General features: G+C 70.0%; 91 protein-coding genes and 3 pseudogenes (2 of these 94 only partly in view). 43 read left to right on the top strand and 51 right to left on the bottom strand.

All coding sequences use genetic code 11. From position 1 onward, the window contains the following. From OV090_RS06545 to OV090_RS06530, 4 genes are all read left to right on the top strand, one after another. Positions 1 to 1,336, top strand: partial view of a right-handed parallel beta-helix repeat-containing protein gene (locus OV090_RS06545; RefSeq protein ID WP_267702631.1) — the end only. The gene continues 2,237 nt to the left of window position 1, outside the view; the window shows 1,336 of its 3,573 coding nt (coding positions 2,238-3,573); its start codon lies off the left edge, out of view; it ends in the stop codon at positions 1,334 to 1,336. Between the two features lie 48 nt (positions 1,337 to 1,384). Then, entirely contained in the window at positions 1,385 to 1,675 is a 291-nt protein-coding gene (locus tag OV090_RS06540) for a hypothetical protein (RefSeq protein WP_267702630.1), read from the top strand. Positions 1,676 to 1,716: 41 nt separating this feature from the next. Then, positions 1,717 to 5,253: a right-handed parallel beta-helix repeat-containing protein gene (locus OV090_RS06535; RefSeq protein ID WP_267702629.1), complete on the top strand. Its 3,537-nt coding sequence runs from the start codon at positions 1,717 to 1,719 to the stop codon at positions 5,251 to 5,253. A 161-nt stretch (positions 5,254 to 5,414) separates the two neighbouring features. Next, positions 5,415 to 7,508 (top strand): S9 family peptidase, encoded by a 2,094-nt coding sequence (locus tag OV090_RS06530; protein WP_267702628.1) that lies wholly within the window; start codon positions 5,415 to 5,417, stop codon positions 7,506 to 7,508. A gap of 766 nt (positions 7,509 to 8,274) precedes the next feature. Here the strand turns inward: OV090_RS06530 and OV090_RS06525 are convergent. After that, entirely contained in the window at positions 8,275 to 9,432 is a 1,158-nt protein-coding gene (locus OV090_RS06525) for a hypothetical protein (RefSeq protein ID WP_267702627.1), read from the bottom strand. 171 nt (positions 9,433 to 9,603) lie between these two features. Continuing rightward, positions 9,604 to 10,995 carry a hypothetical protein gene (locus OV090_RS06520; RefSeq protein ID WP_267702626.1) on the bottom strand — a complete coding sequence of 464 codons (1,392 nt, stop codon included), beginning with the start codon at positions 10,993 to 10,995 and terminating at the stop codon, positions 9,604 to 9,606. Positions 10,996 to 11,000: 5 nt separating this feature from the next. On the opposite strand from OV090_RS06520, the gene OV090_RS06515 reads away from it, so the two are divergent. After that, the gene (locus OV090_RS06515) at positions 11,001 to 12,086 is read left to right on the top strand and encodes a hypothetical protein (protein WP_267702625.1); all 1,086 of its coding nucleotides are present in this window, start codon (positions 11,001 to 11,003) and stop codon (positions 12,084 to 12,086) included. 301 nt (positions 12,087 to 12,387) lie between these two features. On the opposite strand, the gene OV090_RS06510 is transcribed toward OV090_RS06515, so the two are convergent. The 5 genes from OV090_RS06510 to OV090_RS06490 form a co-directional block, all read right to left on the bottom strand. Continuing rightward, the gene (locus OV090_RS06510) at positions 12,388 to 14,739 is read right to left on the bottom strand and encodes a DUF4215 domain-containing protein (RefSeq protein WP_267702624.1); all 2,352 of its coding nucleotides are present in this window, start codon (positions 14,737 to 14,739) and stop codon (positions 12,388 to 12,390) included. A 39-nt stretch (positions 14,740 to 14,778) separates the two neighbouring features. Next, positions 14,779 to 17,022: a hypothetical protein gene (locus OV090_RS06505; protein WP_267702623.1), complete on the bottom strand. Its 2,244-nt coding sequence runs from the start codon at positions 17,020 to 17,022 to the stop codon at positions 14,779 to 14,781. 43 nt (positions 17,023 to 17,065) lie between these two features. After that, a complete protein-coding gene (locus OV090_RS06500; RefSeq protein ID WP_267702622.1) occupies positions 17,066 to 19,414 on the bottom strand; it encodes a DUF4215 domain-containing protein in 2,349 nt (782 codons plus the stop codon). Positions 19,415 to 20,264: 850 nt separating this feature from the next. Then, entirely contained in the window at positions 20,265 to 20,573 is a 309-nt protein-coding gene (locus OV090_RS06495) for a hypothetical protein (protein ID WP_267702621.1), read from the bottom strand. Positions 20,574 to 20,648: 75 nt separating this feature from the next. Continuing rightward, a complete protein-coding gene (locus OV090_RS06490) occupies positions 20,649 to 21,590 on the bottom strand; it encodes a hypothetical protein (protein ID WP_267702620.1) in 942 nt (313 codons plus the stop codon). Positions 21,591 to 22,855: 1,265 nt separating this feature from the next. Here OV090_RS06490 and OV090_RS06485 point away from each other — a divergent pair. After that, entirely contained in the window at positions 22,856 to 24,376 is a 1,521-nt protein-coding gene (locus tag OV090_RS06485) for a cytochrome c peroxidase (protein WP_267702619.1), read from the top strand. Positions 24,377 to 24,386: 10 nt separating this feature from the next. Here OV090_RS06485 and OV090_RS06480 read toward each other — a convergent pair whose 3' ends face one another. From OV090_RS06480 to ligD, 3 genes are all read right to left on the bottom strand, one after another. Next, positions 24,387 to 26,486 (bottom strand): S9 family peptidase, encoded by a 2,100-nt coding sequence (locus OV090_RS06480; RefSeq protein ID WP_267702618.1) that lies wholly within the window; start codon positions 26,484 to 26,486, stop codon positions 24,387 to 24,389. Between the two features lie 99 nt (positions 26,487 to 26,585). Next, positions 26,586 to 26,768, bottom strand: coding sequence for a DUF3606 domain-containing protein (locus OV090_RS06475; protein WP_267702617.1), 183 nt, complete (start codon positions 26,766 to 26,768; stop codon positions 26,586 to 26,588). Between the two features lie 213 nt (positions 26,769 to 26,981). After that, entirely contained in the window at positions 26,982 to 28,928 is a 1,947-nt protein-coding gene (gene ligD, locus OV090_RS06470) for a DNA ligase D (RefSeq protein WP_267702616.1), read from the bottom strand. 649 nt (positions 28,929 to 29,577) lie between these two features. Between ligD and OV090_RS06465 the strand changes: the two genes are divergently transcribed. Together OV090_RS06465 and OV090_RS50520 are read left to right on the top strand one after the other, a co-directional pair. Further along, positions 29,578 to 31,200, top strand: coding sequence for a serine hydrolase domain-containing protein (locus OV090_RS06465; RefSeq protein WP_267702615.1), 1,623 nt, complete (start codon positions 29,578 to 29,580; stop codon positions 31,198 to 31,200). Between the two features lie 192 nt (positions 31,201 to 31,392). Continuing rightward, positions 31,393 to 32,595 (top strand): hypothetical protein, encoded by a 1,203-nt coding sequence (locus tag OV090_RS50520; RefSeq protein ID WP_267702614.1) that lies wholly within the window; start codon positions 31,393 to 31,395, stop codon positions 32,593 to 32,595. Between the two features lie 21 nt (positions 32,596 to 32,616). Here the strand turns inward: OV090_RS50520 and OV090_RS06455 are convergent, their stop codons facing one another. Together OV090_RS06455 and OV090_RS06450 are read right to left on the bottom strand one after the other, a co-directional pair. Then, positions 32,617 to 33,150: a putative immunity protein gene (locus tag OV090_RS06455; protein ID WP_267702613.1), complete on the bottom strand. Its 534-nt coding sequence runs from the start codon at positions 33,148 to 33,150 to the stop codon at positions 32,617 to 32,619. 189 nt (positions 33,151 to 33,339) lie between these two features. After that, positions 33,340 to 35,280, bottom strand: a complete 1,941-nt coding sequence (locus tag OV090_RS06450) for an IgGFc-binding protein (RefSeq protein ID WP_267702612.1) — start codon at positions 35,278 to 35,280, stop codon at positions 33,340 to 33,342. A gap of 238 nt (positions 35,281 to 35,518) precedes the next feature. On the opposite strand from OV090_RS06450, the gene OV090_RS06445 reads away from it, so the two are divergent. Further along, positions 35,519 to 36,205 (top strand): glutathione S-transferase family protein, encoded by a 687-nt coding sequence (locus OV090_RS06445; RefSeq protein WP_267702611.1) that lies wholly within the window; start codon positions 35,519 to 35,521, stop codon positions 36,203 to 36,205. A gap of 184 nt (positions 36,206 to 36,389) precedes the next feature. Next, positions 36,390 to 36,854, top strand: coding sequence for a hypothetical protein (locus tag OV090_RS06440; protein WP_267702610.1), 465 nt, complete (start codon positions 36,390 to 36,392; stop codon positions 36,852 to 36,854). Between the two features lie 68 nt (positions 36,855 to 36,922). On the opposite strand, the gene OV090_RS06435 is transcribed toward OV090_RS06440, so the two are convergent. From OV090_RS06435 to OV090_RS06425, 3 genes are all read right to left on the bottom strand, one after another. Continuing rightward, positions 36,923 to 37,327, bottom strand: a complete 405-nt coding sequence (locus OV090_RS06435) for a hypothetical protein (protein ID WP_267702609.1) — start codon at positions 37,325 to 37,327, stop codon at positions 36,923 to 36,925. Between the two features lie 126 nt (positions 37,328 to 37,453). Further along, the gene (locus tag OV090_RS06430; protein ID WP_267702608.1) at positions 37,454 to 38,221 is read right to left on the bottom strand and encodes a MerR family transcriptional regulator; all 768 of its coding nucleotides are present in this window, start codon (positions 38,219 to 38,221) and stop codon (positions 37,454 to 37,456) included. Positions 38,222 to 38,257: 36 nt separating this feature from the next. Next, on the bottom strand, positions 38,258 to 38,737 hold the full coding sequence (locus tag OV090_RS06425; RefSeq protein ID WP_267702607.1) for an NUDIX domain-containing protein: 480 nt from the start codon (positions 38,735 to 38,737) through the stop codon (positions 38,258 to 38,260). A 68-nt stretch (positions 38,738 to 38,805) separates the two neighbouring features. On the opposite strand from OV090_RS06425, the gene OV090_RS06420 reads away from it, so the two are divergent. From OV090_RS06420 to OV090_RS06395, 6 genes are all read left to right on the top strand, one after another. Then, on the top strand, positions 38,806 to 39,426 hold the full coding sequence (locus tag OV090_RS06420; protein WP_267702606.1) for a hypothetical protein: 621 nt from the start codon (positions 38,806 to 38,808) through the stop codon (positions 39,424 to 39,426). 15 nt (positions 39,427 to 39,441) lie between these two features. Continuing rightward, positions 39,442 to 39,855, top strand: coding sequence for a hypothetical protein (locus OV090_RS06415; protein ID WP_267702605.1), 414 nt, complete (start codon positions 39,442 to 39,444; stop codon positions 39,853 to 39,855). A 127-nt stretch (positions 39,856 to 39,982) separates the two neighbouring features. Then, the gene (locus OV090_RS06410) at positions 39,983 to 40,330 is read left to right on the top strand and encodes a hypothetical protein (protein WP_267702604.1); all 348 of its coding nucleotides are present in this window, start codon (positions 39,983 to 39,985) and stop codon (positions 40,328 to 40,330) included. A 261-nt stretch (positions 40,331 to 40,591) separates the two neighbouring features. Continuing rightward, positions 40,592 to 42,655: a hypothetical protein gene (locus OV090_RS06405; protein WP_267702603.1), complete on the top strand. Its 2,064-nt coding sequence runs from the start codon at positions 40,592 to 40,594 to the stop codon at positions 42,653 to 42,655. A 14-nt stretch (positions 42,656 to 42,669) separates the two neighbouring features. Beyond that, positions 42,670 to 43,980 (top strand): HlyD family secretion protein, encoded by a 1,311-nt coding sequence (locus OV090_RS06400; RefSeq protein ID WP_267702602.1) that lies wholly within the window; start codon positions 42,670 to 42,672, stop codon positions 43,978 to 43,980. Positions 43,981 to 44,422: 442 nt separating this feature from the next. Then, positions 44,423 to 45,463, top strand: coding sequence for a hypothetical protein (locus tag OV090_RS06395; protein WP_267702601.1), 1,041 nt, complete (start codon positions 44,423 to 44,425; stop codon positions 45,461 to 45,463). A gap of 67 nt (positions 45,464 to 45,530) precedes the next feature. Here the strand turns inward: OV090_RS06395 and OV090_RS06390 are convergent, their stop codons facing one another. Next, on the bottom strand, positions 45,531 to 47,183 hold the full coding sequence (locus tag OV090_RS06390) for an alkaline phosphatase PhoX (protein WP_267702600.1): 1,653 nt from the start codon (positions 47,181 to 47,183) through the stop codon (positions 45,531 to 45,533). A gap of 256 nt (positions 47,184 to 47,439) precedes the next feature. Between OV090_RS06390 and OV090_RS06385 the strand changes: the two genes are divergently transcribed. After that, on the top strand, positions 47,440 to 48,471 hold the full coding sequence (locus tag OV090_RS06385; RefSeq protein WP_267702599.1) for a serine/threonine-protein kinase: 1,032 nt from the start codon (positions 47,440 to 47,442) through the stop codon (positions 48,469 to 48,471). A 30-nt stretch (positions 48,472 to 48,501) separates the two neighbouring features. On the opposite strand, the gene OV090_RS06380 is transcribed toward OV090_RS06385, so the two are convergent. Next, a complete protein-coding gene (locus tag OV090_RS06380) occupies positions 48,502 to 49,344 on the bottom strand; it encodes a metallophosphoesterase (RefSeq protein ID WP_267702598.1) in 843 nt (280 codons plus the stop codon). 119 nt (positions 49,345 to 49,463) lie between these two features. Here OV090_RS06380 and OV090_RS06375 point away from each other — a divergent pair, with 119 nt between their 5' ends. The 6 genes from OV090_RS06375 (at position 49,464) to OV090_RS06350 (ending at position 54,229) form a co-directional block, all read left to right on the top strand. After that, positions 49,464 to 49,709: a carboxymuconolactone decarboxylase family protein gene (locus OV090_RS06375; RefSeq protein WP_267702597.1), complete on the top strand. Its 246-nt coding sequence runs from the start codon at positions 49,464 to 49,466 to the stop codon at positions 49,707 to 49,709. A gap of 120 nt (positions 49,710 to 49,829) precedes the next feature. Beyond that, complete coding sequence (locus OV090_RS06370; protein ID WP_267702596.1) at positions 49,830 to 50,048, top strand: hypothetical protein; 219 nt, start codon at positions 49,830 to 49,832, stop codon at positions 50,046 to 50,048. After that, entirely contained in the window at positions 50,009 to 51,331 is a 1,323-nt protein-coding gene (locus OV090_RS06365; RefSeq protein ID WP_346660354.1) for a DUF3179 domain-containing (seleno)protein, read from the top strand. Before OV090_RS06370 ends, OV090_RS06365 begins: the two co-directional genes overlap by 40 nt. A gap of 471 nt (positions 51,332 to 51,802) precedes the next feature. After that, positions 51,803 to 52,045 carry a hypothetical protein gene (locus tag OV090_RS06360; protein WP_267702595.1) on the top strand — a complete coding sequence of 81 codons (243 nt, stop codon included), beginning with the start codon at positions 51,803 to 51,805 and terminating at the stop codon, positions 52,043 to 52,045. Positions 52,046 to 52,210: 165 nt separating this feature from the next. Continuing rightward, entirely contained in the window at positions 52,211 to 52,696 is a 486-nt protein-coding gene (locus OV090_RS06355) for a hypothetical protein (protein WP_267702594.1), read from the top strand. 702 nt (positions 52,697 to 53,398) lie between these two features. Next, complete coding sequence (locus OV090_RS06350; RefSeq protein ID WP_267702593.1) at positions 53,399 to 54,229, top strand: DNA alkylation repair protein; 831 nt, start codon at positions 53,399 to 53,401, stop codon at positions 54,227 to 54,229. Between the two features lie 80 nt (positions 54,230 to 54,309). On the opposite strand, the gene OV090_RS06345 is transcribed toward OV090_RS06350, so the two are convergent. The 3 genes from OV090_RS06345 to OV090_RS06335 form a co-directional block, all read right to left on the bottom strand. Continuing rightward, a complete protein-coding gene (locus OV090_RS06345) occupies positions 54,310 to 55,512 on the bottom strand; it encodes a hypothetical protein (protein ID WP_267702592.1) in 1,203 nt (400 codons plus the stop codon). Positions 55,513 to 55,725: 213 nt separating this feature from the next. After that, the gene (locus OV090_RS06340; protein WP_267702591.1) at positions 55,726 to 57,750 is read right to left on the bottom strand and encodes a VWA domain-containing protein; all 2,025 of its coding nucleotides are present in this window, start codon (positions 57,748 to 57,750) and stop codon (positions 55,726 to 55,728) included. A 268-nt stretch (positions 57,751 to 58,018) separates the two neighbouring features. After that, positions 58,019 to 59,266 (bottom strand): response regulator, encoded by a 1,248-nt coding sequence (locus OV090_RS06335; RefSeq protein ID WP_267702589.1) that lies wholly within the window; start codon positions 59,264 to 59,266, stop codon positions 58,019 to 58,021. Positions 59,267 to 59,329: 63 nt separating this feature from the next. On the opposite strand from OV090_RS06335, the gene OV090_RS06330 reads away from it, so the two are divergent. Next, positions 59,330 to 59,959 (top strand): response regulator, encoded by a 630-nt coding sequence (locus OV090_RS06330; protein WP_267702587.1) that lies wholly within the window; start codon positions 59,330 to 59,332, stop codon positions 59,957 to 59,959. A 114-nt stretch (positions 59,960 to 60,073) separates the two neighbouring features. Here the strand turns inward: OV090_RS06330 and OV090_RS06325 are convergent, their stop codons facing one another. Together OV090_RS06325 and OV090_RS06320 are read right to left on the bottom strand one after the other, a co-directional pair. Next, on the bottom strand, positions 60,074 to 63,595 hold the full coding sequence (locus OV090_RS06325; protein ID WP_267702585.1) for a hybrid sensor histidine kinase/response regulator: 3,522 nt from the start codon (positions 63,593 to 63,595) through the stop codon (positions 60,074 to 60,076). Positions 63,596 to 63,803: 208 nt separating this feature from the next. After that, positions 63,804 to 64,577 (bottom strand): AraC family transcriptional regulator, encoded by a 774-nt coding sequence (locus OV090_RS06320; protein ID WP_267702583.1) that lies wholly within the window; start codon positions 64,575 to 64,577, stop codon positions 63,804 to 63,806. A gap of 105 nt (positions 64,578 to 64,682) precedes the next feature. Between OV090_RS06320 and OV090_RS06315 the strand changes: the two genes are divergently transcribed. Further along, on the top strand, positions 64,683 to 65,648 hold the full coding sequence (locus OV090_RS06315) for an aldo/keto reductase (protein ID WP_267702581.1): 966 nt from the start codon (positions 64,683 to 64,685) through the stop codon (positions 65,646 to 65,648). Positions 65,649 to 65,714: 66 nt separating this feature from the next. Here OV090_RS06315 and OV090_RS06310 read toward each other — a convergent pair whose 3' ends face one another. From OV090_RS06310 to OV090_RS06295, 4 genes are all read right to left on the bottom strand, one after another. Then, positions 65,715 to 66,728, bottom strand: a complete 1,014-nt coding sequence (locus OV090_RS06310; RefSeq protein WP_267702579.1) for a hypothetical protein — start codon at positions 66,726 to 66,728, stop codon at positions 65,715 to 65,717. A 15-nt stretch (positions 66,729 to 66,743) separates the two neighbouring features. After that, the gene (locus tag OV090_RS06305) at positions 66,744 to 67,226 is read right to left on the bottom strand and encodes a carboxypeptidase-like regulatory domain-containing protein (RefSeq protein WP_267702576.1); all 483 of its coding nucleotides are present in this window, start codon (positions 67,224 to 67,226) and stop codon (positions 66,744 to 66,746) included. An 84-nt stretch (positions 67,227 to 67,310) separates the two neighbouring features. Beyond that, on the bottom strand, positions 67,311 to 68,855 hold the full coding sequence (locus OV090_RS06300; protein WP_267702574.1) for a hypothetical protein: 1,545 nt from the start codon (positions 68,853 to 68,855) through the stop codon (positions 67,311 to 67,313). A 198-nt stretch (positions 68,856 to 69,053) separates the two neighbouring features. Further along, positions 69,054 to 70,667, bottom strand: a complete 1,614-nt coding sequence (locus OV090_RS06295; RefSeq protein WP_267702572.1) for an amidohydrolase family protein — start codon at positions 70,665 to 70,667, stop codon at positions 69,054 to 69,056. 404 nt (positions 70,668 to 71,071) lie between these two features. Here OV090_RS06295 and OV090_RS06290 point away from each other — a divergent pair, with 404 nt between their 5' ends. The 3 genes and pseudogenes from OV090_RS06290 (at position 71,072) to OV090_RS06280 (ending at position 74,476) form a co-directional block, all read left to right on the top strand. Then, entirely contained in the window at positions 71,072 to 73,066 is a 1,995-nt protein-coding gene (locus tag OV090_RS06290) for a hypothetical protein (protein WP_267702571.1), read from the top strand. Positions 73,067 to 73,424: 358 nt separating this feature from the next. After that, a pseudogene (locus tag OV090_RS06285) lies at positions 73,425 to 73,802 on the top strand (hypothetical protein); the annotation flags it as partial. A 353-nt stretch (positions 73,803 to 74,155) separates the two neighbouring features. Beyond that, positions 74,156 to 74,476 (top strand): hypothetical protein, encoded by a 321-nt coding sequence (locus OV090_RS06280; RefSeq protein ID WP_267702570.1) that lies wholly within the window; start codon positions 74,156 to 74,158, stop codon positions 74,474 to 74,476. 148 nt (positions 74,477 to 74,624) lie between these two features. Here OV090_RS06280 and OV090_RS06275 read toward each other — a convergent pair whose 3' ends face one another. Further along, positions 74,625 to 75,956, bottom strand: a complete 1,332-nt coding sequence (locus tag OV090_RS06275) for a hypothetical protein (RefSeq protein ID WP_267702569.1) — start codon at positions 75,954 to 75,956, stop codon at positions 74,625 to 74,627. Positions 75,957 to 76,325: 369 nt separating this feature from the next. On the opposite strand from OV090_RS06275, the gene OV090_RS06270 reads away from it, so the two are divergent. Then, the gene (locus OV090_RS06270; protein ID WP_267702568.1) at positions 76,326 to 76,778 is read left to right on the top strand and encodes a hypothetical protein; all 453 of its coding nucleotides are present in this window, start codon (positions 76,326 to 76,328) and stop codon (positions 76,776 to 76,778) included. Positions 76,779 to 76,911: 133 nt separating this feature from the next. On the opposite strand, the gene OV090_RS06265 is transcribed toward OV090_RS06270, so the two are convergent. From OV090_RS06265 to OV090_RS50510, 11 genes are all read right to left on the bottom strand, one after another. Next, complete coding sequence (locus OV090_RS06265; RefSeq protein WP_267702567.1) at positions 76,912 to 77,640, bottom strand: class I SAM-dependent methyltransferase; 729 nt, start codon at positions 77,638 to 77,640, stop codon at positions 76,912 to 76,914. Between the two features lie 220 nt (positions 77,641 to 77,860). Continuing rightward, positions 77,861 to 78,655 carry a hypothetical protein gene (locus OV090_RS06260; RefSeq protein ID WP_267702566.1) on the bottom strand — a complete coding sequence of 265 codons (795 nt, stop codon included), beginning with the start codon at positions 78,653 to 78,655 and terminating at the stop codon, positions 77,861 to 77,863. A gap of 194 nt (positions 78,656 to 78,849) precedes the next feature. Continuing rightward, positions 78,850 to 79,203, bottom strand: coding sequence for a hypothetical protein (locus OV090_RS06255; protein WP_267702565.1), 354 nt, complete (start codon positions 79,201 to 79,203; stop codon positions 78,850 to 78,852). A 659-nt stretch (positions 79,204 to 79,862) separates the two neighbouring features. Continuing rightward, complete coding sequence (locus tag OV090_RS06250) at positions 79,863 to 81,038, bottom strand: SUMF1/EgtB/PvdO family nonheme iron enzyme (RefSeq protein ID WP_267702564.1); 1,176 nt, start codon at positions 81,036 to 81,038, stop codon at positions 79,863 to 79,865. Between the two features lie 39 nt (positions 81,039 to 81,077). Beyond that, positions 81,078 to 81,806, bottom strand: a complete 729-nt coding sequence (locus OV090_RS06245) for a hypothetical protein (RefSeq protein WP_267702563.1) — start codon at positions 81,804 to 81,806, stop codon at positions 81,078 to 81,080. Further along, positions 81,803 to 82,327: a sigma-70 family RNA polymerase sigma factor gene (locus tag OV090_RS06240; protein ID WP_267702562.1), complete on the bottom strand. Its 525-nt coding sequence runs from the start codon at positions 82,325 to 82,327 to the stop codon at positions 81,803 to 81,805. Before OV090_RS06240 ends, OV090_RS06245 begins: the two co-directional genes overlap by 4 nt. 31 nt (positions 82,328 to 82,358) lie before the next feature. Next, positions 82,359 to 83,453: a hypothetical protein gene (locus OV090_RS06235; protein ID WP_267702561.1), complete on the bottom strand. Its 1,095-nt coding sequence runs from the start codon at positions 83,451 to 83,453 to the stop codon at positions 82,359 to 82,361. Between the two features lie 223 nt (positions 83,454 to 83,676). Continuing rightward, positions 83,677 to 83,976 (bottom strand): hypothetical protein, encoded by a 300-nt coding sequence (locus OV090_RS06230; RefSeq protein WP_267702560.1) that lies wholly within the window; start codon positions 83,974 to 83,976, stop codon positions 83,677 to 83,679. 59 nt (positions 83,977 to 84,035) lie between these two features. Next, entirely contained in the window at positions 84,036 to 84,536 is a 501-nt protein-coding gene (locus tag OV090_RS06225) for a hypothetical protein (RefSeq protein WP_267702559.1), read from the bottom strand. Positions 84,537 to 85,074: 538 nt separating this feature from the next. Beyond that, a complete protein-coding gene (locus OV090_RS50515) occupies positions 85,075 to 85,410 on the bottom strand; it encodes a histidine phosphatase family protein (protein ID WP_267702558.1) in 336 nt (111 codons plus the stop codon). Beyond that, a complete protein-coding gene (locus OV090_RS50510; RefSeq protein ID WP_346660353.1) occupies positions 85,299 to 85,646 on the bottom strand; it encodes a histidine phosphatase family protein in 348 nt (115 codons plus the stop codon). The genes OV090_RS50515 and OV090_RS50510 overlap by 112 nt, the downstream gene beginning before the upstream one ends. A gap of 851 nt (positions 85,647 to 86,497) precedes the next feature. Here OV090_RS50510 and OV090_RS06215 point away from each other — a divergent pair. Next, positions 86,498 to 86,866, top strand: coding sequence for a hypothetical protein (locus OV090_RS06215; RefSeq protein WP_267702557.1), 369 nt, complete (start codon positions 86,498 to 86,500; stop codon positions 86,864 to 86,866). Here OV090_RS06215 and OV090_RS06210 read toward each other — a convergent pair. After that, positions 86,836 to 87,399: a hypothetical protein gene (locus OV090_RS06210; RefSeq protein ID WP_267702556.1), complete on the bottom strand. Its 564-nt coding sequence runs from the start codon at positions 87,397 to 87,399 to the stop codon at positions 86,836 to 86,838. The genes OV090_RS06215 and OV090_RS06210 overlap by 31 nt on opposite strands. A 12-nt stretch (positions 87,400 to 87,411) precedes the next feature. On the opposite strand from OV090_RS06210, the gene OV090_RS06205 reads away from it, so the two are divergent. Continuing rightward, positions 87,412 to 88,413: a hypothetical protein gene (locus OV090_RS06205; protein WP_267702555.1), complete on the top strand. Its 1,002-nt coding sequence runs from the start codon at positions 87,412 to 87,414 to the stop codon at positions 88,411 to 88,413. A gap of 244 nt (positions 88,414 to 88,657) precedes the next feature. Here OV090_RS06205 and OV090_RS06200 read toward each other — a convergent pair whose 3' ends face one another. The 3 genes from OV090_RS06200 to OV090_RS06190 form a co-directional block, all read right to left on the bottom strand. Continuing rightward, positions 88,658 to 89,404 carry an SDR family oxidoreductase gene (locus tag OV090_RS06200; RefSeq protein ID WP_267702554.1) on the bottom strand — a complete coding sequence of 249 codons (747 nt, stop codon included), beginning with the start codon at positions 89,402 to 89,404 and terminating at the stop codon, positions 88,658 to 88,660. A 54-nt stretch (positions 89,405 to 89,458) separates the two neighbouring features. Further along, positions 89,459 to 90,040, bottom strand: a complete 582-nt coding sequence (locus OV090_RS06195; RefSeq protein WP_267702553.1) for a TetR/AcrR family transcriptional regulator — start codon at positions 90,038 to 90,040, stop codon at positions 89,459 to 89,461. A gap of 153 nt (positions 90,041 to 90,193) precedes the next feature. Then, positions 90,194 to 91,747 carry a hypothetical protein gene (locus OV090_RS06190; RefSeq protein ID WP_267702552.1) on the bottom strand — a complete coding sequence of 518 codons (1,554 nt, stop codon included), beginning with the start codon at positions 91,745 to 91,747 and terminating at the stop codon, positions 90,194 to 90,196. A gap of 532 nt (positions 91,748 to 92,279) precedes the next feature. Between OV090_RS06190 and OV090_RS06185 the strand changes: the two genes are divergently transcribed. Next, positions 92,280 to 93,635: a serine/threonine-protein kinase gene (locus tag OV090_RS06185; protein ID WP_267702551.1), complete on the top strand. Its 1,356-nt coding sequence runs from the start codon at positions 92,280 to 92,282 to the stop codon at positions 93,633 to 93,635. Positions 93,636 to 93,675: 40 nt separating this feature from the next. On the opposite strand, the gene OV090_RS06180 is transcribed toward OV090_RS06185, so the two are convergent. Then, entirely contained in the window at positions 93,676 to 94,185 is a 510-nt protein-coding gene (locus OV090_RS06180) for a zinc-ribbon domain containing protein (protein WP_267702550.1), read from the bottom strand. 662 nt (positions 94,186 to 94,847) lie between these two features. On the opposite strand from OV090_RS06180, the gene OV090_RS06175 reads away from it, so the two are divergent. Further along, the gene (locus OV090_RS06175) at positions 94,848 to 96,509 is read left to right on the top strand and encodes a hypothetical protein (protein WP_267702549.1); all 1,662 of its coding nucleotides are present in this window, start codon (positions 94,848 to 94,850) and stop codon (positions 96,507 to 96,509) included. A 102-nt stretch (positions 96,510 to 96,611) separates the two neighbouring features. Here the strand turns inward: OV090_RS06175 and OV090_RS06170 are convergent, their stop codons facing one another. After that, positions 96,612 to 97,043, bottom strand: a complete 432-nt coding sequence (locus OV090_RS06170) for a hypothetical protein (protein ID WP_267702548.1) — start codon at positions 97,041 to 97,043, stop codon at positions 96,612 to 96,614. 442 nt (positions 97,044 to 97,485) lie between these two features. After that, the gene (locus OV090_RS06165; RefSeq protein ID WP_267702547.1) at positions 97,486 to 98,583 is read right to left on the bottom strand and encodes an SMI1/KNR4 family protein; all 1,098 of its coding nucleotides are present in this window, start codon (positions 98,581 to 98,583) and stop codon (positions 97,486 to 97,488) included. 241 nt (positions 98,584 to 98,824) lie between these two features. On the opposite strand from OV090_RS06165, the pseudogene OV090_RS06160 reads away from it, so the two are divergent. The 3 genes and pseudogenes from OV090_RS06160 to OV090_RS06150 form a co-directional block, all read left to right on the top strand. Next, a pseudogene (locus tag OV090_RS06160) lies at positions 98,825 to 98,932 on the top strand (GreA/GreB family elongation factor); the annotation flags it as partial. A 57-nt stretch (positions 98,933 to 98,989) separates the two neighbouring features. Continuing rightward, a complete protein-coding gene (locus OV090_RS06155; protein ID WP_267702545.1) occupies positions 98,990 to 99,565 on the top strand; it encodes a hypothetical protein in 576 nt (191 codons plus the stop codon). 56 nt (positions 99,566 to 99,621) lie between these two features. Continuing rightward, on the top strand, positions 99,622 to 100,026 hold the full coding sequence (locus OV090_RS06150) for a hypothetical protein (RefSeq protein WP_267702544.1): 405 nt from the start codon (positions 99,622 to 99,624) through the stop codon (positions 100,024 to 100,026). Positions 100,027 to 100,311: 285 nt separating this feature from the next. Here OV090_RS06150 and OV090_RS06145 read toward each other — a convergent pair whose 3' ends face one another. The 3 genes and pseudogenes from OV090_RS06145 to OV090_RS06135 form a co-directional block, all read right to left on the bottom strand. Beyond that, entirely contained in the window at positions 100,312 to 101,211 is a 900-nt protein-coding gene (locus OV090_RS06145) for a hypothetical protein (protein WP_267702543.1), read from the bottom strand. A gap of 704 nt (positions 101,212 to 101,915) precedes the next feature. Then, positions 101,916 to 102,047: pseudogene (locus OV090_RS06140) on the bottom strand (OsmC family peroxiredoxin); the annotation flags it as partial. A gap of 55 nt (positions 102,048 to 102,102) precedes the next feature. Then, positions 102,103 to 102,456 (bottom strand): hypothetical protein, encoded by a 354-nt coding sequence (locus OV090_RS06135; RefSeq protein ID WP_267702541.1) that lies wholly within the window; start codon positions 102,454 to 102,456, stop codon positions 102,103 to 102,105. 179 nt (positions 102,457 to 102,635) lie between these two features. Between OV090_RS06135 and OV090_RS06130 the strand changes: the two genes are divergently transcribed. Continuing rightward, positions 102,636 to 103,871 carry a hypothetical protein gene (locus OV090_RS06130; RefSeq protein ID WP_267702540.1) on the top strand — a complete coding sequence of 412 codons (1,236 nt, stop codon included), beginning with the start codon at positions 102,636 to 102,638 and terminating at the stop codon, positions 103,869 to 103,871. 33 nt (positions 103,872 to 103,904) lie between these two features. Next, on the top strand, positions 103,905 to 105,269 hold the full coding sequence (locus OV090_RS06125; RefSeq protein WP_267702539.1) for a hypothetical protein: 1,365 nt from the start codon (positions 103,905 to 103,907) through the stop codon (positions 105,267 to 105,269). Positions 105,270 to 105,557: 288 nt separating this feature from the next. Here the strand turns inward: OV090_RS06125 and OV090_RS06120 are convergent, their stop codons facing one another. After that, positions 105,558 to 105,998 carry a hypothetical protein gene (locus OV090_RS06120; protein ID WP_267702538.1) on the bottom strand — a complete coding sequence of 147 codons (441 nt, stop codon included), beginning with the start codon at positions 105,996 to 105,998 and terminating at the stop codon, positions 105,558 to 105,560. A 410-nt stretch (positions 105,999 to 106,408) separates the two neighbouring features. Between OV090_RS06120 and OV090_RS06115 the strand changes: the two genes are divergently transcribed. The 4 genes from OV090_RS06115 (at position 106,409) to OV090_RS06100 (ending at position 112,810) form a co-directional block, all read left to right on the top strand. Beyond that, complete coding sequence (locus OV090_RS06115) at positions 106,409 to 108,076, top strand: hypothetical protein (RefSeq protein WP_267702537.1); 1,668 nt, start codon at positions 106,409 to 106,411, stop codon at positions 108,074 to 108,076. Positions 108,077 to 108,264: 188 nt separating this feature from the next. Next, the gene (locus tag OV090_RS06110) at positions 108,265 to 110,124 is read left to right on the top strand and encodes a CARDB domain-containing protein (RefSeq protein WP_267702536.1); all 1,860 of its coding nucleotides are present in this window, start codon (positions 108,265 to 108,267) and stop codon (positions 110,122 to 110,124) included. A gap of 112 nt (positions 110,125 to 110,236) precedes the next feature. Next, positions 110,237 to 111,754 (top strand): hypothetical protein, encoded by a 1,518-nt coding sequence (locus tag OV090_RS06105; protein WP_267702535.1) that lies wholly within the window; start codon positions 110,237 to 110,239, stop codon positions 111,752 to 111,754. 147 nt (positions 111,755 to 111,901) lie between these two features. Next, complete coding sequence (locus tag OV090_RS06100) at positions 111,902 to 112,810, top strand: DUF4241 domain-containing protein (protein WP_267702534.1); 909 nt, start codon at positions 111,902 to 111,904, stop codon at positions 112,808 to 112,810. A gap of 169 nt (positions 112,811 to 112,979) precedes the next feature. On the opposite strand, the gene OV090_RS06095 is transcribed toward OV090_RS06100, so the two are convergent. Together OV090_RS06095 and OV090_RS06090 are read right to left on the bottom strand one after the other, a co-directional pair. Beyond that, positions 112,980 to 113,831: a LytTR family DNA-binding domain-containing protein gene (locus tag OV090_RS06095; protein ID WP_267702533.1), complete on the bottom strand. Its 852-nt coding sequence runs from the start codon at positions 113,829 to 113,831 to the stop codon at positions 112,980 to 112,982. Continuing rightward, complete coding sequence (locus OV090_RS06090) at positions 113,774 to 114,874, bottom strand: histidine kinase (protein WP_267702532.1); 1,101 nt, start codon at positions 114,872 to 114,874, stop codon at positions 113,774 to 113,776. The genes OV090_RS06095 and OV090_RS06090 overlap by 58 nt, the downstream gene beginning before the upstream one ends. A 347-nt stretch (positions 114,875 to 115,221) precedes the next feature. Between OV090_RS06090 and OV090_RS06085 the strand changes: the two genes are divergently transcribed. After that, on the top strand, positions 115,222 to 115,343 hold the start of the coding sequence (locus OV090_RS06085) for a hypothetical protein (protein WP_267702531.1). Its footprint extends 1,267 nt past the window's final position; the window shows 122 of its 1,389 coding nt (coding positions 1-122); it begins with the start codon at positions 115,222 to 115,224; its stop codon lies off the right edge, out of view.

Here is a 115,343-nt window from a genome sequence, read left to right as displayed (position 1 = left end):
CGTCGGGCGCTTCGCCCTGGTCGCTGCGGGCACTCTTTACAACTCGAAGGCGAGCCTGCTCGTGTCCGCCCCTCCGGCGGGAGGAGGCACTCCCGTGGAAGTCGGCTACCACGCCAACTGCCGCGACATCCGCATCCTCCGCAACACGATCACCGGGATGGGCAGCTCCGGGATCTCGGTGCTCGGCTTCGAGAAGGCCGGGGAAGTGGACGACCAGTACGAGGCGATGACGACGCACGACGTCGAGATCGCCGACAACGTCATCCGCGGCAATTGTGCGTACCGCTTCGCTGGGGCTCCGTTGCCCGATTACGTGGAATACGCGGCCGTGGGAGGGATCGTCCTCGGCGACGCCGACAACCTCCGGATCCACGGCAACACGGTCCTCGGCAACGGCCCCGAGGAGACGGTCTATCCGATCTGCGGGATCTATCTGATGCACGGGGAGAACGTCGCCGTCGAGAACAACCGGGTCACCGGCAACGGCAAGCACGGAGTGGACACCGCGACCCCAGGTCATCGCCCCGGGATCGGGCTGATGCTGACGGGCCGCCGGGCGACGGGAGGCGAGGGAGACGACGCGGTCGAGGGCGACGCGCTCATGCCCGCGGCGCGGGTCCGCGGCAACGTCGTGCATCATCCGATGGGCAAGGCGCTGCAGCTCTACGGCATCGGCCCGATGTTCGTCGAGGGCAACGTGTTCGTCGCCAAGGCCCGCGGGATCATCCTCGCGGGCGACAACACCGGGCGTTGCGTCGACATCCACAACCTCGGCCAATCCCCGGAGCTCATCGATTCCGGGGTGATCCCCGGCGACCTCGGCTTTCTGGCCGCGCCGCCGCTCTTGTGGAGCTCCACGGACCCGGTGCCCGTCGAGCCGATGCTCGTCGACGGCCGGATCCTCTTCACCGGCAACCAGGTGCGCTACAGCCCGGAGGGGATCGAGATGAGCGCGATCCACTGCGTCAATCGGTTCCAGTCGTACGGCGACGTGGCCGTGCTCGACAACCAGTTCTTCGTGGATTTCCCCTCCACGACCTCGGGCAGCCTCGAGAACGACACCATCGTCGCCGCCTGGTCGACGCGGACTGCCAACAATCGCTGGGTCGATCCCGCGACCGCGGAGCCGTACCAGACGGTCGCCTCGGCCACCACCGCCGCGCGCATGAACATCACCGCGCTCAACCAGGCGACCCGCTGCATCCACGTCCTGACCAGCGCCACCCTGCCGGTCATCGCCGGCAACCCCGTCGACTACAACCAGACCCTGACCCCATGCCACGAGGACGAGGAGGAGGAGGAAGAGGATCCTACCATCCCCGTGGCCCCGCCGTGAGCCACGCCGAGCTCTTCACCCTCGCTCGCCCTCAAGGAGATCACCGCCATGGACCCGAAGCAGCAAGCTCTTCACTTCTATCAATCGCTCGGCGCGGCCGACGAGTTGTCCCGCAAGCTCCTCACGCGCGCCGCCCGGGTGCAGCGCGGCCGGGCCGCCGCGCTCAAGCGCAAGATCGACGACCTGGACAAGGGGGGGGCGCCCAAGGAGGAGCTCGCCAAGCTCGAGGCGGAGATGGAGCGCCGCGAGACGCTGGCGGGCAGCTACGACAAGCTCGATTCGGTCATCGGCAAGGCCATCGCCAAGCGGGCCGAGCTGGACGAGCAGAAGTTCAAGTGATCGCCGAGAACGGCGCAGTGTGACCGATTACCGAGGTTTCCATGGCCACGCAAGACATCTCTCGTCATCTCTATCAGCCGGAGAAGCACTACGGCGGCGCCCGCCTGCAGAAGGGGCGGGTGATCCTCGACTCCGATTTCAACGAGGGCGAGATCCTCGACGACGAGTCCCAGCGGCTCGTCGTGGTCGACGTCGTCGGGCGCCACGGCTCGCCCAACCTCGGCTATTCGATCGGGAACGTCTCGAAGGATCCCTACGACTTCACGATCGGCTCGGGGACCTACTACCTCGGCGGGATGCGCCACGAGATCACGAGCCCGTCCGGGAGCACGACGACGCAGAAGTTCCTCAAACAGAGCAACTGGCTGCAGTCGAACCGCATCGGGGTGTCTCTGCCGAGCAAGCCGCTCGGGGCGCGGCATGACCTGGTCTATCTCGTCGGCTGGGAGCAGCCGGTCAGCGCGACCGAGGACGGCGAACTGCTCGAGGCGGCGCTGGGCGGCCTGGACACCAGCCAGCGCATGCGGCGGATGGACCGCGTGGTGGTGGCGACGGGCACCGCCGGCACTTGCGCCGCGGCCTTCGAGGGCTTCGTCGGTAAGTTCACCGGGGCCGGCCACTCGTACGATTGGGCCAGCGGCGAGCTCAAGTCCGGCGCGCGCCTCACGGTGAGCTTCGCGCCCGTCCCGACGCCGGACGACCTCTGCAGCCCGTCCGGAGACGGCTACAGGGGCCACGAGAACCAGGCGATCCGGATCCAGCTGTTCGCGCCGAACATGTACCTGTGGAGCTACGACAACGCCGCGCCGCTCTTCCGGGTCCGCGCGAGCGTCACCGGCAGCGAGGTCACGGTGGAGTTCTTGACGGCGCCCTGGCAGCAGGAGCAGTTCCCGCTGAAGGATCAGGTGCTCGAGATCTTGCCGTGGGGCGCCCAGATCGCCAACGGCGAGCGCGTCGCCGATCACCGCATCGACGCCGAGATCGGCGGCGGCGTGCTCGCGCGGGTCACGACCTCGTACAACCCGCGCACCAAGACGCTCAAGGCGAGCATCGAGGACCCGACCCTGCTGTCGCGCATGCTCACCTGGTTCGGTCCGATCCCCCTCGCCGACCAGTACCTTTACTTGCGCGTGTGGAACCCGGGCGGCCCGAAGCCGGGGGTGGGCGTCGATACGTACGGCACCGTGTTCGTGCCGAACGCTCCGGCGGAGCCGCTGCCCGGCACCGGGATCAAGGTGGCGTTCAATCAGGTCGGCGTCGTCGGCGACTACTGGATCATCGCCGCCCGCCCGAACACCCCCGAAGAGGTCGTCCCGTGGGCGCTGAAGTTGCCGGGCGCCGCCCCGAGCGGCCCGCGGCGCTTCTATTGTCCGCTGGCGATCGTCCACTGGACGCTCGTCGATGAAGCGCTGCAGGTCGCGGCGGAGTCGTGCCGTCGCACCTTCCGGCCGTTGACGCGCCTGTCGGGCTGCTGCAGCGTCACCGTCGGCGACGGCGCGACCAGCCACGGCGATTACACGAGCATCCAGCAGGCGATCCTGGCCTTGCCGCCGAACGAGCCCGGCAAGGTCTGCGTCCTGCCGGGCGTCTACGAGGAGCGCGTCCACGTCGTCGGCCGCAGCAACATCGTGGTGGAGGGCTGCGGCCCGCGCACGGTCTTGCGATCGCCGCCCGGCGACACCCAGTCGAAGGCGATCTTCACGCTCGAGCGGGGCGACAGCATCAAGCTGCGGAACTTCGCGGTCGAGGCCGTCGGCCAGTTCGGGATCGGGGTCGTCGGCGGGGTGGTGGCCGGCAGCTCGACGCCGGTGCCGTCGACCCGGATCACGCTCGAGAACCTCGTCGTCACGACCTCGCGCGACGCCACGCAGGATCGGCCGACGGTCGACGACCTGGCGATCACCGACGACATCGCCGCGTTCCCGCTCTGCACGGTCGGCGCGATCGGTGCGGTCGACCTCAAGATCCTCGGCTGCGAGCTGACGATGATCGGTGACCTCAGCGCCGCCGCCAACGTGCTGCTCGTCGCGTCGGCCCAGGTCGTGGTGCGCGACTGCCTGATCGCCACGCCGCCCGGGGTCGCGGCCATCAGCCGGGCCTGGGGCGGCCTGCACATCGCGGGGTATTGCCACGACGTGCTGGTCGAGCGCTGCGAGATCCGCGAAGGCCTCGGTTATGGCATCACTCTCGGCAGCGTCCGGCGAGTACCCGCCGCGGGCGGTCCGCCGAGCACGCCGCCCACGACTCCGCCCGATAATTCCAGCGCCGTGGATCCGGGCGGAGATTGCCCGGGCGTCGGCGGGGGGCTGTCCGATTTCGACGCCGGCGATCAAGCGTCGGAGCGGCTCCTCGCCGACCCCGGACCTTTCGACGTGCGGATCTGCAACAACCGGATCCACAAGATGGGCAGCTCGGGGATCTCGGTGCTCGGCTTCTTCCCGGAGGAGAACGGGCTGGCGGCGCCGCAGATCGAGGTGAGCTCGCTGGTCATCGCCGACAACGTCATCGAGCACAATTATACGCACCCGAGCGAGCAGCCGCCGAACGAGGGGCTGCGGGCGGTGGTGGCATTCGGCGGGATCGTCCTCGCGGACGTTGACCGGCTGCGGATCCACGACAACCGGATCTTGCACAACGGCGCCGACCACCGCTACCCGGTCTGCGGGATCTACGTGCTGCACGGCGAGAACCTGGTGATCGAGAACAACGACATTCGCGGCAACGGGCCGCGGGTCGCCGACGACGGCGGTCAATCCGGGCACCGCGCCGGCATCGCGCTGCAGCAGGTCGGTCGGCGCATCACCCCGGGCGACCGCCCGAGTTCGTTCGAGGTCGAGGCCGAGAGCGGGCTGCCGGCGGCGCGCGTCCGCGGCAACGTGGTCGCGCAGCCGGCAGGCCGGGCGCTGCAGATCTATGGCGTCGGCCCGATGTTCGTCGAGGGCAACGTGCTCGTCAGCGAGGGGCTCGTCGGCCTGGCGCCCGAGGAGCGCAGGTTCGCGGGCCATTGCGTGGAGATCCACAACATCGGTCAATCGCACGAGCTCACCCGACTGACCTCGTTCCCCGCGTTCATGGGCACGTTCCCGCGGACTGCGCTGCCCAGGCCGATCTTGCCTGACTCGGCCCTGCACGACGGGCGGGTGCTGTTCACCAACAACCAGATCCGCTTCAGCCCGGTCGCTCGCGCCGGCCTCGACGTGTTCAGCGCCACGCGGATCCTGTCGTACGGCGACGTCGCGGTGCTCGACAACCAGTTCTTCACCAGCCTCGCGCCCGACGACGGGCTGCTGCTGCACGACACCGTGGTGGCGGGGTGGTCGACCCGCGTCAGCCTCAACCGCTGGGAGGACCCGCCGGGGCGGACCAGTCGCAGCGGCCCGCACATCACGACGGTGTCGGCGACGACGGTCGGCTTCATGAACATCACCAGCCTCAATCAGGCGACCCGCTGCATTCACGTCCACGGGCTGCCCGAGAACACCGACACCGACAGCCCGATCGACGACGACAATCAGATCTTCGACATCGAAGAGTGCTCGGCGATGCCGCCGCTCGCGCAGCTGTTCAGCGGGACGTGAGCGGCTGCCGGTCTTCTGGTGCAGGACGCGGCGAACGGACTCGCCGCGCGCCGCGGTGGGCGGGACCGAAGACCCGGGTGGCGCGCGAGGGCCGGCTTGAAACCGAACCCCGCTCGCCCTGGGTCCAAAGAGGCCTCGCCGGCGCGCCGGCTCCTTCACCGATGGCCGCACGCACCCGACTCCTGCTCACCTCGTTCGCCCTGACCGCCTTCGCCTGTGCGGCGCGCTCCGGCTCCACCGCGGACGGGCCCGCAGAAGCGCCGCCCGCCGCGCCCACCGCCGCGACCCCGTCCGGCCGGGCCGACCCGACGCTCATCCCCCGCGCGGTGCTGTTCGGCAACCCCGACCGCGAGGCCCCGCAGCTGAGCCCCGACGGCGCGCGGCTCCTGCACCTCGCGCCGGTCGACGGCGTGCTCAACGTGTGGGTCGGCCCCGCCGACCAGCCCGACGCGGCCAAGCCGATCACCCAGGACCGCCTCCGCGGCATCTACCAGGCCGAGTGGAGCGCCGACGGCCAGCGCGTCCTCTACCTGCAGGACCGGGGCGGCGACGAGAACTGGCACCTGTACGCGGTCGACCCGGCGACCGGCGAGTCGCAGGACCTCAGCCCGCACGCCGGCGTGCGCGCGCAGATCGTCCAGGTCAGCCCCCGTCGGCCGCGCGAGATCCTGGTCGGCATGAACGACCGCGATCCGGCCTGGCACGACCTCTACCGCGTCGACGTGCGGACCGGCGCGCGTACCCTGGTCCACCGCAACGAGCAGCGGATCGCCCGCTACATCGCCGACGATCAATACAAGCTCCGCTTCGCCATGCGCGAGCTCGCCGACGGCACCAGCGAGCTGCTCGCGCCGAAGGGCAAGGACTGGCAGCGGGTGTTCGCGATCGGCCTCGAGGACGGGATGACGACCGACCCGATCGGCGTCGACGCGACCGGCCAGACGCTGTACCTGCTCGACAGCCGCGACCGCGAGACCGAGGCGCTGGTCGCCCGCGACGTCCGCACCGGCAAGCAACAGGTGCTCGCGGAGGACGCGAAGACCGGGGTCGACTTCGTCCTCACCGACCCCCGGAGCCATCGCCCGCTCGCAGTCACCTTCACGCACACGCGTCAGCGCTGGCAGGCGCTCGACCCGGCGGTCGAGGCCGACTTCGTGGCGCTGCGCGAGGTCAGCGACGGCGACTTCACGATCACCAGCCAGACCCTCGACGGCCGCCAGTGGATCGTCGCCTACCGCCTCGACACCGGCCCCAATCGCTACTACCGCTACGACCGCACGACGCGCCGGGCCGACCTGCTGTTCGTCGCCGACGCCGAGCTCGCCGCGCTCACCCTCCGCAAGATGCACCCGGTCGTCATCCCCGCGCGCGACGGGCTCGAGCTGGTCAGCTTCTACACCTTGCCGGCGGCCGCCGATCCCGACGGCGACGGCACGCCGAGCGCGCCCGTCCCGCTGGTCCTGCTGGTCCACGGCGGCCCGTGGTCCCGCGACGAATGGGGCTTCGACCCGAACCATCAATGGCTCGCCAGCCGCGGCTACGCGGTGCTGAGCGTCAACTTCCGCGCCTCGAACGGCTTCACCAAGCGCCACCTGAACGCCGGCGACCACGAGTGGGCCGGCAAGATGCACGACGACCTGCTCGACGCAGTCGCCTGGGCCAACGACAAGAAGATCAGCGATCCCGCCCGCGTCGCGATCATGGGCGCGAGCTACGGCGGCTACGCGACGCTGGTCGGCCTGACCTTCACGCCGGACGTGTTCGCCTGCGGGGTCGACGTCGTCGGCCCCTCGAACCTCGAGACGCTGCTGCGCAGCGTGCCGCCGTACTGGGCCGCCAAGGCGGCGCGGTTCGCCGCACGCGTCGGCGACGTCGGCACGGAGGAGGGGCGCGCGCTGCTGCACGAGCGTTCACCGCTGCACCGGGTCGACAAGATCGCGCGCCCGCTGCTGATCGGCCAGGGCGCGAACGACCCGCGGGTCAAGCAGGCCGAGTCGGACCAGATCGTCCAGGCGATGCAGTCCAAGGGCCTGCCGGTGACCTACGTGCTGTACCCCGACGAGGGTCACGGCTTCCAGCGGCCCGCCAACGAGATCTCGTTCAACGCGGTCACCGAGGCGTTCCTCGCCCGCTGCCTCGGCGGCTCCTATCAGCCGATCGGCGACGATTTCAAAGATGGTGCGAGCATCGAGGTCAGAGTCGGCGCGGAGCACGTGCCGGGCCTCGCCGAGGCGCTGCGGGCCCGCGGCACGTGATTCACCGCCTCGCGCAGCCCCGCGCGGGCGAGGCGAGAATACGAGGTCATCGAACTGCGCATGCAAGAGAGCGAAGACCACGGCACGAGTTGGCTGCCAAAGAGCCGCTGGTCCGCGGATCGAATTCGAATCCATGTTCGACACGGAAAATTTCTCATGAAGCGACCTGGGCCCTGCGTGGTCTCAATGTTCGACAGACCTGCTACGTGTGCGCTCAGCAGTGAGCAAGGAGGAGAACATGAAACCCCTGACGACTGTATTGTGTGGAGCGCTCCTGGTCCTGTGCGGTTGCGGCACGAGCGTCGACGTGCGACCAACGGACGGCTCGAGTACCTCGACCCTCGCGGAGCCGAGCACAGGGATGGAGACGAGCACCGGGGTGGACCTGTGCGAGCTGGAGTTCGAGCCGGACAGCGAGGCGCTCGATCCCGATCCTGAGGGATGTCATGACATCCAGGACGAGCCGACATGTGTCGCCAAGACGGACAAGTGCATGGGACTCTATGGCGTCCCCGCCTCGTACGACTGCGAGCCCTCGGCATGGTGCATCGCCGACCCGAACTCCACGACGTTCAGCGGATGTCGGCCCACGACGATCTGCAAGCGGAGGTCGAAGAGGGTGTGCACGACGACAGGCCGCCGAGTGGAGGCCTGAGCCCGAGCGGCCGCGCCAGCCCGACCAGCGTGCCGCTTTCGGCGCCCGGAAGACACGCCAGGCGCGGTTACTCGTCGCGGTTCTCCGGGTCGCGGCGCGCAGCCCGAAGGTTCACTCTTTCGGCGGGTCGAACTGTCCGTACTCCCCCTCGCCCCAGCAGACGACGCGCGAGTCCGACTGCCGGATCGCGCAGCCGCCGTTGTGATCGCCGCGGAAGGTCGTGTAAGCGCCGGGGAGGATGGGGACGCCGTCGCCCATGCCGTTCTCGAAGTACAGGAGCTCGCCGCTCTGCCGCAGACCCACGAGGGCGTCGGCCTCCGCGAAGCCCCCCGACGCGAACAGCGGCGCGACATAGAGGCTTCCCTCGGAGCCGGGCTCGAACCAGACGAGTTGGCCCTTGTCGTTCATCAGCCTGACCGACTGGAAGGTGCTGCCGATGAACTTCGTGTACGTCCCCTCGGCGGCTCCGTTCCAGACGCCGCCGCCGCAGCTCGCCCCCCAGTCGCCCTTGACCGGCCTCCTCCAGCACACGAGCGAGCCGTCGCCCCGGAGCCCGCACATCTGGCAGTTCCCCTCGCGGGCGTCTTCGAGGGCCACGTACGGACCCGGCGGCGGCGTCTCGATCGCCGTGTACCCCTCGGCCACCCAGCACGTCACCTCGTCGTTCGCCGCCATCGCGCAGCCGTAGGGATATTCGCCCCCGGCGAGCACGAAGGGCCCCCCGGGCAGGTCCAGGGGCTCCGACGGGAAGTCCCGGATGCGGTGCAGCTCGCCGCTTTCGAGCACCGCGTAGAAGCACTGCGGGCTGACGGACTTCACCTTGCCAGGCGGGACCTTGAAGAACGGAGAATCGACAAGTCCCCAGCAGACCAGCTCGTCGTCCGGCGTCACGCCGCACATGGAGGTCGCATCGTTCCTGCACAGCTGCTTCAGGGCGATGCCGACCTTGAAGGGATCCTCGCCGCCGGTCTCGGTCGGGTCCTCGGTCGTCACCTCTCCCGTCGAGGTCGTCGAGGTGGTCTCGCTGGTCTCAGCCTGCGAGGTGCTCCCGCTGGTCTCGGCCTGCGAGGTGCTCCCGGAGGTGATGTCGCCGGTCGTGGAGCCGGGCCCCGTGCCGACGTCGGTGGGTGTCGAGCTGCCCTCGGACGAGGTGCCGGTCGCGCTGGAGCCCGAGGACGACTCGCTGGTGGTTTTGGTGTCGCTCGCGGCGGGGTCGGTGCAGGCGACGAGGGCGAGCGCGATCGTGAGTGAATGTGAGGGGCGAAGCATCGGGAATCCTCAAGGTTGGTCGTACGTGTCTACTACGACCAAAAGCCCCCGGCCGCCTCAGCTCCCTCGGCCCTCCCGTACCCAGCCGCGCGGTCGAATGCCCGCTTCGAACTTCTCGAGCGCTCGGCTGATCTGTACATTCGGCGCTGGGCCGCGCCGAGGGCTCGTGGCTCAGCCGGCGGCCTGGAGCAGGGCGCCGATCGAGGGCGGGAGCGCCTCCGGTGAAGGGAGACGCTGCCGGACGGTCGCCACGAGCTCCGCGTTCCCCGACGCGAGCGCGCCGAGGGTCGCCTCGACGAGGTTGGCGGGGAACAGCTCGCGCTGCTTTCGCGCCTCGTCACGCGCGAACGCGAGCTCCACGAACGCACCGGCGCGCGCGGGTCCCAGCGCGCGGAACGCCTCCAGGCAGAATGCGGCGAGACGGTCGAGCCCTGCCACGTTCATGGGATAGCCGTGTACGAGGCGTTCGACGAGGCGCTCGAACGACGCGGGGACCTCTGCGCCTTCGCGCCGCGACGCCAGTGCGGCGTGGCACGCGAGCACGGACTGCGTGAAGTGGATGGCCGTGCTGACGGAAGCCGCGCGCACCTCGTCCGTGACGGCGTCGAGCGCGGCCCACAGCGGCTCGGCGCGCGGCGTGAGGTCGAGGAATGCGGGCAGGAGCGTCGAGTCGTTGAGCCGCTGGACGGCCAGCAGGACCCGCACGAGCGTGGGCTCGTCGAATCGCCGCAGCACGTCCGGCCGCAGCCCGAGCGACCTCGGCTTGGCGAAGTGCTCCGCGTGCGCGGCGTCCCACACCTCGGCCGGCGCGATGCCGCCGACGGCCTTGAGCAGGTCCTCGGCGCCGACGCTGCGGATCCGACCTTCGGGCGTCGGCAGGTGGGCCCCGATCTTCTCGATGAAGTGATCGATCAGTCCCCGCGCGAGCTCGGGCTCGATAGCCTCTCCGACGCGCGCACGGGCGGCGTCGAGGATGAGCCGGCCGACCTCGGAGAGCGAGGCGCGGGAGTCGCGGAGGCGCGCCGGATCCTGCTGATAAGCCAGCAGGCAGAGCGCATCGAGCCCACGGCTGTAATGCTGCGCGCGCTGGAGCAGCCCGACCACCATCTCCGGCGCGAGGAGGTCGGGCGGCGCCGTCCCGCCCTCGAACGGCATCGACAGCGCGAGCATGGCGTCAGGGTGCTCGGGCCCCAGCTTCCCGTTGGCGAACAGGCCGTGGAGGAAGCGTGCGGCCTCGGCCGGCGCCTTCGTGCCCTCGTTCTTCGTCAGGATGGTGAAGATCGCGTCCGCGCTGGTCTCGGCGGCCTTTGCCTTCTTGAGGACCTTCTTCTCGAGCGCTGTGTCGGTGGCTGCCTTCGCTGTGGACATCGTGTTCCTCGCGGAGCGCCGGGCCGCCCCTGTCGCGGTCGCCGGCGGGCGGGAGGAGTACGCCGAATGCGTGCAGGAAATCAAGCCGGGGCGCGCGTCGGCCGCTCGTACCTCGGTCTGGTCTTTACCTACCTCGACACTTCGTCGCTCTACAAACATCGCCGTCGATGCGGTATTACTGGCATCGTCGGACACCGTCGATGTGCCTGCGCCTCTCATCGGGTCTCGTCTGCGTCGTCGGGGTGGTCGCGCTGGGTCTGACCATCGCGCCTGAAGTTTCGGCCGCTCCCGCCCCGCCGGCTGCGCCTGGGACGCCGCCCAAGAACATCCGCGCCGCGCTCTCCGACGTCGCCCTCGAGCCGGACGGCGGCGGTCGTCTGCGCCACCGCGGCGACGGCTTCACCGCGATCATCCATCCCGACGGCGCGTTCGAGTTTCGCGATCACGGCGGGTACGCCGGGCTCAATCTCTTCGGCCTCGACATGTTTCGCCGCCGCTTCCGCGAGCCCGAACCAGAGCGCCACCCGCCGATCTGGATGGGCATCCGCGAGGCACTGTTCTTCCCCCAGGGGCGGTTGCCGGTCGCGGCGGGCTTCATCGCCCACTTCGGCGGCCTCGCCGACGGCCCGCGCGAGGACCGGCACAAGAGCGCGAAGCGGCACTTCCTGGCCGCGACCGAGCGCCTGCGCGCTCACCTGGCCAATCGGGCGTACCGGGAGAGCTTGCAGCGAGAGCTCGCCGAGTTGGGACCACACCTCGTCGAGCTCTGGCACGACGAGACGCTGGCGCTGGCCGAGCGCAAGCGGCAGATCTTCGAACGCTGGGCCGATTGCGAGGACCCTTCGACGCCCGCCCGCAGCGAGCGCGACGTCCTGCGCCACGCGTTCGCCGACGCGGCCCGCGCCAAGATCGAGGCGTTCGTCCGCCAGAGCGCCCCGCGAGGCTCGCAACAGGCCTACACCCGGGCCGAGCTCGCTCGCCTCAATCGCGGCCGCACCGGCGAGTCCCGCTTCCGTCCTTATGACGCTTCCAGACCGGCGCAGGAGATCGCAGACTTCGAGGCGGTCCCCGACATCGACACGCCGCTGCTCCCACCCCCGTCGAGCCCTACCGCGCCTGCCGTTCCCGTGCTACCGGAGCCGCCGCCACGCACGAACGTGCCGCCCGCTTCGCCGCGCATGAGCCCACCTCCCGACATCGGCCGGCCCTTCACTGCACCCGAACGAAACGCGCCCCGGCGGAAGGGCATGACGTTGCCCCTCTGCTTGTTCACCCGCAGCTGTTAGGCGCGGTCAGGGGGTCGACCGGAAATCGCCTCGGCTACTCACGGAATAGCCCCGAATCATCGCCTCCGCGTTCCTCGCCCAATGGGGTGTTCTGGGAGGGATTGGCCAGGGTCCCGACGCGACTCGGCGTAATAACCGGCCTCACCTCGCCGAGGGCGGTGTGGTGGTCGTCGCCAGCCACCTCCGCCACAAGGATCTTCGGACCGCGAGCGACTACCTCGAGCGTCGCTGCGGCGTCGGGGAGACGCAATTCCGAGCACTCGTCAGTGCTCGGAATCTCGAGTGGAATCTCGACTTCCTCTCACTGTTCGAAGCAATACAGGCGGCGCAGCCCGTTGCAGGTCGCAGGGTTGCCGTTGTCGCTCCAGACGGCATTGGACCCGTTGCTGCGTCCGTACTCGCCGGTGACCGCCGAGCTATTGGTCGTCCAGTTGGTGCAGGTGGCGGTGGTGGCCTGGCCGTTCGGGCCGGAGCCGGTCCACACGTCCGACGCGCTGGGCGTGGTGCCGAGTTCGGTCACGCTGAGGGCGACATCGATCGTCCCGTCGGTCAGGTCGGCGAGCGTGTTGGCCAGCAGGATGTTGTCGATCCGTCGATAGCCGGGCAGGGGCGGCACGAAGCGCGTCGAGGGCGAACTGGCGTCGGTGCTGAGCCACACGTCCCAGGTGCCGCCGAGGCCGGCCGCGTCGGCCCGCGTCTGGCACTTGGCCGCGGCGCCTGCGAGGCCGCCGAGGTTGCCGTCGTACGTGGTGCTGGTGACGAACGCCCGCTTGGCAGCCTGGCATTCGAAGCAGCCGTCGCCCTGGACGGCGTTGCCGTCGTCGCACGGCTCGTGGCCGGCCCACGCGTAGCCGTCGCCGCAGACGGGCAGCTGGCAATGGTTCGGGCAGCTGTCGGTCTGCACGAGGTTGCCGTCGTCGCAGCCTTCGCCGAGCTGCACGTGGCCGTCGCCGCAGGCCGGGAACTTGCACGAGAGGGTGCAACTGCCGGTGTTGTTGTTGCCGGCGCCCGCGTCGCACTGCTCGCTGCCCTGGAGGAAGCCGTCGCCGCACTTCGGCAGCTTGCACACGTTGGTGCAGCCGTCGGTGTTGACGAGGTTGGCGTCGTCGCAAGCCTCGCCCGGACCGACGGCCCCGTCACCGCAGAAGGCGCCGGTGCAGTCGAGCTTGCAAGACTTGTCCTCGCCGTTCTCCGCGCCGCCGTCGCACTGCTCGACGCCGAGCCACAGGAGGCCGTCGCCGCACACGTTCTGCTGGCAGCTCAGAGTGCAGGCGCCGCTGTTGCTGTTGAGGTCGTTGTGGTCGCACTGCTCGCCGAGGCTCGGCTGGATGAAGCCGTCGCCGCACACGGGGGCGCGGCACAGATCGGTGCAGCCGTCGTCCTGGTCGTGATCGACGCCGTCGTCGCACTGCTCGCCGGGATCGACGACCCCGCTGCCGCACGTCTCGAGCGTGCACACCGGGCTGCAGCCGTCGCCCGCCATCAGGTTGTCGTCGTCGCAGCCCTCGGCGGGGCCGAGGTGGCCGTCGCCGCACACGTTGAGCTGGCAGCTGGCGAGGCAGCCCTTGTTCGGTCCGTTGTTCGGGCCGTTGTCGCACGCCTCGTCGCCGCTGCCCTGGTCGTGGACGAGGCCGTCGCCGCACACCGCGATCGCGCAGCCCAGAGTGCAGTCGCCGCCGTCGCTGTTGCTCGCGCCGGCGTCGCAGGCCTCGCCGGCTTGCAGGAAGCCGTCGCCGCAGGCCGCGTCGGTGCACGCGGTGGTGCAGGCGTCGGTGTCGATCGGATTGCCGTCGTCGCACGCCTCGGTGGCCTGGACGATGCCGTCGCCGCAGGTCGGGACGGTGCACGCGTCGGTGCAGTCGTCGTCGTTCACCGGGTTGCCGTCGTCGCAGCCCTCCATCGGCCCGGCGTGGCCGTCGCCGCACACGTTGATCGTGCAGTCGAGCTTGCATGCGGCGTGGTCGCCGTTGTTCGCGCCGCTGTCGCACTGCTCGCCGGGGCCGAGGTCGCCGTCGCCGCAGACGTTGAGCAGGCAGTTGGCGCGGCAGGCGGCGGCGGGGCCGTTGGCGGGGCCGTGGTCGCACTGCTCGCCGACCACGGTCTGCAGCACGCCGTCGCCGCAGCTGGCCGCCGCGCAGGTGTTGCGGCAGGCGTCGTCGTCGACGGTGTTGGCGTCGTCGCAGGTCTCGGGCGGCTGGGCGATGCCGTCGCCGCACGAGGCGAGGACGCAGGCGTTGGTGCAGGCGTCGCCGTCGACGTCGTTGCCGTCGTCGCAGGCCTCGCCCGGACCGACCAGGCCGTCGCCGCAGACTGCGTGCAGGCACTGCGAGGTGCAGGGCTTGTGGTCGCCGTTGGCAGAGCCCTGGTCGCACTCCTCGCCCGGGCCGAGCTCGAGGTCGCCGCACACGTTGAGCTGACAGTTGCTGCGGCAGAGCTGGCCGGGGCCGTTGTTCGGACCGTGGTCGCACTGCTCGCCGAGGCCGAGCTGGCCGTCGCCGCAGACGCCCAGGCTGCCGCCGCTGCCGAGGTTCGGCGGGTCGACGTCGAGGTCGACGGCGACGTCGGCGTCGCAGCCGGCGGCCGCGAGCAGCAGGGCGCCGGTGATCCGGGCCGCGCGAATGCCGAGAGTACGGAGGATGGTGTGGTTCTTCATGTCAAAGTCTCCAGTGATTCGTGAGGTCGCGCGGACGGGTCATTGTTCGAAGCAGTACAGACGGCGCAGATCGCCGCACGAGAGCACGGAGCGGATGCTCCATTCGTCGTCGACGGCCTGGGTCCGACCGACCCACCCCTTGGCGGACTCGTTGCCGACGAGCCAGTTGTTGCAGGCCGACTCGAACCCGTTGTTCAGCACCGGTCCGGCGCCGGTCCACACCCAGTCGGTGCCGACCTGGCCGCCGAACTCGTTGACGCTGATCGGCGCGTCGATGAACCCGTCGACGAGGTCGTCCCAGTCGTCGGCCACGATCGCGCCGTCGATGCGCTGGTAGCCGGTCGTCGAGTGGGTGAAGCGCGCCTCGGGCGTGCTCCCCAGGATCACGAGATAGGCGTCCCAGACGCCGCCGAGGCCGGCCAGGTCGGCGCGAGCCTGGCACTTGGCCTTGCCGCCGGCGATCCCGCCCAGGTTGCCGGTGTAGCCGATGGCGGTGACGAACACGCGCTTGGGCAGGGTGCAGTCGTCGCTGCAACCGTCGCCGGTGACGTTGTTGCCGTCGTCGCACTGCTCGTGGCCGGTCCACAGCGCGCCGTCGCCGCAGGTGGCTGTCTGGCAGTCGTTGGTGCAGGCGTCGTGGTCGTCGTGGTCGCCGTCGTCGCAGGTCTCGCCGGCCTGGACGAGGCCGTCGCCGCAGCTGGCGATCAGGCAGGTGAGGGTGCAGGCGCCGGCGTTGTCGTTGGCCGGGCCTTCGTCGCACTGCTCGCCGACCTGCACGACGCCGTCGCCGCAGGTCATGACCTTGCACGCGCTGGTGCACGCGTCGTCGTCGTCCTCGTCGCCGTCGTCGCAGGCCTCGCCGGGGCCGACGACGCCGTCGCCGCAGAGGGCCCCGGTGCAGTCGAGCTTGCACGGCGTGTCCTCGCCGTTGTTGGCGCCGTGATCGCACTGCTCCTCGGCGAGCCACACGTGGCCGTCGCCGCACACCGCGAGCGCGCAGCTCAGGGTGCAGGCGCCGCCATCGCTGTTGCCCGCGCCGGCGTCGCACTGCTCGCCCAGGCTGGCCTGCACGTGGCCGTCGCCGCAGGCGGGCACGGTGCATTCGTCGGTGCAACCGTCGTCCTGGTCGCCGTCGGCCCCGTCGTCGCACGGCTCGCCGGGATCGACGATGCCGTTGCCGCACGCCTCGAGGGTACACGTCGCGGTGCAGCCGTCGCCGCCGACGAGGTCGCCGTCGTCGCAGGCCTCGCCGGGGCCGAGGTCGCCGTCGCCGCAGACGTTGTGCTTGCAATCGGCGAGGCAGGCGTGACCGGGGCCGTTGGCCGGGCCCTCGTCGCATTGCTCGGCGCCGCCGCCTTGATCGTGCAATAGGCTGTCGCCGCAGGTAGCGAGCGCGCACGCGAGGGTGCAGCCGCCGCCGTCGCTGTTGCCCGGCCCGTCGTCGCAGGCCTCGCCGGGCTGCACGTGGCCGTCGCCGCAGGCCGCGGCGGTGCAGGCGGTGGTGCAGGCGTCGGTGTCGATCGGATTGCCGTCGTCGCAGGCCTCGGTGGCCTGGACCACGCCGTCGCCGCAGGTGGCCGCGACGCAGGCGTCGCTGCAGGCGTCGAGGTCGACCGCGTTGCCGTCGTCGCAGCCCTCCATCGGGCCGACGTGGCCGTCGCCGCACACGTTCAAGGCGCAGTTCGACTTGCAGGCGGCGTTGTTGCCGTTGCTCGGGCCGTTGTCGCACGCCTCACCGGGGCCGATGTCGCCGTCGCCGCAGACGTTGGTGGTGCAGTTGGTGCGGCAGGCGGCGTTCGGGCCGTTGGCGGGGCCGTGGTCGCACTGCTCGCCGGCGGCGGGCTGGTGGTGGCCGTCGCCGCAGGCCGCGGGGACGCAGGCGGAGGTGCATAGATCGGTGTCGAGCGGATTGCCGTCGTCGCACGCTTCGCCGGGACCGGCGAAGCCGTCGCCGCAGGCGCTCGGCTTGCATTGGGGGGTGCAGGGGGCGTCGGGGCCGTTGTCGTCGCCGTCGTCGCACTGCTCGCCGGGACCGAGGTCGCCGTCGCCGCAGATGTCGAGCTGACAGTCGGCGTGGCACGCCTGACCGGGGCCGTTGGCCGGGCCGTGGTCGCATTGCTCGCCGGGTTGGAGCTCGCCGTCGCCGCAGGCGCCGCCGGCGGTGCCGACGTTGATGTCGACCGCGACGTCGAGGGCGCCGTCGCAGGCCGGGATCACGAGCTGCAGGCCGGCCGCGAGCAGGCCCGCCTGCAAGGAATGAATGGGTCGAATGTGGATGGACATGACGAAAAAATCTCCAGAAGGATGTCGAGGGGGCGGCCCGGGCTCATTGCTCGAAGCAGTACAGGCGCTGGAAGGTCTGGCAGGAGGCGGCGAGGAAGAGCGAGCGCGCGGTCCAGTGAGAGTCGGCGGCGTCGCTGCGGCCGTCGTAGGCCTTGTTCGTGGACAGCGAGCTGGTCCAGTTCACGCACGTCTCGCCGAGGGCGCCGCCGTGCGCGGCGGTGCCGGTCCACACGCCGCCGGCGGGCACGGGCGTGCCGAACTCGTCGACGTCGATCGGCGCATCGAGGGTGCCGTCGATCAGGTCCGCCCAGCTCTGGGCGATCTCCGGGCCGTCGATGCGGGCGTAATGCGTCGTCGACCGGATGAACCGGATCGCCGGGTTGCTGACGTTGGTGCTGATCCAGGCGTCCCAGGTGCCGCCCAGGCCGGCCGCGGCGGCCCGCGTCTGGCAGTAGGACCGGGCGCCGGCGAGCCCGCCCATGAAGCCCGAATACGTGGTGCTGGTGACGAACACGCGCTTGGGCCGGGAGCAGACAGCGTTGCAGCCGTCGCCGCCGAGGGTGTTGCCGTCGTCGCAGGTCTCGACGCCGGTCCGCACCGCGCCGTCGCCACACACCGCGATCTGGCACGTGTTCAGGCAGGCGTCGTTGTGGTTGCTGTTGCCGTCGTCGCAGGCCTCGACGCCGGCGCGCAAGAAGCCGTCGCCGCACTTGGCCGCAGTGCAGCCGAGGGTGCATTCGCCGTTGTTGTCGTTGAGCGGCCCGAGGTCGCAGCCCTCGACGCCCTGCTTGAGGCCGTCGCCGCAGGTCGGCAGCTTGCAGGTGTTGCTGCAGGTGTCGTCGTCGAGCGCGTCGGCGTCGTCGCAGGCCTCGCCGGGGCCGACGTAGCCGTCGCCGCAGTAGCCCAGGGTGCAATCGAGCTTGCAGGCGTGGGTGTTGGCGTTGCCGGCCCCGTCGTCGCACTGCTCGACCGCGAGCTGGACCAGGCCGTCGCCGCAGGTCGCCAGCTTGCACTGGCTGGTGCAGTCGCCGCCGTCGCTGTTGCCGGCCCCGTCGTCGCACTGCTCGTCCTTGCTGGGCTGGACGAAGCCGTCGCCGCAGCTCGGGAGCATGCACGCGTCGGTGCAGCCGTCGTCGGGGTCGCCGTCCTGGCCGTCGTCGCACTGCTCGCCGACGTCGACGATCTCGTTGCCGCACGCCTCGTGGGCGCAGGTCGGGCCGCAGCCGTCGCCGCCGGCGAGGTTGCCGTCGTCGCAGGCCTCGCCGGGGCCGAGGTCGCCGTCGCCGCAGACGTTGAGGGTGCAATCGGCGAGGCAGGCGTGACCGGGGCCGTTGGCGAGGCCCTCGTCGCACTGCTCGTCGCCGCCGCCCTGATCGTGGACGTGGCCGTCGCCGCAGGTGGCGAGGGTGCAGGCGAGGGTGCAGGCGCCGCCGTCGCTGTTGTCCGGGCCGTCGTCGCAGGCCTCGCCGGCCTGGACGAAGCCGTCGCCGCAGGCCGCGAGGGTGCAGGCGTCGGTGCAGTCGTCGGTGTTGTCGGCGTCGCCGTCGTCGCAGGCCTCGCTGGCCTGGACGACGCCGTCGCCGCACAGCGGGACGACGCAGGCGTTGCTGCACGCGTCGAGGTCGACGGCGTTGCCGTCGTCGCAGCCCTCCATCGGGCCGAGGTGGCCGTCACCGCACACTGCGAGGGCGCAGTCGAGCTTGCAAGCGGCGTTGTCCGCGTTGCTCGGGCCGTTGTCGCAGGCCTCGCCGGGACCGATGTCGCCGTCGCCGCAGACGTTGAGCTTGCAATTGGCGCGACAGGCCGCGTTCGCGCCGTTGCCGGCCCCGTCGTCGCACTGCTCGCCGGCGGCGGGCTGCAGGTGGTCGTCGCCGCAGCTGGCGGGGACGCAGAGGGCGGTGCATAGATCGGTGTCGTCGCCGTTGCCGTCGTCGCAGGCCTCGCCGATCTGGACGATGCCGTCGCCGCAGGCCGGGAGGCCGCAGGCGTTGCTGCACGCGTCGTGGTCGACGTCGTTGCCGTCGTCGCAGGCCTCGCCGGGGTCGACGACGCCGTCGCCGCAGACCGGACCCGGCGCGCAAGTATTGCTGCATTCGTCGTCGTCGACGTCGTTGCCGTCGTCGCAGGCCTCGCCCGGGCCGACGTGGCCGTCGCCGCAGACGGCGAGGGTGCAGTCGAGCTTGCAGGCGGCGTCGTTGCCGTTCTCGGGCCCGTCGTCGCATTCCTCGCCGGGATCGAGCTGACCGTCGCCGCAGGGGACGTCGGGCGCGGGGTTGGTGATATGGATCGAGACTTCGACGCCACCGTCACAGCCGGTGGCCAAAAGGTGCAGGGCCGTCGCCAGCGTGCACGCATAGGCGCGACGAACCTCGAGATACTTCGTGTTCTCCATCTGTTTGCTACTCCGATCGATCGGTTGGATAACGGCGACCCACGCCGTGGCCGCCAGGCGCGGCGCGAGCGTGGGTACCGGCACGATCGCTACGGCCGCGGGACACTAGGCCCCGGCCGGTCGCGATGCATTCGCCCGCGGATATTCGCCGACGGTCGACGCCAATAGATCATCACCTGAACTTCGAGCCATGTGAGTTCGGGCCAGCAGATCCTGGCGGCGAGCGGCGAAAGTCGCGCGATTGTGCGCGGCAGGACGCGAATCGACGCTGCACCAGGACGACTCGGCGCGGACAGGCCGGCGAGGCAGGCCACTTAATAAAAAGGAATTGCGATCGGTGCCGCGGGAGTCGTCACTTCGGCGTCGTACCCGTCGGAGCGTTGTCATTACCGACGGGGGACGACGCGGCGTCGGATCGCGGTCGGACGAGATCGCCGGTCGGGATCGCGGCCCGTCCCGGCGGGACGACGCGGCTCCGGGTGGCCGACCGGGCAGCGATCGCCTCATTACGATCGGCGCGTCAGCGCGTCGGGGCGGAGATCGGCGCGAGACGGTGAGTCGGCCTCGATCCGCCGGACCGTCGCCGGCGAGGCGACGAAGCCGTCGCCGAACGCGACGCCGTAAACCTCGTCGCCCCGTCGCCGCGGTAGCGGCCCGTCGAAGGCGCCGGTCAGCACCTGTATCAAAATATGGGCGCAGCCGACGACCAGGGACTCGTCCTCCCCGGCGGCGACTGTGTCGGCGTAATCATGCTTCGGGTGGCCGTCGCGGAAGAGCGTCCACGCCGCACCGCGAGGCGCCGTTCGAGCGAGCCGGCGAGCACGAGGTCGCCGAGCGCTGCGACGGCGTTTCAGGTGCCGGCGGGATCGTCGATGGCGGCCGAGACGACTGTGCGGGCGTGGTCGAGGTCATCGAGGTTCTCGGCGTCGACTGCGACGGACAGCCGGGTCGTCGAGCCCGAAGGCGCCGTCGGGGGCGAGGGCAATCCGCGACACGTCGAGGCAGTCGAGGTTCGGGACGCCGCCGACGATGGTCCGCCCGGTGGGTCGATGACGACGGCGCGCGCGCTGTCGCTGCTGTCGCCGTCGTCGGTGTCGGTCCAGCGGCGGCCGATCAGCTCCGCCGACCATGGCGCGAAGGATCGCGGCCGAGCTCGCATGTCACCGTGGCCCGCCCCCGGGCCGGCGCCGCCGAGTCGGGGCGCCGAACCGTGAGGGAAGCCGCCGGCCGATCGTCAGTAGCAGTGCGGGTCGTAGAAGCGAGCGTCGCCTCCGCACACCTTCTCCTGGCAGACGTAATCGACGCAGATGTAGTAATCCGGGCAGTCGGAGTCGTACGTGCACGAGGGCGGGGGGTCGACGCAGACGTAGTCGACGCAGATCTGGTCGCCGTAGCATTGGGAGTCGTACTTGCACGAGGTCGGCGGGTCGACGCAGACATAGTCGACGCAGACCTGGTCGCCGTAGCAGTCGGAGTCGTACTTGCACGAGGTCGGGGGATCGACGCAGACGTAGTCGACGCAGATCTGGCCGTCGTAGCAGTCGGAGTCGTACTTGCACTCGGGCGGCGGATCGACGCATTCGTAGTCGACGCAGATCTGGCCGTCGTAGCAGTCGGAGTCGTACGTGCACTCGGGCGGCGGATCGACGCATTCGTAGTCGACGCAGATCTGGCCGTCGTAGCAGTCGGAGTCGTACGTGCACTCGGGCGGCGGATCGACGCATTCGTAGTCGACGCAGATCTGGCCGTCGTAGCAGTCGGAGTCGTACGTGCACTCGGGCGGCGGGTCGACGCATTCGTAGTCGACGCAGATCTGGCCGTCGTAGCAGTCGGAGTCGTACGTGCACTCGGGCGGCGGGTCGACGCATTCGTAGTCGACGCAGATCTGGCCGTCGTAGCAGTCGGAGTCGTACGTGCACTCGGGTGGGGGATCGACGCATTCGTAGTCGACGCACACCTGGTCGCCGTAGCAGTCGGAGTCGTACTTGCACTCGGGTGGCGGCGGGGGGTCGACGCATTCGTAGTCGATGCAGACCTGGTCGCCGTAGCAGTCGGAGTCGTACTGGCACGGGTCGTCGTCGGGGTGCGGATTGCAATCGCACGTGGGCTCGGTCCAGGGGATAGCCAAGCCCAGGGTGAGCGCGGTCAGGAGGATACTGGTTTGATTGAATAGCATGGTGCCTTCAGCTCTCTTCAGCGCGTTGACGTGTGCTCCATGGCAGGTGCGTCGTCGAGGGCAAGTCTGAGGGGGACCGTGGTACGAGCAAAGGCGCCGCCATGCGCCCGACCACAGCAGGCTCGTGGAGCCGCGAGCGAGCCATTCGCCCGCATATCCGCCTGAATCGAGCCGTGAGCGAAGAATTGACCGGGGCTGCGCCTCGGCCGGGGGCTGTCCAGCCCGCCGGCGGCGTGCTCGCCAATGCGGCGCGTAAACCATGTTTCGGCGGCCGCCCCGCGAATCGAGGAATGAGTCACAAGGCCTCGTGTGCGAGAGGTTGGAACCCCGTGAAAACCCCCGGTCACTCCGCGTTCGCCGGATGCGGACTCGGCGCCTCCTGAGCCAGGAGATTTCTCAGATTTGCGTGGGTCGCCGGACATGAAGCAAACGCAGCCGGAGGCTGGGTCGCTCGCGCTCCGGTGCCCTGGCGCGATGCGGCGCCGCAAGAGACGGCGGTCGTGAGCAGCTCAGCAGGCCACTTCTCGCGGTCGTCGCCGGGGAGCGGGCGGGCTCGGCTGCGTCCGGCTGGCGCGGCCCGGGCCGTCGCTGCTCGAGCTCCGCGACCTCCTCTGAGCGCCGGGTCTCGGCGCTGACGCGTCGCGCCGCGCCCGTCCCGAACCAGCGCCGTCATTCTCCTCCCGGGCACGCTCGTGCATGCGACTGCGCTGACGGAGGCCCACGCCCGGACCCGCGCGCCTCGTCGGTCCTGATCGTCGCTGGGGCTCGCCTCGGCAGTTGGCGCTACGCCGGAGCGGACGTCTGCAGCCAGGCACACCACCGTGGACTGCAGCATCACGACCCGTCCGGCTTTGTGTCCTCTGCACGCCCGCGTCCCCGCACTGACGAATATGGATAGTCGAGACCTGGGATACTTCGATCATTCGGCCACATGTAGGCGTCACGCTCATGTCAACACATCCGATCGGGTGCGGCGCGTCGGGGACGGTGCCATGAAAGCGCCGAGCTTGTGACGCAGTCATCGGCCAGCGAGCCCGGGATCGTCGGCGTGGTGCGAGTGGTGACCCTTACGAATGCGATTGGCACGATTCACGACGGTGCCGGCGCACAGGGCCAGCGATCGCAGTGGTCTGCGGGCGTGGCGTCCGGAGACGGATGTCCGGGTGACAGTGAGCACGCCTGCTGCTTGCCTGGGTCAGGGAATACCCGCATCGTCGGGAGGCCAGCGGTCGATCGATCGGTGTTGCACGGAGGTAGATCTCAGGATGACAACTCCTATTAACATCCTCATGAGCGGGGCGCTATTGGCGGGCCCGCTCGCAGGGTTCATGCAGTGCGAGAGCGTCGAGGCGGACGGCGAGCCGGAGGTCGTCCTGGACGACGTCGCCGACGCTGTCGAGGACTTCGCCGCCGACGACGAGCCGGAGGAGGTGCCCCTCGAATGGCTGTTCGACGACGAGGTGCCGCCCGGCCGCTCGTTCAAGCTGCAGGAGAAGAGCCTGCAGCAGCTGGGCAAGTTCGTCTTCTTCGACAAGATATCCAGCCCCAAGAACAAGCAAGGTTGCGTCAGCTGTCATGACCCGGCCGCCGGCTGGACGTTCGGCGTCGACGCGATCAACAAGTCGCAGGTGGCGGCCCCGGGCGCGGCCGCGGGCGCGGTGGGCTCGATCAAGCCGCCCAGCAACGCCTACGCGCGCAACATACCGCTGCAGCTGCAGTGTCCGCCCTTCCTCTTGCCCTGCGGCGGCGTGTTCTGGGACGGCCGCGCCGAGGGCAACGTCGTGCCGCTGGTCGCGGGGGCGACGGCGCACGCCGGCCTCGAGGTCTTCAAGAGCAGCCCCGCCCTGGAGGGCCTCTTCGCGCAGTTCCTGGGGCCGGTGGCCGACCAGGCGCTGCAGCCGTTCCCGAACCCGGTCGAGCAGAACATCAGCGAGAAGCAGGTCTGCAACCACGTGGCGAAGGCCCCGTACTCGCTGCTGTACAAGCTGGCCTGGGGCGAGAAGATCGACTGCAGCAACGCCGGCTTCATGCTCAGCTTCAAGCGGATCGGGGTGGCGCTCGCGGCCTGGCAATCCTCGAGCGAGGTCAATTCGTTCAGCTCGAAGCGGGACATCGCGCTGGCCGCGGAGATCGAGCTGGAAGGCGAGGACGTGGCGTTCCCGCTCCAGGGCTTGACGGCCCAGGAGAACCTCGGCCACGAGCTGTTCTACGGCAAGGCCAACTGCGCGCTCTGTCACAGCAATACCCCGGTGTTCGTGATCGAGGATCCCGACAAGGCCGGGCTGGATCCCGGCGAGCTCTACACCGACGCCGCGTTTCACAACATCGGCGTGCCGCGGAACGCCAAGATCCCCGGCCCGCTCGGCAGCCCGGGCCTGGGCGCTCGCTCGACGCTCCCGAACCAGCTCGGGCTTCACAAGACCCCGTCCTTGCGCAACGTGGACAAGCGCCCGTCCAAGAGCTTCGTCAAGGCCTACACCCACAACGGGTGGTTCAAGAGCCTCGAGGGCCTCGTCCACTTCTACAACACCGCGGACGTGAGCAGCGGCGGAGCGACCGCGACCAAGTTCGGGGTCACGCGCTGCGACCCGAGCAAGCAGGACTGGACCGAGGCGGAGGCGCGGGCGGCCAACTGCTGGCCCGCGCCGGAGGAGCAGGGCACGCTCGCCATCGGCTTCCTGATCGGCGACCTCGATCTGAGCCTCGCGGAGGAGGCGGCGATCGTCGCGTACCTCAAGACGCTGTCGGACACCAAGACGGTCAAGCCGCCGAAGCTGCTCAAGTGAGGCTCGAAGCTCACGGCTTGCCGGCGGCCCGCAGCGCCTCGGGCAGCCCGGGCACGTGCTCGGCGCCGGTCTTGACGATCAGGCTGGCGCCCGTGAAATCGTCGCCGATCGGTTGATACGGCCCGCCGAGGCAGCGGGCCAGGAAGGCCTCGGTGATCCCGAGGAACGAGATCCGGTTCTCGGGTCGCTCGAAGCCGTGGCCCTCGTCCGGGTACAGCACGTAGGTCACGGGCAGGCGCTTGTCCTGCATCGCTGCGACGATCTGGTCCGACTCCTGCTGCTTGACCCGGACGTCGTTGGCGCCCTGGCCGATCAGCAGCGGCCGCTGGATCGCCGCGACCCGGTGCAGCGGCGAGCGCTCGCGCAGCAGCTTGCGCCCCTCCTCGGTGTTCGGGTCGCCCCAGCGCGCCAGGAAGCGCAGCCGGGTCGCGCCCCAGTACGGCGGGAACGATTGCAGCAGCGTCTCGAGGTTGGACGGTCCGACGATGTCGACCCCGCAGGCGAAGGTCTCCGGCGTGACCGTCAATCCGACCAGCGCCGCGTAGCCGCCGTAGCTCGCGCCCATGATCGCCACCCGCGCGGGATCGGCGATTCGCTGGTCGACCGCCCAGCCGACCGCGTCGAGCAGGTCGTCGTGCATCTTCCGGCCCATCTCGTGATCGCCGGCGTTGAGGAGGCTCTTGGTGAACCCGGACGAGCCGCGGAAGTTGACGCTCAGCACCGCATATCCGCGGTTCGCCAGCCATTGATGCTCGAGCGAGAAGCCCCAGGTGTCGCGGTGCCACGGCCCGCCGTGCACGAGCAGCACCGTCGGCAGCGGCGCGTCCGGCAGGCCGTCGCCGTCCGCGTCGGACCCGACCGGCAGCGTGTAGTACGACGCCAGCTCGAGCCCGTCGCGCGCGGCGATCACCACCGAGCGCATCCTCGCCAGCTTCTGCGCCGCCAGCTCCGCGTCGGCCGTGAACAGCAGCTTCGCCCGCCGGTCCTCGCGGTCGTACAAATAATAGCGGCTCGGTCCGTCGTCGACCTGGTACTGCACGACCCACCGCTGGCTGTCCCGCGATTGGCTGATCACCATGAAGTCGCCGTCGGCGGCCCCGCGCAGGGCCGCCAGGTCGGGCTCGACCGCCGGGTCGAGCGCCTGCCACTCCTGGCGCAGGTGCGTGAACGCGGCCGCCAGCGGACGGTGGGTCTTGCGGTCCTCGATCAGGGTGGCGAAGCCTGCCTTCGGGTGCTCGGCGAGCACCCGCTCCTTGCCGGTCTTGAGGTCGCGGGCGACCAGCGCCGCAGTCTCGCGCCCGCGGCTGTCCGTCAAATACAGCGTGGTGCCGGCGACGTCGATGCCGAGCGCGTGCGTGGTCGGCTCGTCGGCGAGCTCGACCGCGAACACCGGCTGCCATCGTTTGCCCTTCAGCGCGAGCAGATCCAGGCCGCCGGCGGCGGTGCTGCGATCGGCGAACCTCGGCCTGAGGTCGTTGTCGACCACGAACCGGTTCAGCTGCTGGTCGTTCTTGACGAGCAGCCGGCGCTTCGCGGTGCGAATGTCGACGTTGTAGAGGTCGTACCAGGCGGGGTCGCGGTCGTTCATGGCGACCACGAGCTCGTGAGGCCGGTCGTCGCTGATGTTGACGGGCAACGCGCGGACGTTCGGGAGCACCGTCAGATCGGTCGTCTCCGCGGTGACCGGATCGACGGCGTAGAGCCGCCAGTTCTCGTCGCCGTCGCGGTCCTGCATGTACAGCACGCGATCGTCGCTGGCGCTCCAGAACGCGAGCCGGATGCCTCGCCGCGTGTCCTGGGTGATCGGCCTGGCCTCGTCGAGCCGGTCGACGGGGCCGACCCACACGTTGAGCACGCCCTGCACCGGCGCCAGGAACAATAGCTTTTGTCCGTCGGGGCTCAGCGCCGGCCACTCGCGCTCGGGGTTGCCGAGCAGCACCGAGCGCGGAATGAGCGTGGTGTCCGGGCGGGCCCGAACCTGGGTCGCCGCGCTCGTCTCCGGCGGGTCTGCGGTCGCTGCCGGCTCCGGCGCGGCCGGTCCGGCGGACGGCGTACACCCGAGGGCGCAGGCGAGGGTGGCGGCGGCGATGAAGTAGGTGTCTCGGATCATCCACGGCGATCAGTGTCGCCGGTGAAGCGAACCCTACACGGCCGCGACGAACTGCTTCGGAAGCCCGCCCGCGCCCACCCGCGCGGGGCGCTCGATGTTCTAGCGGTGGCTGGCGAGGTGTTCCTTCACCCGCTCCACCGAGGTGCCGACGGCCTCGACGGCCTCGCGCAGCTTCTCCGGGGTGGTGTTCAGGCTCTTCGTCCAGGTGCGGACTTCGTGCTCCTGGTTGAGGTTGATGAACTTCGCGTCCTGCGGGCCAGTGATTTTCGGGTTGTCGGACAAGACGTCCGAATTTGTTGCGCACGTTCGCGCCGGTGCAAGGGCGACCGGGCACAATTGCGAGAGAGGCGAGCGACAATGCCTTCTGCGTATTCGGCGGAGCACGCGCGCGCGAGCCGTGAACGCCGGCGCGAAAGTCTCACCCTGGGATTGTAGGGAGGAACACGCCGATTCATGTCGAGCTCGCCGTCGGGCCTCGCGCCTTTATGATCATTGTTACGAAGCCCTACGCTTGCGACCGGGCCGGGCGAGCTGCTCGGCCGCCGCCGCGAGCGTCTGGTCGTTGCGGTAGTCGGCCCAGGGGTCGCCGCGGCGGGCTCGCAGGCGGGCCGGGACGTTGAAGATGTTCCACTGGTCGGCGGCGGCGAGCCGGTCCAGCTCCGACCACGCGAGCGGCATGCTGACCCCGAGGCCCGGCCGGACGCGGGCCGAGAATGCGGCGACCGTCGTCGCGGTCCGGCCGTTGCGCAGGTAGTCGACGAAGATCCGCCCGCGCCGGTTGCGGGCGCCGCTCTTGGCCACGAACAGCGCGGGCAGGGTGGCGGCCAGGTGCTCCGCGACGTCGCGCGAGAAGTCCTTCACCTGGTCGTACGACCAGGTCGGCCGCAGCGGCACCACCACGTGCACGCCCTTGCCGCCGCTGGTCTTGAGGAAGCTGAGCAGGCCGAGGAGCTCGAGGATCCCCTTCGTCAGCCGCGTGGCGTCGCGCAGCGACTCCCACGAGACGCCCTCGCCGGGGTCGAGGTCGAAGATGACGCGATCCGGGCGATCGATGTCGGCGACCGTCGAGTTCCACGTGTGAAACTCGACGACGTTCATCTGGGCGGCGGCCACGAGGCTCTCGGCGCTGGCGATCTCCAGCATCGGCGCGTGACCGGGCCGCAATGACGGGTCGAGCTGACGGACGCCGGGGATCCGGTAGTTCTCGGTGTGCTTTTGAAAGAACTGCTCGCCGGCGACGCCAGTCGGCGCGCGGACCATGGAGACCGGGCGGCCCTGGAGGTGGGGCAGCATGTGCTCGGCGACGGCCTCGTAATAGCGGACCAGGTCGAGCTTGGTCGCGCCGCTCGACGGATCGATGACCCGTTCGGGGTGCGTCACCTTGATCGTCGGCGCGGCCCGGCGCGCGGCCAGGGCGCTCGTCGATTCCACCGATCGCGGCCGCTCGCGCACGAGCGTCGCCGGGTCCTTGTCCGCCCGCAGCCCGCGAAACACCGGGTGGCGCACTCGGCCTTCACCGGTCCACTCGCTGAACGACACCTCGGCGACGAGCACGGGCCGCACCCAGTGACCCCGGACCTCGCGCGGGCGGTCGTGGAAGGGCGAGCGATCGACCTCGAGCGCCTTCAGCCGGGCCTCGATCGAGCGCAGCAGCGCCTCGTCGAACCCCGTGCCGACCTTGCCGGCGTAGACGAGGCGGCCCTCGTCGTCGTGCACGCCCAGCAGCAGGCCGCCGAAGCCGGTGCGCCGGCCCTTCGGCTCGGTGTAACCGCCGACCACGAACTCCTGGCGCTGCGTGCATTTCAGCTTGATCCACGCGGACGAGCGGGCGGACGTGTAGAGGCTGTCGGCGCGCTTGCCGATGATGCCCTCGAAGCCCCCCTTGCAAGCGTCCGCGAGCAGGCGGTCGACCGGGCCCACGAGCGTCTCGCTGTAGCGCACGTGCTCGCCGGGGCGCGCGGCGTCGAAGACCTGTTTCAACCGTCGGCGGCGCTCGACCAGCGGCTCGCGCCGGAGGTCGTGGCCGTCGAAGTAGAGCAGGTCGAAGGCGAAGTAGACGATGTCGCGGCTGCCGGCGCCGTCGAAGGCCTGCTGCAGGCGTTGAAAGTCGGGCCTGCCGTTCGGGTCGAGTACTACGATTTCGCCGTCGAGCCAGGCGGACTTCAGGCCGAGCGCGGCGAGCTCGTCGCGCAGCGGCCCCATGCGCGCGGTCCAGTCGTTCCCGTTGCGGGTGAACAGCGCGACGTCGTCGCCGGCGACGCGCGCGAGGACGCGGTAGCCGTCGAACTTGGCCTCGTAGACCCAGCCGGAGCCGTGGGGCGGGGCGGACACGGCCGTGGCGAGCTGGGGCAGCAACTTGGCCGGAAACGGGGCCTTCTTGCCGAGCGAAACCGCGCTCGTGGTTCGGCGGGGGCTGGCCTTGCGCCTGGTCGCTTGCGCCATCGCGCGAAAGTGTGGAGACCCCCGGCGCCCGCGGAATGCACCCCGCCGATGCGCCCGTACAGCGGCGATTCTGCCGATCGCGCGAGTGAAATCGCGCGTGCCCTCCATTCGGCGCAATCGGCGGCGCGGCGCCGCTCGTGCGCCGTGCGAATGTGCGCAGAGCGATATCGCGTATCGTGCGAGTGAAGTCGCGCTCTCGGCGGTTCCGGAGCCGCTCGTGCGCTGAGCGAATGTGCGCAGGGAGATATCGCGTATCGTGCGAGTGAAGTCGCGCTCTCGGCGGTTCGGAGCCGCTCGTGCGCCGGGCGAACGTGCGCGGGGCGATACCGCTCAGGACGTCTCGGGGCGCAGGCCGCGGGCCCGCCCGGCTGACCCCATGCCGATGGCTCGAAAGGCCGGGAGCATCTACTGCCAGCAATCACCCACAGGCAACCTTCGCCTGCGCGAAGAATCCGCGACCGATCGATGGCGACGATTCGGCGAGCGGGGCATGGCGCACCAGTCTCGGGGACGGCCGCGAGGCCTTCCTGACGGCGGTGGAGGGGGCCGACGCGATGCAGGCGACGGCGCTCGCGGCCCCTGTCGGCGCGGCCGGCTGCCGGCTATCGTGCCCCCGGTTCGCGCCGCGCGACCGCTCGCGGAGAGACGCATGCGAAGATTCTCGAGCTTCCTCCTCACGACCGCCGTGCTGGCCTGCCAATCACCGCAACCCGCGGCCGAGACCGGCGCCGACCGCTCCGCACCGGACGCCGCGCCCGCACCGGACGCCACGCCGGCGCCGAACGCCGCGCCCGCGCCGAACGCCGCGCCCGCGCCGGACGCCACGCCCGCGCCCGCGCCCGCGCCCGTCGACCTCCCCGACTCGCGCATCGGCGTGTTCACGCGGGCCTGGCTCGACGCCATGAATCAGGGCGATGCCGCGACGCTGCGGGCGTTCCTGGCGCCGCGGATCTCCCCGAACATCCTGAAGTTCGGGCCCCTCGAGCAATGGACGGATTATTTCGTCGCGCTGTCCGAGCAGAGCGGCGGGCTCGACATCATCGCCATCGGCCCGCAGCCGCCGCGGCCGACCGACATCGTCTTCACCGTCCGCTCCCGCCGCGGGCACCATCACGCGGTCGTGCAGCTCATCGTCGACGAGCACGACGGACTCCACGACTTCATCGTCCTCCCGAAGCCGTTCCCCGGCGAGACCGACCCCGACGCGCTCCCCGTCGTCGCCATGAGCGAGGCTGAGGTGGTCCAGGCGATCGGCCGCCGGGTCGACGGCCTCGCCGCGGCCGACCGCTTCTCGGGCGCCGTGCTGGTCGTCAAGGGCGACCGCGAGCTCGTGCGCCTGGCCCGGGGCCGCGCCGAGCAGGCGTTCGCTGCGGACAATCGCATCGACACGCGATTCAACCTCGGGTCGATGAACAAGATGTTCACCGCAGTCGCGGTCGCTCAGCTCGTCGAGCGCGGCGAGCTGTCGTTCACCGACAGCCTCGCCCGCGCGCTGCCCGACTACCCGAACCGGGAGTTCGCCGGGCGCGTCACCGTTCACCAGCTGCTCACCCACACCTCCGGCATCGGCGGGGACATCTTCGCCCCGCCGGTGTACGAGCACCGCGACCGCTACAAGCGCGCCGCGGACTACATCCCGCTGTTCGCCGACAAGCCGCCCGACTTCCCGCCCGGCGCCCGCTTCGGCTACGCCAACCCGGGATTCATGACTCTGGGGCGGATCGTCGAGCACGTCTCGGGCGAGGCCTATGATGATTACGTGAAGACGCATGTCTTCGCGCCCGCCGGGATGCACGCGACAGCCGCCGTCGCCTGGGACGAGGTCGCGCCGAACCTCGCCGTCGGCTACGGGCGCGAGGACTCCGATCCGCTCGGCCTCCGGCCCCGCCGCACCAACGTGTCGTACTTGCCCTTCAGCGGCACCCCGGCGGGCGGCGGTTACTCGACCGTCCTCGACCTCGTGGCGTTCGTCCGCGCCCTCCGCGGTCACGTCCTCCTCGGCGAGGCGATGACCGAGACGGTCACCGGCCCCAAGGTCGAGGCCCCCATGTTCGGCCCCGAGGGGCGCTACGGCTACGGCTTCTGGACCCGCGTCGTCGGCGGCAAGGAGGTCCGCGGCCACGGGGGCGGGCACCACGGGATCAACGGTCAGCTCGAATTCTTCGCCGACGGCAGCTACGTCGTGGCCGTGCTCGGCAATTACGACCCACCGGCGGCCATGAGCCTCGCGGGCGAGATCGTCGAATTGCTGGCGGTGCAGCCCCGCGAGTGAGCGCGGCCGCGAGCGACTGGCGAGCCATTCGCGTGTTAGATTCCGCCGATGCAACGGCACCGCGCACCCCTGCTTCAACTCGGACTTGTCGCCGCACTCGGCGGATGTAACTCGGGCACGGCGAACAGCGGGACCCTGACGGACAGCGGCGCGTCGACGGACGGCGCGAGCGACGGGACGACGCAGGGGTCCGTGTCGACCAGCGACGCCGGCTCTTCGACGACCGAGAGCGCGAGCGAGACCGCCACGACCACCGCGGAGACCACGAGCACCGGCGAGAACCCGACCACCGCGGGGACCACGAGCACCGGCGACAACCCGACCACCGAGGGGACCACGAGCACCGGCGAGAGCACCACCACCGAGGGGACCACGACCTCCGCGGTCAGCGACAGCGAGGGGACCACGACCGAGGCCAGCACCACGACCGGCGAGGACACCACCGCGGGCACGACCGACGGCGGGACGACCGGCGACGTGCCCGATTTCGTCGCCGAGTGCGACGACGACCCGGCCAACCCCGTGATCGTGACCGTCTCGCCGAACGTCTCCGCGCGCTTCCCGACCATCACCTCGGGCCTCGCCGCCGCCAGCGACGGCTCGGTGATCGAGGTCTGCCCGGGCACCTACAGCGACAAGATCGAGGTGACCGTCTCCATCACGCTCCGCGGCGCCGGGGCGGACAAGACGATCATCGACGGCGGCGGGTTCCACTTCGACCTCGACATCGGCAACGCGGTGGTCGAGGGCTTCGGCTTCACCCACTGCAACGCCAAGGTCCCGAACGGCTGGAACATCCCCTCGAGCGGCGCGATCAGCATGAACGACACCTACGGGGTGCAGGAGAGCCTGACGGTCCGCGACTGCCGCTTCTTCGAGAACAGCGCCGCGTACGGGGCCGCGATCCACGTCTCGGGGTCGAACAACGGCGGCAAGAACCCGGACATCTACATCGAGAACTCGGTGTTCGAGCAGAACACCGCGACCGGCGAGGGCGGGGCGATCGCCAGCTACGGGCGCGTTCACATCACCGACTCGACGTTCGTCGAGAACGTGGCCGCGACCGGCGGGGCGCTCGCGCTGTCCTATGGCTGCACCAGCGAGAGCGTCTGCGACATCACCAACACGGTGATCAAGAAGAACCACGCCACGGGCGCCAGCAAGTACGAGGGGGGCGGGGGGATCTTCATCGACGATTGCGGCCTCGACTGTCTCAGCGGCCTGACCGTCATCGACTCCGACCTCGGCTTCGGCGCGTCCGAGGAGAACACCAATTATCAGGACCTGCCGGAGGACGTGCTGATCAACGACGGCTCCGATCCGTGGAACCGCTACGGCTGGTACTACAATGATGTGTCGTTCGTCTGCTCCGACGGCAACTGCGAGATGCCGTGAGCGCCGGATCGCGGCTCGCCCTCAGGCACGCAGCGCGGCGTCGAGGTCGCGGATGAACTCGCCCACGCGCCCGCCGCCGGGAGGCGCGGCGGGCAGACGGCCGAGCACCGCGGTGACCGCCGCGGGCGCGTGGCGGCGCGCCCACTCGAGGGCCGCGGCGCCGACCCTCCGGTCTTCTCCGGATGCCAGCTCTTCTGCGCGTGCCGCATGCGCTGCGGCCCCGAGGATGTGCTTCACCTGGTGCGCGCTGGCTTTGGGATGGAGGTACGCAGCGGCGGCCGCATGGCTCGCCGCTCGCGCCGCGTCGGCCGCGGCGGGCGACCCTGCCTCTCGGGCCGCCTTGAACGCCGCCCAGCCGTGCTGCCGCAGCGCGCCGGTGCGTCGGCCGCCGCCGGCGAAGGCGTACGCCGCGTCGATGGCGTCGCGCGGGCGCGCGTCCGCAGGCAGATCTTTTTCGAAGATCGACAGGACCCTGCGCGCACAGTCGGCCGCGTAGCCGGCGATCTCGCGCAGCTCGTGCTCGCTCAGCGCGATGGCGTCGGCATCCGTCGGCACTGCGCGAGCTTGCCACGGGTGTGTCGGCTCGCGCCATCCCTTGAGCTCGTGCCGCGGGCCTCCGCGACATCCACGTCGAGCAGAAGAGAAAGCGGTCGACGCACCGCGAGCGGTGCGTCGACCTTCGATTATCAGGCGCCGCGCTGCCTGGAGGCTCGAGCGCGAGCCTCCGTGCTCGGCGAGCGGGGCTCACTGCGGGATGACGTCGAGGTCGAGGCCGCCCGGGTACCAGTAGCTGCCGTAGTCGATCACGCCGTACACGCTGATGCCGACCTTGTTGTTCGAGGTGACGGTGTGGCTGCCGTTGCCGGCGTTGCTGAGCTTGACGTGGGCCAGCGAGTAGCCGCTGGCGCCGATGGCGGCGAAGTTGTTGACCGCCGCGCCGTCGACCTGGACCATCGAGTTGTTGGGCGCGATGATGTCGACGAAGTTGGCAGACCAGCCGGTCTGGGCGTAGAAGAGGTAGCTCGAGCGGAACTGCTCGCTCGGCACTGCCACCAGCATCGCCGGATCCGAGGTGCCGTAGTTGGCGCCCTGGCCGACCATGTACTCGGTGACGAGGATCTTCTTGTCGGCCTCGACCACGTACTTGTTGGTGCTCTGGGCCAGCTCGAGGAAGTCGCCGGCCTTGGCCAGGACCTTGTTGCCCGGCTGATCGGGCGTGAAGGTCAGGGTGGTGTTGTCCTCGCTGGCAACCACGCGGACGATGACGGCCTTCTCGAGCGCGTTGTTGGGCACCTGCACCGGCGGGGCGACGATGTACTTCTTGGCCAGGGCCTCGATCGGGAACATCGACTCCTCGAGGTGATCGCAGGCGACCGTTCCGATCGGGACTTGCGTGCAGTCGTGCCCGCCGAGGACCTGGATCGGCTTGTTGGCGGTGACGATGGTGCCGGTCGGGTCGCCGCCGTTGGCCGAGGTGATCTGCAGGACGTCGCCGTCGTCGAGCGTGATGTTGTTGCCGTTGCCCTGGCCGTCGATGCCGCCGCCGGCCTGGGTCGGCACGCCGTTCTTGGGCGCCTTGACGTTGACGACGGTGCCGTCCTGGTGCGCGGTGATCGAGATGAAGCCCGGGTAGGGGCTCCAGTGGGTCCAGGCGGCGGCCAGGTAGTTGCCGGTCCAGGTGTTGACCGGGAGCATCAGCGAGGCGTCGTTGGTGACGTCGGCGTTGAGCGGGTTGAACTGGTAGACGGTGACGGGCTGGGTCGAGCGCAGGCGGTAGGCGCCGTCGGTGACCTTCACCGTCGGACCTGTCCCTCCGGTCAGCTGCGTGACCCAGGGCAGCGTGATCACGGCGACGCTGTTGGCCGCGACCATCTGCTGCGCGACCTGGTTGGGGCCGCGATGGACGGTGACGGTCGCCGTGTTGGCGGTGGTGTTGGCGACCGCGACCGCGTAGGGGTTGGCGGGGCCGACGAAGACGTCGAGCTGCTGGGTGACGACGGGGTAGTACTCGCAGCCGATGTACGAGGTGCCGAGGTTGGCACAGGCGCCGACGCATTGGCCGAAGTTGGCGTCACACGTCAGGCCGAGCAGCGGGTCGCAGGTGTCGCCGGCGACCCACTCGCCCTGATCGTTGCAGACCTGGGCCTGATTGCCCTCGCACTTGCTGGTGCCGGGTTCGCAGGCGACGCAGCCGAGCGGCTCGGCGCACACCTCGGGGCACGGCGTCTCCGACTTGAAGCCGCCCATGCCGTCGCAGATCTTCTCGACGTTGCCTTCGCACTGCAGGGTGTCCTCGGCGCACGGCTGGGGACCCGTGGTGCTGGTGGTGGTGGCGTCGGTGGTGGCGTCGGTGGTGCCGGGGCCGTCGGTGGTGCTGGTCGAGGTGGTGCTGGGATCGGTGGTGCTGGTCGAGGTGCCGGGGCCTTCGGTGGTGCTGCTGGTCACCGGGCTGGTCGTCGAGGTCGTCGTGTCGCTCGAGTCGCTGGCGCCCGAAGCCTCGGTGGTGCTGGTGGTCGGCGCGGTGGTCGAGCCGGTCGGATCTTGCGTGTCGCTCGTGCCCTGGCTGGTGCTCGTGGTGGTGCTGATGCTGACGGTGGCAGTGACGTTGCCGGTGCCGTCGTCGCCGCAGCCGGCGAGGGTGAGCAGGGCGGAGGCACAGAGGAGGCGCATTCCAGGGCGAAGCATGGGGATGTCGGTATCACGACCCGACCTGCGACTCCATCCCAGCGTATGCGTACTGCGCTCGAAAGTATCCGGTCGCCCTGCGCGCGCTCGCCACCGCAGGGGGGCCTTTCGCGCACGCCAGGGAGGTGACCTTCGCTCACCTCGCGGCCGAGGCGAGGATCCCCTTCATACGAAGCACGGGTCGCGGGTGGTCGCGGTCGCGTCGCCGGCGGCGAGGAGGTACCGTCGCATCGCCACCATGAAGCTCCTGAACTCCAACCTGTCGCCGTTCGCCTCGCGCGTGCGGCTCGCCATCCACGCCAAGTCGCTGCCGGTCGAGATCGCCCCGGCGGGCATGTGGCTGCCGAACGGCCAGAAGTCGCCCGATTACCTGGCGCTCAACCCGATCGGCAAGGTCCCGACCTTGATCCTCGACGACGGCACCGGGCTGCCCGAGTCCGACACGATCGTCGAATACCTCGCCGATGCGTTCCCGCAGTCCGGCCTGCGCCCCGCTCGTCCGCAGGACGCGGCCCGCGGCCGCCTGCTCGCGCGGGTGTTCGAACAGTACGTGATGGCCCCCAGCTGGTCCGGCCTGTTCGGCCAGCTGTTCGGGCCGTCGCGCGATCCTGCGGCCGTCGACGCGGCGGTCGCTAAGATCCACGAGGGCCTGCGCCACCTGTCGCACTACATGAGCGACGAACCGTTCGCGGTCGGCGATACGATCACCACCGCCGACTGCGCGCTGATCCCCTTCCTGACCTTCCAGAACCGCCTCACCCGCTTCTTCGAGAAGGGCGACTCGACGGCGGAGCACCCGCGCCTCGCCGCCTACCTCGATCGCGTGGGGCGCGACCCCGCCGTGCAGACCCTGCTCGCCGAGATGCGCGACGGCCTCGTCGACACCCGCCTCGCCATGCTCCTGCGGCCCGACGAGCTCGCCTGAGTCACGTGCGCGCCCGGGCGCGACTGCGTGAGCCGCCAATCCCCGCGGCGCGGCGTGACGCCCATCCGCCACGCCGTGCCCACGCAGCGCGGATAACTCCGTTCGACGCGGCCCACGCCGACGTGCCGCGAGGTTGTGCGCGAGTCCTCAATCCACAGGCTGCGGATCGGCTATGCATGCTCGCATGGCCCCCCTGACCAATGTCTTCCTGGCGATCGCCCTCGCTGGCGCCGGGCTGTTCGCGCCCAACTCCGCGCGAGCAGCGGACCCGCACTTCACGCAACCCCCGGATTTCAATGTCAGCGGTCAGACGATCACCGTCTTCGGCAGCGCCGCGGATCTCGGCGACGCACCGGTCGAGGTTCACCTGACGGCGCATGCCCTGGTCTTTGTCACGTGCGTCAATGCCCAGGGCAAGATGGTGCCGGCGCACACGCAGCAGCTCGCGGTCACCGGGTCCACGGTGGACGAGGGTCAGCCCGAGGGTGGCGAGCTCGACTTCGTCGTCGACCTGACGCTGAGCATCCCGTTCACCTGCCCCAGCACCAAGTGGAGCCAGCTCGTCATCAGCGACTTCGTATTCGACGAGGCACTGCTCACGATCGAGCGCGACGGCGTCACGCTGCTGTCCGCGCTCGACGAATTCTGAGCGTCGCGCAGTAAACGGAGACCTCGGGCACCACCGTATGGCCCTCAATCAGAGCTGCGCGTCCGCGGTCATCGCCGCACGACGCCGATCAGGGTGTAGCCGCCGGAGGTGTCGGTGCATTCGACGGGGGACGTCGGCGAGTCGTGGGCGGCGATCCAGACATCGTAGGCGCCGAGCTGGGCGTGGGTGCGGGCGGGAATATCCGCGCTGAGCCCGTCGAGGGTGATACGCGCGCTCCGGTGCTCGATCATCGAACACAACGCGCACTCGGGCTCGCAGGTGAGCGCTCCGTCCTCGAGCCCGAACGGCGCCAATGGCTCGATCTCCCCGTTGCCCGAGACGGCTCCGGCGAGCAGCGTCGGGCCCGTCGACAGGCGGAACACCTTCTGCGAGCCCGCCCACCCGAACTGCTCGTATTCGAGGGTGACGACGGTGCCGACGGTGAGCGCCGCGAGGTCGGGGGTCGGGTGCACCGTGAGCGTGAGAAGGGGCGCCGGCTCGACGACGATGTCGCCGTCGAGACAGTCCAGGGTCAGCGCGGCGGCGCCGTCGGTCGGGGTGACGCCAGTGATCGTACACTCCCCTGAGCCAGGTCGACGTCAGGTCGGCGACTTCGCGCGCTCGGCGTTGGCGGCGAAGGCCGCGGCGGCGTAGGCGGCGAGGCCCGGCGTCGTCTTGTCGATGTTGGCGGTGAAGCGCGGGTCGTCGACGTAGAGCCGGCCGAGCCCGCGGTGGAACGCGGGCGAGCAGGGGTAGAACCAGCGGTCGATGTGCTGGCGGTGAGCCTCGGCGGCGTCCATCGCCGCGGGCGAGTCGGGCGGCGCGGCGGCGGTCATGAGGGCGGCGAGGCGCTCGAAGATCGCGGCGGCCTCGTCCTTGATCTGCTGCCAGTCGCCCTTGCCGTAGCGAGCCGTGCGCTGCTTCGACTCGCGGAACGCCTCGGTGTGGCCCCAGCGCGCCTCGGCCTCGGCCTCGTGCTCGGTGGGGTCGAAGCCGTCGAACATCTGCTTCATCTCTTCGGGTGTCATGGGTCGTTCGCTTTCCAGGCGCGCGATGGCGGCGTCGACCGCCGCGAGCAGACTCTGCAGCTGGACTGCCTTCTCGCTCAGCAGCTGTCGTTGCATGCGCAGCGACGCGCCGATGTCGAACTCCGGGTCGCGCATGATGTTGCAGATCTCCTGCAACGGAAACTCGAGCGCCCGGAAGAACAACACCTGCTGCAGGCGAGACAGGTCGGCTTCACTGTAGAGCCGATAGCCGGCGCTGCTGCGACCGGAGGGACGCAGCAGGCCGATCTCGTCGTAGTGGTGCAGCGCGCGGACGCTGACCCCGGCGATGCTCGCGACCTGCTTGACGGTGAGTGCCATGAAGATGTCTCGCGCCTCGCCGGCAGGGATAGGGCCTCACGTCGCGTGAGGGTCAAGCGCGACCTGCAGGCGCGCGAGCTCGTCGAGGAGGTCGACCTGGGCGGGGTTGATTTTGCTGCGCGCGGCGGCGAGCGAGAAGAACTCGGCGCGGTCGACCTCGGGGAAGCTCTGGCGCTTGCCGGAGCGCGGCGGCCACTCGATCTCGAAGGTGTTGCTGCGCAGCGCGGCGGGGTCGCAGTCGCCGCGGCAGGCCCAGGCGTGCACGACCTTGCCGGCGCGCTGGCGGATCGGCGAGAGCGCGTGGAAGGGGCCGGCGAGCGCGACGCCGGTCTCCTCGGCGAACTCGCGGCGGGCGGCAGTCAGCGGATCTTCGTCGGGGCCGAACTCGCCCTTGGGGATCGTCCACGCGCCGACGTCCTTGCGCGCCCACAGCGGGCCGCCGGGGTGGACGAGCAGGACCTCGAGGTCGGGGCCGTGGCCGCGGAACAGCAGGATGCCGGCGCTCTGCTTGGGCATGCCGGCAGTGTAGCCCGGGCGCGTCGGGGCTCGCGTGGACGCGCGCGCCTTCGGCGTAGACTGGGCGGGTGATGGAGGCGCCGGGCCCGTTCTTCTTCCTCGTGCGCGACGGAGTGGTGGCGCCCGAGCTGCTGACGCCGCTGCTCGCTCGCTTGCCGCCCGAGCAGTACGTGCAGACGCGCGTGCGCGACGGCGAGGGGTTCGACTCGCTGCGCTGGCCGGTGGCTCGCGACGCGGCGCTGGCGAGCGCGCTGGCGCGGCGCTTCGCGGCGCCGGAGGTCGCGACTGCGCGGCTCGAGGTCGAGGCGGCGGCCGGGGACGCGCCGCGGCTGCGCTCGCTGATGCGGCGCGCGGGGGCGCGGTACGTCGCGGCCTCGGGCGGCGAGCCGGCGCTGTTCCGGCAGTGGTGGAGCGACGCGACCGCCGACGACCTGGCGCTGTTCGCCGAGCCGCCGTGGCCGGCGCCGACTGCGTGGGTGGTGCTGAACCTGTGCTCGGCCTACCACGCGGCGGCCGACGGTCTTTACGCGTTTCACGTGCATCGCCGACTGCCGGGGCCGAGCGCCGAGGCGGTCGTGCAGCTGTTCAAGCACGCGCTCGCCGACGGGCTCATCGACGCCGCCGGGCTCGTCGACGCGGCGGTGGAGCTGGTGAGCGCCGGCGAAGCACGCTTCGTGCGGCCGCCGTAGCCGGCAGCGCGGCCGATGATCGAGGCGATCGCGGCCGCGTGCGCCGAGGTCTGCCGGGTCACCGGGGCGAGCCGCTGCACCGTGATGAGCGAGACGTTTGCGATCCCGTCGCCGCCGACGGCCGTGTCGTTCATGATCCTGGCGGGTCCGCGCGCGCTGGTAGTGCTCGACCTGCCGGGCTCGCCGGCGTGGACGTCGCGGATCTCCGGCCTCCGCTCGCGGCCGCTGATCACGCGTGTGGGTGGATCGGGGCGCTTCGAGCGGGTCCTCGGCGAGGGGGAGCGCGAGGAGGATCGGGCCGCGGCTGCGGTCGCTGCGCTGTGCTCCTTCGTCGAGGCCTCGCTCACAGCCCACGTCGCGGCGCATCCGGAGGACGAGCCGGTCTTTGCGCCCGTCGACGATGCGATGATCGGACGAATGTTCGGTTGAGCGGCCGCAAGCTGTCGTCGTGGTAATCTGCGGCGCTCCGGAAGCGCCCGGGTCCATCTTTCTCACGCGCATGCTGCATGTCGTGCAAGCTTGTTCCGACGTCCTGTGTTAGGGTAGCTCGGCTTCCATGCGTGTGGTGACCGGCTGGAGACTCGCGTTGGCGCTGCTTATCGCAGTGTCGACCGCGTTGCTTTTCGCCACCGGGGCGCGCATGCGCATTTTGGAAGGCGCGAGCGAGGAAGTCTGCTCGGTCGGGCAACACGACGTCCCGGTGGTCTCGCGCCAGCAAGATTCGTTCGATCGTTCGGCCCGGCGCGACGAGACCAATCCGGTCCTGCCGCCGCGGTCCGATGATTACGCGATTGTCATGATCGACGCGTTCTCGGCCTGGCCGTTGCCGGCGCCGAGCACGTCGCCCCGGACGCACGCGAGGGCGACGCAGCAGGCGCGTGGGCCCCCGGCCGGTCGGTGTTGAGCGCGAAGCGCTAGACGTCTGCACGTCCGCCGTCGATTTGCCGGTGTTCGTCGCAGCATGTGAACCTCGCACTATCACCAATCATTGTCGGCTCGCGTCCGACCGTCCGGTCGATGCGGTGTCAGGCCGCGCCTTGGGTCCTCATCGACCCGGCGAACCACAACCTGCTTTTGTCTGCCCGAGCCGTGCCCGGCCCGTGGCTGGGCCGCGCTTTGCCTCGCGCGCGGCGCGACCCGTCGATCCCCTCCGCATATGCACTCGATGTCCGACCCGTCTCGCATCCCCGCGCGCGTGCTCGAGCTGTTGGCCAGCGTCACCGGCCACGGCTTGTCGCTGCATGCCGCGAGCGCTGCGGCCGGCAGCGTCGCGCTCGACCCGGAGGACTGGTTGCAATCGACCGCCCGCGCGGCCCGCCAGGCCGGGCTCAAGGCGGCGCGTTTCACGGTCGACACCGCGGAGGAGCTGCGGCGGCTGTGCGCGCTCGAGTCGCCGGCGTGCTCCCGAGTCGGCGATCGCTGGCTGGTGCTGCTGGGCGCGCGCCGCGGAGTGCTCGATCTGGTGATCGTCGACGAGCTCGGCGAGGAGCGCCGGCCGATGCGGGCGGCGGGGCTGATCCGCTGGCTGGCCGGTCACGGGGCGGTGCGGCCGATGCCGTGGCTGGCGATCGAGCCGCGCTTCATGTTCTCGGCGCTCTCTTTCGCGCCGACCGAGATGGTCCGGCTGATCCGCACGTTCGTGCTCGAGCGGCGCGAAATCGCGGTGGTGGTGGTCTACGGGGTGGCGATGGCGGTCGCGTCGCTGGCGGTGCCGATCGCGGCGCAGGCGCTGGTCAACACGATCGCGGCCGACGCGATGGTTCAGCCGATCGCGGTGCTGTCGGTGCTGCTGCTGATCGCGCTGGGGGCGGTGGCGCTGCTGCGGGTGCTGCAGCTGACCGTGGTCGAGCGAGTCCACCGGCGGCTGTGGGTGCGCGGGGTGACCGACTGGATCCGCCGCACCCCGCGGACGTCGCGGGCGTCGCGGCAGGCGACGTCGAACCGCGAGCTGGCCAACCGCTTCCTCGACGTGGCGACCCTGCAGAAGGACGTGGCGGCGCTGCTGCTCGACGGGACGTCGCTGGTGCTGGTGACGACCGCGAGCCTGGTGCTGCTCGGGTGCTATCACCCGCTGCTGCTGGCGTTCGACGCGGCGCTGGTGGTGGGCATCGCGGTGGTGCTGCTGGCGGGGCTCGGCGCCCAGTCGCGAGCGGTGCGCGAGTCGGGCTGCAAGTGGGCGCTGTTCGCGTGGATGGACGACGTCGCCAGCACGCGGCTGCTGTTCGCGGACCCGCGCGGGCGGGCGCTGGCGGACCAGCGCGGCGAGCTGCTGCTGCGCGACTGGCTGCACGCGCGCGGCAATTATTTTCAGACGCTCCTGCGCCACGTCGTCGCCGGGGTCGGCCTTGAGGCGCTGGCGACGGTGGCGGTGCTGGGGCTCGGCGGCTGGCTGGTCGTCTCGGGCGAGCTGGCGCTCGGGCAGCTGGTGGCGGCGTCCGTGCTGGTCGGGCAGATCGGGTCCGGCGTCGGTCGGCTCGGGCGCCAGCTCGACCCGGTCTACGAGGGCGTGGCCGCGGTGGCGACCATGGGCAAGACCCTCGACGCGCCGCTCGAGGCGGGCGGTGGAGCAGTGCTGCCTCGCGCGTCGCGGCCGCTGGGCGTGGAGCTGCTCGACGGCGAGGGTGCGCCCATCGTGGCGCTGCGGCCGGGTGAGCGCCTGGCCCTGGTCGGCGGCAGCGACAGCCACAGCCGCGCGCTCGACCTGCTGTTCGGGCTGTACGGTCACGAGCCGCTGCCGCGCCTGCGAGCCCGCCTCGACGGGTTCGAGACGCACGCGCTCGAGCTCGACAGCGTGCGCGAGCAGGTCGCGCTGGTCCGCGGCGGCGAGCTGGTGCGCGCGAGCCTGCTCGAGAACCTGGTCGGCACTGCGACCGCGAGCGATCGCGGGGAGCTGTTCGCGCTGCTCGACCTGGTCGACCTGCGCCACACGGTGCTCGACCGGCCGGGCGGGCTCCAGCGCGAGCTGCTGCCCGACAACGACGACGGGCCGCTGCGCGACAGCGAGATCCGCCGGCTCGCGCTGGTGCGGGCGCTGCTGGCCAGGCCGCGGCTGCTGTTGATCGACCTCGGGCTCGATCGCCTGGGCCTGAGCCCGACGAGGCGTGGAGAGCTGCTCGACTGGATCGTGGATCCCCGACGACCGTGGACCCTGGTCGTCGTCACCGACAGCGTGGACAGCGGGGACGTGCTGTCGCGCTGCCATCACCAGCGCGTGCTCGCCGACTGCTGAGAGCCGAGGAGTCGATGGACGCACCGATCCACATCGTCCCGCTGCTCGACGTGTCGCGCGCCAGCCTGCTGTCGGTGCGCCAGCCGCGGGGCACCCATCTGGCGGTCCGGCTGATGCTGCTGGCGCTGCTGCTGTTCGCGGCCGCGCTGGCGCTGGTGCCGTGGCAGCAGAGCGTGCCCGGGCAGGGCCGCGTGATCGCCTACGCGCCGCTCGACCGCCAGCACTCGATCGAGGCGCCGATCGACGGGCGCCTGCAGACCTGGCACGTCGAGGAGGGGACGCACGTGAACGAAGGCGACCCGATCGCCGACGTCAGCGACAACGACCCGGAGATCCTGGCGCGGCTCGAGCGTGAGCGGCTGGCGATCGAGGCGCGCAGATTCGCGGCCCAGAGCTCGGTCGACGTCTCGAAGGCGAGGATCACCGCGCTCGAGCTGAGCCGCACGGCGCAGTCGTCGTCGGCGGGGCTGCGGGCGCGGATGGGTCGCGACCGCCAGATCGCGGCCCAGCGGGCGGTGGACGCGGCGGTGTCGGCCGCCGAGACGGCGCGGCTCAACCTGGCGCGCATGCAGGCGCTGTTCGACGAGGGGTTGGCGTCCAAGCGGGACCTCGAGCTCGCGCGGCTCGATCAGGCGACCTGCGCTGCCGACCTCGACTCGGCGAAGGCCTCGCTCAAGGCGAGCGTGCGCGAGATCGGGGCGCTCGACGCCGACGCCGACGCGGTCGACACCACCGCGAAGGCAAGCATCGAGGAGGCGCGCAGCAACCTCGCGTCGGCCGAGAGCAACCTCGCCGCCGCCTCCGCCGATCTGGTCCAGCTCGAGGTCCGGATGGCGCGCCAGCAGCGGATGAAGATCGTCGCGCCGCGCGACGGGACGATCTTGAAGCTCATCGGGCGCCACGGCACCGACATGGTCGCGGCCGGCGACGTGATCGCGACCTTCGTGCCCGACATGGGCGCGAGCGCGGTCGAGCTGTACATGTCGGGCAAGGACGGCCCGCTCATCTCGGCGGGGCGACGCGTCCGCTTGCAGTTCGAAGGCTGGCCGGCGGTGCAGTTCGTCGGCTGGCCGTCGGTCGCGGTCGGCACGTTCGGCGGGGTCGTCGAGTTCGTCGACGCGCTGGCCGACGAGAGCGGCAACTTCCGCGTGGTGGTGTCGCCCGATCCCGACGACCTGCCGTGGCCCGACAACCGCTGGCTGCGCCAGGGCGTGCGCGCCAACGGCTGGGTGCTGCTCGAGCGGGTCCAGCTCGGCTTCGAACTGTGGCGCCAGATCAACGGCTTCCCGCCCGCGCCAGGCCCGTCGACCGGCGGGAGCTCGTGACGCGAGCGAGATGTCCCGAAGGACAGGCAGCTACGGAGCGCGGGCCGCCGCGGCGGGGGCGACGACGCGCACGGTTCCGCGCCGCGCGATCGAGTGATGCCATTCGTCGCGCGGGGGCGAGCGCCGCGGGGCGGGCGCGGCTGCGAGAAGAATATGCATAGATGTCCGATCGGACATTAAACATAAGCGCCTGACTCGCCGGTTCGCGGTGGTTCGCGGCGCCGCCTGAGCCGCGCGCGTCGCCGGCCGCGTGGCCGGGGCGCGGGCGCGCGGGGAATGGCGAATATCAGCCCGAGACGCACATTGGCAATCGCCGCCTCGCTCGAATGTGAGCCGCGGGCGGCGCGGCCGACATGACGTATTTTTTATCGTTGCGCCGCGATCCGGGCGATCCAAGAACCTCGGTCGAGTCCGGAGCCAATACCCGGATCGGAGGCGAAAGATGCGGCTCGAACATGCATTCACGAAGTGCCCGGGGACCAAGAAAGGCGATCCGGCAGAATACCTCATCGACGGCGTCAACGAGGGCCAGTACGACCACGGGGTGGTGGAGCTGCTCTCGGTCGCGTCGGCCTGGTCCTACGCGGACCTGGGGACGTACACCGATCGGCTGTGTCAGATGGGCCTCGAGGGCGAGGTCGTGAGCGTCTGCGTGCGCAACGAGGCGATCCTCGTCGACGCGAAGGCCTACCTGTACCAGAGCGCCGACAAGCGGCTCGGGATCCTCACCCTCCGCGGCGTCGAGCAGGACGACATCATCCCGTGGCTCACCGATCCGCGGGCGACGATGACGCCGTTCCCGACGGTCGGCTCGGCCCACGGCGGCCTCTATCGCAGCGGTATGGCCCTCTGGCCGACCCTGCGCGAATTCCTGGCAGCGTTGTACACGGGCAAGCCGCTCGGCAAGCGGCTGGTCGAGCTGTCCCCGAAGAAGTCGGGGAAGCGGCCCGAGAGCGAGGTCGAGCAGATCGGCAAGAAGAAGCCGCAGCTCGAGGCGCTCTACATCACCGGGCACAGCACGGGTGGCTCGCTCGCCGGTATGGCGACGGCCGGTATCCATATCGACCCGAAGTTCGCGCCGATGCGCCCGCTGGTGCGCGGACTGTATGCCTACGGCCCGGCGATGTTCGCCGACCCGACGCTCGCCAGGACCCTCGACAAGCTGTTCGGCGAAAAGACCTATCGCTTCATGTACGAGAACGACTTCGTCACGAAGATGCCGCCGCTCTCGGTCGGGCGTTACGAGCACTTCGGGCGCCAGATGGTCTCGTCCAACCGCGACGGGGTATGGGTCGAAGAGCTGCGGCTGGATCGCCAGATCCGGGCGCATGTGACGGCGAACCTGGTCGGTGCGATCGCTCGGGCGAAGGACGCGATCTATCTGTCGATGTCCCCGACCATGCGGTACGCGTGGGGCGACCATTCGCCGACCAACTACATGCGGATCTCGCGGAACGCCTACGTCGGCCTCGGCCATCCGTGAGCGGCGAGGGCGGGCTCGGGCGCAGGTCCCGAGCCCGCCCGGTCGATCGTCGAGAGAAATGCTGCGCTCAGGCGTCGCCCGGCTCGCGGTCGTCCACGGCCGCGGGGCGGGTGATGCCGCGCAGGACCGCGACGCCGACGGCCGTGAGCGCGAGGTCGGACAGCGGGTCGCCGCGCGTCGTGTCGCAGCTGCACCCGGCCGGATCGCCCTGGGCGCCGCCGCCGTCGCTGTCGCCGGTCGTCGACGATTCACCGGTGCTGTCATTCGTGCCGGCGGTGCTCGGCGCGTCGCCGGTGGTCGGATCGCCGGTGTCGCCCTCGGTGCCGCCGGCGCTGCCGTGCGAAGTGGTCGGCGCGGGGCCATCGCTGGTGCCGTCGCCGGTGGTGGCATTGTCGGTGGTGCCGTCGCTGTCGGTGCCGTCGCTGTCGTCGCCGGTGGTGCCGGGCTGCTCGACCGCGGGGAACGGGCCGCGAATGGCGAGGGTGATGCCGTCGCCCTGGATGTTGACGAACAGGGTCTTGCCGTCGGGTGAGAAGCAGACGCCGGCGAACTCGCTGTCGCTCTGGGCGTTGCTCGCGAAGTCGTAGACCTCGCCGGTGGGCGCGAGGACGCGGACGAAGTTGTCGCCGTCGCCGTCCTCGGCCATGAACACCTCGCCCCACGGCGCGACGCAGATGTTGTCGGGCATGTCGAGCAGGTCCTTGTCGTCGGAGCGAGCCAGCAGCTCGAGCGTGGCGCCGCGTTCACGATCGACGAGCTTGAAGATCTGGCCGCCTGCCGCCGGGCCGCCGCTGGTCGAACAGACGTAGACCGCGCCCTCGAAGAACCAGATGCCCTCGCCGCGGATGAACAGCGCGGCGCCGCGGTCCTGGGCCTGCTCGCGCAGGCTGTCGTCGGCGGGGTTGGGCTCGTCGATGTCGACCCATTCGCACTCGACGGTCTCGGAAACGTCCATGAGCGTGGTGAGGAAAGTGTCCTGATCGAGGGCCTTGAGCGCCTGCAGCTTGCCGGTGAACGGATCGGCCTTGTCGGCGGGCACGAAGCGGTAAAGACAGCTGTCGGCGCGGTCCTCGGTGAGGTAGGCGACGAAGGTTTCCGGGTCGACGCAGGCGGCCTCGTGATTGCAGCGACCGTAGCCGACGATCCGCTGCGGCATCTGGACGGTCTCGGCGTCGGTCCGGCACAGGAACACGTAGCCGTGGCCGTCGTCCATGTTCTCCTCGCAGCTCAGCCAGCCCCACGGCGACAGGCCGCCGGCGCAGTTGCGGATCGTGCCGACCAGCACGAGGTTGCTGGCGAGGACCTCGAGGGTGTCGCCGTCGAGCACGGTGCGCGTGACCCCGCCGACTGCGTCCGGATCGTAGGCCTCCGGCGGCGGGTCCTGGCCGGGGCCGTACGGGCTGTCCGAGGCCTCGGGGCTGAGCTCGTGGTTGCGCATCAGGACGATGGTGTCGTTCGGCCCGGCGAACGCTCCCATCGCGTCCGGCGCTCCGGGCACGCGATAGCCGTCGGTCATCGCGTCGCTGGTCTGGCTGACGATGGTGTACGAGAAGCCCGCGGGCAGGTCGAGCAGGCCCTCGGGATCGGGGACGAGCGCGCCGTAATCGGCGCGCGCGGTACGGTGATAGGAGAACACCAGCGGCAGGGACGCGGCGGCGGCCATCGCCGCGCCGCCGCGCAGGAAGGTGCGACGCTTGAGCATGGGGTCGTACGGACGCATGGCGCGCATCCTGGTGAAAGCGCGGAGTGCTGACAAACGACGTCTCGGCCGATGATTCGGCGCGAATGTCACGACCCCACGGTGAATGTCACGAGTCCACGGCGCGCGGGGGCGCGCGTGACCCGGCCGTGACGCGCGCGCGGGAGCAGTCTATTTTCCGGGACAGACACGGGGGCGCTCGCGCCCCCGATCGAAGCCGCGCTGCGGGCTGATGGCCCCGAGCCGCCCGGGGTTCTGTGTTACCCTGGATCCGCAGGTGCAGGACTCCCTCCCCGTCGGCACGCTCATCGACGACCGCTACCGCCTCGTTCGGCTGCTGCGGAAGGGGGGAATGGGCGAGATCTACGCCGCGGAGCACCTCCACACCCACAAGCGGGTGGCGATCAAGCTGCTGCGCGAGCCGTGGAGCCGCGAGCCGGTGACGCGCGAGCGGTTCAAGCGCGAGGCGCAGGCGACGTCGCAGATCGTCCACGACCATATCGTCGAGACGCTGGACTTCGGGGTGACGCCCGACGGGGTCTGCTACCTGGTGATGGAGCTGCTCTACGGCGAGGACCTGCAGGCCACGCTGTTGCGCGAGGGCCGACTGCCGCTGCGGCGCGCGGCCGACATCGTCATGCAGATCTGCAGCGCGCTGGCCGAGGCGCACCGCCACGGCATCATCCACCGCGACCTCAAGCCGGCCAACTGCTTCCGCGTGGGCTTCCGCGGGGTCCAGGACTTCATCAAGCTGATCGACTTCGGCATCGCCAAGCGGCTGCCCCGCGGCGTCGACAACATCAGCCAGGAGTCGGTCGCGCTGACGGCCGAGGGCACGATCCTCGGCACGAGCTTCTACATGGCGCCGGAGCAGTCGACCGGCGGACCTATCGATCATCGCATCGACGTGTACGCCGCCGGGGTGGTGCTGTTCCAGCTCGTCACCGGCAAGCTGCCGTTCCGCGGGCCGACGGCCGCCGATACGTATCGCCTGATCCTCACCGCCGAGGTGCCCTCGGCCCGCAAGACGGCGCCCGAGGCCGAGCTGCCGGCCGCGCTCGACGAGCTGTTCCGCAAGGCGCTGCGCAAGCAGCCCGACAAGCGCTACGGGTCGATGGACGAGCTCGGGGCGGCGATCGCGGCGGTGGTGTCCCATGCCTCGAAGGACAGGCCGAAAGGCGAGGGCGCGACGGCGGCGGTCCGCGACGCGGCGGCCGCGAACCGGCGCGGGCTGCGGATGGTCGGCACCGTGGCGCTGGCCGCGGCGCTGGTGACTGCGCTGGTGATCGCGCTGATCTGGCGGATGTGATTCGGGACATGTCCCGAGGGACATGCCAGGTCAGGCGACGTCGAGCACCCGCTGGAGGGCCGGGCGGCGGTACTCGGCGCCGCCGGTGAGCACGGTCAGGTTGGCGAGGATCTGGGCCTCGCCGGCGCCGTGGGTGTGACCGCAGAGGACGGTGAGGCGGCGGTCGGGCCGGGCCGCGGCGGCCTCGCGCAGGGCGTCGCCGACGGCCGCGCAGGTGAAGTAGGGCTGCCAGTCGTCGTCCGAGTGACGGCCCTCGTGCCAGCAGGCCTCGGCGAACGGCGGCACGTGGGTGACGACGACGACCTCGGCGAACTCGCGCAGGGCGTCGCGCAGGAGCGGGCGCAGGGCGGCCGCCTCGGCGTCGCCGCGGGCCCGCAGCTCGGCGTGCAGGCGGCTGCGGCTGGTGCCGCGGAACCGCCGCGGGTCGGCGCGCGCGACCGGGTCGAGGGTGCCCGCAAGCTCCTCGATGTGGAAGAAGTCGTTGAGCACGACGGGCGTGCTGTCGGGCTTGCCGACCCGCGCGTCGGCCCAGCCGTCGCAGCCGATCAGACCTGTCCGATCGGTCAGGCGCACGACGCCGGCCGCAGGCAGCCACGAGAGCCGCGGCCGCCGGGCCCCGAGGTCGAGCACTGCCGCGCGCACGGCCGCGACGGAGCTGCCGTAGTAGTCGTGGTTGCCGAGGACGAAGTAGATGGGCCCCGGCACGCCCTGGGCGAGCAGGCGCAGGTGATGCTCGAGGGTCTCGGCGTGCGAGAGGTCGCCGCTCAACACGAGCGCGTCGGCCCGCGGCGCGGCGAGCTCGGCCGCGAACCGCCGCACCTGCCCGTCGTCGAGGAAGTCGAGGTGGATGTCGGTCGCCCAGGCGAGGCGCACGGGCCGAGCATAGCCCGACCCGTGCGCCTCGCGGGAGACGAAGGATTTTGCGGCTTTCGATGGGCGAGGCGGCGCCGCGGACCTCCCCGCGGCGCGCCGATCGCGGTACAGTCGCCGGCATGGCATGGATCCGGATCGTCGACCCCGAGCACGCTGACGGCCTCCTGGCGCGGATCTACCGCGCCGCGCTCGCGCGCGCCGGGAAGATCTTCAACGTGCTGCGGATCCAGAGCGTGCAGCCGCGCGTCCTGCAGGCGTCGCTCGACCTGTATCGTGAGCTGATGTTCGGCCCCGGGCCGCTGTCGCGGGCGCAGCGCGAGATGATCGCGGTGGCGGTGTCTCGCACCAATCACTGCGTGTATTGAACGCGCGCGCACAGCGACGACCTCCGGGCCGAGGTCGAGGCACAACCCGATGTCCACGCCATCGCCGACGCGCTCGAGCGCGACCCGGATCGCGCTGCCCTGTCACCGGCGGACCGGGCGATGATCGACGTGGCAGTGGCGCTGACGCGCGACAGCCGGGCGATCGATGCGGCGCGGATCGAGGGTCTGCGGGCGCACGGGTTCGACGACGTGGCGATCCACCAGATCGTGCAGATCACGGCGCTGTTCAATTATTACAATCGCCTGGTCGACGGGCTCGGCGGCGAGTTCGAACCCGAATGGGGAGAGGACCCGCTGGCGCCGGATCGCAAGCGGTGAGGCGGGACGCCGGTCTGGGTGTGTGGGGGGAGGAGGCGACGTGCGGCGAGCGGGAGACAGGGCGTGCGCGGCGGTGTAACCTGCCCGGTATGCCCTCTCATCGTCGTCCGTTCGTGCTGCTGGGTCTCGGCGCGCTGCTCGTCGCCCTGGCGACCCTGATCACGCCGCTGTGGGTGATGCGCCCGTTCCGGCCGCAGGGGCCGACCGAGCTGGCAGTCGCGCTGTGGGTGCTGCGCTTCGGGCCGTGGCTGCTCCTCGGGGCAGGTCTCATGGCCGTGGCGGCAGTGGTGCGCGCGTGGCCCGGCGGGTGGTGGCGGCGGATCGCTGCGGTGGCGATGCTGGTGCTGACGCTCGGCGCGGGCGGATTGTCGCGCATCAACGTATTCGAAAAGATGTTCGCGCCCATGCCGGCCCCACGCTTCGCGGCCGCGAGCGAGTCGGGTCTGCCGGACGAGGCGATCGTGATGGCTGTGCGGGTGGGCGAGCAGGCGCGCGGATACCCGGTAGAGGTGATGGCGTATCACCATGTGCTCAACGACGTGGTGGGAGACGCGGCGATCGTCGTGACATATTGAACGCTCTGCCACACCGGTCTGGTGTGGACGCGGACAATCCAGGGCAAGACGCTGACGTTCCACCTCGCGGGGATCCACAACCAGAACTTCCTCATGCGCGACGAGGAGACTGGGAGCTTCTGGCAGCAGGTCACCGGCGAATGCGTCGCAGGGCCGATGCGCGGGGCGCAGCTCGAGCGGGTCCACAACGACGAGCTGACGATCGCGCGGTTCCGGGCCGAGTCGCTGACGGGCCAGGTGCTCCTCGGGGAACCTGGCCATTCGGACAGCTACGAGCGCGACTGGGAGCTGGGGATTGACGAGTTGCCCACTGTCGTCGACACCAGTGATTCACCGCTGCCGCCGCGCGCGCTCGTGGCAGGGGTCGCAGTCGGAGGCAAGGCGAGGGCGTACGAGGCGAGCCGGCTGGCGGCCGAGCCGGTGATCCTCGACGAGATCGGGGAGGTGCCGGTGGTGCTGTGGTCGGGCGGGGGACGCATGCTGCGGGCGTTCGAGCGCCGCGTCGACGGCAAGGCGCTGCTGCTCGCGCCTGCCGATGGCGAACATCTCCGCGACGCGGAGACGGGGAGCTTGTGGGACTTCCGCGGCTGCGCAGTCGAGGGGCCGCAGGCGGAGGCGAAGGTGTGCATGACGTCAGTTCCTGTCCTTTGGGACTATTGGTTCGATTGGCGGGCGTATAACCCGGAGACCGATATCTACGGGCGATAAGCCGATGCCCTCGCTAGCCAGGCGGCGATGAGACAGTTGGGGCACGCCGGTAAGCAGGGATGTGCCTCGCGGGCTGGCGGAGTACCAAAGTGGTAAAAAGTACTGCGTGAGCGCGGGCACAGTGAATCAGACCGCGACTACGACCGGGAGCTCGCGCGTGGCCCACGGCATCGCCGCCTGCCCCTGTTCAGTCTGGCGAGCGCGGCAACGCGTGCTTGACGCGCGCATGCGTGCCGGCGCGTTCGACGGGACGGCAGCACGCGCGAGATGCAGACACCGTGACAGGGCCGCCAGCGGCCCTTTGCGCACGCGGCCCGTCGCCCGCCGATTGCTGCACCCGGGGAAACAGTCCTTGTCCGCTCAGGCGGCTACCGGGCGACGTCGCGGCCGACTACGGTGAGCACACGTCGTTGGAGTCGAAACCTACGTGTATCGCAACGTTCTTACGGCCCCAGGCCGACGACGCAGGACATGACCCAGGCGGCGCTGAAATTTCCCCAGGACGTCGACCCGTCGAGCGGAGAGAGGCCGATCATCTATCAGTTTGCCACGCTCGATTACACCGGGGTGTCGCCGACGCTCACCGTGCCGTCGATCGACAATCGCCTGGACAGGATGGACTACTGCGCCCTCCTCGCGCACTTCGACATGACGAATAACGACCTCGCCGGGGTGGGGCGTCTCCGCCGTCAACAGGTCGAACTGGCAGAATAGCCTCGACCGCGCGAAAGCGGCGATCGACCGGGGCGATGGACGCGAGTGCTGCCGAAGGTCCTTCCTCTCTAGAACGAGACCGTCAAGGACCCGGGGCCGCGCGAACCCTCGGGTCCGTACGAACCACGCAACTGCAACAAAGACAGAAGGTAGCCAGGTAACAGCATGCCACAGCAGACATCAGGAACGTTCACCATCGTTTATAACCTGTTCAGCAATCTGGGCGGTCCCGACCTTCAGTTCGGGATGGACTTCACGCTGACGTGTACGACCGAGGCGGCACTCTGCCAGCTCATCTTTCCCGCCACCGAGGTCGGGATGAATAAACCCGGGAAGTGGAACATCGACAATCATCAACCGGCGGGCAGCGCGTCGTCGCTTGTTTTCGCCAAGGCCGAGCGCGGCACGATCGACGACAAGCCCAGGGAGCTCCGAGGCCGGAACCACGGGGTCATGCGGACGAAATTCGCGGTGTACCAGGTCGACGTGGCGGCGATGAAGCTCTACACCACCGGGGTGAAGTTCAGCTACAGCATCAACACGAGCGACGCCTCACCGGCGGTGGTTTTCGAGGGCTTCGAACGCTCCGACCTCCCCAATGAACAACGGGGAGTGATCGCCCTCAAGTGCCCCCTCATCAAATTCAGCTAGACTGTGCGGTGGAGGGACTGCAGGCGGAAGTCAAGGCTTGCATGCCTGCAGCGGCTGTCCTCTCGGACTGTTGGTTCGACTGGAGGGCGTACAATCCGGGTACCGATATTGAAACACGCGGCGCCCCGAGTGGGGCGCCGCGCAGGTTGCCTCAGGCCATGCCAATGGTCGGGCCGGCCTTGACCTTGCTCTTTACCTTCATGACGCTTTCCTTTCTCGGGTCCCGAGGGGCCACGGGTCGATGGCTCCATTCAAGCCGCGCCGAGCATGGCTGGGGTCGCCGTGCTAGTCCACCACCCCGGCCAGGCGCGACCGCGACCGTGCGCGACGCTCCAACTTTTCGACGCCTGCCATGGCGCAGCGTCGGCACACCAGTTGGCAGCGGAGCGTCGGTGCTCTCAAGCAAGCGCGCGTGGACGATCGCGTGGCGGCCTCGCGGACCGGGGCGATCGCCCGCTCGTCGGCGATGGTTCGACCCATCGGCATCGACGCGCGCGACGAAGAGCGCTCCGCCTGTCCAGCCGACCTCGCGCCCCACTCGAGGTCGAGCCGCTCGAGCGTGATCTGGCAGGTCGTCCGTGGGCGAGGTTCTGCTACCCGTGAGCATCGACGGCGCCATGCCCAGCGCGGTCCGAGGTAGCGAGCCCAGCGGGCTTCATGGCGGCGACGGAGCACGCGACCCATCGCTTGTGACCTCGCCGCTTGCGCGCCGCGATGGCCTCCGCTAAGGAGGCGTGCATGCCGCAGCAGGTGACGCTCTCCCAGGTGATGCAGCAGCTCGAGGCCCAGGGCGACGACAAGGTGCGGCAGCGGTACGTGCGGGACGGCGCCGGAGACAATGTGTTCGGCGTGCTGCTGGGGAAGATCCGCGGCCTCGCGCAAGCGCTGGGGACGAATCACGCGCTGGGCCTGGAGCTGTGGGCCAGCGGAAACCATGAGGCCCGGATCTTGGCCTGCATGTTGCTCGATCCCGGGGCGCTCACGGAGAAGGAGGCGCGCGCGCTGCTCGAGCCGCTCTCTCATCCCACGCTGGTGGACGAGTTGGTCGGACGCGTGCTCGTGCATGCGCCCGTCGCCGAGGCGCTGCAGACCCGCTGGATCGACGGTGACGCGGAGCTGCCGCGCCGGGCCGGGTGGAAGCTCCTGGCCGGCCGCATCGCCCGCGGGCTGGCCAAGGACCTCGACGTCGAGGCGACGCTCGCGCGCATCGAGCGAGAGCTGCCGGCGGCTCCGTACCGGGTGAAGGAAGGCATCAATTACTGCCTCGTCTGGATCGGCCTCCACGTGCCGGGGTACACCGAGGCGGCGATCGCCATCGGCGAGCGTCTGGGCCGGTGGGACGACAGGCCCATTCCGAAAGGCTGCACGTCGAGCTATGCGCCGGAGTGGATCGCGGCAGCGCTCGCGCTGCGAAGAGGGGAGAAGACCGAGGCGCGACAGGCGATGGAGTCGGCGTCCGCGAAGAAGAAGGCCGCTCCGGTCAAAAAGAAGAGCGCCGCGAAGAAGAGCTCCGCCGCGAAACACGTGCGCTGAGCTCTCGGCCGAGCCGGACCGGTGAGGCTATGCGGGCGCAACGGCCCCCGCGGTGAGGGCCGTTGCGAGCGGGGCAGGCGCTACCTGGGCAGCCGTTCGACGATCCAGGCGCCGAGCTCGGCGGTGATCGAGGTGTGCAGGGTGTTCTTGCTCGAGATCTTGAAGTCGTCGAACGGCGTATCGTCCGGCGTGAGATTCGAGAGGTCGGCGTTCAGGTCGGCCCAGACGTCGCGATTTCTGACCGCCAGGGCGCTCGCCGTCGGGACGAAGCTGGTGAGCTCGTTCCGCAGTTCCACGGTCGCCCCGGCCTCTCGCAGCTTCTCGGCGGCGAGTCCGAAAGTCCGCAGCTTGCCGCCGGCCACCGAGTCGGCAGCAGGCAGGCCGCTGGTGAGCTTCTTCGTGGGGATCCCCGTCAGGTTGGGGAACTCCGCCACGAGCTGCCCGTCGCCCGTGGGCTGCTGGTAGAGCGTGCCGTTGAACCTGCCCGTGGACTTCAGCGCCACGATCCCGCCGCCCTGGATCGTGTTGTCTGCCGCGAGCGCGCCGTTCGCGACCGCGAGCAGGCGCGGCATTTGGGGCCAGTCGCCGAACCTGCTCAGGATGTCGAGGAAATCCTGCCGCAGCGGGCTCGGGTCCGTATTGTCGGTCATCTCGTTGATGTGATACCGTAGGAGCTGCTGGGCGGCCGGGCTGTTGATCATCTGGGACATCTCCGGCGCGGTGAGGATCAGCCGGTGCGCCAGCGCCTGCATGGCGACCGGCATCCAGGCGCCGTGATGCGGGCTGTCGTAGCAGATGTAGGTCGAGGTCTCGTGCATCATCCGCTGCGTCTCCATCTTGGCGAGCACGAGCCGAGTGATGAGCCCGCCCATGCTGAAGCCGCCGAAGGTGAGCGGGGAACTGCCCAGTCGCTCCGCGATCGCCCGCATGAGGCAATGTTGGGCGACCTCGGCGTTGTCCAGGATCGAGGCGGTGCAGTCCTTGTAGCCGAGGATGATCACGTCGTAGCCGCGCTCGCGCAGGGTCGAGACGAACGGATACTCCCCGAGCTCCATCCCCTTCCACATGTCCTCGAGCCGGGTCTCGCCCGCGTGGAAGCCGTCCGAGAGGATGACGGGCCTCGTCAGGGAGGACCTGCCCCTCGCGTGGAACACCCACGCCATTCCGCCCGCGCGGGGCCCCGGAATCTCCCAGAGCGTGTAGTCCTCGGGGGGGAGCTGAATGTCCCGGCCCGTCCCGCTCAACCCCGTCAGATCCCAGCTATTCACCGTCAGTTCAGTCATGAGTCGTGTCCTTCTTTCCGGTTGTCCAGCCATGGACTGTCTACAATCGTGTCGCGCTGTTTGCCATGGGACCTTGGTCTTATGCGAGCCGTGACGGGGTGCGAATACGATCTGCTGCCCGCGCCACTCGCAGAAGCTCGAACCGCGCCCGTCTGACGGGCGCGGTTCGAGCTTGAACGATGATGGGATCGAGAACCGCGGTGCCGCGGCTCGCTACGCGTGTTTCCCGTGCTCGGCCTGCTCCACGTACTCCTGGCAGCAGCAGAACTCGGTCGTGCTGGTCGTGCTCGACTTGCTGCTGCAGATCACCTTCTCGAGGAGGGACTGGAAGCCGTCGAGCGCGTGCTGCGACGTGAACGCCTTGCCGCCGGTCTCGTCGGCGACGCGGGCGTACTCGGCCTCCAGCGCCTTGCGCTGCTTCTCCTTTGCGCTGCTCGTGCCGAGGTAGGTGTGCACGCGGACCTCACCTTTCTTGGCGGCCTCGATGGTGCGGTTGGCAGCGTCGATGTCGTCCTTGTCGACGTCGGCGCCGCCGCCCTCGAACGCCTCGTCGCCGAGGAAGAAGATCGCGCGCCTCGCATTGGCGCGCCAGTCGAAGTGGAGGGTCACGTCCTCGATGGCGCGCGCGCCGTCTTCCTGCGCCCCGCCACCCGCGACCGAGCCCTTCTTGCGACCCCGGAGGGCGCTCTCGTCGGCCTTCGCGGTGCCGGTCAGGTAGTTTTTGACCGTGGTGTCGAAGCGCGTATTTTTGAACGTCCCTTCGACGCCGAGGTACGTGACGCGCAGGTCCGAGGGGCACTTCGTCTTGGCCGCCTCGATGGCCGCGGCGACGGCCTTGCTCAGGGCCTCCGCCTCATCCTTCATGGACACGCTGGAGTCGATGACGACGACCAGATCGACGGCCGGAGTGGTGGTGCTCTCGTCCGTGACGGTGGTCCCCGTGGCCGGCGTGGGGAAGCCCAGCGTCTTGCCCAAATAGCTCTTCGGGCCGTCGCCGCCGATTCCGGTGAGCTGCGCCGGCAGGCTGGTGTCCGCGGTCAGGCTGCAGATTCCCTTGGCGGGGGTCCCCGTGACGAAGGTGAAGCGCTTGTCCGGATCGTCCTGATCGAAGTAGAAGGTCTGGACGTGGCTCCGATCGATCGTGCCGACGACCTCGTCGTGGTAATAGAACGCGGTCAGCTCGGGCTCGCCGCCGCCTTCCGGGGTCTTGTACGTGAAGCAGCCCTTGCCCGCGACGGTGCCGTCCGGGTTCTTCACCTCGAACGTGTAGCTGGTCGTGGCGCCGGGGCGCTTCCCGGCCTCGTCCTTGATGACGACGGTGGGCTTGGCCGGCTGCGCGGGCTTGGCCGGCTCCTCGGCCTTGGGCTGCTCGACGGGCTTGGCCGGCTCGGGCTGCGCGGGCTTGGCCGGCTCCTCGGCCTTGGGCTGCTCGACGGGCTTGGCCGGCTCCGGCTGCGCGGGCTTGCGCGGGAACGCGGAAGCGACGTAAAGCCCGGAATTGTCGATGCGGGGCGCCCTGTTGTTGCCCACCGGGAAGATGTCGTAGCGCAGGTGGAGCGTCTTGTAGCCGGCCGCGTCGAGTCGCACGAGGCCCATCACGGTGTCGATCGAATTGGCCATGCCGCCCGGCGCCGGCTGGTTGGTGCCTTGCAGCACGCCGTTGCTGAGGCCCAGCTGCGCGCTCGGCTGGTTGCCTCCGGCGGTGGCTGGCGCAGCGCCGCCGTTGACGAGCTTCCAGCCCGCCGGGCTCGCGGCCTTGCCGTCTGCGAGGGTGCCGGTGATGGTGAGCACGGTCTTCGCGTACGTCAGGCCGGCGTAGATGTCGCTGACACCGATGAACGTGTTGGCCCCCGCGACGCCGTCCTGGCCGCCGACCTTCGAGCCCTTGTAGCGGGAGAAGTCGAGCTCGACGGTGAAGTTGTTCTGCGGACCGGTGAACTGCCGGTTCGCCTGCATTCGGATGGCATTGACGCTGGTCGACGCGAGGTTCGCCTGCTCGTGCTTGCCGAACGAGGCGGCGCCGGTGCCGTCGTTGATCGAGCCGAACGGAGCCACGCCGCCGTTCGTCCAGTCGAAGGTGCCGAAGCCGGAGCTGACGCCGAAGCGGATGCCGATCTCGCCGCCGAGGCCGTCGGAGACATAACGCCACTGATTCCAGTCGGCAGGATGATTGAACCGGTACCCCGACGGGTCCCAGAACACGAGGTCGAACGCTTCGGCGTTGGGGGCTTGTGACATGACGTGGTATTCCTTCCGCGAGACGGTGTTACGGTTGCAGCGAATGAATGGACGATGTACAGCAGAGCTCGCATTCGGAGCTCCGGTCCCACCGGGCCATGGCAGGGTCGATCATGGACGATGCAGCGCGGGCGCTCCGGGCTCAGGCCGGGAGGGCCGCGGCGAGTGCTGCCTATTTGATGCCTCTAGGGCGCCGTCGCCATAGGACTTTGGGCCTACGGGAGCGCCTGCCCGCGATGTAGCGCGCAGACAGGCTCGGGTTCGAGCTTCACTCGCGGCTGGATGCCCGGTTCGTCGTCGCGCTGCCGTCCTCGATCCACGCGGGGAGCGTGCATTGCAGCATCGCGCCCCCGACGGGGCTGCTTTCCGCCCAGAGACGGCCCCCGTGCGCCTCCACGATCGAACGGCTGATGGCGAGGCCCACGCCGAGGCCCTCGGGCTTGGTGGTGTAGAACGCCTCGAAGACCCGTTCCATGTCCGCAGGGGCGATGCCCTTGCCGGAGTCCTCCACGGAGAGGACGACTTGATCCGTGCGTTCGCAATGGGTCTTCACGACCACGAGCCGCGCGCCGGCGGGGCGCTCGGCGACGGCGTCGAGCGCGTTGACCACGAGGTTGAGGAGCACCTGCTGCAGCTGAACGGCGTCGCCCCGCACGCACGGCAGGCGCGGCTCGAGCTCGAGGCGGAGCTGCGCGCCCCGCAGCAGCGCGTCGTTGCCCACGAGCCGCGCCACCTCGCCGGCGAGCGCATTGAGGTCCTGGGCGTCCGCGCTCGGCGCTCCCTTCTTGAGCATCCTGCGCATTCGCTGGATGATCGACCCGGCGCGACGCCCGTCGTTCGCGATGTCGCCGAGCGCGGCGATCGCTTCGGCGACGTCGGGCGGGCTCTTATGAAGGAGACGTCGGGCCGCCTGCGCGTTGTTGAGGATCGCGGCGAGCGGTTGATTCAGCTCGTGCGCGATCGAAGTGGCGAGCTCAGCCATTGCTGCCACGCGATCGAGGTGGGCGAGGCGCTGGTTGCTCGCCATCAGCTCGTCGGTCCGACGCCTCACCTCGGCCTCGAGCGAGTCCCGGGCGCACGCGAGCTCCGCGGCGGTCCGCTCGAGTTCGGCGTTCTTCTCCGCGAGCATCCGCGCTTTTGCGCGGAGAGCGAGCTGCGCGCGCACGCGAGCCGTCAATTCCGCGCGCACGAACGGTTTGGTCACGTAATCGACCGCGCCGAGCTCGATTCCGAGGCTCGCGGCATCGGTGAGGGAAGTCATGAAAATGATGGGGATGTCGCGAGTCGCTGGATTCGCCTGTAGTCGGCGACAGACCTCGAATCCGTCCATGCCGGGCATCACCACGTCGAGCAGAACGAGGTCCGGCGGCTCTCGGCGGATCTGGCTCAGGGCCATTTCTCCGTCGGTGGCCACTGCGATGGCGAAAGGCTGGCCGAGGAGCGCGTCCGAGAGCAGCTTGAGGCTTTGGGGCTCGTCGTCGACGAGCAGGACGAGCGGCGGCGCGAGCGTTGACATGCTTCTCCGTATGGGCGAGGAATTTCCGCGGCGGTGGCTCATTTTCATCCGCCCGGAGGGACCATGGTGCAGCCCGAACGTACGGTTTTCGTGGTGGACGACGACCCTTCCGTGCTCCGGAGCCTCGAGCGACTGCTGCGCGCTGCGGAGTACGCAGTCGAGGCGTACGCCTCTCCCCGCGCTTTTCTGGAAGGTGCACGCATGGAGCGGCCGGGGTGTGGGGTCGTCGACCTGCGCATGCCCGAGCTCGGCGGCCTCGATTTGCAAGAGGAGCTGTCGCGGCGAGGCCTCTCGATCCCGCTGATTTTCCTGACGGGGCACGGCGACGTGCCGAGCTCGGTGCGAGCGATGAAGGCGGGTGCGGTCGATTTTCTGTCCAAGCCCTGCGACGACACGGACCTGCTCGCGGCGGTCGAGCGGGCGCTCTCTCGTGACGCCGAGGCGCGCGCGGTCCGGGCGGAGACTGCGGCCATACAGGCACGCTTCGCGTCGCTCACCCCGCGCGAGCGCCAGGTGGGCTCGCTCGTGGCGCAGGGCCTGCTCAACAAGCAAATCGCGGCACAGCTCGGGACTGCCGAAAAGACGATCAAGATCCACCGGGGTCGGCTCATGGAGAAGCTCGGCGTGGAGTCGGTTGCGGCGCTGGTGCGACTCGTGGACCGGCTGCCCGTCAGCCCGGAGAGGACCCGCTAGAGCTCCGTTCGCCATCGTCGCTCACCGATGACAGTGTTTACAACACCGGAGGCGGGGCAACATTGGACCAAGGTCCTACGTGGCACGTCGTCGGAGGGGGAAGGTGACCTTCGGTTACCCCGACGCGAGCTTCTCGCGAAGCTCCCGCAGGCGGTACGCCTCGGCCAGTGCGCGTACTTCGCCCACCCACGCGGACAGTCCCGCGTCCTCGGCTTCGAGCGCCTCGAGGGTTTGCACGAGCTCGGGGACACGTCCCCGCTCGGCGAGGTCTGCGAGGCGCGTGAGTACCTCCCCGGGCGGCTCGCGGAGGGGGGCACGCGAGGCGTCTGCGGCGGTCTCGGGCTGCCGCGCCCCCACGTGGCCCGCCGACGCCTCGGCCTGCCGTCGACCTCTCGAACGCTCCCCGATGACGCGCAGACCCAGCGCCACGGTGAACGTGCTGCCTACGCCGACGGCGCTCTTCACGTCCATGCGTCCGCCCATCTGCTCCACGATCTTGCGGCTGATCGAGAGTCCGAGCCCGACGCCCTCGACGGCTCGCCCCAGGGCGAGGGCCTGTTCGAAGGGGTCGAAGATCCGCGCGAGGTCGGCCGAGGCGATGCCCGGGCCCGTGTCTGTCACCCGAAAGAAGAGATTGGCGGCTCGAGACTCGGGGCTGCTCTCGTCGAGCTGCGTCTCGACCGTCAGGGTGACCTCGCCCTCGCGCGTGAACTTGATGGCGTTGCCGACCAGGTTGAGGAGCACCTGCGTCAATCGCTTCTCGTCGACCAGCACCCACGATGGCGCGCCTTGCGACGCATCGCGGAAGCGAATCCCTTGTGCCTCGGCGCGCAGCCGGCACAGGTCGGCGACGCCCTGCAACAGGCCCGGGAGGTGGACCTCGGACGGAGCGAGCTCGAGCTTGCCTGCTTCGATCCGGGCGAGGTCGAGTAGATCGTCGATGAGGGCGAGCAGGTGCTTGCCGGACCGCTCGACCACGTCGAGCGAGGCGCGGTCCTCCGCGGGGAGCCGCGGGGATCGGCCGAGGAGCTCCGCGTAGCCGAGGATGCCGTGGAGCGGCGTCCGCAGCTCGTGGCTCATGTTGGCGAGGAAGCTCGACTTGGCCCGACTCGCGGCATCGGCCGCCTCTTTGGCGGTCTTCAGCTCGGCGGTGCGCTCCTCGACCTGCTGCTCGAGGACGAGGTTTCGCCGGGCGAGCGCACGGAGCCGCACCCGCGTCCCGCCCCAGACGAGCCCCACGAGCACGACCGCATAGCTCAGATAGGCCCACCATGTCCGCCAGGGGGCAGGGTCGACCTGGAATCCGAGCGACACCGGGCCCGCCACGTTACCGGCGTGATCCTGCCCCCAAAGATGGAATGTATAGGCCCCGGCGGGGAGATTCGTGTATCTCGCCTTGGCGTCGGCGGTCCAGGGGCTCGGTGAAGCATCGAAGCCTTGCAATTGCGTACGGTACTTGATCTCGTGCTCGCGGAACAGGGAGAGCAGCGCGAAGTCGAAGCCGACGGTGTTCTGATCCCAGGGGAGCGACGTGCCGGGCGACACCTCGCGCGTCGTCCCTGCCGCGGAGAGGACGAGGGGACGGGGCGTGCCGTCCTCGACCTCCTCCGCGGGGTCGAAGACTGCCGCTCCGCCGGTCATGCCGAGCCAGATGCGCCCGCGGCCGTCGACCCAGGAGGCGTTCATGTTGCACTCCTCGCTCGGCAGCCCGTCCTCGCGCGTGAACACGTAGACAGACATCTCCGCGGGATCCGCCGGCGTCGGCGCGCGCGGGGTCAGGCGCGCGACCCCGCGGTTGGTGCAGAGATACACCCGACCGCGTGCATCGGCGCGCGCGACGTATACGCTGCTGCTGGGCAGCGCGGGGTTCGACGTCTCGTTCAGCGGAGCGAGCCATTGCCCGGAGTCGAGATCGTAGCGCGCGACGCCGCCGCCGCCGGTGCCGACCCAGAGGACCCGCGTGCCGTCGGCGTTCGGGATCTCGGAGAGTGTCACGATCAAGTCCGAGCCCAGGGGTGCGCTTGCGGCGGTGTAGCTCGCCCACACCCCGTCCTCGAGCCGCGACAGGCCTCTCGTCGTCCCGAACCAGGTCGTGGTTCGCCCGTCCCGGCGCGCGGTCTCGAGGACGGCCATCAAGTCGTCGTGAATGAGGCCACTGTCGCCGGCGCGATAGATCTGCCCCGCGCCGTCGCCGTCGAGGCGGGCCGCGCCGTACGTGGTCCCGACCCAGAGGCTGCGGCCGTCCAGTGATTCGCTGGCGGCGTAGACGACCTCGAACGGCAGCGACGAATTGCGTCGAGTGAGCGTCGTGAGCTGCCCATTCGCCCAGCGGTGCAGCCCCTTATTAAAACCTCCCGTCCAGACCACCCCCGGCTCGCGGCGCGAAGGGAGGAGGAACGCGAGCCGCGAGCTCATCTCGGCGGCGGCCTCGGGGGGGAGGACCGGGGCGAAGGCGTCGTCCGAGAATCTGCGCAGCTCATTGTTCAGAGCGATCCACAGCTCAGGTTCGGCACCGGGCAGGGTGACCTCGGCGATTCCCTGCACCGAGCCGTGCACGGCCGCGTTGCGCTCGGTGAACCCGACCCAGCCATCGTGCCGTAGACGCGCGAGGCCGCCGGCCTCGGTGCCGATCCAGAGCGTGCGAGCACCGGGCCCCTGTTCCGGTAGCACCTTTCGCACGTAATCGTCGGGCATGCCGCTGGTCTTCTGGCTCAGCGTCGTCCACACCCCGTCCTGCAGGCGAGCGAGCCCTCCGCCGTCGGTCCCGACCCAGAGCGTCCGCTTTCCCGAGCCGCTCACGGTCTCGGCGAGCGCGCGGATGACCTGCGCCGGCAACTCCACGCCCGAGGTCGCGACGACCTCCCAGCGACGATCGACGTGGCGCGCGAGGCCCTCGAACGTGCCGGCCCAGAGCACGCGGCGGTGCTCCTCGTCGGTCGTCTCCAACAAGGCATTGATGACCTTGTTCGGCGGGCCGTCCGCGAAGGATTCGAAGGGAGCGCAGCGGCGATCTTCGCAGTGGAAGAGACCTCGACCCGTGCCGACCCAGAGAGTCCGCTCGCCGGTGGGGAGGTGCCCCGGAGCGAGGGCGCGGACATCCAGATCCTCGAGCCCCGGCCCGAGCTCGACTTCGATCCAGCGCGGGTCCTCGAACCGATAGAGACCGCCGAGAGTCGCCGCCCACAGCGCGGAGCCGTGGTCCATCGGCGCCTCGACGAGCGCGGTGACCTCTCGCTCGGCGGTGAGGCCCTCGTCGGCGCCGAAGCGCACGAAGGCGCCATCGGCGTGGCGGAGGACGTGGCCGCTGCCCATCCCGAACCAGATGGCCCCGTCCTGCGTCGCGCCGATGGAGCGCACCCAGCTCGAGCGCTGCGCGGGCGGCAGGGGCAGCGGCGTAAAGCGGCGCCCGTCGTAGAAGGCCGGTCCGGCCTGCGTGCCGATCCACAGGCGGCCGTCGCGATCGAAGGCGATCGCCTCGATGGTGGTCTGCGGGATGCCATGGTCCGTCCCGAACACGCGGATCCACGGCACACCGCGGGCCCGGATGTCCGCAGCAGCCGAGGACGGCCGCGACGGAATCGCAGCGAGCGCAGCGACGAGCGCGGCGACGAGCGTGGCGTGCAGGCGACGGGGCATGCCAGCCGATGATACAGGGGCGCGCAGGTCTGCCGAACGGACGCGAGCGGCTTCCTCCGTATCAGCGGACGCGCGATCGATGGTGTACCGCGTTCGCCATGGGACATCACCCGGCGGGTCACGTCGCCGCGGCGCGCTGGCGTGCGCCGCTCGAGAGGGCGAAGCCCGAGTCAGACGACCTGCGCGTCGACGTACATACCGGGCGGCATCACGCCCGGGTCGTCGGTGCTTTCGCGTAGCGGGCTGGTGTGGTGCCGACGAGCCGTCGGAAGTGACGCGTCAGCTGCGCTTGATCGCAGAATCCCACGAGCGGCGCGACCTCGGACGCACGCACGCCGCGGACCAACAGCTCCTTCGCGCGGGCGATGCGAAGCCGCGTCAGATAGGCGTGCGGCGGTAATCCGATCTGCGCCCGAAACGCGCGGCACAGGTGGAACTTGTCGAGCTCCGCGTGCTCTGCGAGATCGGCGAGCGTGAACGAGTGGCCGAGGCGTTCACGGATGTACTCCATCGCCCGCCGCACAGGACGCGAGTAGTCGGGAGACACATGGCGGATCGTCGTCAGAGTGCCGACTGCTTCGGCGATGGCGACCTCGAGCGTGAGGCGGTCGGCTCCCGTGCACACTGCGTCGATCAGGCGGTGAAACGGGGCGGCGCGTCGGTCGTCGGCCTCGAGCTGCGGGATCAAGGCGGTCTTGCCCTCGCGCCGGGCGTGGGCCACGTCGCTCGTCGGCAGCGTGACGCTGATGAACGTCGTCGGTCCGTGGCGGACGAGGTCGCGGTGCACGTCGCCCGGCTGCTTCACCAGGACGCATCCGGGCGCGGAGCGCCAGACCTTGCCGCCGGCCCACCACTCGCTGTCGCCGTGCTCGATGCGACCGACGCCGTAGTGGTCCTTCATCCCCGCGTGCAGCGACGCGATCGTCGCCCGCACCGCGCGAACACCCGGCAACGAGACAGGGATCTCGACGGCGCGCTCCATCGCCTCACCCTACACCCGCGCGCGCGCCGGCGCTCGTGCGTTCTCGGCGTAACTTCCGCCAAGAACACACAAGCGCGTCCGATCGCGCGATCTTAAGACAGCGTCATGAACGACAAGAGAACCGCCTCGAACCCGACGAAGATCGCGCTCGGCTGCATGGGGATGTCCGGCGCCTACGGCAAGACGGACGACGCGCACAGCATCGCGGTCATCCAGGCCGCCATCGCGCGTGGCGTGACCGTCCTCGACACCGGTGATTTCTACGGCTCGGGCCACAACGAGCTGCTCATCGCCAGGGCGATCGCCGGCCGGCGCGACCAGGTCCAGCTGTCGGTCAAGTTCGGCGCGCTGCGCAGCCCCGACAACAACTTCGGCGGGGTCGACACGCGGCCGGCGGCGCTGAAGAACTTCCTCACGTACTCGCTGGTCCGGCTCGGCACGGATTACGTCGACGTGTATCGCCCGGCGCGGCTCGATCCGGCAGTGCCGATCGAAGACACGATCGGCGCGATCGCCGACCTGGTGAAGGCCGGCTACGTGCGGTCGATCGGGCTGTCGGAGGTCGGGCCCGAGACGATCCGGCGCGCGGCGAAGGTTCACCCGATCGCGGATCTGCAGATCGAGTACTCGATCGTGAGCCGCGATCCGGAAGACGCGATCTTCCCGCTGCTCGCGGAGCTCGGCATCGGCGCGACGCTCTACGGCGTGCTGTCGCGCGGGCTGCTGGCGGGCAGCGCGATCGGGGTGGGGGACCACCGCGCCTACATGCCGCGGTTCACCGGCGCGAACGGCGAAGCGAACGCCAGGCTCGTCGCCGGCCTGCACGGCCTGGCGAGGCGCTGGGGCATCACGCCGAGTCAGCTCGCCATCGGTTGGGTGCTGGGCAAGCAGCCGCGCTTCGTGCCGACCCTCGGCATGCGCACGCTCCAGCAGCTGGACGAGGCGATCGCGACCGCGCCGCTGAGCGCCGAGCAGCTCGCCGAAGTCGAAGCAGTGGCGCCGCGCGGGGCGGTCGCGGGTACGCGCTACCCTGCCGCGCTGATGGGCTCGCTCGACAGCGAGAAGCGCTAGGCTGGCTTCTGCTCGTCGTTTTCGAGAGGGACCGCGTGACCGCCGGAGCGTGGCCAGCGAGGGTCGCTATCGGCGGCGCTCGAGCAGCAGCAGGGTGCCGGCGACGAGCTCGAGATGGCCGTGGAAGCGGGCCATGCGGAAGTAGCCGAGGTTGGCGGCGGCGAGGTCGACGACGGCCCAGGCGGCGATGGCGAGGGTGAGCAGCGCGGCGACGACGAGGCCGACGTCGCCGAGGTCGCGCCGCAGGAAATCGTAGCTGGCGCGGAAGGTCGGCGGGGTCGCGCGCTCGCGGTCCTCGTCGGGGACGAGGTGCAGCCATACCCCGTAATGCAGCGACTGCGAGAAGCAGAACAGCAGCACCAGGCGCAGGCCGAGCTCGGGGGGAAGGCCGGGCGCGAGGCGCCACAGTTGATGGTCCGGACCGGCGCTGGCCGGCGACCAGGCGAGGCCGCCCAGCGCCTGCGAGAGGGCGAGCGCGGCGGGGCTCAGCAGGAACGCAGCCGCGGCGAGCAGCAGCGCGAGCGGGAGCAGGTGGAGGCGACCGGCGCGCGGGCGCCACAACCACCAGAACGCGATGGCGAGGAAGTTGTGGAGGTAAGAGAAGACGAGGTCGCCGGCGCCGCCGAGGGCGAAGACAGCGGCAGCGGCGGCGGCGAGCAGGACGACGGCGACGAGGCGGCGGCCAAGTTCGGCGCGTGCGAGGATCGCTGCGACCATGGCAGCGACGAAGCCCCACACGAGCTCCCCGCCGACTGCGACCCACAGCAGCGGTCCACCGGCGAACCACCACAGGCGGGTGCGCAGGTGGTAGCCGCTGCGAATCACGAGATAGCGCAGGTCGGCGATCAGGTGCGGCACGCCCCAGGCGATCGGCGCGAGCAGCAGCAGCCATAGCGGCAGGAGCAGGGCGCCTGCGAGGGCGAGGAGGATCAGGGCGGAGAACACCAGCGCGACCCGCAGCTCGCGGCGGCGGACGATCGGCCGCGCCGCGGGACCGAGCAGGTGCAGCCAGCGGCGGCGCATTGCGTCGGCGGCGGCGAGCGGTCGGACGACGAGCGGGCTGTCGAGGACGACGTGCATCGCGGTCGCTCTCGTTCAGGTGAACGCGTCGGACGGAGCCGCGGAGACGCCCAGGTCGGGGCGCACTCGAATGCCGGGGGCGAGATCGAAGACGTGGGTGACGGTGATGGTGAAGCGCTGGTCGGGGTCGATGCGGAAGTCGGTGCGCATGCGCGTCGCCGGGGCCAGCTCGACGGTGCGGTTGACGTTGGCGTAACCGAACAGCACCTGCACGGTGTACTTGCCGGGCGGCAGGTCGCGGAAGCCGAACGCGCCCCCGTCGTTGGACATCATCTCTCGGGCGCCCGCGAGGCAGGTGCACTGAATGATGACGAGCGCGGCCGGAATGGCGTGGCCGGTGTTCCGATCGTGGACGACGCCGACGAGCTGACTGGAATCACCGGGGCTCAGCAGCTCGACGACGGCCGGCGGATGGTTCGGTCCGCGCTCGAGCACGCCGGTCGCACAGGCGACGGAGACCACGCCGAGCACCACTGCGACCAGGGAGCGTCGATCCATGCGGCCATCGTCGCGCGGCGGGGCAGTGCGGCGAAACGGACCGCGAACGGACCCGCGGCTCCGGGATGCGCGGGCGAGGTGGCATCATTGGCCGATGCCGCACGCGGGGGCGCATTCGCCGGTGTAGCAGCCGGTGAACAGGTCGGCGTAGGAGTTGGGCCAGGCGGCCATGCATTCGGTCATGTGCTGGGGCACGCGGCAGGCGCAGTCGTAGGCGTAGGAGGCCATGCCGAGGCAGTCGACGTCAGGGCACTCGCCGGTGCACGCGTTCATGCAGGTGTTGCAGGCGTCCGAGTCTGCGAGGCACTGCGGCGCGCCCGGGCCCTGCGCCTGGAGGGCGGCGAGGCTCGGGGCACGCAGCACGAACGGGGCGCCGTAAGCCGCGAGCCCGCTGGCGAGGGTCGTGTCGCCGGCGCGGAAGTGGCCGCTGAAGCCGCCGCCGAACCACAGGCCATCCTCGGTCACCACTGCGCTCTGCACCGAGCCGTTGTAGGAGAAGCCGAGCGCGGTCTCGGTGTCGGCGGCGACGTCGAGGAACTTGAGCCCGATGTGCTCGTCCAGCGCGGAGACCGTGGCGATCACGAGCTCGCCGGTGGCGGCGACGATCAGCGGGGTCCTGTCGTAGGTGAGCTTGTCGATCGCGGAGAGGAGGGGCGTGGTGGCCAGCGTCGCGCCGGCGCCGTCGAGCTCGCGGACCTCCGACAGCGGCGGATCGTTCACCCAGGCGAACAGGCCCTCGCCCGCGCGCGGGGCGAGCGCGAGGATGGAGCCGATCGACTGCTCGCTCGCCGCTCCGTCCGGGGTGACCCGGCGCAGCGTGTCAAAGGCCCACCACAGCGTGCCGGCGGAGTCGGTGAGCGCGCCGGGCTCGTACATCGCGCTGATGGGCGAGCCCGCGAGGCCGTCCGGCACCACCGCGACGGGCGTGTCGCCGCCTGTCCAATGGAACAGGTGTGCCTCGGCGTCGTCGCCCATGACCACGCCGGTGATCCCGTCGGGCGCGGAGACGAAGCCGACCAGCGACCCGGGCAGCTCGATCTCGTCGACGAGCTGACCCTCGGCGTCGAGCACCACGAAGCCCGCCCCGTCGTAGCGACCGACGGCGATCCGGTCGCGCGTGGGACCGAGCGCCGCGACGAACGCGGGCTCGAGGCCGATCACCGGCGGCGGGGCGAGGTCGCCGTCGAGCGGGAAGGTCCACGCGACGGCGCCGTCCGGCTCGACGCGATGCACTGCCCACACGGTACGCCACGACGGGTTCAGATCCCACGCGTGCGCCTCGGGCAACGCGACCTGCACGTTCTCGGCGGTGGTGACGAGCACGGAGCGCCCCGGGCCCTGGGCGAGGGCGGTGACGATGGTCAGGCCGGCGCCGTGCGGGGGACTCATGAGCATGACCGCGTCGTCGCCGGGACCCGCGGTGGTCCCATCGGTCGTGGTGGTCGGCGCGTCGGTCGGATCGACGCTCTCCGTGGTGCCCGTGCTGGCCATGCCGCCGGTGGGCTCCCCGGTGCTGCTGCCGGTGGTGGTGGTGCTGCCGTCGCTGGCGCTCGCGCCAGTGCCGGTGTCGTTGCAGCCCGGGGCGAGGGCGAGGCCGAAGCAAACCAATGCGTGAAGGATGTGCCGCATGGCGGACTGTGTAGCCGAGGCGCGCGATCCGGGAGCGACGACGCGGGATTGAATACGCGTCGTGGGACCCTCGGGCCGGCGAAGGAAGGGTCGTTTTCACGCGACGGTCGAGCGCTAGCGACCGCCTGCGCTCGCGCGAGCCCCATCCTGCAGTTGTGGTGGACGCTTCGGCGCGGATCCACCCGCGTGCTCGCCAGGTCAGGGCGAGATGAGCTCGCCGCCCTTCATGACGCCGTGGACCTTGTGGAGCAGCACGCTGGTGTCGGTCAGCGGGTCGCCGTCGACCGCGACGATGTCGGCGAAGTAGCCGACCGCGACCCGGCCGACCTCGTCGTCGACGCCGATGCTCGCCGCGCCGTGGATCGTCGCGGCGCGCAGCGCTTCGAGCGGGGTCATCCCGGCGTCGAGGAACCACTCGAGCTCGCGCGTGTTCTCGCCGAAGCCGGTAAACACCGCGTCCGAGCCCATCGCAATCTCGACCCCGGCGAGGTGGGCCTGGTTGGTGGTGGCGAGGTTCAGCGCGATGTAGGCATTGAACTCTGCCTCCATCCCGGGGTCGTAGTGGAAGTAGTCGAGGTTGTCCCGATAATAGCGGTTGTGGTCGATCGTCGGGACGTAGGTGATCCCGAGGGCGATCATGTCCATGAAGTCGACGGCGTCGAGGCCCTCGGGGTGCTCCATCGCGTCCGGGCCGGCCATGATCACCAGCTTCGCGGTGTCGGCGTGGTACGCGTGGATGGCGATCGGCTTGCCGTGCAGGTGCGCCTCGTCGACCGCGGCCTTCAGCTGCTCGAAGGTGAAGTTCGGCGTACAGGTGAGCGTGTCGTCGCTGCAGCTGTCGGCGTACAGCTTGATCAGGTCGACGCCCCCCGCCACGCTCTGCTGGATCCGGTTCTTGAGGTACTCGATCGAGGGCACGGGTCCGCTGATGCCTCTACCGGCGGTGTAGATCCGCGGGCCGACGAGTTTGCCCGCGGCGCTGTCGTCGCGCATCTGGAAGAGGATGGCCGCGCCGGTGCCGGCGCCCTTGTCGATCGCGGTGGTCACGCCGAGCTTGACCGTCTCCTCCGCCGCCTGGCGCGCCAGCGCGTCCACGACCGTGGGGTTGGTGTTGAGGAGATACCAACTTCGCGACCACGGGTCGGTGCCGGGCTCGTCGTCGGTCTGGTAAGCGAAGTGAGTGTGGGCGTCGACGAGCCCGGGGACGCCGCTGTAGGCGGACCAGTCGATGATCTCCGCGCCGTCGGGGATCTGCGCCTCGTCGGTCTCGATGGCGACGACCCGATCGTCGTGCACGATCACGATCGCAGGCGCGAGCACGCTGCCGTCCAGCGGATCGATCAAGCGCCCCAGCTTGACCGCCCGCAGGACGCTCTCCCCGCCGGTCGAGGTGCTGTCGGTCGTGCTGCCGTCGGTCGAGGTGTCCGTGGTCGAGGTGCCGGTGGTCGAGGTGCTGTCGGTCGAGGTGCCGGTGGTCGAGGTGCTGTCGGTCGAGGTGCTGTCGGTCGAGACGCCGGTGATCGAGACGCCGTCGGTGGAGGTTCCGGTGGTCGGGTCGGGCTCGCCGGTGGTGCTCGTGCTCGCGGCGGTCGGCTCGGTGGGGTCGGACGTGCTACCCGACGTCGACGAGGTCATCGCGGTCGAGCCGCTGTCCGAGCCGGTCGGGTCGCCCCCGTCGGTGGTCGTGACGCTGCCCCCGGGGCAGCCGGCGAGCGCGAAGATCCAGCATCCGAGGCTGCCGAGTCGGGTCGTCGTCTTCTTTTTTTTAAAATAGGGTGCGAAGTCAGGGAAACGAAGATAAGAGCGATGCATCGTCCTATGTAGAAACACGAGCCGCCGATCGTTCGACCCGATGCAGCCTCCGGTGCATGATTTGTCGCACGACGACTCCGTTCGGACCAGTGAAACATTCAGCGGTCATTGGAAGGTCTCCCACCACCGCGCACACCTGCGCATTCTCTTGCATGCATCAGTTGGCCTTTGCATGGGGACGCCGCGGTGCTTGTTTGAGCGCTCGCGTGGTCTCTCTGTGAGAGACAGGTCGTCGCGCCGCCGCGATCGCTCGGCCGATTCGCAACAGGATCGCCAGGGCGAAGTGATGGCGGGCGTCGGGTGCCGCGCGGAGCGCTTCCGCGAGCTCGTCGGCGAGCGGCGGGCAGCGGGCGCAGCCGCGCCTCGTCGGCGAGCCCGGGCTCTCCCGGTGATATCTTGCCGCCATGGCCCGGCCGCGCCTCCCCGAAGCCCGCATCGTCGACACCCGCCAGGTCCTGATCGTGCTCTCGCCGCGGGGCGACGAACGCCCGTTGGACAAGTTCGGCGGCACCGTGGTCACGGACCTCTCCGCGGGGCTGCCCGATCTCGCGGGGAAGGCCGTCTACCTGTGCGGTGACGTGTCGAAGGCCGCCGCTCTCGACCTCTCGGCCGCGTCGCGGGTCCTGGCGGTCCGGGAGGGCTCCCACGGCGACGCGGTGGATGACCTCGCCCCCTGGCCGGCGGTGGGCCTCGGCCGGGTCCCGATCGACGTGCACGGGCTCGGCGTGTACTACCGGTGTTTCTTCGACCCGGAGGTCGACTACGTCGCGCAGATCCGCGGCGAGCACACCTTCCAGTCGCTGACCGAGTCCACCAAGCCGGGGACGGCGCACCGCACCGGGCTCTACCTGTCACCGGTCCGGCAGGAGCAGGATGCGCTCCATTTCCGCCTGCTGCGCTGCTCCACCAACCTGTCGGGCCCGACCGACAACTTTCGCTCCACCGACCGGCATATCGTCGACGCGCTGAACCACGAGGCAGCGCTGGTCTTCTCGGGGGCGGCGCCGCTCAATCACGTGTTGGCGCAGATCTATCACAACACCCCGGCCGACGCCGAGAAGAAGCAGGCGAAGGCCCGGATCTCGTCCCACGCCGACAAGACCAAGGACATGCCGGACGACGGCGTCATGGCCTTCTGCACCTTCTACGAGCACCTCGATCGGCTCGGCCCCATGGCCGGCGACCCCTTCGATCGGGGTCACCGGGGAATCAGCGGACTGACCCGGCTCCGTTTCCGACTCAAGGAGACCGAGGCCGCGGAGAGAGGCACGTTTCCCGAACAGTTCACGATCACCCTGTATCCCAACTCGGTGTTCTTCATGCCGCTGTCCACCAACCGGCGCTACACTCACGAGATCGTGCCGTCCGAGCTGGAAGCGGCGCGGCTCCCGACCCGGTTGGGCTACGTGGTGCGCTGCTCGAAGACCGAGGCGGTCCACGAGGGGGGGCGCACCTTCCTGCTGCGGGACGGGGCGCGGGTGGAGCTGGAGGCGCCCACGCCCGAGGGGATGACGGAGCTGCGCCGGTTGTACGCCGAGGAGAACAAGACGTCGGCCCCCATCGACTACGGAGACGGCTTTCGCTTCAGCATGAACGCGGGGGACTACCAGGCGCCGAACTACGCGGCGTCCGACGTGTTCCGCATTTATACAGTCCCCACCCAGGGCGACCTCTTCGCGGAGCTGTCCGGGTCGGCTCGGCTCGAGGAGCTCGGGAAAGGCCGGCGTGGGGTGGTGCTCGTGGCGACCGACGATTCACGAAGAGTCCCCATTGTCCGCACCACCACCGCTTACAAGCTCCCGGCTCAGTGTTTTCGGCCCATTCACGCCACCCTCGCGGGACGGATCCGCGCGTGTGCCTCGCTCCCGATCGTCTTCAACAACGCGCTGCTGGAGGTCTACGGCCGTGCTTACGCCACCATGGGGGCACATTCGGACCAGGCGCTCGACCTGGACGATGCCGGTGAGATCGCCGTCTTCTCCTGCTATGAACACCCCGAGGCCGGGCCGTCGCGGCGGCTGATGGTGGAGTCGAAGGAGGTCGGGGGACCCTCTTTCGTCATTCCGCTCCTCCACGGCCGTGTCGTCGTGTTCTCCGCCGCCACCAATCGCAGGTTCCGCCATCGGATCGTGCTGGATCCCGCGACCGGAGCTCCCGACAACTCCTGGCTCGGGGTCACGTTTCGCACCTCGAAGACGTGGGTCCACGTCGGCGACGGGCAACCCCGTCTCGCCGACGGCACACCGCTGACCCTGGCCAACGACGAGGAGCGCCACGAATTCCTCCGGCTCCGCCGCCGGGAGAACCAGGAGACCGAATTCGTCTACCCCCGCGTCACCTGCACCCTGAGCCCGAGCGACCTCTGGCCGCCGGAGATGGCCCCGACGCGGCATTCGTAGGACGAGGATGCTCGGGCCCGCCTGCGGGGCCTTCAGCGCGCGTGCGACGCTCCGGCTACGAGGCGCGAAAATAGCCGCCGAGTTTTCCTGCGGAGCTCGACTCCTCCTGTCGAGGGCGGCTCAGGCCTCGTCAGAAATTCTCCGTCGCGTGTCACAACCCGGCCGGCTCGGTCTTCAAGCCTGTGAAGGAAGCGAACACCATGAGCGACACCCATCCCGAAGGAGCCTTTTCATGAGCGCCCACGACTTCACCCTGCCCAGCGATTCGGGCCACCCGTTCGTGGTCGACGCGGCATTGCGCGCCCGCCAGCGGACGCTCCTGTTCTTCTACCGCGGCCACTGGTGACCGTTCTGCCGCCGTCAGGTTGACGGCTACGTGCGACTGCGCGAGGAGATCGAGGCGGTAGGGCTCCTCCCCCTCTTCATCTCGGCCGACCCTCCGGCGCGCAACGCCGAGCTACGCGAGCGGCTGAGCGTCCCGGCCGAATGGCCCTTCCTCAGCGACGAGGTGCACCGGGCGGCCGACCTGTACGGGATCCCGATCTCGCGCGCACTCTCGAAGGCCCACGGCTACGCGGACGGATTCATCCAGCCCGCCGTGTTCGTGTTCCGCGGCGAGGAGGAACTGTTCAGCTTCGTGCAGCGCCCCTCCATGCTGAACCTGTGGGGAGCGGCCCGCCGCCCCGAGCCCGAGCAGGTGCTGGCCGCCGTCCGACCGACCCTCGTCCCGGCGTGACCCTCCACGCCCGGATCGCCGGTCCGATGTAGTGACTCCGCGACCACGCCGAAACGCCGGGCCATGTGAAGCCCGGCCGGCGTGGCTCGCGTGCGCCAGCTGTTCAGCGCGCGCGCCTCCCGGGCTACGTCCAGACGCCCAGGTCGTAGACGGGGAACCTGGCCCGTCAATGGCCAAATCCTGCTGGGGACCCCCGACAGCGGCACCATCTCCTGGTCAGCAGCGAGTCCATGTTCGGCCTCGTCTCGGGGATCCTGCCGCCGCCCGGACCCCCATGAAGCCCCGGATGAGCGCTCATGGTCCAGCCCGACGACGGTCGAGGCGGTGTCGCCGTCTGGTAGGCTCGCGGACCGATGGCGAGCGACGACGACCTGCGGGCCGGCAGCAACCCGAGGCACACGGCGGTGTTCGCCGTCCTGTTCGTCGTCATGGTCGCCGGCGCGCCATTCGCTGTCGGCGGCCTGGTCGGGTACATGCTCGCGCCGATGATCGGCGGCGGGCTGTGGGCGCTGTACCGTGCGACGCTACCCCGGCCGCCCGCGCAGCAGAGCATCGCAGAGACCGCCGGAACGACGCCGTGTCCGGCTTGCGGGTCGCTGCAGACCGATCGCCGGCGCTTCCCGATGTCGGGGCAGCGGCCGTGGCAATGCTTCTCATGCGATCACGAGTGGTGACCCTCGCAGGCGACTCTCAAACAAGAAGTCAGCAGCGGCTCGACACCCATGTCTTCCGCCGCTGGTCGCTAGCGATGCATGCGACCGAGGTGTCGCCGAACAACGACTGGGCGTGCACGCAGCTCGAAGTTCGCCGGGCCTTGAGACCTCAGCGTCGTTCGGCGCGCGCGCAGGCGGGCGCGTGGTCCAGCTTGCACCCTTTCTCGAAGCTGGCCCTCGCCGCTTTCTCCTCCCGCACGGTCCCGCGTCCCTCGGCCTGCATCACGCCCAGGTTGAAGCAGCCCTGTCCCACGCCGGCGCCGCAGGCTTTTTTGTAGAGCGCCACGGCGCGTTCGACGTCGTGCTCGACGCCGAGGCCGCGCTCGACGACCCACCCGAGGTTCAAGCAGTCGCTCCCGCGGTTCGGGCCGCCCTTCTCGCAGACGGCGCGCAGCCTGGCCACCGTGCGCGACAGCTCGTCGCACGCATCTTCGTTCGCGAGCGTGCACGACTCGTAAAACAGCTCGATCGCGTTCGCCTCGTTGACGCCGGGCTGTCGGCCGTCGAGCCAGCTGCGCCCGAGGTTCAGGCAGCCCACGGCCGACTCGCGCTGGCAGGCCCTGTCGAAGAGGTGCAGCGCCAGGGCGACGTCCTTCGTCGTGCCGCGCCCCTCCATGGCGCGCACGCCCAGGTCGTTGCACCCGTCGCCGTCGTCGCCGTCGCATGCGCGCCGGAAGGCCTCGACCGCCGCCGGCTCGTCCTTGGGCACGCCGTCGCCGTTCGCCAGGCGCCGGCCCCAGGACGTGCACCCGCGGGCGTGTCCGCCCTCGCAGCCCTTGCGGAAGGAGCGGACCGCCCCGGGGATGTCCCGCGCGCCGCCTTCGCCGCCGGCCTGCAGCACCCCCAGGTTGGTGCAGCCGACCGCGTGGCCGCCGTCGCAGCCGCGCTGGTAGAGCTCGCGCGCCCGCGGCAGGTCGACGCCGGGGGTGCCGCGGCCGACCTCGAGCGAGAAGCCGAGCTCCGTGCAGCCGCCCGCGACGCCACGCTCGCACGCGTACGCGAACAGCTCGGTGGAGCGCTCGTCGGAGGTGTCGTCGAGGAGCCCGAGGCGAAAGCACCCCTCCGGGTCCTCGCCGTCGCACGCCCTCGTGAGCACGCGCCTCCGCTCGTCCTCGGAGGCGTCGCCGGCGTCCTGGAGGAGCGCACCGACGCGCGTGCAGCTCGCGACGTGGTCCTTTGCGCAGCCGGCACGGCACTCTGCCAAATCGCGGCAGGGCGACGAGGCGGGACCTGTCGGCGGGTCCGCTCCCGGCTTGCAGGCGCCGCCTTTGGACGACGCCGCCTCGGGGCACGCGGCGACGTCGGCGACGCAGAGGGACCCATCGCGGTGCGACCCCTGCGGACACGCGACCTCGCGGGTGGTGCTCCCGCCACAGCCGAGCGCAGCGACCGAGGCGAGAGGGAACAGCAGGAACGGCAGCAGCGCGGCCTCGCGGAGCATTCGGCCGGGATAGCACCCACGTACCGCCGACTCCAGCAGCCCGGAGCGTGCGCCGGATCGGGTGTTGCTGCGGCGGCGCGCTCACGCCACGTCGATTCGACAGGGCCAGAGCGTTCGTCGGAGCCGCGGTGACGCGGAATTCGGCGTCCGACGGGACTGCCCGACGTCGCGGCGGCGTCGCACGAGCGCGAGACGGTCTCGCACGGATGCGAGGCCGCCACGGAGCGCGCGCGTCAGGGCGTGTGAGTCGACATGCGCGAGGCGGCGGTGTCACGACGCGGACGAATCCATCTCCTCCGCGCTCGTACGCGGCACACGTCCGCGTCGAGCCGATGGTGGCGAAGCAGGGCCGACGATACCATGCGGTCGATGGACTTCGACGCCCTGCGTGACCGCGTCTTCGCCCACCCCGACAACGCCGCAGTCCTCGCCCGGCTCGAGGCGGAGCCCTCCGTCCAGCTCAAGCGCGGGACGAACGGCTACGGCTACGACGAGGGCGCCACCGTGTTCTTCTGGGAGTGGGGCCGCAGTGTCCCCGAGGACGCGAAGTTCGACCTCTCGTACCACCACCTGATGATCCACCCCGTCACCGCGCGGATCTTCGCGTTCCAGCACGGCCGGTTCACGTTCGTGTTACGCCGGGACTGGGCGCGCGCCGGCAAGGTGCCCGAGGAGGACGCCCGCGTCGGGTACACCCTCGACGCCAGCGTCGACTTCTCCGAGCTCGGCGATCCCTGGTGCCTGCTGAACGGTTGGGTCGGTGAGGGCGACGAGGGGGACGAGCTCCTGTGGGCCTGGGAGCTCGCCGGCCGCGATCCGTAGGCGACGCGGCGCGGTGAGCCATGCTCGATCCCCGCCGCCGCGTGGCCTTTGGGACAGGTTGCATGTCGTGAGCATGACGTCCGAGCTCTACGCGCCGAGCAACCATGGCCCATGCGCGCCCAGGCCCGGCGGCTCAGCCCGTAGCGCCCGGCTCGCAGCGCACGAGGAACACCTTGAACTGCAGCGAGACGAAGAGCGGCCGCGGCGCCACCAGCCCTGCCTGCGCGAACAACTCGAACAGCGCAGCATCGGACTCGATGAACCGCATCGACATCAGGCCCTGACGCCGACGCTCCAGCTCCTCCTGCGGGATGCCATGGGCACGCCACCGCCGCAGCTCCACGTCCCACAGCGCCGGGTCCATGCCGACGCGGCAGCCCACGACGAGCGGCGCGCCGGGCTTGAGCCGCCGGGTCACCTCGCGCAGCAGCCCTGAGCGCTCCGTCTCTGGCACATGGTGCAGCACCCCCAGCATCTGCGCGCCGTCGAACGGGGGCCCGGGAGGCAGGCTGTGCAGCTCGCCGACGTGCAGATGCGTCCGCGAGAGCAGCCCCTCGGCTGCCAGGCGCTCCCGGGCGACCGCGAGCATGGCGTCGGACGGGTCGACGCCGGTGAAGCGCCAGCCCGGGACGTCGAACTGGCCATAAGGCGCCAGCTCCGCGCCCGTGCCCAGCCCGACGAACAGCAGGGACGCCGCCTCCTGGCCATCCAGCTGGCTGGCGAGCGCGCTGACGCCGAGCTCATACATCGCTTGCACGCCAGCGAGCGCGACGGCGGCCTGGGTGTCGTAATGCGCAGCTCGGTCGGCGCCGAAGCCCGGCACGATCGCGTGAGCAGAGGGAGCGGAGTGGTCGTGGGCCATGATGTGTCCTCCAGGCGCCCGCGCGAGGCGGACGGTGATGCCCGGAGGATGCGCCGCGGCGCAGGCAGGCGACAGGGCGAAGATTCATGCCGGATCGGCCGAGATTTCGATCGCCCCGAGCCGACGGTCCTTCATCCACTGCCGAGGCTCGGCGATACACGTGACGCTCGAGCCGCCAGCCCTCGCCTCTGGGGCGGGACATGCCTCCGGCGTAGGACGGTCACGGCGCGCCGATCACGAGGTCGAGCGCGGTCTCTCCCGGGCGCTTGAAGGCCGTGAACGGGAGGGTCGCGTCCTCGAGCGCGACGGGCTCGAAGAGCGGGCACCACCCGTTCGGCGTCGGGTCGCACTCGCACGCGCCGGTGCAGGTGTGGAACGTCCGCAGCTCGGCGGAGTACGGCCCCGGAGGCGCCTGGGTCGGGCGCATGCAGGAGCCCTGGCAACCTTCGCCGGGGGCGCAGTCGGCGTTCAGCATCATCGACGCGAGGAACCCGCCGGGCCAGTGCACCGAGATGCTGGCCCCGGGCTCGATGCGCACGGCCCAGGGCACGAGGCAGTCCTCACAGGCCGGGACGCACGCCGCGAGCTCGACGAACTCGTGGCACTGCTCCGGCGAGCAGCTCCCGGCGGGGGTGAACAGGTCCCGCACGAGCGGGTCGACGATGTCCAGGTCGACGAGGCCCGAGCAGTCGAGCGCGCGGACCCACACCGGCGCGTCGCCTTCGTGCCGGATCGTGACGTCGAGCCCCGGCCCGATCTCCTCGGGCTGGTACATCGCACACGCCGGGTCCCCGGTGGTCGCCTCGCCGGTGGACGTGGTGCCCGTCGTCGGGTCGGCGGTCGTCGGCGCGACGGTCGGGTCGGCGACCGTCGAATCCCCCACCGTCGAGGCGCTCGACGTCCCGCTGCCTTCGGTGGTCGGGGCGGGATCGGTGGTGGCGGTGTCGCTCGTGCCGCCCTTGCCGGGGCCGCAGGCGAGCCCGAGGAGGGCGCCGAGGAGCACGATACGTCGCATTCGGTAAATACTACTTTGCTTTACGCTTCAAGGACAGCGGGACCAGCCCGGCACACCGAGGCACGCCCACCGCGCCGCAGGCGACGAGGCACAGCAGCAGCGCCGCGAAGTAGGCGAGGGCGAGCCGTCGCGGTCGCGCGGGACCAGCCCCCGGTGGTCGTCGGTCGACCCGCGACGGAAGAGCGGGCTGTCGATCATTCGTGCGGCCACCCGTGGCAGAGGCAAGCGTGCGCGCAAGAATATTCGCGGCACGAGCTCTGGGTGCTCGCACACTGCCAGTAGTCCCATTGATGCTGCAGAGACGCCGAGATCATGCAGCTGTTGTAATTGATGCAAGCACCATCCTGGTCGTTGCCCGGCTCGACGTACCAGCAGACCCAGCCGTAGGCGTACCAGCAGTCCGTTTCGCTCTTCCATCGCCAATAGTCGGCGGAGTCCTCGCACGGCGTTCGGGCCGAATCGCACGCCGAGAGACACGAGATGCAGTCGGCGCAAAAACCGCCCTCCTGGGGCACATCGAGCGCGCCGAAGCCGTCCCCGTGGGGCATGTCGAGCGCGTGGCCGCCATCCGACGTGCCCGTGCTCGGCACGTCCGCGGTGGCCTCGGTCGTATCGAGCTCCGCGTCGGCAGCGACGTCGGAGTCGGTCGTGTCGTCCCAGTCCGCATTGAGGGCGCCGGCAGCGCTTTCGGTTGCTTCGTCGCCGATGCTCGTGACGCTACGCTCGTCGCATCCGATGAGCGCGAAGATCCAGCAGCCGAGGGCTCCGAGTCGAAGCAGCGAATGTCTGCGGGGGAGGATACAAGAAGGGGTGGAGGGACGGCGCATCGAGTGCATGCCGGGCAATCTCCGGCCGAGCTCGGACCCGTCAGAAAATCTTCTAAAAAATGAAAGCACCTCCCATTCGCCGTTGACGCCGTTCCGGGCGCCTCATGCCGCGTGAACCAGCCGGGATGAGCGCGAACCAGCATCCGCGCGACCGGCGCATCGCTGCGGCCCGCCGCGCGGCCCAGCGCGAGCCGCGGGACGACGTGGTCGCTGGACGTGCGCTGGTCGAGACTCGTGTTCCCGTAGAGCGCCCGCTGGAACGTCTCCGGTCCAGGCGCTCCACGAGCGAATCATATACGGCGAGGCTCACGCCTCGCCCGCGGCGATCCGTGCGGAAGGCTCGAGGAGCCCCACGAGTCCAAGACATGCCGCTCGTGCGCTCAGGGTGCAGTCTGAGCGCAGCGGATGCCCATCACGGCCGGATTCACGTCCTGGAGGAGGGGCGAGTAACCGGCGCGGTAGGTGGCCCGTCCGAGTGCAGCGATATTGATATCGTAGAGAGGGGGCATGAACGAGCGCGCCGAGCGTTTGGTGCCGTCCGCCGGCCCCTTCGGATCGACCGCGGGCGACTGGTAGTAATAGTCGTCCTTGAAGTAGTCGGCGCACCACTCGATGACGTTGCCGCCCATGTCGAGGAGGCCGTAGGGCGAGGCACCGAGCGGCCTGGAGCCGACTACCTGGGTTCCGGAAGTGCTGCAGGAGTCCGACACCACATGCTCGCAGGTCGGCTTGGCGTCGCCCCAGGGATACATGCGACCGTCGGTGCCGCGAGCCGCCAGCTCCCACTCGGCCTCGGTCGGGAGCCGCTTGCCCTTCCATTCGCAGTAGGCTTTGGCCTGGTACCAGTTCACGCCGTTGATGGGGTGCTTCTCCTTGTTGGCGACGCCCCAGTTGTAGCCCTGGCCCTGCATGGGCAGCTCACAGACCTGGAGGGCCCAGCATACGGCGTAGTCCTCGACCGTGACCTCGTTCTGGTCCATCCAATAGGTCTGGGTGAGCGTCACCATGTGGGCCGGTTTCTCGAAGGGACTGACCTCGAAGTCCTGGAAGATGTTGAGGCTCGTGCCCATCTCGAAGCTGTCGGCCGGGATGCAGACCATGTCGTCGGGGACGTCGCCGCAGCCCGGATCGACACCGCCGGTCGTGTCGTCGCTGGTGGACCCGGTCGTATCACTGGTCGTGCTGCTGGTGTCGCCGGTCGTGACGTCGGTCGTGGTGCCGGTGGTGCCGGTGGTGGTGCCGGTGGTGCCAGTGGTGCCAGTGGTGCTGGTGGAATCGCCGGTCGTGTTGCCCGGGAGCGGCTCGCAAAGCACCTGTCCGTTGCACACGAGCCCGTCGTTGCACGTCCCGTTGCCGTAGCAAGGACAGCCTTCGTCGCCGGGGGCGCAATCGCCGGTCGTTTGCGGATCGAGCGTGCCGCTGTCGTCGGGGCTGGTGTCGCCGGTGCTGACCTGCGTATTCGTCGCGGTACCTTCGGTGAGGTTGACGGTGGTCTGGCAGGCGACGGTAAGGGTGGGAATGAGCAGGGTGTACGCTAAAGATGAAAGTCGGGGCATCGGCGATTTCCTCGAGTCGTGACGAGACGGGGTGAAAGATCAAGGGTTGTCGGACGGAACGGCGCATGCGTCACGGACGCGGGCCGCGTGGATGGAGCTCGGATAGGCGCGGAGGAAGCGGCGGGCGGCGGTCGCGGCCCTGGGCGAGGCGGCGCCACACAGGGCGACGACGCGCAGGGCGTCACGATCCTCCATGAAATGTCCCTTGGGATAGGTCTTCTGATACTGGTCGGCGATCTTCAGGGCCCCGGCGTGATCGTGGCGATTCAGCGCGGCCTGGCCCTGAGCCAGCAGGCGCAGCTCGGCGGCGAAGGTGTCCTGTTCGACGGCGGGCGTGGGGCGGGGAGGTCGCGTCTTCGGGGCGACGGGCTTGACGGGCTCTGCGGGCCTGGAGGGCTCGGAGAGCTCCGCCGGCGGCAAGGGGGCCGGAGTGTCCACAAGGACGGGCGCAGGCGGAGGCGGCGGGGGGAGCATCGGGGCAACGGGGGCAGGCGTCGGCACAGCGACCGTGGCAACCGGGGCGGGCTCGGCGGTGCGCGACCCATACGCGACGGCACCGACGAGGCCGGCGCCAAGGACGACGAGGGCGAGCCATAGGAGCGGGCTGCGCGGGGGCAGGGGAGGCGGGACGTCGAGCGCCGGGAAGCTGCCGCGCTGCACGTCGGCGGCGATCCGCTCCCAGCAATCGGCGACGGCCTCGGGGGTCGGGCCGGGGCAGCGCTGTTCGGCGTCGATCAATGGCTGCAGACGTTCGCCGAGTCGGTTCATCGCTGGGCCCTCCGCGGAGAGTGGGACGGAGCGTCGGTCAGTGCCCGCTCGATCGCCTCGCGGGCGAGCCGCAACCGCGAATAGACGGTCGGGACCTTCAGGCCGAGGACCGTGGCGATCTCGGCGGCGGTCATGCCCTCGAGGTGAGCGAGGATGAAGACGGCGCGTTTGTCGTCATCGAGCCGCTGCAACAATTGGTGCAGGGCGATCGAGTTGTCGACGGAGGTGCCAGGGGCTGGACCTGCGTCGGGATCGTCGAGGGGCTGCTCCCGCTGCGACTGCCGCTGGCGGTCGCGGTGGAAGCCCTGAGCGACGCGGAACGCGATGGCGAACAGCCAGGTACGCATGGCAGCGCGGTGCTCGAATTCGTGCAGGCGCCGGGCGACGACGAGAAAGACGTCGTGCATGGCGTCGGCGACGTGGGGCTCGGGCACGCCGAGGCGCTGCAGGCTGCGCCACACGTAGCCGTGGTGCTCGCGGTAGAGCGCTTCGAGCTGCGCGAGCGCGGCGGCGGAGGGCACGGTCCTTGGTTCCGCGAGACCGGGAAAATTATCAACGCGATCGTGAGCGCCGGTTCGGAAAGCGGAATTCGAGGCCCAAAGACCCGCGGAGGCCGATCGGCTGCGGGCGGAAGATCTCGCTCGCGTCCTCGACGACGAACCGGGGCCGCGTCACGGGGACGAGGACGTCGAGACCGAGCACGATGGCGATGAACTCGCGCGGGATGATGGCGAGCCCGGGCGAGAGGACGACGGCGAACCACGGGGTGCGGGCCTCGTCCGGGCCGACGAGCCGGACGCCGCGGACGTGGAGCTGGCCCGCCTCGAGGCCGAGCAGCAGCGGGACTTCGAGGCGCCGGCCGGCGGGGACGACGTAGCCGGCGCGCACGCTGAGGTTCCACAGGTCGAACACGGCCCCGGAGGCGCCAGGGAGGGCGAGCTTGACGCTGCGCAGGAACCAGCCGCCCGCCGCCAGCTCGGTCTGAAACCGGCCCAGACGCAGGGCCAGCGCGAGGCCGAGACCACCGCCGACGGACGGGAGGTCACCCCAGCCGAGGCTGCCGGCGAGGCGAACCGCGGCGCGCGGTGTCAGGCGGCGCCGCGGCGGCGGCGCAGATGGCGCGGAGGGCTGGGCGGGCGCCACGGGGGCCGCGACCGGAGGGTCGGGCGGTCGCTCTGCGGGGGGTTCCGGGGGCGCGGGGGGCGGCTTGGGAGCAGAGATGGGCTGCTCCGCGGGCGGGGCAGCGTCGGGCCCGCTGGTCACGAGTTCGAGGGCGGCTGCGTCGAGGCGGCCGAGCACCTGCGGGTCGATCGTCATGGCGATCAGCACCGCGGCGGCGTCGGCCAGCGGCGAGCAACCGTGCGCATAGCGGATCGAGCGCTCCTGGGTCCCCTCGGCGGTGACGGTGTAAATCGTCAGCGACCAGTGCGATTCGGCCGGATGCGCGGTGGCAATGATCGACAGCCGACGATCGCGGATCTCGGAGAGAGGTCGTCGGACGTAGCGCTCGATCGCAGCGCGAACGCTGGCCTCGTCCGGGCACGTGGGCGGCGCGTGCCAGCGAACGTCGATCGCGTCGCGGCCGGATCGGGCCGGCGGCGCCCCGAGCGACAGGACGGCGAGCAGCGCCGGAAGCCATGGAGACACGGTATAGAGTCGCCTCCTTGGGAAACTCGATCAAGCGGCAGTGCCGATGGAACGGCACCGCGCGGCGGATTTTTCCCCAGGAGCGCAACGTGCGCGGTCTCGCGCCAGGGTTCAGCCGAAGGCGCAGCGGCTGTCGATGTCGAGCAGGACGTACAGCGAATCGTATTGGCCCTTCGTCGGCCCTCGCACGATCGACGGTTCGATCGAGCCTCGACAGAGGCTCTCAGCAGAACCAACCGTTCTGCAGCCAGCCCGACTTCTGGGCCCAATAAGAGTAGCCATGCACCCAGTTGCCGCCGGCGTTCGAGGTCACCTCGAAGTGGGTGCCGCCCTTGAGCGTGTCGATCGCGGGGCCGTTGGGCGCGTTGCGCAGATAGATGGTGTCCGCGCAGATCTGGTAGGTGCCATTGGTGTTGGCGGACCGCAGAGCGTAGGCGGCCCCGGAGGTCAGGGCGGCGGCGCTGAGCGTGGCCACGGCGAGGAGCGCAGCGAACTTGTTGGAGCGGGTGTGTGCAGGTTTCATGGGATCTCCTGAATCGGTAGGGAGGTTCGTCGAGGGTTCATCGAGTGCTCGAGCGCGGCTCACCACGAGCCGCCCAGGCACTCCACGCGGGCGTAGCGCCAACCCCAGTACTCCTGGCCGGCGCTCAGGACCGTCGCCCAGCCGTTCGGCGTGCCCGACAGCGTCTGCCAGATCAACTTCTTCCCGTTTCCGACCCCCTCGGCCGGATTGCCCTCCGTACCATGGTACGCGGGGTTGTACTGATACAGCGACAGGCTCTGGCACAGGTTGAAGACCTTGACCTGGCCGTTCTCGAGACCCAACAGCGGATCGACCGCGCCTCCCAGCTCCATCGGCAGCTCGTCGTCGATGTCGAGCTTCTCCGGATCGGGCTCCGCCTCGGCGAGCAGGTCCTCGGCCCCCGCGCGCTCCTCCGCCTCGGTCGCATCGCCACGAGTGAGCTCGCGCTGGGCTTCGTTTCCTGCTTCCGCCTCGTCCAATCGTTCGAGCAGGGCCTCATCGTCCGGCGAGTCGCAAGCCGCGACCATCGCCGCAATGAGGATTGAGTTCCACAGGGACATGCGCAGCATTTCAGGACCTCCAAGAGGTTGGTCCCGACGACCATCGCCGGGAATGGTGTTGGTATGCTCGATGGATCCAGCGAGAGCAAGACCGAAACGTGCTCATCGGGCAAGCCCAGCCATGATCCGTGAGCGACAGACTCTTATCTTTGCATGAGAGGGGCCAATCCGCCGAACTCGCCTGAACGGTGAGCTATGCGGTCGTCCGTGTTGTCGACGCCGCTCTCGCGCGAGAGCCCAGTCGACGTGGTCGAGCTCGGCGCACGCATGCCGGCCATGCACCGCCCCATCCCTGAAAGAGGAGCGCACCGAGGGCTAGCCGCTCCCAGGATGACGGACGAGGATTGCAAACACCGGCTACACGACGTGTGGAACATTGCCTTGAGGGGCTGGGCCCCGGGAGGCACACTGTCTTGCTCAAGAAAGACACGAATATGATGCCTCGTAGGAGAGGGAACTCGATATCGCCATAAATAATCTGGGAAGAGCAGGGCGAGGGGCTCGATGTCGTCGCCCGCGATGTCGCCGCAAATCTCGCTCAGGTGGGGCGGAGCGCCTCGAGGTGGCGGCGCTCGTCGAGCATCACGAGGCGGGGCGCGCCGGCGGTGATGGACACGCGAGAGACCGCCGCGTGCCCGACCGGCTGCGTGCGCGTGTGATCCGGGAAGAGGACGCGCAGCAGCTCGCGCACGACGCCGGCGTGGGTGACGGCGAGGACACGGCCAGACGGGGGCAGGGCCGTCAGCCAGGACCGGACGCGGGTCATGAACTGTTTGCCTGTCTCGAGCTGCGGCACGTCCGCGGGCGGTCGAAGGATGTCTCGCAGCTGAGCGGGCGTGAGCCGCGAGACGTCGACGAAACGGTCGGGCTGCACGACGAGCTCGCGGAGGTCGGGCGCGTGGAGCAGGCACGGCCGGGCAGCGCGAGCGCTGCGGTCTCGAGAGCCCGCTGCAGCGGCGAGCTGAGGACGCTGTCGAAAGATTCGCCGGCGAGGACCGGGGCGAGCGCCGCGGCTTGCAGCTGCCCGCGCGGCGACAGGCAGGTGTCCGCTTCGCTGCCGTCGAGGTTGCCAAGGCTCTCGGCGTGGCGGACGAGCCAGAGGTCGAGCATCCGAACAGGGTACCCGACAGGTGGCGGAAGACACGACGAGCCCAGCGCGCGGGAGAGCTCGGTCATGCCCGCCGGACAGCGGCCCCAAAGCTTGGTCTCGCGGCGGGCCTACGACGGCACACGAGCCGAGATGCGCGGCGGCAACGGGCCCGAGTCGTGGAGCCTGAGCAGGGCACACGTGCGCCGGGAGCGTTCGTCGTTTTGGCGGCGCCGCGAACACAGCGCGCCGTCGCCTTGGCGGCGGCGGGCCCGGTTCAGCGGTCGGCGGACTTCCACCACCCGAAGTTGGCGGGTGCCTGGACCACTGGCTCGCCGCGCCGTCGTCGGCTGGCTCGACGAGGTCGTCGAGGACGTCGTCATCTCCGAACGCGGATGGTGACGCCAATGCATATTGTCCGGTGGCGTCGCCGGCGGAGACCATCACGCTCAGTCATAAGAAAACTTTGACGGGATGCACAAGCAATCTTCCCCCTCCGCCGTGACTAGGCATCCGAGCGAGCAACCGTCGACCTCGGCGCATTCCGAACGGCAGGTCCGCGATTTCCACCGCCCGGACTCGCACACCTCGACTCCGTGTCCGCGCACGCGAGGCACAGCGCGAGCGCCAGACCGCAGCGCCTCACGCTTCTCGCTAGCACACCCGCTCCTCCGGGGCCCAGGCACTTCCAGCAGGCGCGAGGGCTCCGCGCCTTGCCGGCACTCTTGGCGTGGCAGACCGGGCGGCTCGTGCTTCCCGAAAGAGCGGACTCGGCGGCGTTTGCGGAGGGCTTCGGGGTCGGTTACAGTCCGAAGGTGTTTGGCGAAGACCCCGGCAGGAACCGTTCGGGCCCGTGCGCGCGAGGGGAAGGACGATGACCACGCTCTGGGAGGACTTCCTCGGTGGGATCTGGGTATACAGCGCCCTCGCGTGCATCTTCGGCGTGCTGCTCGGGATGGCGTTGCCGGCGGGATCGCGCGTGTCGAAGGCGCTGTTCTTCGTCGTGTTCGTCGGCCTTCTCTCCGTGCCCGCGTTGCTGGCCGGCGACGCGGACGAATGGAAGGGGTTCGAGTCCCTGGCTTCCCTGCAGTGGATCGCCGTGTTGATGCCCGCCTGTGTGCTGTACCTCGGGCTTCCGAGCCTTCTGGGCTTCGTGATCGGGCGCCGACTCGCACGGCAGAGTGCGCGCCCAGTGAAAGATCCGCTGGACAATCAGGCGACTCGCTTCGGATCGGATGGATGAGCGTCCCACAGGCGCGCCAGGAAGCCCTGCGGGATACTCTTGTGGACGGTCTCGTTCACGAAGAGCTTATGCGACGGGAAGCGACTGCCGCTGAAATCGCGGACTTCAAGCTCGGGCCCGTTGGGCCTGGCGCGGAAGGCTCCGAAGATCGTATGCCAGATGTAGGTTGACGTCCTCGGACAAATAGAGTTAAAAATCGGTTCGAGGGTCGCATGCGGACGCCCAAGGCCCACCCAGCTGAACCCCAATTGCTCGCCGCCGCTGCCCAGCCTGCCGAAGTATTCGCCGGAGAGCCGGAGCGGCGGCGGGGTGAACCTCCCCTCGATTGGCGGATTGTTCCAGATGATCTTCCCGCGAGCCGGCTCCGTGCCGACGTCGGTATCGATGGGCTCGGCGAATCCGGCGCGCAGCGAAGGATCGTTTGGGAAGCAGCCGACCTTGATCGTCTGCGAGCTGAACAATCGATACCCCGTGTCCTCCGCCGGGCCGGACGCCGATTCGCTGAATTCCTTATCCGTGGCGGCCGCGAACATCTGCAGGGGTCGATGGCCTCACGAAGCCTTCGCGCTCTTTCATTCTCTTTTTTCAATAGGACATGCCTCGGCCTGTGGTGCCTCGTCTCGTCCGTCCCGGCGTGCGGCCCTTCGGCGAACTCGACCGACGCGACCGCGGGCGACACCACGGAGTCGAGCTCCGGCGGCGCCACGCACGGGACACCGACGAGCAGCAGCGGAGGCTCCGAGACATCGAGTGGGGCCGACCCGACCGCAAACACGGTCGCCGAGTCGACCTCGACCGCGACCGGCACGTCGTCGACCGGGTCGGTCTCGGTCAGCTCGACCTCGCTCGAGACGAGCACGGGGCCCACGGAGACGACCACGTCCGGGACGACCACGTCCGGGACGACCACGTCCGAGACCGGAACGAGCTCGACCTCCACGTCCGGGACCGGATCGAGCTCGACGACCGGGGACTCCGGCGATCCAGTCCCCTGCAAGGCGCCGATCGACTGCGAGCCGATCTTCTTCGAGGACGCGCAGCACCAGCTGACCGACATCGAGTCCGGCTGGCTCTTCTGCAACGGCGGGACCGTGATCTATCGCGACGAGGCCCTCGAGTGCGCGCACGAGGTGTTCTGGCCGAAGTGCGAGGGCCAGGGGGGCGAATGCGCGACCGACGGCGACTGCCCCGACAGCCAGGTCTGCGCCAACATCTGGGGCGATTGCGGCTGCGTCGCGCAATGCATGTCCGACAGCGACTGCTCCGGGGGCCAGATCTGCGTATGCGCCGGCGACCACCCGGGCGTCGGCGGCGACCTGTACCTCAAAAATACGTGCATGCCGGCGAACTGCGCCTCGAAGGCTGATTGCGAGGGCGAGTGCGGCTGCCGCGGCTCGGAGTTCTTCTGCGGCTTCGTCATCGGTGCGTTCTGCCCCACCCTCGAGGACGAGTGCTCCGACAGCGGCGATTGCCCGCAGGACAAGTATTGCGCCTTCGACGCCGACCAGGACCGCTGGACGTGCCAGTTCCTCGGCATCTGCGAGTGAGCCCCCCACGCTCGAGCCGCCTCGAAGGCGACCCACTCGACTGCCCGGGTCGCCGGGACGACGAAGGACAGGGGCGAGGATGATGCCATCGACGGCACCGGCGTCGGCGTCGGCAAGTCGTTCGAGTGCGACGAGCTCAACAACCCCGCAGCCTGGCCGGACGCCGTCTGTCCCGCGTCGAACCCGGCTGATCCGGCGACGACCTGCGCCCGCAATGTCGTCGCGCAGCAAGGCGCGGCGCGCCTCACACCTGGACGGTGCCGCCGTCGACGAACAGCTCGATGCCGGTGATGAACGTGCTGTCGTCGGAGGCGAGGAACAGCGCCGCTCTGGCGATCTCGTCGGGCTTGCCGAGCCGCCCGAGCGGCACGCTGGCGGCCAAGTTGGCCTTGAGCCCCTCGGCCTGGTCCGCCGGCACGAGGCCGTTGAGCCCGGGTGTGTCGATCGGGCCGGGGCTGATCGCGTTGACGCGGATCTTGCGATCCTTGAGGTCGGTGGTCCAGGTGCGGGCGAACGAGCGCACGGCCGCCTTGGTCGCGCTGTACACGCTCATCGCCGCAGACCCCGTGCTGGCCACGATCGAGGCGTTGAGGATGACGGAGGCGCCCTCGACCAGCAGCGGCAGCGCCTTCTGCACGGTGAACAGCAGGCCCTTCACGTTGCTCCCGAACTCGCGTTCGTACTGCTCCTCCGTGATCGCGCCGAGCGGGGCGAACGAGGCCGTCGCGGCGTTGGCGAACACCACGTCGATGCGGCCCTTCTCGCGCTGCACCTGCTCGTACAGGCGGTCGAGGTCGGCGAGGTTGGACACGTCGCCCCGCACTCCGACGACGTTGTCGCCGATCTCGCGGACGGCCGCGTCGAGCTCGGCCTGCCGCCGACCCGTGATGTACACGTGCGCGCCCTCGGCGACGAACAGCTTGGCGGTGGCGAGGCCGATGCCCGTGCTGCCTCCGGTGATGACGGCGACTTTTCCTGCGAGCTTGCTCATGGTCTCTCTCTTTGCGTTTTGCTGGAATGAACGTTCTAGAAACGAGCAAAAAAATCAGCCGAGCACGCCGAGCGTGACGCGCACGACGTCCCGCAGGGCCTCGGCGCTCTGGCCCTGCTTGGCGGACAAGCGCAGACCCGCGAGCGTGGCGACGAAGAACCGACCGAGCGCGGCCGGATCGTGGCGGTCGCCGATCTCTCCGCGCTCCTGGGCGCGGCGCATCCGGTCGATGAAGCCGCGCTCGATCTCCAGGTTGTTGTCGGCGAGCAGGCGCTCCGCCTCGGGGCCCGCGTCCGCGCCGGCCACGGCCGCGTGAAACATCATGCAGCCGCGCGGGCAGCCCCTGGCGAGCTCCTGGGCGATGACAGCGTCGAACAGCCGGCGCAGCGCCGGCCGGACCGGCTCCTCGCTCGCGCAGAACTGACGCAGCGGGGCGCCGACCTGATCGCGGAAGCGTTTGAGCGCGGCGATGAAGATCGCCTGCTTGTCGCCGAAGGTGTCGTACAGGCTCTGGCGCGAGACGCCCAGCTGCTCGACCAGGTCGCTCATCGAGGTGGCCGCGAAACCCCGCGCCCAGAACAGGCGCATGGCCTGCTCGAGCGCGTCGTCGGGGTCGAACGCCTTGGGTCTCGGCACGGGTCGCAGGATGGCATTCCGGAACGGAGTGTCAAGCTCCTTCCAGGAAATTGGGCGGAAAACCGCGCTCCGCGACCGCGGGCTGCAGACTGTCGCCTCCACCGGCTCGACGGGGTTGGCGCTCGCAGACCCCGTCGTCCGGTCGACGGTCGATCAGCCGGGGAGCGGGAAGCACACGCCGCCGGGCTGGCAGGTGAGGGGCGGGCCGCAGTCCTCGTTGGTCTCGCAGGGGACGCACTCGCCCTGTTTGCACGTCGGGGTCGGGTTGCCGCAGTCGTCGCCGTCGAAGCACGCGCCGCCCGGGGGTTCGCAGCCGTCGATGTCGAGGATGGCCTCGTCGTAGTGGATGGCGAAGGCGCCGAGGAGGTTGATGCCGCCGACGAACAGGGAACCCCAGATTTCCGCGAGGCCGCCCGCGTTGAACACCGCGTGGGGCTGGTAGAGGTTGCCGCCGAAGGTGAACAGGCTGGCGAAGGTGACGACGCCGCCGACGTACATGCGAAACGCCGCGGGGCGCTGGGTGTCGCCGATGGTGGCGATGTCGGCGAACGAGGCGTTGCCTTTGATGAAAAGGTCGAGCTCGGCGTCGGGGCCGAGCTCGAAGTCGAACAGGCCGATGCTGGTGAGGTCGCCCTCGACGGCGATGACGGTGCGGCCGGTGAGCTTGATCTTGAGGGCCAGCAGGTGCTCGATGTCCGTGAAGAAGTAGACGCCGCAGGGCAGCTCGATCTGCTTGGGCAGGACGAGGTCGGCGAGCTCGTCGGCATCGATGCCGGCGAGCTCGTTGTCGTTGTCCATCTTGTAGCCCTCGACGATGCCGGCGATGTCGATCGGGTTGCTGCAGTCGCACGGGGTCTTGACCGAGACCGGGCCCTTGATGGTCTGGCCGAGCACGTTCGCGCCGGCGTTGACCTTGCCGACCGGCTGGTGCAGGTCACCGTCGATGGTCATCAGCGGGAGCAGGCCGCCGATGTTGCCCTCGACGAACGCGTCCTCGTTGACGTGGGAGAGCACGGTGGCCGAGACGTCGCCGCCGCACTGCAAGATCTCGCCGACCTCGTGGGCGGCGACGGTGCTGACCTTGCCGTCGACCCACAGGGTGCCGCCGATGTCGGCGAGCGCGACGGTCGTATAGTTGCCGTTGATGCCGACGGAGCCGCCGTGCAGCGGCTGGGGCATGTTGTCGCCGCTGTTGAACGCGTCGACCGTGAAGATGCCGGCGGTCGTGAAGTTCGTACAGGAACACAGGGCGAAGGTGAACGTGTTTTCCCCGAGGTCGCCGGTGCACTTGTCGGTCTCGCCGGGGAGCAGGATGCTGCCCTCGCCGGCGCAGAAGTCGGGCTCGCCGGTGGTCGAATCGCCGGTGTCGGTGTCGGCCGAAGTGGTATCGCCGGTGGTGTCGACCGAGGTCGTGTCGACCGAGGTCGTGGCGACCGTCCCGGTGCTGGTGTCACCGGTGTCGGTGGTGGTCGCGGCGGGGCCGGTGGTCGGGGTGGTATCGGTGCTGCCGTCCGACTCGCCAGCGCTGCCGGAGCCGGTGTCGGATAGCGATGGGTTGCCGGTCGTCGGCGCGCCCTGGGTCGTGCCGCCGGGGCCGCCTGTCGTGTCCGTGCCGTTCTCCGCCGCCGAACCGCCGGCACCGCTGTCCCCGCACGCCATAAGCGCGGCGGCCAGACAGAACATACTCCACCCATTCCGGGTAACCATGACAGCACCCTATCACGTCCGCGTCGTCCGCAATATGGCCTCGCGGACGCCCGCGCAAAAATGTGTCGGCAATCACAACCGCAGGGATGTCGGCAAGATGTTCGGAATGGTGCCCCGGACGTCGAGTCTACATATCGGCGACCTGCACTTCGCGGTGTATGTGATCGGGCCGCGTTCGCGCGAAGATCGACGGCGCGGGAGCGCGGCCGCGATCGATCGGCGCGCGGCCGCAGCGGGCTCAGGCGTCATCGCCGGGCTCGGCAGGTGCCAGCGGGCGGATCGCCTGCATCTCGAGCCAGGGCGTGGGCCATCGCTACAGGACGAACCGACCGTCGCACCGACGATCGCCGACGCACTCGCCCAGATCGATACTCACGTGGCGCAGCTTCGCCGAGCGTTGACGAACGGGCGGCGAGCCGCGCCCGGCAGACGTCGAGTGGGTCAAGCTCCGTCTGTCGCACTTGGCCGAGGTCGACGATTCACGGCTCTCGCCGCCGCGAGGTCGCGGGACGTATGTTACCCTGCGGCCTCCGTGCTCGCCGATGGCAGCGCCCCCGAACCCCCGCCGCAACGCGGCGGGCGCAGGCTCTCGCCGGGCGACGTCGTCGCCGGTCGCTACCGCATCGTCCGGACGCTCGGACGCGGCTCGTTCGGGCACACCTACCTCGCAGTCGACACCGCCGCCAGCGACCGCGAGGTCGCGGTCAAGCAGCTGCGCACCGACGGTGACAGCGGCTGGAAGGGGTTCGAGCTGTTCGAGCGCGAGGCCGCGGCGCTGCGGTCGTTGCGTCACCACGGGATCCCCGAGATCTTCGATCACCTGCGCGAGACCGCCGGCGACGCGCTGAGCGCCTACCTCGTGATGGAGTACATCGACGGGGTCTCGCTAGAGCAGCGGATCGTCGACGGCGCCAGCCTCGACCCGGCCGCGCTGCTGCGGGTGGCGCTCGGCCTGCTCGACATCCTCGAGTACCTGCACGCCCGCGTCCCGCCGGTGCTGCACCGCGACATCAAGCCTGCGAACGTCCTCCTCCGCCCCGACGGCGCGCCGGCGCTGGTCGACTTCGGCGCCGTGCGCACCGTGTTCCGCGGGGCCGATGAGGGCGGCTCGACGGTGGTCGGCACCTTCGGCTACATGCCGATCGAGCAGACGATGGGCCAGGCCAGCCCTGCCAGCGACCTTTACGCCGTCGGGGCGACGCTGCTCCACCTGATCACCCGCCGCCCGCCGTCGGAGTTCGCCTCGCGCGACGGCGTGATCGAGGTGCCTTTCGACTTGCCGGGCGGCGCCGTCCTGCGCGGGGTGATCGCGCGGCTGCTCGCCCCGACTGCGTCGGCCCGCTATCAGTCGGCGAGGGAGGTCCGCGAGGCGCTGCTCGCCCCGGTCCACGGCGGCGCGGCGCCGTCGGGGACTATCGCGCTCGCGCGGGTCCAGCCGACGACGTCGACCCTGGCACCGACCCCTCGGGCGCTCACGGGGGAGCTCCGGACCCGCTTCGACCAGGTGACCCTGTCGCCCGTCCGCCTGCTCTTCGCCGACCACCCCCCGTCGCAGCCGCTCTCGGCGGCCCAGCGGAGCCTGATGGTGCTGCTCGGCCTGATGTCTCTGGGTCTCGCCCCGCTCGTCTTCTGGATCTTCTACAACGCACGCCGCACCCGGGCCCGCCCGTTCTTCCTCCACGGCGTGCCGGTATCCGGGCGCATCTTGCAGGTGCAGAAGACCGAGTGGATCCAGGTCACCTACGAGTTCGTCCACGCCGGCGCCACTCACCGCGGCGTCGACACCATCATCCCGGCGGTGGCCGGGCGCTGGCAACCCGGCGACGTGATCGAGCTGCTGGTGCTCCCCGAGCGCAACCACGACAGCATCATCATCACCAGCACCTGACCCCCGGGCCAGCCGCGCCACCTCTGCGCCGCCGTCGGTCTTACGGCTTCGGTAGCGAAGCCACGAGCTCGTCGAGCGCGCGGGTGGCGGCGCCGTCGGGTACCTGGCGAAGCGCGCGGTTTCTGATCCGACGAAGGCGCTGCTCGTCGCGCAGGAGGCCCCGGGTCCACAGAAACGCGACGTCGCTAGCGAGGGCGAGCATGTCTTCGTCCGTCGGCTCACGCTTGCCGACAAGCTCGCCGTAGCGCTTCAGTCGCCGCCGGACGGTACGCAGGCTCGCGCGGCATTCGACGCACTCGTGGCAGTCGGCCTCCACGCGGAAGCGAAGCGTCTCGAACCAGTACTGCTGCTCCCGGGCGAAGAAGAGGAAGGGCCGTTTGCACATCCAGCAGTCGCGCAGCGTGTCCACGTACCAATGCAGATGCGACATCGTCGAGAAGTTCTGCTTGCGGACGTCGGCGGGAATCGCGGTCTCCGGGAAGGTCACGTCCTTCGACCACTCCGGCGGCCCGGGGATCACGTCGTCGTCACCGACCTGCCCGGAGGGCACGATTTCGGTGCCGTAGCGCGGATGGGGAACGAGATTAGCGAGCCTCTCGAGCGTTCGCGTGGATCGTCGGGGCGAGGGGGACTTGGTCGTCTTGGACGTACGCGCCATAAGGAGCTCTCGACTTCGACGGATCTGCTCACGGGCGACGGCGTGTGGGGTGAGAAGTCAATCCAAAGCCTGTCGAGACCGACGACGCTGACCGCGTTGGAGTGAACGTAATTGGGAGCCCGCCAGCGATGACGGGCGCCGAAAACGCCATGCAGTCGAAGAAGCGGGTAGGGTGGGTCGGAGGAGGTCGAGGGCGTCCGGGGATGAGAAGAGGTTGGTGAAGGGTCGCACGGCCCTGGGCGCGATGGCGACCCCCAGGCATGAAGAACCGCACGCATCCGGGCGCGAGTGGGCGGCGAGGTTGCTCAGGCGCTGGCGCGCCGGCTTCGAGCGCGCGAGCCAGCCATGCACGCGCTCCGCTCACGCCTCGTCGTCATCGTCATCGCCGAGGTCGTGCAGCGCGAAGCGTCGACCCATCCATCTGTCTCGATCACGCATGAGCCGATGCAGTCCGAAGGGACATCCTGCCAGTGCGCTTGACTCGCGCGGGCTGCCGTCCGATCGTCTGCGCCCCCCATCGCAAAGGCCGCAGATTGTCCGCATACAGCTTCCTCATGGCCGTCGACGCGGCCAGGCCGTCGCACGCCGACAAGTCCCCGCGCTTCCCCGAGATCGCCCACGCCCGCGGCTTCGTCCCGCTCGCCTGGCTCGCCCTGTTCGAGCCCGACGACCTCCACGTCATGCCTCGCCGGGGCGGCCGCGCCACCCTCACCGGCTTCACCACCGTCGCCCGCGCCCGCGAGAACCTCGCCCGCCGCAGCGCCGTGCTCGGCGACATGTTCGCCAGCTACAAGGTCGGCGACCGCCACGTCCCGATCCTCGATCGCCACCTGCAGCGACTCGACCCCGAGCGCCACCTCCAGCTCTGGACCGACGACCTCTACGCGCCCTGGAAGGCCGCCGAGAAGCCCGCGATCGCGGCCCTGATCCGCGGCCTCGATCGCAACGACGACGACGCGTGGACCGCCCTCCTGCGCGCCGTCGACACCCGCCGCGACGTCACCGGCCTGCCGAGGTTCCGCGGCGTCGCCGACGCCGTCAGTTGCTGCGTCGGCTGGCTCGCGGGGGAGCCCGCCCCGGGCAGCGATCACGTCTACGAGCCGATCCTCGAGCGCTTCGCCGAACACTTCGCCCAGGCCGTCGAGCAGGCCTGGGCCGCAGCGATCCCGGAGGTCCTCCACGACCTGTGGTGGTGGGCCGGCGAGCACGACCGCTGCTACGCCGTCGTCGAGCGGCTCGACCAGGCGCGCGCCGCGGAGCGCCTCGCCTGGTACGCCGCCCTGGACCCCGACCCCCGCCGCGCCAGCGAGCGCGCCGCCCAGGCCCGCGCTCTCGCCCTGCGCGTCGGGGTCGCCCCCCGCCGCGAGGAGTTCGCGATCTGGCCCGACCCCCTCGCAGTCGAGCTCTCCGCGGACCCGGTCCGCGCCCTCGCCATGGTCGAGGACACCGCCCCCGGGTACGCACGACGTGCCCTCGCCACCAGAATCGCCTTCACCCTCCGCGACATACCCCCGGCCTGGCACGCTGACATCCTCGCCCACGGCGCCAGCGCCGAGAACGACTACATGGAGGGCATGATCGTGCCCGTGGAGCGCTGGGTCCGTGAGTGGACCGCCGAGCGCTGCGGCGGTCCGCCGGCCATCGCGGCCGCCTCGGCGGACCTCCTCGCCGCCGCCCGCCGCGACGCCGAGGCGTTCGCCACCAGCTTCCGCGTCGTCCCCGGCCGCGCTCCGCCGACCCCGAAGCGCGTCGCCAGGGAGGTCGAAGCCGTCGTCGCCGGTCGCGACACCGGTCACCTCGCCTTCCTGCTCCCCCTCCTGCTCCGACTCGGCGAGGCCGGCGAGGTCGAGCGCGTGCGCGAGGCCGTCGAGCAGGTCGAACGCGCCGTGGGGACGCTGCTCGGCCACGACTACAAGCTCGCCCGCGAGGTCGTCTCGTTCATCCCCGGCCGCGCCCGCGAGGCCGACGAGGACCGCCTCGGCGTCGTCGACCTCGCGGCCTGGCCGTACCGCAGCGCCCTCGTCGCCGACGGCCTCACCCGCGACGGCGAGCACACCAGGGCCCTCGCCCTGGCCAACGAACTGCTCGAGGACCCGCCCGGCAAGCACGAGTTCAAGGTCATCGGCCGCCTGGCCCGCACCGCCCTCCACGGCCACGACGACGGCCCCGCACGGCTCACCGCGATCGCCACCGCCGTCCTCGCGCGCCTGCCCTGAGCATCGCCGTCGCCATCCGCGAGGTGGCGACGGCGATTCGCGCTCGTCGGCGCTCTCGCTCGCTCTGGGCGCGTGCGACGACGGGAGCGACGTCGCGGCCGGTCACAACCACCACGAGGGGCGTCGACGCGGGGGGCGCGGCGGAACGTCCAAGTAGGTCTTGTGGAGCTGGCGCTCGCCGTCCCAGACCTCGACGACGGCGGACACCCGACCTTCGATCGTGCTCACCGACAGGATTCGCGTCGCCAACGCGGCCGGATCGAGCGAAGGCCAATATGTCTGCGTATTCTTGAGCGCCTGCTCCTGCAATGATTGCAGGACCTCCTGCGGCAGAGCTGCAGCTTCCTCTCGCAGCTCCCAGCGGCCGGAGAAGAGATAGATGAGCTCTTCCCGCTGGCGGGCACGCGCCACCTCGTCTCGCGCCTCGCCCTCCGGGTCGTCCGACCGGGGAAACCCCAGAGCGTTCAGGCGGGCGTCGAGGCCCCATTGAAAGCAATGGCACACGCCGTCGCCACATTTGTACAGGTGCCGCATCGCTCCTTTACCCCTCCCACCGGCGCCGGCGCTTCCGCGTCGGCGCCCGGTCGCGGGACCGTGCGGTCCGCCCCGGCGAGGGCGGCGAGGACAATCGGCGAGCGCCTCATCGCCCGAGGATGGCAGAGTTTGCGGTGTGGTGGGAAGGGACGAACGCGGCGTCGGGGCCACCGGGAGATCGTGTTGGCCGCGCATCCGGGCTCGGGTGCCAGCCTGGCCCCACCGCCGGACCCAGCCCTCGGGGCCGAAAGCGGCCGCCGAGACAGGTGGGAAGCAGGTCGGGTGGAACGCCGAGCCGCAGGCCCGGGGTCGCTGGTAGACTGCGGGCGACGCACCTGCGGGCGCTCGTGCGCCGGCAGCTCGCGGGACTGACAGCAGGTATCCCATGGGTTGATGCCGCATCACGCTGCAGTGGCTGACCCAGCTGGCATCGACTCCCTCGTCAGGGCTGTCGCAGCGCCCCGGCGACGAGCTCGCGGTAGGTGGCGCGCCACTCGTCGAGCCGCCGCGCCCAGTCGTCATCCCACGCCAGCAGCGCGCCATACGTCCGGGACTGCTCCGCGGCCGCCGCCTCCTCGGTCGGATCGTCACGGAACGGGACCACCAGTGACAGCTCGTCGCCGACATCGAGCGGACCGAGCACCTCGCTCGCGGCCGCGACGTCGATCTCGAGCCCCGGGCGCTGCAGATCGTCGGTGACGGTCACCACGCACCACAATCGCAGCTCGCCGGTCTCGTCCTCGAAGCCGGCCTCCACCCGACGACCCTCGCCGAACACGATCGGGATCGCACGGCGGGCCGCGGCGGTGACTCGCTCGATCAAGGCGGCCTCGTCGACGCCGTGCTCCTCGGCCGCCCGTCTCGCCAGCGCTCCGAGCGAGGGCGTCGGCGGGCGTGGCGGCGGACAGGCGACGTCGGCCAGGAGCACGCCCTCGCGCTCGAACCGGTCCACGGTGATCGGGAGTAGCTCGATGCGCCGCGCGTACGGCGACAGCTGCGCGAGCTTCCACGAGGGCAGGCCCGGCTCGCCGCGCTCGAGGAGCGTGGCGAGCAGCCCGACGAAGGCCGCGAGCGACGGGCTGACGACCTCCCAGCAAGTGTCGCCCTTGGTGTTGAAGCGCACGACCTGGTGCGCCGGGCCGCCGAAGCAGGGCGTCGTGGCGAGCGCATACACGTCGTCCATCCCGCTCTGCGCCAGCGGTATCCAGTCGGGGTGCCAGAACGCGTGGTGAAACACGAGTTGCCGCTCGGCCTCGTCGAGCGCAGCGAAATCGCGTGCCAGGTCGTCCCAGAATCGCTTCCAGCCTCGCACCTCCGCGAGCGAGTGCAGCACGAGCCCGTCGTCGGCCAGCAAGTGGCGCGCGGCGTACAGCGACTCGCAACCGACGGACCCATCGGCGAGCCCGTACAGCGCATGGAAGGCGTCGGGGACAGCGAGCCCGAGCTCCCGCTGCAACGCAGCGACCGCCCCCGGTTCCGCGGGTGGGGCGAACAGCGCGGCGAGCTCTGGCTGGCGGTCGAGCAGTCCCTGCAGATCCATGAAGCATCCTAACGCCCGCGACGGGGCGGCGACCAGCCCCGCGCGTCCCCAGAGCCGACCCGCGGACGGGCGTGTTCCTCGACCTCGACGGACGCGCTGTCTTCTGCGACGGGCACGAGTGATCACGTCGGGGCCGAGCGCGACGCCGCCCCGCAGAAGCGGCGCGAGATTCAGGAGCACAACGCCCGCGAGCGAGCGCTGGCGGGTTGAGGCGACGCTCGAAGCCTGCTAAGGCTGGCTCATGTCCGGGAGTAAGATCCAGTTCGGCGCAACGGTGAAGCTCAGCAGTAACGACACTGGTGAGGAGCAGACCTTCCAGATCGTCGGTGCCGACGAGGCCGACATCAAGCACTCGCTCGGACTCGCGCTGTGGGTGGGCCGGAGGCGCTGAGGTATTGTTGCCGAGATGAACACCGCAGCAACACCGTCCGAAGCGGAGACTGGCCGTGCGCGGCCTTCGAGGGGACGCGAGCTGGCCACGTTCGCGGCGCTGCTGGTCGCCTCCGTGTCGGTCATGGCGACATCGAAGCCGCGCTGGTACCTGAATTCATCGGCCACCGGGGCGCCGATGGAGGTGGCGCCATCGTCGAGCAAGTCGGCGAACATCGTGGTTGCGGTGGCGCATGCGACGGCGCCGGGTGAGTCGATCTCCGACTGGATGGTGACGGTCCGCGTGACGACAAAAACGCCGACAGCAGGCGGCGCGGGGCAGGTACGCCTGTCGCTCCAGTCGCCGGCGGGGCAAGCCGCCGATCCGCCGGCGCCGTCCACGGGGACCACCGATCAGGTGTCCGTGAGCACCACGGTTTACTCGCCCAAGTGTCCACCGGAAGGTCCCTGCGAGCTGCGCTTCACGCTGAGCGCCGAGGGGGTCGGCGGCACAGTACGTGTCGAGCCGACGGTGTCTGCGTCGCTGAGGGGCGACGGCACTGATGTGCCTCCGGGGGCGGGGATCACGGTGCGCGTGGATCCCACGCCGTGAGGCTGGGGCGAGCGGGCGAGGGGTTGCTGCATCCCGCGGCGCTCGCCTCGGTCGCGGTGTTGCTGCTCAACGATCACTGGGCGAAGCGTGTGTACCCAGGCTTTGCGACGGGCAAGCTGTCCGATTTCGCCGGGCTGATCTTCACGCCGCTGCTGCTCGACGCATGGATCGAGCTTGGGCTGCGCCAGGCGGGGCGCTACCGCGGGCCCTCGCCGCGGAGGCTGCGGGCGCTGGCGGTGCTCACGGGCCTGGTCTTTGCGCTGGCCAAGACCTGGCCTCCGGCGAACATCGCCGTGGCGTGGGCCATGGGGCTGGTGCGGCTCCCGCTCGACGCGGGGCTGGCGCTGGCGCTGGGCAGGGGGCTGCCGGCGCACGGGCCTGTCGCGCTGGTGCGTGATCCGAGCGATCTGCTGGCCTTGCCCTCGCTCGGCCTCGCGCTGTGGGTGGGCCGGAGGCGCTGATGGCCGCGAGGCCTGGTACCGTTGTCCGGATGAGCACCGAAGCGACACCACCCGATGCGGCATCCGGTCGCGCGCGGCCTGGGCGGGGGCGCGAGCTGGCCACGTTCGCGGCGCTGCGTCCGTGTCGGTGATGGGGACCTCGCCGCAGCACAAGTGGCACGCGGTCGAGCAGCCCCACGCGCGCGAGCACCAGCCCGAGACACCGGCCCCGAGATGAACACACTTGCCCCCCGTGATCGCGGGGAGCTCACGTGCGACGTGCGGAACTATCATCAGGCGCCCGTTTTATGGCCACTCGCGCGCGCTGTCGGGCGGCAAGACGTTGATGAACACGCTGGCGCGCAGGTCGGCGATGCGCGCGGCGGACGGCCGGCCGCCGGTGCGCGTGGCGACCATCGAGCGGCGAAACAGGCAGCCGTCGGCGCCGAACAGGAGCGAGCCGTCGTGGTCCCAGTCGGCCCAGTCGAGCTGACCCAGCGCCTCGGACGACCGCTCGATTGCGCCGCTGCGCTCGACCAGGCGATAGCTGCAGACGCTGCCCGGGCCGTTGACCTCGAACATGCCGAGCCAGCTGCGCTCGAGGGTCAAGCGCCGATGCACCGGGTTTTGCTTCTCGAAGGTCCACGGCTCGGCGAACACGACGCGCATCGTCGAATCCGGGCCGGGCACGCCGTCGACGCCGCGATTTGTCAGCGTCCAGCCCTGCGACGACTCGGGGGTGTTCGCGCCGCGCCGTGCGCGATACTCCGTGATGTGACTGATCTCGAAGTCGGGCGGGACCGTGCTGTGGTCATGGAGCTCGGTGATCACCCGGCCATAGTTGAGGATCAGCCTGCGGTTGCCTTCAAAAAAACCGCCGCCGCCCCAGGTGCTGCCGTCGGGCCACAGGGCCAGCGCGGTGAAGTACGGCGGGCGGCTGACGGCCGTGAAGGTCGCTATCTTGGTCTTGAACTTGCCCGCGAAGTAGACGACCAGCCGGCCGTCGGGCGAGATGCCGCAGCGCTCGTCGTAGATGCGACCCGAGAGCCACTGGCCCGGCGTGACCACGTCGCGCGCGAGGTCCCAGCGCAGCATCTGCACCTGCTTGCTCGGCCCGCGACGAAATACCACCGCCGTGCGCGCGGCGCCGGCGACCAGCGCGAAGGTCCGCGCGCTCGCCCGCGTCTGCTTGCTGCGTTCGGCCATCGCGGGCGAGCGTACTGCGAATGCCCCGGCTTCGGGGTCTCACTCGTCGCGGCTGCGCGGGCACGGGGGCGACGTGGGCGAACAGCGCGGTGAACGACCTCCGCCGCGCTGGTCGACGCCCACGGCCGCGACCACGCCGATCGTGCGCGCCCGTGGCGAGCACGACGCCAGGGCCGGCACCTCCACGCTCACGCTCGAGCAGGCCCCGCCGCGCGCGCTTCGTCGGCGTCGCCGCCTCGCTGCTGCGCGGGTTCTCGGCCCAGATCGCGCTTGAGGTCGAGCACGGCGTCTCGGCCATCGTGGGCCGGCGGCGGATGTCGAGTCGGCGGCCGTCGCCGCGGGGCTCGTCGACTTCGGTGACAGCGCGCACGGATGCATGGGCCCGCACCAGCATGACCGGAACCATCACGCCGAATTTGAAGACGAGGTCGAACGCAATGAAGACGATGGCTGCGTCAACGAGGCGTTCCCGGGCGCGCTGAACGTTGTGGACGAGTCGGAGTCTTGCGGCCGCGGATGAGGGCGTGGGCGCCATCAGCGTCGTCCTGATTGGAGCGCATCTCGATCCGCAACCTCCGCGTCGGCACCGGCCACACCGACATCGCCCTCCACCGTCGCCCCGAAGTCGCGACGGATCGTGACGCGGCGAACTCGAGTCGCCGATCCGTCGCATCACCTGGCCCAAAGGCCCGGCCTTCGTCCGCTCATTGCTGCGGGCGCAGCGACGCCTTGAGCGCGATCGTGCGGACGCCGGCCAGCGCCTTCGATACCGGGCACGCATTCTTGGTCGGCTCGGCGATCTCGGTGAACTTGCCGGCGTCGAGGCCCGGCACGTCGGCTTCGGTGGTAGGCCGCGGACCCTCGCCGCCAGCAGCCGCCGCTGGGGTCGGATCAACCAATGTAAACTCCGCCGTGCGCGTCGGTCCGCGCCAGGCGGATCGCCTCGAGGATGTTGAGCAGGCGGAAGCGCAACTCGTCGAGCCCGATCGCCGGCCATCGCCCGGTGTTGCCGAGCAGCACCTCGACCTCGCGCTCGAGCACGTCGAGTTCCTCGCCCTCGGCATAGATGTCCTGCGAGATCAGCGTCGGCAGCAGCGTCAGCCCCAGCGCCCGCGCGGTGTCCGAGCCGTACACCTTCGAGCGCCAGCGCTCGGGCCCCGCGAGGTGGTTACGCGGCGGCTCCGCGGCCAGCTCTCGCATCGACCCGACGGGCCCGGGCACGTACGCGTGAGTGATGAGAGTCATCGGACCTCCGGCCCAGAGTTTCGCGCATTCGACCGCTGCGCGCACCCCCGCGCTCGGCTACGCTCGGCGCAAGGTGCGTCTTGAAGACGCGGACGACCGGGATGGATGGCCTTTGGGACATGTGGTGCGGTCGTGCGGAAGGACTGGACCCGGGTGCGCGGGCGGGTCACGATGGAGCGGTGATCCGCTTCCTCGCGCTCGCGGTCGCGCTCGTCGCCGGTTGCACCGGGAGCGGGGCGCCGTTGTGCGAGCAGGCGGCGCTCGAGGGGATCGCGGAGACGCTCGAGCGCGAGGCGGCGAGCGCCGGCGCGGAGGTGCGGGCGATCGCGGGGATCGGGGTCGCGTGTCCGCGGGTCCATCCGGGGCTCGTGCTGGCGTTGCGGCACGTGTACGTCAGAGAGCGCGTCGAGTCGCTGGCGGTCTACGACGGGCTCCCCGAGGCCAGGTGGCGGGTGTGCGCCGATCCGGACGGGTGGGTGCGCGACGTGACCACGGCGCCGGCGGAGCGACGGCCGCGGATCGTGTTCGACAGGTGCGGGTTCGCGCGGCTCGGCCTGCTCGACGAGGGCGAGGAGCTGCTCGAGGAGGACATCGACGTGCTGTTCATGACGGCGACATTGGGGCGCGACGGAGTCGACAGGGCGCTGCTGCGCCGGCTCGGACGGGCGCTGATGACGAGCGTCGCGCCGCTGCCGGTGGCCGCGCGTCGCTGTTCGGCGATGCCCGACTCCGACGCGTGCGTGCGGCTGCTACACGTCGCGGGCGTCGAGGCGGCGCCCGTGTCGGTCGAACGTGACGGTCCGCGCGACTCGCCGCCGCGGTTGCTGCTGAGCCCGACGGGGCTGCTGTGGGAGGGAAAGCCGATCGCGGCGGACGTCGAGGGGCGCCGGATCGCGTCGCTCGCGGCGGCGGTGGCGGCGTGGCAGCCCCAAGAGCGTTTCGACGAGCGGCTCGTGCTCGCGCCGGATCGCGGGCTCGCGTTCGGGGTCGTGCTCGACGCGCTGCACACGATGGCCCGCGAGGGCGCCGACAAGCTCGCGCTGGTCGGTCAGGGGCGGTACGGCCTCGTCGAAATTCCGGTGTTCGTGCCGCCGGCGGCGCGCATGCCGAACGAGCTGGCCGCGCTGCCGGTCGTGACGATCGACGGATCGGCGGTCTCGGTGAGCTTGCGTGCGGGAGAGACGAAGCGGCTGACGGTCGACGCGGGCGCGGCGCTGCGCGAGTTCGCGGCGCGGGCGAGCGAGGCCGCACCGCACCTCCAGGGTTTCGTTCACGTGCGAATGACCCGGACGACTCGCGTCGACGACGTGATCGCCGTGATCGACGCGCTCCGCGGCGCCGATTGTCCGCGCGACGACGCGAAGGGGTGTCTGCTGTCGCGGCCGATCCTCGATCAGGAGCCGCCGCTCGAGTAGCGCCGTTCTTCGTGGATGACCATGCGAGCAGGAATGACCGGTAGACCTCGATACGCAGAGCTCGCGCTGGTGCTCGTCTGCGCGGTGGTCTCGCTCGGGGCGGCGCCCGTGCCCGAGGAGAGGCGGGCGCTCGCGGAGCAGGTGCGCGGCGCGATGGCGGTCGCGCGGTTCGAGGCGGCCGCGGGACTGGCCGAGCAGTACGCGGCGCGCTTTCCGGACGACGGCGAGACGCCGGCGATGCTCGCCACGGCGCACATGCTGCGCAGCGGTCTCGGGCAGGACGAACTGGCCCGGGCGGCCCGCGAGCGCCTCGATGCGTTGCATAGGCGCGGCGCTGCGGCCCGCGCGGGGCTGCTGCGCGCGCGTATCGAGGTCGCTCCCTACGGGGAGCGCGAGCCGCTGATGCAGCAATTGCTCGGGCGATATGGTGGCGCGCTCGCGCCCGGCGAGCGCGCCGTCCTCGCGGCGCAACTGGGCCAGATGCAGTGGCGCGACGCGTGCACGGCGGGGTTCGAGCTCGATCTATGCCTGTCGATATCCCGCCGCTTCAACTGGAGCGCTTGCGCCGATTGCGACTATGTCCGACCGCTGAGGCCGGGGTTCAAGCGGAAGCCGTCGCCGCCGCGCCCGCCTCCTCCGCCGCGTTGCGTCGACAGGTACCGACCGGTCGTCCGCGGGGTGCATCTGCGCGAGCGCCGGGACGCGGACGCGGCGCAGCGTCGATTCGCGGCGGCGCTCGCGGAGGACAGTATCGACATTGCCGGGCCCGACCGGGCTGCCGTCGACGACGCGGTCGTGATGTCGGCGATGTACGCCATCGACGCGCGATTCGAAGAACTGCTGGCGACCGATCGCCCGCGGGGTCTGAAGTTCGCGTTCGCCGAGCCGCCGGCGGGCGTGCCCAAGCGGCGCTGGTACTTCGAGCAGCTGCGCGTGCGCGCGCGATCGATCCGCGGTATGAATGAATACTTCGAGCGCATCGATAGAGCCGCCGGCGAGCTCGAGCGACGCTACGGCGAAATCGTCGCCGACGAACGCAGCGGCAAATGGGTGATCGCGGCGCTGGCACGGATCGCCCAGGTGTCGGACTACCGCGCCGACGTGGCGTACGCCGGCGAGTTGCCCGAGGGGCTGACGCACCCCGCCGACGTCGCGGCTTACTGCGATCTGGCCCGCGCGTACGCGGAGCCGCTGTACGAACGCGCGATCGCGGGCTACGAGCGCTGCCTCGAGGTGGCCGCCGCGACTGGCGTGCTCACGGAATATACACAGAAGTGCGAGGAGGCGCTGACGCAGATGGCGCCGGAGCGGTTCCTGTTGCGCACCGAGGCGTTCGGCGCCCACCCGAGCGAACCGACGTCGATCGGCTTGCAGGTCGACCCCGGCCTCGACGAGTGAGCGTCGTGATTCACGCCGCGGCGCGGGGGCGGCGACGCGACCGAAGCGCACGCGCGTGCCGGCAGGCGGGCGCGAGCCCGGGAACCACACCGGCTTCGGCAGCTTGCCGTCGACGAGCAGCGGGCCGAGGTTGCGCTGGCCGAGGGCGCGCGCGAGGGTGACGCCGCATTGCGCGTCGCCCGCGTCGAGGCGGCCGAGGGGGCGAACGCGACATCCATCCACGCCTCGAGCAGCGGATGCGCTCGGCCGGCATGTGGGTGGAACGAGCGATTTCGCCTCGACCGCACGTTACGGCGCGGACAGCGTGAGCGCGATGGAGGCCTCGTGGCCGCCGCAGCCCGCCTCGGCCTCGGCCGTCGCGCTCGCCTGCGGCTCGTCGTCGTCGTTCTGGAAGTCGCTGTCCTCGAGCACGTTGGGGCTGATCGGGCCGCAGGTGCGGCCGGTGACCGGCTCGATCCACGCGGTGACCTGCGTCTCCATGACGGTGCCGTCGCCGACGTCGCGGGTGGTGAAGTCGCCGGCCTCGCCGCATAGCACGGCGACTTCGCGGAGCGTCGGCGGGGCGACGGTATCCACGGTATAACGCACGAGCAGCAGGCCCTGGTTCGCGACGCTGTAGTTCGCCGCGATGTCCGAGGGGACGGTGATCGTGGTGTCGAGGTCGTAGCCGGAGTCGCACGCGAAGGCGAGCGCGAACACGGTGATGAGGTGGCGGAGCGAGGGCGCCATGGCCGGAGTGTCGCACACGCCTCTCCCGGCGCCAAACCCACGAGCGGTAACACGAACCTCCTGTCGCACTGACGGTGACGCTGCCCAGGCCCGCGCATCATCACGACGGCGGTGAATTCGAGGGAGACCAGGTCGAGCCCGCCGGAGTCGCCGGGCACGGCGTTCCGGGGCCGCCGTCCGTGAGATACGTGGTGGACCCGAAGGCGCAGTCGCCCCGGGTTGAGGAGCACCGTCACGGCGTCGCCACCCCACCCGCCTGATGGTCCGCGGGCCCGCACGGACCTCGGTCGCGGGGCTCGTCGTCCGCTTCGTCGATCATGGCCCGTCCCAGGCGCGCGGCGATGGGTTATCCTGGCCACGCTCGCTCGAAGGACCGGATCATGAATCGTCGGAGCCGCTGGCTTTATCTCATGAGTGCGTGGACATTCTCGGCAGGTTGCGGCGACGACGCGGGTCCGCTGCTGCCCACCAGCGCGACCGGCTCGCCCGACACGGGCGGGGGGCCGACGACCGCGACGACCGCGAGTTCGACCGAGCCGACGACCGAGACGACCGGCGAATCGACCGCGACGGGCCCGACGACGACGGGCCCGACGACGACCGGCGAGACGACCAGTTTCACGACCACCGAGGCGCTGACGTCGGAGACGACGGCGACGAGCATGACCTCGCCGCCGCCGAGCTGCGGTGACGGCGTGCTCGACGACGGCGAGGCATGCGACGACGGCAACGACGACGACACCGACGCCTGCACGGCGCAATGCAAGGCGCCCGCGTGCGACGACGGGCTGCAGAACGGGGGCGAGAGCGCGGTCGACTGCGGCGGCGATTGTGCGCCGTGCGGCCTCGGGCGCGGATGCTTCGACGACGTCGACTGCGAGAGCGGAGAGTGCCAGGCGAATCAATGCACCGCGCCGTGTCCGTCGTGGGCGCGGCAATGGGGCAGCGCGAACACCGACCAGGGCCGCGGGGTGGCCGTCGACGGCGACGACGACGTGATCGTCGTCGGCAGCCTGGGGTCCGACCTGAGCGTCAAGAAGGTCGACGTCGCCGGTACGGAGCTGTGGGCCGACGTGCTCGACAGCGGCGAGATCGACCTCGGCCTGGCGGTCGCCGTCGATGCGGCCGGGAACGCGTTCGTCGCCGGCACCACCCACGGCGGCCTCGCGGGCAACGTCCACATCGGCAATGCCGACGCGTTCGTCATCAAGTACGCACCCGATGGCGCCAAGCTGTGGAGCCGCCAGTTCGGCACGAACCCCGACGACCGGGCGCTGGGTGTCGCCGTCGACGACGCGAGCAACGCGGTCGTGGTGGGCCTCACCCTCGGCAACCTCGACGGCAACGTCGCGGCTGGCATCGAGGACATTTTTGTCGCCAAGTTCGATCCGCAGGGCGTCAAGCTGTGGACGAAGCAGTTCGGCACCTCCAAATACGACTCCGCCTGGGGCGTGGCGACCGGGCCGAACGGGGCCATCGTGGTCGCGGGTACCACGGCGGGCAGCTTCGACGGCAACCCCTCGGCCGGCCAGGGGGACGCCCTCGTACTCAAGCTCGACGCAGCCGGCAACAAGCAGTGGAGCCGCCAGTTCGGCGCGCAGTGGTCGGACTCCGCCAATGCCGCGGCGATCGATGATCAGGGCAGCATCGTCGTCGTCGGTTCGAGCAGCGGGAGCCTGGACGGCAACGTCTTCGGCGGCCAGCTCGACGGCTTCGTCGTGAAGTACGACGCCAGCGGCGCCAAGCAGTGGATCCGCCAGATCGGGGGGACGCACCTCGACTGGGCGAGCAGCGTGGTGCTCGTCGGTGCCGACGACATCTACGTGGCCGGCCGCGCCGAGACGGGCCTCGACGGCAACATGGCTGTGGGGGACGCCGACTTCTTCCTCGTCAAGTACACTGGCGCCGGCGCGAAACAGTGGACCCAGCAATTCGGGACCGAACAGTCCGAAGAGAACGCCTCGCTCGCGCGGACGAGCAGTGGGAGGTTCGTGATCGCCGGCGACACTCTGGGAGAGATCGCCGGACCGCAGCAGGGCGGCGGCGACATCGTGGCGATGCTCCGCTGCGCGCCATGAAGCTACGACCGACCCCGCGTTGCACGCCCTCGGCCGGGACCTCGTCGCCGCGCTGTTCTGGGCCGCCGGGATCCCGCCGCCCGAGCCGAGGCGTCTCGACGCGGCGCGGGAAAGCGTCTACCCTGCCGCGGGGTTCGTAAGCCTCGGAGTAAAGGAAATCACGAATGCGAGTATCCAAATTATATGTCGTGGGATTGCTGATGGCGGGTTGCGGCGACACCGACCCGCTCTTGACGGTCGGGGCCACCGGTGACTGGACCGCGACGGAGCCGGGCCCCGGCTCGCCGACCTCGGACTCGCCGACCACCTCGTCCACGTCCGAGACGTCCGAGGCGACGGAGACGAGCTCGGCGGAGACGGGCCCGAGCCCCACGGAGACGGGCCCGAGCCCCACGGAGACGGACGCGACCACGACGAGCACGACGCAGCCGGTGACGACCGACGAGCCGACGAGCGCCACCAGCGAGGTCGACCCGCCCGACCCACCGACGTGCGACGACAACAAGAAGAACGGCGACGAGACCGGCGTCGATTGCGGCGGGAGCTGCGAGGCGTGCCCCCCGGGTCCGCAGCCCGACCTCTACGTCGACTACTTCTACGTCGACGAGCATGTCTTGGAGTCAGGCTACGGCACGGAGATGCACTTCTCGGTCGCCAACGCGGGCAAGGTGGACACCGAGTTCCAGTTCGACATCCGCGTGGTGCTCTCGAAGAACGAGACCATCGGCGACGAGGACGATATCATCCTGTTCGACTGGCTCTATCCCTACGCCGTCGAGGCCGAGGGCGACACGCTGTGGAAGGAGTACTTCGTTCTCCCCGAAACGGCCTACGACGGCGGGTACTTCATCGGCATGGCCCTCGATTTCACCGACATCATCGCGGAGTCGAACGAGGCCAACAACACCCTGTTCGACGCCGAGCAGCTGGTCGTCTGGAACAACCCCAAGCCGGTGGACATCGACCTCTCGCCCGTGAACGCGCTGGCGACGGAGTATCAGGTGCTCCAGGGGGCCGAGGCGACCTTCACCTTCGACGTCGCCAACCTCGGAACGGGCGACGCGCCCGCGTACAGCGTGGGGTTGTACTATTCGGAAGATCCGGAGATCACGACCGCCGACACGCTGATCTGTACCTACGAGGACGTCGACGGTCTCGCCGGCATGGCCCAGGAGGCGCAGGAGGTCACGTGTGATGTGCCCAAGCTCGTGGGCGCGCGATACTTCGGTGTGATCGTCGATCCCGCGGACGCCGAGGAGGAGCTCGACGAGAACAACAACGTCGCCGCCGATCCGGCCCCCGTCACCATCACCGCGCCGGACGTCGATCTGCAGCCGAGCGCCGTCACGGCGTCGGACCTGAGCGTCGACACCGGTCAGCAGGTCACGGTCTCGGCGACAGTCACCAACGCAGGGACCGACCCATCGCCCGTGTTCGAGGTCTCGTTCTACCTGTCGTCCGACGCCCAGGTGACGAAGAACGACCACCTCATCTGTTCGACGACCTCGCAGGGGGCGCTCGCGCCCGGCGCCCAGGTCATGCTCTCGCCGGCGTGCGCGGTCCCTCCCGTGGCGAGCGGGAGCTACTGGCTCGGGGCGATCGCCGACGGCGCGGATCAGATCACCGAGTCCGACGAGGGCAACAACACCGCGGTCGCGGCCGGCAAGGTCGCCGTGACCGCTCCCGACGTGGACCTCGAGTACGAGCTGCTCTGGGACGACGCGAACAATTTGAGTCCGGGCGAAACGGTGCCCTATCACCTTCAGATCCGCAACAAGGGCACCGCCGCCTCGCCGGCGCAGTTCGCGGTCAGCGTGTACTACTCGCTCGACATGAACATCAACTTCCTGGACGCGGAGGCCTGTACGGTCAATGTCGGCATGGTGCCGGCTCTGACGATCACCGAGTTCGAATTCGACTGCAAGGTCCCGAACCTCGCGCCCGAGTGGTACTACAACGGCGTCATCATCGACTCGAGCAATATCGTGCCCGAGACCGATGAGACCAACAATGTGGGATCCTCGGTCAACCCCGAGCTGATCCAGTGAAGTCGTGGGCGCGGGGCGCTAACCCGCATGCGGGCCGGAATTCGAGAGTCCGTCTCGAAAACCACCCAGATCAAGACCGCACGCGGGGGGCCTCGCGCTATCATCGAGCTTCATGTCACGCTCTGGTCTCGGATCCACGCTCGCGCTCACGCTGGCCTGCAGCCCGCCGTCGGGGGACAGCGGTGAGCCGTCCGGCACAGCCACCGCCGACGGCGCTACCATCACCGGTGGCGTAGCGACCACCCACGAGGTACCGACAGAGCCCGTCGACACGGTCACGACGACCGACGACGAGGTCCCGATCGACTGCCCGTGGGACGTGCTCGTCACCGGTCCGGGTGACGACATGCCCACTAACGGGCTCCACAGCCAGGCCGACGTCGACACCTTCGTGGGCTGCACCGACGTGAAGGGCAACCTGAGCATCAGCAGCTCCGAGCCCCTCGACCTCACCCCGCTCGCCAGCCTACGCCGCATCACCGGTACTCTCTCGATCTACGGCAACAACTGCCACGCCGGCCAGAACAACGGCCCGGTGTCGTTCGCCGGCCTCGAGTCTCTCCGGGAGGTCCGCGCTGTCAACCTCTCGTGTCTCCGCGTCACCGACCTCGCCCCGCTCGCCGGCCTCACCACCATCGCACGCGACCTCCGCATCGAGATGCTGCCTGAGCTCACCTCCCTCGAGGGTCTGCACAACGTGACGAGCGTGGGCATGGCGCTGTCTATCAGCGACTGCGACAAGCTCACGGACCTCAACGGCCTGCGCGGGATGCAGCGCGCCGGCGTTCGGGTGTTTTTCGGTCGGCTCCCGATCACCAGCCTGCACGGCCTGGAGGCTCTCACCCAGGTAGGCGAGCCCGGCGGCGAGTCGCGGGTCGGCCTGTACTTGCTGCCCGACCTGACGAGCCTCGACGGCCTCGCCATCGACTGGCGACCCGACCACGACATCTGGCTCTATGGCACCGGCATCGCCGACATGAGCGCGTTCGCCGGCGTCTCCGAGCTGACCGCCCTCAGCGTTGCCGGCAACGCCGCGCTCACCAGTCTGACCGGCCTCGAGCAACTCACCGTCGTCCGCGAGGCGCTCGAGCTCGGCGACAATAAGAACCTCGTCGACATCACCGGCCTCGACAGCCTGGAGTCCGTGGGAGCGCTGATCCTCGACAACACCTCGCTCACCGACGCGGGCCCGCTGCTTGCGCTCACGGCGCCCGGAGACGTGCGGATCAGCAACAATGAGCAGCTCACCTCCGTCTCGGTCCTGGCCGGATCCACCGCGCTCCGCTCACTCGTGCTCGAGCACAACCCCGCGCTCACTGCGATCCCTGAACTCGCCGGCCTCGCATCGATCGAGGGTGACTTCGAGCTCCGGACCAACAACGGCCTGACGGACCTCGACGACCTCCCCGCGGTCACCAAGGTCGGCGGCCGCCTCGCGGTCGTCTACCATCCCGAGTTGCTGCAGACGGACGCCGAAGCCTGGGCCGCCCCGATCGACGCCGCCGAGCGCAAAATCGTCGGTAACAAGGGCTACGACGCCCCCCCCCTCGATCCGTGCCCGTGGATGGACGATGGCGAGTGTGATTACGACATTTGCATCGACGACGGCTGGGACTGCCTCAGCGATTGACAGCCCACGACGCCGAATAGCACTGCTGTGTAGGGCCCGGTCGTGGCGCCCCGCGGACCTGTCCTTCAAGGGGATGGGCCGCGATGCCGGCAAAGGGCACATCGCGGCCGTGTCATGTGGCGGGCGGTGTGGTGTAATGCACCGCGGATGTCTCGTTCGGAGCGTGCTGCGACCGACCTGCCGCCCTTCACGGCGGCGTTCAACGCGGGGACTCGCTTCGCGCGGGAGCACGGCGAGCCGATCGAGATGTCGACTCAGCAGATCGGCGAATTTTTACGGGTGCCGAGCGGGCGCGTCGTCGTAGGCGATCCGGGGCTCATCGACTTCGCCGCTCCCCCGCCTCCGTTCGCACGCGAAACTCCCGTCGGGGTGTTCCCGGTCGAGCTGGCGCTGGCCGACTTCGGATACGACGGCACGGGGGTGGCATGCGCCCGCGTGCGCTTCGCCGCCGGGCCCGCGGTGCGCTGGGAGCCGGCGCCGTTTGTGGGCCGCAGCGCCGGCGAGTCGGTCTACGAGGTATTTCACGACATCGGTTGTTTCTTCGACGCGGCGGCGCGCGCGACGGTCGACGAGGCTACGACGCAGTTTTGGGGGGAAGCGATGGCGCACAACCGGAACGGCGGCTGGATGTGGCACGTCGCCGAGGTCGGGGGTGCGAACGTCGTGATGTTCTCGACCGGCCGGGGCGGCGGATGCGGTGCGTCGTACTGGGGCCTCGACGAGCAGGGCGGGCTGGTCGAGCTGGTCACCGACTTCGGCCTACTGCACGAGCCTGTCAGCGAGCAGATCGAGCTATCACTGCCGCTGCCGCACGGCGAGCTCGTGCACCCGTGGTTGGCGGCGCGCGGGATCTCGGTGCGCGGGCTGCAATGGGCGGAGACCGTCGTGATCCTCCGAGGACCGAAGGAGATGGGCTTCTACCTGTCGGAGCCCCGAATGGTCGCGGGCCAGCGCTGGACCGGCGACGAGTGCAGGCTCGAGTGGAAGCGCAACACGCCCGGGCTGCGGCTGGTGATCTGCGTGTCCGCAGGGACCCGCCCGCGTGCGCCGCTGTGATCGAGGCGAATTTTCGAGACCTCCGGGGGATCGCACCGCCGCGCATCCGGGGCCCTGGGCTGGGCTGGGCGCCCCCCCCGGAGCAAGCCTTGGGGCCGGAGGTCGCAGGGCCGTCGCTACCCCGCATGGCGGATACGGTGATGTCTGGGAGAACCCGCCGGCTGTTGCGTCAGCCGCGACGGAGCCCCGTGGCCGTCGTGAGCAGCATCTCTCGCACGGATGCCGCGCGCTCGCGTGCGATGGGCACCCGGACGCCGGGCTGTCCGGGACCGATGCCGGCGCCGACGAAAATCGTCGTCTCTGCCCCGTCGCGCTCGAGCTCCTTGATATGAGCCGCGTTGACCAGCCAGTTTCGGTGAACGCGGGTGAGCGCCCGGCCGAGCGACGCCTCGATCGCCGCCAGGGACAAATCGAGGTCGAACGTGCCGTGCGGGGTGTGTACCGAGGTGAGCCGATCGGCCGCCTCGAAGGCCCAGACCTCGCTCGTATCGAGGAACACCAGGCTCTTGCCGCGACGGGCCACGATTCGGAGCGGGCTCGCGGGCGAGGAGCGGCGGCGGGCATTGAGGCGGCGCAGGCACTGCACGACCCGCTCCGCGGTGAACGGCTTCAGCAGGTAGTCGTCGACGCCCAGAGCGAACGCCTCGATCGCATGCTCCTTGAACGCCGTCGCCAGCACGAACATCGGCCGATGCACATCACTCGCCGAGGCGCGCACCAGGTCGAGTCCGGTCTCGTCGCTGTTCCCGCCGAGCGCCACATCGACGAACACGACGTCGATCCCGAGCCCCGAGGGCGCGAGCTGCAACGCCTGGCGAGCCTCTTCCACGCTGACCACTGCGCCGACGACCTCGGCGAGATGGGACTCCTCGAGCAGCTCAACCAGGTAGTTGCGCGCCGGCCACTCGTCCTCGACGACGAGCGCGCGGAGCGGGCGTAAAACTCCCGTCGTGGAGAGCTCCCTCATCGTGCCGCCTCGCCCGCTGTCATGACCGTCATCGGCTCTCGCGCCGTGGCACAAGGTAGATCGAGGACGGCGCGCGTCCCCTCCGGGGAGGAATCGATCCGCAGGCACCCGCCCGTGTACTTGAGTTCGATGCGCCGGCGCACGGAACGGATGCCAAATGCCCCGGCCCGAGGCGGCGTCGCGGCCATGCCCGGGCCGTTGTCCTCCACCGTGCATACGAGGCGCGCGGCTCCCTTGTCGGGCTTCGTGATCGCCGCCTGGATGCGCACCTGCCCGCCTCCCTTGCGGCGCAGGGCGCCATGCTTCACGGCGTTCTCCACCAGCGGCTGGAGGAGCAGGCGTGGCAACGAGATGTTGTGGGTGCCGCGAGCGAGCTCCCACCGGAAGTGGAGCGAGCCCGCATGACGTGTCTCGAGAATCTCGGCATACCGGCGCAGCCAGGCGATCTCTTCTCCGAGCGTCTGCATCTCGTCCGCGTCGTGGAGCGCGTCGCGGAGCAGATCGCCCAGACAGCCGATGAGACGGCGAGCTTCCTGCGGCTCCTGGGTCGTGAAGCCGGCGATGGCGTTGAGAGTGTTGAGGATGAAGTGCGGCTCGAGTTGCGTGCGCAGCCGGGCGAGCTCGGCGCTGCTGCGTAGCTCCTCGGCCTCGAGCTTCAGCTTCTCGGCTTCGAGCTTCAGTTTTTCCGCCTCCAGCGCGCGCAGCTTGGCGTCCTCCAGGGCGAACGGGTAGATGAACGCAAGCGCCCAGATGGCGCACATGAGAACCCCGAACACGGCGCCGAATCCGGCGGTCCCCAGGTAGGTCGGCTCGCGCGAGGGGGGTGGCAAGATCTGCGGATGATGCCGCATCAGATAACAGGCGCCGACGCCTCCGATACCACCGAAGAAGGCGGAAACGACGAGGGTCGTCAGGAGCGTTTGCGTCGGACCGAAGCGGCGGCGCGTGCCCCAGGTGAAGCTCACGAAGAGCGGGAGCATGTTCACCGGCACTCCGAGGAGCCAGAAGGCGAACCAATACACGGTGACGCCGTCCCCGGAGAACTCACTGGCCGCCCCGTGCATGAGCGCCAGTACGGAGATGATGGCTATCCCCACGGCCAAGCGCTGCCAACGGAACGTATGGGGGGGCGAGGGCGATGCGCTCATGAGCGTGCGGATGGTTCGGCTCGAACCGAGAGTACTCCATGCGCGGCTCCTGAGCAGCCCCGGGCCGATCGTGCCGACAGGCGCGGCGGGAACTCCGCCGCCCTGACCCGCAAAGCCAGTTCTGGATGCGAGTCGACGGCTCGTCGACGGTAGACGACGGCTCGTCGGCGCGAGACGACGGCTCGTCGGGATCGTATCGTCACAACTTCGGCATGCCCTATCCTGAACGACCAGGAGCTGCCTGCGATCATTCAGTTGCTCGCCTGCTTTATTACGATTGTGCGCATGGAGGAATCATGAAGCTGCATCCGGCCGTCCCCTCGTTGGTCACACTCGCCCTCATCGTCGGCTGCGAGAGCACCGCTGGCAGCACCGACGGGTCGAGCACCGAAAACCCAGGCTCCACCGAGGGCTCAAG

This window comes from Nannocystis sp. RBIL2, assembly GCF_026626745.1.
Classification (GTDB): domain Bacteria; phylum Myxococcota_A; class Polyangia; order Nannocystales; family Nannocystaceae; genus Nannocystis.
Note: the sequence above shows the minus strand (reverse complement) of the source record. Positions and strands in the feature narration are given on the sequence as shown.

Bases quoted from the DNA above. Each gene is read 5' to 3' on its own strand.
- OV090_RS06540 (WP_267702630.1), top strand. From the start codon at position 1,385: ATGGACCCGAAGCAGCAAGCTCTTCACTTCTATCAATCGCTCGGCGCG.
- OV090_RS06535 (WP_267702629.1), top strand. From the start codon at position 1,717: ATGGCCACGCAAGACATCTCTCGTCATCTCTATCAGCCGGAGAAGCAC.
- OV090_RS06530 (WP_267702628.1), top strand. From the start codon at position 5,415: ATGGCCGCACGCACCCGACTCCTGCTCACCTCGTTCGCCCTGACCGCC.
- OV090_RS06525 (WP_267702627.1), bottom strand. From the start codon at position 9,432: ATGCTTCGCCCCTCACATTCACTCACGATCGCGCTCGCCCTCGTCGCC.
- OV090_RS06515 (WP_267702625.1), top strand. From the start codon at position 11,001: ATGTGCCTGCGCCTCTCATCGGGTCTCGTCTGCGTCGTCGGGGTGGTC.
- OV090_RS06510 (WP_267702624.1), bottom strand. From the start codon at position 14,739: ATGAAGAACCACACCATCCTCCGTACTCTCGGCATTCGCGCGGCCCGG.
- OV090_RS06505 (WP_267702623.1), bottom strand. From the start codon at position 17,022: ATGTCCATCCACATTCGACCCATTCATTCCTTGCAGGCGGGCCTGCTC.
- OV090_RS06500 (WP_267702622.1), bottom strand. From the start codon at position 19,414: ATGGAGAACACGAAGTATCTCGAGGTTCGTCGCGCCTATGCGTGCACG.
- OV090_RS06495 (WP_267702621.1), bottom strand. From the start codon at position 20,573: ATGCGAGCTCGGCCGCGATCCTTCGCGCCATGGTCGGCGGAGCTGATC.
- OV090_RS06490 (WP_267702620.1), bottom strand. From the start codon at position 21,590: ATGCTATTCAATCAAACCAGTATCCTCCTGACCGCGCTCACCCTGGGC.
- OV090_RS06485 (WP_267702619.1), top strand. From the start codon at position 22,856: ATGACAACTCCTATTAACATCCTCATGAGCGGGGCGCTATTGGCGGGC.
- OV090_RS06480 (WP_267702618.1), bottom strand. From the start codon at position 26,486: ATGATCCGAGACACCTACTTCATCGCCGCCGCCACCCTCGCCTGCGCC.
- ligD (WP_267702616.1), bottom strand. From the start codon at position 28,928: ATGGCGCAAGCGACCAGGCGCAAGGCCAGCCCCCGCCGAACCACGAGC.
- OV090_RS06465 (WP_267702615.1), top strand. From the start codon at position 29,578: ATGCGAAGATTCTCGAGCTTCCTCCTCACGACCGCCGTGCTGGCCTGC.
- OV090_RS06450 (WP_267702612.1), bottom strand. From the start codon at position 35,280: ATGCTTCGCCCTGGAATGCGCCTCCTCTGTGCCTCCGCCCTGCTCACC.
- OV090_RS06445 (WP_267702611.1), top strand. From the start codon at position 35,519: ATGAAGCTCCTGAACTCCAACCTGTCGCCGTTCGCCTCGCGCGTGCGG.
- OV090_RS06440 (WP_267702610.1), top strand. From the start codon at position 36,390: ATGGCCCCCCTGACCAATGTCTTCCTGGCGATCGCCCTCGCTGGCGCC.
- OV090_RS06430 (WP_267702608.1), bottom strand. From the start codon at position 38,221: ATGGCACTCACCGTCAAGCAGGTCGCGAGCATCGCCGGGGTCAGCGTC.
- OV090_RS06425 (WP_267702607.1), bottom strand. From the start codon at position 38,737: ATGCCCAAGCAGAGCGCCGGCATCCTGCTGTTCCGCGGCCACGGCCCC.
- OV090_RS06415 (WP_267702605.1), top strand. From the start codon at position 39,442: ATGATCGAGGCGATCGCGGCCGCGTGCGCCGAGGTCTGCCGGGTCACC.
- OV090_RS06410 (WP_267702604.1), top strand. From the start codon at position 39,983: ATGCGTGTGGTGACCGGCTGGAGACTCGCGTTGGCGCTGCTTATCGCA.
- OV090_RS06405 (WP_267702603.1), top strand. From the start codon at position 40,592: ATGTCCGACCCGTCTCGCATCCCCGCGCGCGTGCTCGAGCTGTTGGCC.
- OV090_RS06400 (WP_267702602.1), top strand. From the start codon at position 42,670: ATGGACGCACCGATCCACATCGTCCCGCTGCTCGACGTGTCGCGCGCC.
- OV090_RS06395 (WP_267702601.1), top strand. From the start codon at position 44,423: ATGCGGCTCGAACATGCATTCACGAAGTGCCCGGGGACCAAGAAAGGC.
- OV090_RS06390 (WP_267702600.1), bottom strand. From the start codon at position 47,183: ATGCGTCCGTACGACCCCATGCTCAAGCGTCGCACCTTCCTGCGCGGC.
- OV090_RS06375 (WP_267702597.1), top strand. From the start codon at position 49,464: ATGGCATGGATCCGGATCGTCGACCCCGAGCACGCTGACGGCCTCCTG.
- OV090_RS06370 (WP_267702596.1), top strand. From the start codon at position 49,830: ATGATCGACGTGGCAGTGGCGCTGACGCGCGACAGCCGGGCGATCGAT.
- OV090_RS06360 (WP_267702595.1), top strand. From the start codon at position 51,803: ATGACCCAGGCGGCGCTGAAATTTCCCCAGGACGTCGACCCGTCGAGC.
- OV090_RS06355 (WP_267702594.1), top strand. From the start codon at position 52,211: ATGCCACAGCAGACATCAGGAACGTTCACCATCGTTTATAACCTGTTC.
- OV090_RS06345 (WP_267702592.1), bottom strand. From the start codon at position 55,512: ATGACTGAACTGACGGTGAATAGCTGGGATCTGACGGGGTTGAGCGGG.
- OV090_RS06340 (WP_267702591.1), bottom strand. From the start codon at position 57,750: ATGTCACAAGCCCCCAACGCCGAAGCGTTCGACCTCGTGTTCTGGGAC.
- OV090_RS06335 (WP_267702589.1), bottom strand. From the start codon at position 59,266: ATGTCAACGCTCGCGCCGCCGCTCGTCCTGCTCGTCGACGACGAGCCC.
- OV090_RS06330 (WP_267702587.1), top strand. From the start codon at position 59,330: ATGGTGCAGCCCGAACGTACGGTTTTCGTGGTGGACGACGACCCTTCC.
- OV090_RS06325 (WP_267702585.1), bottom strand. From the start codon at position 63,595: ATGCCCCGTCGCCTGCACGCCACGCTCGTCGCCGCGCTCGTCGCTGCG.
- OV090_RS06320 (WP_267702583.1), bottom strand. From the start codon at position 64,577: ATGGAGCGCGCCGTCGAGATCCCTGTCTCGTTGCCGGGTGTTCGCGCG.
- OV090_RS06315 (WP_267702581.1), top strand. From the start codon at position 64,683: ATGAACGACAAGAGAACCGCCTCGAACCCGACGAAGATCGCGCTCGGC.
- OV090_RS06310 (WP_267702579.1), bottom strand. From the start codon at position 66,728: ATGCACGTCGTCCTCGACAGCCCGCTCGTCGTCCGACCGCTCGCCGCC.
- OV090_RS06305 (WP_267702576.1), bottom strand. From the start codon at position 67,226: ATGGATCGACGCTCCCTGGTCGCAGTGGTGCTCGGCGTGGTCTCCGTC.
- OV090_RS06300 (WP_267702574.1), bottom strand. From the start codon at position 68,855: ATGCGGCACATCCTTCACGCATTGGTTTGCTTCGGCCTCGCCCTCGCC.
- OV090_RS06295 (WP_267702572.1), bottom strand. From the start codon at position 70,667: ATGCATCGCTCTTATCTTCGTTTCCCTGACTTCGCACCCTATTTTAAA.
- OV090_RS06290 (WP_267702571.1), top strand. From the start codon at position 71,072: ATGGCCCGGCCGCGCCTCCCCGAAGCCCGCATCGTCGACACCCGCCAG.
- OV090_RS06280 (WP_267702570.1), top strand. From the start codon at position 74,156: ATGGCGAGCGACGACGACCTGCGGGCCGGCAGCAACCCGAGGCACACG.
- OV090_RS06275 (WP_267702569.1), bottom strand. From the start codon at position 75,956: ATGCTCCGCGAGGCCGCGCTGCTGCCGTTCCTGCTGTTCCCTCTCGCC.
- OV090_RS06270 (WP_267702568.1), top strand. From the start codon at position 76,326: ATGGACTTCGACGCCCTGCGTGACCGCGTCTTCGCCCACCCCGACAAC.
- OV090_RS06265 (WP_267702567.1), bottom strand. From the start codon at position 77,640: ATGGCCCACGACCACTCCGCTCCCTCTGCTCACGCGATCGTGCCGGGC.
- OV090_RS06260 (WP_267702566.1), bottom strand. From the start codon at position 78,655: ATGCGACGTATCGTGCTCCTCGGCGCCCTCCTCGGGCTCGCCTGCGGC.
- OV090_RS06255 (WP_267702565.1), bottom strand. From the start codon at position 79,203: ATGCCCCACGGGGACGGCTTCGGCGCGCTCGATGTGCCCCAGGAGGGC.
- OV090_RS06250 (WP_267702564.1), bottom strand. From the start codon at position 81,038: ATGCCCCGACTTTCATCTTTAGCGTACACCCTGCTCATTCCCACCCTT.
- OV090_RS06245 (WP_267702563.1), bottom strand. From the start codon at position 81,806: ATGAACCGACTCGGCGAACGTCTGCAGCCATTGATCGACGCCGAACAG.
- OV090_RS06230 (WP_267702560.1), bottom strand. From the start codon at position 83,976: ATGAAACCTGCACACACCCGCTCCAACAAGTTCGCTGCGCTCCTCGCC.
- OV090_RS06225 (WP_267702559.1), bottom strand. From the start codon at position 84,536: ATGTCCCTGTGGAACTCAATCCTCATTGCGGCGATGGTCGCGGCTTGC.
- OV090_RS50510 (WP_346660353.1), bottom strand. From the start codon at position 85,646: ATGCTCGACCTCTGGCTCGTCCGCCACGCCGAGAGCCTTGGCAACCTC.
- OV090_RS06215 (WP_267702557.1), top strand. From the start codon at position 86,498: ATGACCACGCTCTGGGAGGACTTCCTCGGTGGGATCTGGGTATACAGC.
- OV090_RS06210 (WP_267702556.1), bottom strand. From the start codon at position 87,399: ATGTTCGCGGCCGCCACGGATAAGGAATTCAGCGAATCGGCGTCCGGC.
- OV090_RS06205 (WP_267702555.1), top strand. From the start codon at position 87,412: ATGGCCTCACGAAGCCTTCGCGCTCTTTCATTCTCTTTTTTCAATAGG.
- OV090_RS06200 (WP_267702554.1), bottom strand. From the start codon at position 89,404: ATGAGCAAGCTCGCAGGAAAAGTCGCCGTCATCACCGGAGGCAGCACG.
- OV090_RS06190 (WP_267702552.1), bottom strand. From the start codon at position 91,747: ATGGTTACCCGGAATGGGTGGAGTATGTTCTGTCTGGCCGCCGCGCTT.
- OV090_RS06175 (WP_267702549.1), top strand. From the start codon at position 94,848: ATGGCCGTCGACGCGGCCAGGCCGTCGCACGCCGACAAGTCCCCGCGC.
- OV090_RS06170 (WP_267702548.1), bottom strand. From the start codon at position 97,043: ATGCGGCACCTGTACAAATGTGGCGACGGCGTGTGCCATTGCTTTCAA.
- OV090_RS06165 (WP_267702547.1), bottom strand. From the start codon at position 98,583: ATGGATCTGCAGGGACTGCTCGACCGCCAGCCAGAGCTCGCCGCGCTG.
- OV090_RS06155 (WP_267702545.1), top strand. From the start codon at position 98,990: ATGAACACCGCAGCAACACCGTCCGAAGCGGAGACTGGCCGTGCGCGG.
- OV090_RS06145 (WP_267702543.1), bottom strand. From the start codon at position 101,211: ATGGCCGAACGCAGCAAGCAGACGCGGGCGAGCGCGCGGACCTTCGCG.
- OV090_RS06135 (WP_267702541.1), bottom strand. From the start codon at position 102,456: ATGACTCTCATCACTCACGCGTACGTGCCCGGGCCCGTCGGGTCGATG.
- OV090_RS06125 (WP_267702539.1), top strand. From the start codon at position 103,905: ATGACCGGTAGACCTCGATACGCAGAGCTCGCGCTGGTGCTCGTCTGC.
- OV090_RS06120 (WP_267702538.1), bottom strand. From the start codon at position 105,998: ATGGCGCCCTCGCTCCGCCACCTCATCACCGTGTTCGCGCTCGCCTTC.
- OV090_RS06115 (WP_267702537.1), top strand. From the start codon at position 106,409: ATGAGTGCGTGGACATTCTCGGCAGGTTGCGGCGACGACGCGGGTCCG.
- OV090_RS06105 (WP_267702535.1), top strand. From the start codon at position 110,237: ATGTCACGCTCTGGTCTCGGATCCACGCTCGCGCTCACGCTGGCCTGC.
- OV090_RS06100 (WP_267702534.1), top strand. From the start codon at position 111,902: ATGTCTCGTTCGGAGCGTGCTGCGACCGACCTGCCGCCCTTCACGGCG.